Source organism: Streptomyces sp. NPDC056231 (genome assembly GCF_048270745.1).
Lineage (GTDB): Bacteria > Actinomycetota > Actinomycetes > Streptomycetales > Streptomycetaceae > Streptomyces.
Map to the genome: position 1 here is coordinate 1 of NZ_JBLVKW010000018.1, position 96,054 is coordinate 96,054.

Genomic DNA, 96,054 nt, shown 5'->3' on the forward strand with positions numbered 1-96,054 from the left:
CGCCGCGCGGGGGGTCGCGCAGGCCGCCGCGCTCGTCGAGCGGCTGGCCTCCCTGCCCCTCGCTGCCGCCGTCAGCAGCCCGCTGCAGCGCTGCCGGGAGACTCTGCAGCCGCTGCTCGACGCCCGGCCGGGGCTGCCGCTGCACACAGAGGAGCGGATCAGCGAATGCGACTACGGCGACTGGTCGGGGCGCAAGCTCGCGGAACTCACCGACGAGCCGCTGATGTCCGTCGTGCAGCAGCACCCCTCGGCCGTGGCCTTTCCCGGTGGTGAGTCGATGCGGGCGATGCAGGCGCGCGCCGTCGAGGCCGTGCGGGAGTGGAACACCCGGATCGAGGCCGAGCACGGTGACGGCGCGGTGTACGTGATGTGCTCGCACGGCGACATCATCAAGTCCGTCGTCGCCGACGCGCTCGGGATGCATCTCGACCTCTTCCAGCGGATCCAGGCCGAACCCTGCTCGGTCACCGCGATCCGCTACACACGGCTGCGGCCCTTCCTGCTGCGGCTCGGCGACACCGGGGACTTCGCGTCGCTGGAGCCGCACGAGGAGAGCGCCGGCGCGGCCACGGATACGGAAGCAGGTACGGATGCGGTGGTCGGTGGCGGCGCTGGGGCGCCGTGATCGCTCCGCGCAGTAGGGTGGACGCGCCGTAGGCGCCCTTCCCTCCGGGACTCTCCCGGAACCCGGCCGCCCCTTCATTTGCCGTCAATTCTCAAGGGAGACAGGACGTGTCCCGTCAGGTGTTCCTCTACGACCCCCCGGACCGTTTCGTGGCCGGTACGGTCGGGCTGCCTGGACGCCGTACGTTCTTCCTGCAGGCTTCCTCAGGCGGACGTGTCACCAGCGTGGCCCTGGAGAAGACCCAGGTCGCCGCACTTGCCGAGCGGATCGACGAACTGCTCGACGAGGTCGTGCGGAGGACCGGCGGGAACTCGCCGGTGCCCGCAGTGGCCCCGATGGACGTCACCGACACCGCTCCGCTCGACGTGCCCGTCGAGGAGGAGTTCCGGGTCGGGACGATGGCTCTCGCCTGGGACGGCGAGGAGCAGCGCATGATCGTCGAGGCGCAGGCCCTGGTCGAGCTGGACGCGGACTCCGACGACGATCTCGCGGAGGCCGAGGAACGGATGCTGCAGGACGAGGAGAACGGTCCGCCGATGCTTCGGGTCCGGCTCAGCGGCGCGCAGGCGCGGGCGTTCGCCAAGCGCGCCCTGGACGTCGTGAACGCCGGCCGTCCGCCGTGCCCGCTGTGCAGCCTGCCGCTCGACCCGGAAGGACACGTATGCCCGCGCCAGAACGGATACCGACGGGGAGCCTGACGGACACCCGGCTGATCACCCTGCTCACTGAGGGGCAGCTCACCGTCCGCGGTCAGATCCGTGACGCGTCCAATGCGGTGCTCTACTGCACGGTCGCGTACGAGGGCGAGGAGCGCACCTGCGTGTACAAGCCCGTCGCCGGGGAACAGCCGCTGTGGGACTTCCCCGACGGCACGCTCGCCGGGCGCGAGGTCGCCGCGTACGAGATCTCCGAGGTGACGGGATGGGGGCTGGTGCCGCCGACCGTGCTGCGGGACGGGCCGTACGGGGAGGGCATGTGCCAGCTCTGGATCGAGGCGCCCTCGGAGGCATCCGCGGACGGTGAGCCTCCGCTGCTGGCGCTCGTCGAGGACGAGGAGCCGGGGGACGGGTGGAAGGCCGTCGCCGAGGCCGAGGTGGGCGAGGGGAGGACGGCTCTGCTGGTGCACGCGGACGATCCGCGGCTGCGGCGGCTGGCAGTCCTCGATGCGGTGATCAACAACGCCGACCGGAAGGGCGGGCACCTGCTGCCGGCGCCGGACGGCCGACTGTACGGCATCGACCACGGAGTGACGTTCAATGCGGACGACAAGCTGCGGACGCTGCTCTGGGGGTGGGCGGGGGAACCGCTGACGGCCGAGGCTGTCGATGTGCTGGACCGGCTGGCGGAAGAGCTGGCGCCGGGGACGGCGCTGGTCACCCGACTGACGGCGCTGATCACTGCGGCGGAGATCGATGCGCTGCGGGAGCGGGTGGAGGCGCTGCGGGTGACGGGGCGGCACCCGGGGCCGAGTGGCGGGTGGCCCGCGATTCCCTGGCCACCGGTGTGACGGCCGGGGGGCCGTTGTGCCGTCCGAGGCGGCCTGTGGGCCTCGCACGGGCCGTCCGGCGGCGGAGGCCGCAGCCGGGGCGGAGCCATGGTTCCGGGAAGCGGCGGGGCGGGGGAGCGGGAGGCGCAAGACCGTCTCTCCGGCCAGGATCCCGTATCCGGTTCGTATCCGGAAGCAACGTCCGGTTACGCTCATTGCATGCATGCCTGGCCCGCTTCTGAGGTCCCCGCCCTGCCTGGCAAGGGCCGCGACCTTCGGATCCACGACACCGCGACCGGCGGACGGATCACTCTTGACCCCGGTCCCGTCGCCCGCATCTACGTCTGCGGCATCACGCCGTACGACGCGACCCACATGGGTCATGCGGCGACCTACAACGCGTTCGACCTCGTTCAGCGCGTGTGGCTCGACACCAAGCGGCAGGTTCACTACGTCCAGAATGTGACCGACGTGGACGATCCGCTGCTGGAGCGGGCCGTGCGCGACGGTCAGGACTGGACCGAGCTCGCCGAGCGCGAGACGGCACTCTTCCGCGAGGACATGACCGCCCTGCGCATGCTTCCGCCGAAGCACTACATCGGCGCGGTGGAGGCGATACCCGGCATCGTCCCGCTCGTCGAACGGCTCCGGGACGCCGGTGCCGCCTACGAGCTCGACGGAGACGTGTATTTCTCCGTCGAGACCGACCCGCACTTCGGCGAGGTGTCCAACCTGGACGCCGAGGCGATGCGGCTGCTCTCCGCAGAGCGCGGGGGCGACCCGGAGCGCCCGGGGAAGAAGAACCCGCTCGACCCGATGCTCTGGATGGCCGCCCGCGAGGGTGAGCCGAGCTGGGACGGTGCCTCACTCGGTGCCGGCCGGCCCGGCTGGCACATCGAGTGCGTGGCCATCGCCCTGGACCACCTCGGCATGGGCTTCGACGTCCAGGGAGGCGGGTCCGACCTCGCCTTCCCGCACCACGAGATGGGCGCCTCGCATGCCCAGGTGCTGACCGGTGAGCACCCGTTCGCCCAGGCGTACGTGCACGCCGGCATGGTCGCTCTGGACGGCGAGAAGATGTCCAAGTCCCGGGGCAACCTGGTCTTCGTGTCGACGCTGCGCCGCGACGGCGTGGATCCGGCCGCGATCAGGCTGGCGCTGCTCTCGCACCACTACCGGTCGGACTGGGAGTGGACCGACCAGGTGCTCGCCGACGCCGTCGAGCGGCTCGCGCGGTGGCGTTCCGCCGTCTCGCGGCCCGACGGACTGTCCGCCGACGCCCTCGTCGAAGAGGTCCGTGAGGCCCTTGCCGACGACCTGGACGCACCGGCCGCCCTGGCCGCCGTGGACCGCTGGGTCGAGCGCCAGAACGCCGAGGGCGGTACGGACGAGGGTGCACCGGGCCTCGTCTCGCGCACCGTCGACGCGCTGCTCGGTGTCGCGCTGTAACAACCCGTCTTTCTCCGCCTGTTGGCCGGCCTCGGACTTCTCTACGAAGTTCGGGGCCGGCGCCGTTTTGTCCATGGTCAAATGCTCGCGGTTGCGCTAAAAGCACTCTATGCAATCATCAACGCGCATCAGAATGGTGGCAGTTGCAGCTCTGCTGGGACTGGCCACCGTGTTTGCGGGACCCGGCAGCGCACAGGCCGAACCCGCAGCGCCTGAGGCCACGACGGTCGGTGATCTGAGCGGTTTCTCCGCCGACGGGTCCGTCTACCACCTCAGAGCCGGCTCCGCCGAGGCCAGGGTCAGCTTCGTCACCGACGAGACCTTCCGTATCGAACTCGCCCCGGACGGCAGGTTCTCCGACCCGACCGGCGACGACATCGTCCTGCCGCAGGGCGCCCCGCCGCACACCCGGTGGAACGAGAAGAGCGACCGGTACGAGCTGTCCACCGACAGCGTCACGCTGCGCGCCTACAAGTCGCCGCTGCGCTTCGAACTCCACCGGGCCGACGGCAGCCTCGTCTGGTCCGAGGCCAAGGGGCTGAGCTGGGACGGGAATCGCACCACCCAGACGCTGGCCCGCGGCGCCGACGAGCAGTTCTACGGCGCCGGCATGCAGAACGGGCGCGGTAACACCTCGCACCGCGACAAGACCGTCGAGGTCGGCGTCGACTACAACTGGAACGACGGCGGTCACCCCAACTCTGTGCCGTTCTACCTCTCCTCCGCCGGGTACGGGGTCTTCCGCAACACCTACGCGCCCAACACCTACGCGTTCACCGACCCGGTGACCACCAGCGCGAAGGAACAGCGCTTCGACGCCTACTACTTCGCCGGCGACGCCAAGGACGTCATCGGGCAGTACACGAAGCTCACCGGCAAGCCCTTCCTGCCGCCCGTGTACGGGATGGAGATCGGCGACGCCGACTGCTACCTGCACAATGCCAACCGCGGCGAGCGCCACACCCTGGACGCCCTGAAGGTCGCCGACGGTTACGTCGAACACGACATGCCCAACGGCTGGATGCTCGTCAACGACGGCTACGGCTGCGGTCACGAGGACCTCGCCGAGACCGCCAAGGGCCTCCAGGACCGAGGCATGCAGCTCGGCCTGTGGACCCAGGACGGCATCGACAAGATCGCCGAACAGGTCAAGGCGGGCCAGCGGGTCGCCAAGCTCGATGTCGCCTGGATCGGCTCCGGGTACAAATTCGCACTCGACGGCTGCAAGGACGCGTACAAGGGCATCGAGGACAACAGCGACGCCCGCGGCTTCACCTACGCCCCCGAGAGCTGGGCGGGCGCGCAGCGCTGCGGCGTCCAGTGGTCCGGTGACCAGTCCGGCACCTGGGACTACATCCGCTGGCAGATCCCGACCTACGCGGGTGCCACGATGTCCGGACTCGCCTACACGACGGGCGACGTCGACGGCATCTTCGGCGGCAGCGCCAAGACGTACACCCGTGATCTCCAGTGGAAGATGTTCCTGGGCACCACGATGACGATGGACGGCTGGGCGGCCAGCGACAAGCAGCCCTTCCGTTACGGCGAGCCCTACACCTCCATCAACCGCGACTACCTCAAGCTCAAGGAGTCGCTGCTGCCGTACCAGTACTCGTACGCGCACGAGGCGACCAAGACCGGCGTCGGCATGGTCCGCCCGCTCGTCCTCGAATACCCGGACGACCCGAAGGCCGCGACGGACGCGGCGAAGTACGAGTTCATGTCCGGCGAGGACTTCCTGGTCGCCCCCGTCTACCGGGACAGCACCCACCGCGACGGGATCTATCTGCCGAAGGGCACCTGGATCGACTACTGGAGCGGCCGCACCTACCAGGGGCCCACCACCGTCGACAACTACAGCGCCCCGCTCGACACCCTTCCGCTCTTCGTGAAGGCCGGAGCCAGTGTGCCGATGTGGCCGGGCATCCGCTCGTACCAGGACCGGACCGCCGACTCCTCGCTCGCCTGGGACATCTACCCGCAGGGGGCGTCCTCCTTCACGCTGTACGAGGACGACGGTGTCACCCGGCAGCACCGCGACGGCAGGTACGCCACCCAGCGGGCGGATGTCGACGCACCCGTCCGGGGCGCGGGCGACATCACCGTGAACATCGGTGCGAGCAAGGGGGACTTCACCGGAAAGCAGAGCAGGCGGCCGTACGAGTTCAGCGTGCACACCGGGTCCGCGCCGAGCGCGGTGAAGCTCGACGACAAGCTGCCCCGGCTGGGTTCCGCGGCCGCGTACAAGACCGCGAAGCAGGGCTGGTGGTACGACCGGGACGACCGCGGCGGAGTCGTGAAGATCAAGACCGCGCCGCTCTCCACCGGCAAGAAGTTCAGTGTGAAGCTGGAGGACACCAGCGCTGTCGGCGGGAAGAAGGCGGCCGCCACGGTCGTCGTCACCGCGCCGGACGGGCAGGAGCTCGGGGCGGGCGTCGCGGGCACCGTGGGCGTCGATGTCACCGCGGGCAGCGCCGATGTGACGGACGCCGCGGTCAGCCTGGACGTCCCCGAGGGCTGGCAGGTCACCCCGGCGAACACCGTGGACCGGATCCCGGCGGGCACCACCCGGCGGGTCGAGGTGGCGGTCACCCCGGCGAAGGGCGCCACGGGCGAGGCCCGGATCACCGCGCTCGCCCGTTACCGGGCGGCGGGTGAATCCCGTACCACCGTCCAGCGGTTCGCGGCCGCGGTGATGCCCGAGCCGCCGACCGCCGACACCTGGGCGAGCGACATGGTGTGGCTGAAGTCGACCAACGGCTACGGTCCGGCCGAACGCGACCGCAGCAACGGCGAGTCGGGCGCGACCGACGGACACACCCTCACCCTCGCCGGGAAGACCTACGCGAAGGGGATCGGCACCCACGCAGATTCCGACATCGAGGTCTACCTCGGCGGACACTGCACCACGTTCACCGCGGACGTCGGGATCGACGACGAGATCAACGGCTACGGCGAAGTGGCGTTCTCCGTCGAGGCGGACGGCAAGGTGCTGTGGACCTCGCCGAAGGTGACCGGGGCATCGGCCACCGTGCCGGTCGATGTGGACGTCACCGGTGCGCGCCACGTGCATCTGAAGGTCACCGACACCAACGGATCCAAGACCGGTGATCACGGGGACTGGGCCGCGGCGCGCTTCAGCTGCTCCTGAGCGGCCGGCTCAGCAGTGGTGCGCCGGGCGGGGCAAGTGCCCGCCCGGCGCACCGTCGTCAGTCATCCGATGAATCTTCGGAGTCGTTGTCGTCGTCGGAGGGTTGCTCCTGAGTGGGCTCACCGGAGATTCCCGGCCGTGTCCCCGTCTCCGGCCGCGGCGGCTTCGGCGGCCTGGTGCGGCCGCTCGACGTGTCGCGCAGATACGAGGCGTCGCCGCCCTCCGTCGCATGCCCGCCCGGCGCCTGACCCGGTCCGGAGCCCGGGCCGATGTCCCGGCGCCGCAGATACCGCTCGAACTCCCGGGCGATGGCTTCGCCCGTCGCCTCGGGAAGCTCCGCGGTGTCCCGGGCCTCCTCCAGCGTCTGCACGTACTCCGCCACCTCGCTGTCCTCGGCGGCCAGTTGATCGACCCCGAGCTGCCAGGCCCGCGCGTCCTCGGGCAGTTCGCCCAGCGGGATGCGCAGTCCGAGCAGGTCCTCCAGGCGGTTCAGCAGAGCCATGGTGGCCTTCGGGTTGGGCGGCTGCGACACGTAGTGCGGCACGGCCGCCCAGAGGCTCACCGCGGGCACGCCCGCATGCGTGCACGCCTCCTGAAGGATGCCGACGATGCCCGTCGGTCCCTCGTACCGGGTCTCCTCCAGATCCATGGTCCGTGCCAGATCCGGGTCGGAGGTGATTCCGCTGACCGGCACCGGGCGGGTGTGCGGGGTGTCGCCGAGCAGCGCGCCCAGCACCACCACCATCTCGACGCCCAGCTCATGGGCGAAGCCCAGGATCTCGTTGCAGAACGAGCGCCAGCGCATCGACGGCTCGATACCGCGGACCAGGACGAGATCGCGGGGCTTGTCCCCACCGATACGGACCACGGAGAGCCGCGTGGTGGGCCAGGTGATCTTGCGTACCCCGCCGTCCAGCCAGACCGTCGGCCGGTTGACCTGGAAGTCGTAGTAGTCCTCGGCGTCGAGCGCCGCGAACACCTCTCCCTTCCACTCCCGGTCCAGGTGCGCGACCGCTGTGGAGGCGGCGTCACCTGCGTCGTTCCACCCCTCGAACGCGGCCACCATGACCGGGTCGATCAGCTCGGGAACCCCCGCGAGCTCGATCACCCAGGCCTCCTTCCGAAGTTCCCTTGCGTACGAACCAACCTTACGGCGTCGGGGCGCCATTGCCGCAGCCCCTGTCCATGGCCGGGTGAACCTGGCCCCAGGGGTTCATCACCGGCCCGACCAGGGCGCTGGCCTTCGGATTCATCCGAGCTGTGTCCGGTCAATTTCGGCTCAACTCTGGACGTTGGCGCCTTCATGGCGCTATACATCGGATGACCAGAACAGAGGTCCGATGTTATTCCCCTGGGGGCGCACATGAGTCAGACCGTCACGGACTTCGAGGTCCACGACATCCGTTTCCCGACCTCGGAGCAACTGGACGGCTCGGACGCCATGAACCCCGATCCCGACTACTCCGCCGCCTATGTCGTACTGCGTACGGATGCCCCGGACGGCTCGGACGACGGCGGAGCCGGTATCGAGGGTCACGGCTTCTGCTTCACCATCGGGCGCGGCAACGAAGTGATGGCGGCCGCGATCGACGCGCTGCGCCCGTACGTGGTCGGCCGCAAGGCCCCCCTTACCGCCGCCGATCTCGGCGCGCTGTACCGCGAGCTCACCCATGACTCGCAACTGCGCTGGCTCGGCCCGGAGAAGGGCGTGATGCACATGGCGGCGGGGGCGGTCGTCAACGCCGCCTGGGACCTGGCCGCGAAGCAGGCGGGCAGACCCGTCTGGCAGTTCCTCGCCGAAATGACTCCGGAGGAGCTCGTCTCCCTCGTCGATTTCCGCTATCTCACCGATGTCCTCACCCCGGACGAGGCCCTCGAGATCCTCCGGAAGGCCGAACCGGGCCGCGCCGCGCGAGCCGAACGGCTGCGTGCCGAGGGCTACCCCGCCTACACCACGTCGCCCGGCTGGCTCGGCTACGCCGACGACAAACTGGTCCGACTGGCGAAGGAGGCCGTCGCGGACGGCTTCACCCAGATCAAGCTGAAGGTCGGCGGAGACCTCGGCGACGACGTCCGCCGGCTCTCCCTGGCCCGCGAGGCCGTCGGACCGGACATCAGGATCGCCGTCGACGCCAACCAGCGGTGGGACGTCGCCGACGCGGTGGAGTGGATGACCGCCCTGGCGCCGTTCGACCCGCACTGGATCGAGGAGCCGACCAGCCCCGACGACATCCTCGGGCACGCCGCAGTCCGGGCCGGGCAGCCGGTCAAGGTCGCCACCGGTGAACACGTCGCCAACCGCGTCGTGTTCAAGCAGCTGCTCCAGGCCGGCGCCGTCGACTTCGTCCAGATCGACGCGGCGCGCGTCGCGGGCGTCAACGAGAACCTGGCGATCCTGCTGCTCGCCGCCAAGTTCGGCGTACCGGTCTGCCCGCATGCGGGCGGCGTCGGACTGTGCGAACTGGTGCAGCATCTCTCGATGTTCGACTATGTGGCGGTCTCCGGCAGCTGGGAGAACCGCGTGATCGAGTACGTCGACCACCTCCACGAACACTTCGTCGACCCCACCGTGATCGAAGGGGGCCGTTACGTCGCCCCGAGCTCCCCGGGCTTCTCCGCCCGGATACTCCCCGACTCGATCGCCGCACACCGTTACCCGGAGGGCCCCGTATGGCAAGCCCGCCGCACGCCCGAGGAGGCCAACTGATGACCGCCGCACGCGACTTCGAGGGGATGTCCGCCCTGGTGACGGGCGGTGCCTCCGGTATCGGGGCCGCCGTCGCGACGCTGCTGCTGGCACGCGGCGCGCGCGTGGCCGTGCTCGACCGGGAGACCGCGGGCGCCCCCGAGGGCACCCTCGCTGTGAAGGCGGACGTCACCGACGACGACGCCGTGCGCGAGGCGGTCGACCGGGCAGCCGCCGAACTGGGCTCGCTGCACACCGTCGTGTCCAACGCGGGCATCGGCTCGATCGGTACCGTCGAGGACAACGCCGACGAGGAGTGGACCCGGGTCCTGGACATCAATGTCCTCGGCATGGTCCGCACCGCCCGGCACGCCCTGCCCCATCTGCGGCGTGCGGCGGCCGACCGGCCCGGCGCCGTCTCGATCACCCACACCTGTTCCATCGCGGCGACCGCCGGACTGCCGCAGCGCGCCCTGTACAGCGCCAGCAAGGGCGCGGTGCTCTCGCTGACCCTCGCCATGGCCGCCGATCACGTCCGCCAAGGCGTCCGCGTCAACTGCGTCAACCCCGGCACCGCCGACACCCCGTGGATCGGCCGGCTCCTCGACCAGGCCGACGACCCGGCCGCCGAACGCGCCGCACTGAACGCCCGCCAGCCGCTGGGACGACTCGTGTCGGCCGACGAGGTCGCCGCCGCGATCGTCTACCTCGCCAGCCCCGCCGCCGCCTCCGTCACGGGCACGGCGCTCGCGGTCGACGGCGGAATGCAGGGCCTGCGCCTGCGGCCCGCCGGCAACTGATCCACCCCACCGAACCCGAGCCGCACCACCCAACCGAGCACCCAGCCAGTACTCCACGAAGGACGGGACATCAATGAGAGTGCGTACGACGAGTGCGGCAGCCTGCGCCGTGCTGCTGGCCGTCACTGCCCTCGCGGGCTGCAACCGTGAGTCCACCGATGGCAGCGCGAGCGCCGGAAAGGTCGGTATCGACCTGCCGCGCAGCGACAGCGACTTCTGGAACTCGTACCAGAACTACGTCGAGAAGGGCGTCAAGGCGGGTGAGGTCAAGGCACTGCCCCTGACCAACTCGCAGAACGACATCGGCAAGCTCGTCGCCAATGTCCAGACGTTCACCGACCAGGGCGCCAAGGCCGTCGTGATGGCCCCGCAGGACACCGGCGCCATCGCCGAGTCGCTGAACTCGCTGAACGACAAGAAGATCCCGGTCATCAGCGTCGACACCCGCCCCGACAAGGGCAACGTCTACATGGTCGTCCGCGCCGACAACAAGGCGTACGGAACCAACGCCTGCAAGTACCTCGGCGAGCAGCTGAAGGGCAAGGGCAAGGTCGTCGAGTTCCAGGGCGACCTGTCCTCGATCAACGGCCGCGACCGGTCCGAGGCGTTCAAGGCCTGCATGGACAAGGACTACCCGGGCATCAAGGTCTTCGAGCTGGCCACCGACTGGAAGGGCGATGTCGCGTCCGCCAAGCTCCAGTCCACGCTCGCCGCGAACCCCGACATCAACGGCATCTACATGCAGGCCGGCGGTGTCTTCCTGCAGCCGACCCTCGCGCTGCTGGAGCAGAAGAAGCTGCTGAAGCCGGCCGGTACGGCGGGCCACATCACGATCATCTCCAACGACGGCATCCCGGAGGAGTTCGACGCCATCAGGGCGGGCAAGATCGACGCGACGATCTCGCAGCCCGCCGACCTGTACGCGAAGTACGCGCTGTACTACGCCAAGGCGGCCCTGGACGGCAAGACCTTCAAGGAAGGCCCGACCGACCACGACTCGAACATCATCAAGATTCCCAATGGTTTCGAGGACCAGCTTCCCGCGCCCCTGGTGACCAAGGACAACGTCGACGACCCGAAACTGTGGGCCAATCAGCTAGAGAAGAAGAGCTAGCCGTGACTCCTCCCTCTCGTTGCCGAGAGGGCTTCCCTCTCGGCAACGAAGAGCCGAGACGCGGCCAAGCCCTGACCGCCGCCCGAGGGCGGGGCACCGACATTACTACAGCGCTTCGCTGAGAAGGGGTCTGATGGAAAAGGCACCACCTGCCGTAGAGGCGGAAGGCGTCGTCAAACGCTTCGGGCCCACCGTGGCGCTCGACGGTGTGCAGCTCACGGTGCGGCCCGGGGAGTCCCATGCCCTCGTCGGCCGTAACGGCGCGGGCAAGTCCACGCTGGTCAGCGTCCTGACGGGGCTGCACAAGGCGGACGCGGGCACGGTCCGCTTCGGCGGGGCGCCGGCGCCCGCCTTCGGGGACACCACGGCCTGGCAGTCGAAGGTCGCGTGCGTCTACCAGAAGTCCATGGTCGTCCCCGATCTGACCGTCGCCGAGAACCTCTTCCTCGGCCGGCTGGACGACGAGTCGCGGTGGATCAGCTGGGGGAGGCTCCGCAGGCGTGCGGAGCAGCTCCTCGCCGAGTACGGGGTCCAGGTCGACCCCAACACCCGGGCCAGGGATCTGGCGGTGGAGCAGCGGCAGTTCGTCGAGATCGCCCGGGCGCTGTCCTTCGGCGCCCGGCTGATCATCCTCGACGAACCGACCGCCCAGCTCGACGCCCGCGGCATCGGGCGGCTTTTCGACAAGCTCAGGGAGCTGCAGAGCCAGGGAGTGGCGTTCCTGTTCATCTCCCACCATCTGCAGGAGGTGTACGACCTGTGCACCGCGGTCACCGTCTACCGTGACGCCCGCCACGTCCTGACCGCCCCGGTCGCCGACCTCACCAAGACCGAACTGGTCACGGCGATGACGGGCGAGAAGGGCAGCGGACCCGCCGCCTGGCACGCGGGCGGTGACAGGGCAGCGGTACGTGACGCGTCGGCGGAGCCCGTCCTGCGCGCCGAAGGACTCTCCCTGGAGGGTCAGTTCGAGCCGCTGGACCTCCAGGTCCGCCCCGGCGAGGTGCTCGGTCTCGCCGGATCCGCGGCCAGCGGCAACACCGCACTCGGTGAGGCACTCGCCGGGATGCGGAAGGCCGGCGGCGGCACGGTCTCCGTGCACGGGAGGACGGTGCCGTCCGGCAGCGTGCCGCACGCGCTGGACGCCGGGATCGGATACATCCCCGAGGACCGGCACGACCAGGGCCTCGTCCTGGGACGCAGCGTCGCCGAGAACGCCACCCTCACGGTCACCGACCAGCTCGGCCCGTGGGGGACCGTACTGCCCTCCCGCACCAGGGAGTTCGCACGGACGATGATCGAGTCGCTGGACATCAAGACACAGGGACCCGAACAGCCCGTGGCCGGGCTGTCGGGCGGCAACCAGCAGAAGGTCGTGGTCGCCCGCGCACTCGCCCGCAAGCCGAGCGTGCTCGTCGCGGTCCGGCCCACCGCGGGTGTGGACGTCAAGTCCAAGGACTCGCTGCTCGGAGTCGTCCGGCGGGTCGCCGACGAGGGCAATGCCGCAGTCGTCGTCTCGGACGAGCTGGACGATCTGCGGGTCTGCGACCGGGTGCTCGCCCTGTTCCATGGGCGCGTGGTCGCAACGTTCGGAAGCGGGTGGACCGACGGGGAACTCGTCGCCGCCATGGAAGGTGTGGGGGAAAGGGAATGACCGGCACGATACGGCCGTCGACGGCCGACGACATCAACGGGGGACTCAGGGGCGGGTTCGGCGACGACAGCCCGCTGCGCCGGCTCAAGTTGATCCGGTGGAGCGACTTCTCGCTGGTGCCGGTGATCCTGGTGCTGATGGTGATCGGCTTCATCGTCTCGCCGGTCTTCCTCACCTCCGACAACCTGATCAGCGTAGTCCAGCAGTCCTCCGAACTCAGCCTGCTGGTCCTCGGCCAGGCCCTGATCCTCATCTGCGGACGGATGGACCTGTCGCTGGAGTCGACGATCGGCATCGCGCCCGTCGTCGCCATGTGGCTGGTGCTGCCCACCGAAGGCGGCCGCTTCGCCGGCCTCGGCCTGCTGCCCACCTGGTCGGCGATCCCCCTCTGCCTGCTGGTGGGGCTCGCGATCGGTGCGATCAACGGCTTCCTGATGCTGAAGCTGCGGGTCAACGGCTTCATCGCCACGCTCGGCATGCTCACCATGCTGCGCGGACTCCACATCGGCATCACCGAGGGCAAGTCCATCACCGACGTCCCGGAGTCGTTCCGCTACCTCGGCAAGAGCGAGTGGCTCGGCGTACCGGCCGCGGTCTGGATCTGCCTGGTGCTCTTCGCGATCGGCGGCTCGGCGCTGGCCTGGCTGCGCCATGGGCGTTCGCTGTACGCGATCGGGGGCAACCCGGAAGCGGCCCGGGCTGCAGGCATCCGGGTCGACCGGGTCACCTGGATCGTGCTCGCCATCGGCGGTCTGCTGGCGGCCTTCGCGGGCATCCTCTACACCGGCCACTACGGGGCGGTCGCCGCGACCCAGGGCAACGGCTGGATCTTCCAGGTGTTCGCCGCAGCGGTCATCGGCGGCATCAGCCTCAAGGGCGGTCGTGGCACGCTGTTCGGTGCGCTGACCGGCGTACTGACCCTGCAGCTGGTGGTCAATGTGATGACCCTCGGCGGCGTCCCGGCGCTGTGGAACCAGTTCCTCAACGGCGCGATCATCATCGTCGCCCTGGTCATCTCGCGCTTCGCGAGCGGCGAGAAGCAGGACTGAACCGGAGCTCGTACGGGCCGGTGCGCGGAACCCTCCGCGCACCGGCCCGTACGCATGTCACAGCGTCGACCTCAGCCACTGCTCCACGCTCGCCACATGAACCGTTGCCCAGGCCCGCGCAGCCTCCGCGTCCCGGTCCCGCAGCGCCGACACGATCGCGCGGTGCTCGTGCAGCGTCCGGCTGACCGCGTCCTCCTGTGTCAGTCCGCGCCAGACACGGGCCCGTGTCGTCGGCCCGGAGAGACCGTCGAGCAGCGAGCAGAGCACCGAATTACCGGACGACTGCACAATGCCGCGGTGGAACTCCAGGTCGCAGGCGACCAGCTCCTCCACCGACGGCTGCGCGCCCAGCGCGTCCAGCTGGGAGCTCAGCACATCCAGCTGGGCCTCGCTGATCCGCGTAGCCGCCATCGCCGTCGCTGCGGGCTCCAGGATCCGGCGGACCGCCAGGAATTCCAGCACCGTGTCGTCACGGTGGAAGTCCACGACGAAACTCAGCGCCTCCAGCAGCAGCTGCGGGTCGAGGCTGGTGACGTACGTGCCGTCGCCCTGCCGGACGTCGAGGATGCGGATCAGCGACAGGGCGCGGACGGCCTCCCGCAGCGAGTTGCGGGAGAGCCCGAGCTCCGCCGCGAGTTCGCTCTCCTTGGGCAGCCGGTCGCCTGGCCGCAGCGCACCCGAGACGATCATTCCCTTGATCTTCTCGATCGCCTCGTCGGTGACAGCCATGACGGTCCTCCTGGATTCGGACGGGATCAGACCCCGGCACAAGACATCCGATGTATCCCTTCATTATGGGGGTCGGATCAGACGGAAGAACCCCGTCTTCCAGAGGAGTTGATCGGTCGCTCCGTTTCAGGCCGTCGAGGCAGCCTCGTGCCGTACCACCGGAGCGACTTCCTCCGCGAAGCGCTGTAGCCTTTCGATCTGTTCGGGGTGGCTCGGCCCGAACCCACTCGATGCGGTAGGGCACGTCCACCGGCCGCCCCAGGCCACAGTGGGTACGCGGGCGGGGGCGGCTCCCCCCGTGGGAACCGCCCCCGCCCGTGCGTGCCTCAGCCGGTGCCGGTCAGTCCTGGTCGGCCAGCATTCCCTCGACCTTCGTCCCGATCTCGTCCGTGGCCAGGCCCCGGATCGTCAGCGTTGTGCGGCGGCGCAGCACGTCGTCGGCCGTCTCCGCCCACTCGTGGTCACGCGCGTAGGCGACCTGTGCCCAGATCTCCGGCGCGTCCGGGTGGATGCGCTCGGCCAGCGCCGGGTTCTCGTTCGCCAGCCGAGCGATGTCGAAGGAGAGCGAGCCGTAGTGCGTGGCGAGGTGCCGGGCGGTGTCGGCGGACATCCGCGGTCCGGGCGTGCCGCCGTCGATCAGCAGCCGGTGCGCGACCGCGTTCGGGTTGGCAATACCGGGCAGCGGGAGCTTCTTCGGCAGATGCGCCATCGGCTCCATGTCATCGGCCAGCGGGTGCCCGGGGAGCGAGGCCAGCTTGTTCATCACCGTACGGCCGATGTGGCGGAAGGTCGTCCACTTGCCGCCCGCGACCGAGAGCATCCCGCCGCGGCCCTCCGTCACGACCGTCTCGCGCTTGGCCTTGGAGGTGTCGCCGGGACCGCCGGGCAGCACCCGCAGACCCGCGAAGGAATACGTGATCAGATCGCGGGACAGCTGCTGGTCCTTGATCGAGAACGCCGCCTCGTCGAGGATCTGCGCGGTGTCCTTCTCGTTGACCGCGACATCCGCCGGATCGCCTTCGTACTCCTCGTCCGTCGTGCCCAGCAGCAGCATGTCCTCCCACGGCAGGGCGAACGTGATGCGGTACTTGTCGATCGGAGTGGCCAGCGCGGCTTTCCAGGGGCGGGTGCGCTTCAGCACGAGGTGCGCGCCCTTGGACAGACGTATCGAAGGCGCCGCGTTCGGGTCCTCCATCTTCCGCAGGTGGTCGACCCACGGGCCGGTGGCGTTCAGCACCAGCCGGGCGGTGACGCCGAACTCCGTGCCGTCCGTACGGTCCTCGAGGTCGGCGCCCGTCACCCGCCCCTTGGTGAACCGCAGCCCGGTGACCGCGGCATGGTTGAGGACGACCGCACCCGCGTCGACGGCCGCGCGGACCGTCATCAGCGCCATCCGGGCGTCGTTCATCTGGTCGTCGCCGTAGACCGCGACGGCCTTCAGATTGTCCGTGCGGAGCTCCGGCACATCGCGCTGTGCCTTCGCCGGGCTGATCACATGGCCGACGCCGTCACCGAACGCGGACAGCGCCGAGTACGCGAACACACCCGCGCCGAGCTTGGCCGCGCCGTGCGGGCCGCCCTTGTAGACCGGCAGGTAGAAGGTGAGCGGATTGGCCAGGTGCGGAGCCACCTGGCGGGAGACCGCACGGCGCTCGAAGTGGTTCTCCGCTACCAGCTTCACCGCGCCGGTCTGCAGGTAGCGCAGACCGCCGTGGAGCAGCTTGGAGGAGGCGGAGGAGGTGGCGCCGGCGAAGTCGCCGGCGTCCACCAGGGCCACCCGCAGCCCGGACTGCGCGGCGTGCCAGGCGGTGGAGATGCCCAGGATTCCGCCACCGATCACCAGGAGGTCGTACGTCGCCTTGGAGAGCTGCTCCCGAGTCTCGGCGCGGCTCGGAAGGGAGCCGGAGGCCGGATGCGTCCCGAGTGCCGGGACGCTCTGCAGGGTGGTCATGTCGATTACTCCTCGGCAGTGTTGTCGTCGAGCCAGCCCATGGAACGCTCCACGGCCTTGAGCCAGCTCTTGTACTCACGTTCGCGGGTGTCCGCGTCCATGCGGGGGGTCCACTCGGCGGCCCGGCGCCAGTTGGCGCGCAGCGCGTCGGTGTCCGGCCAGAAGCCGACGGCGAGACCGGCGGCGTAGGCGGCGCCGAGGCAGGTCGTCTCGGCGACCATGGGCCGCACCACGGGCGCGTCCAGGAAGTCGGCGAGCGTCTGCATCAGCAAGTTGTTGGAGGTCATACCGCCGTCGACCTTGAGGGCGGCCAGCTCGACGCCGGAGTCCTTGGTCATGGCGTCGGTGATCTCGCGGGTCTGCCAGGCGGTGGCCTCGAGGACGGCACGGGCGATGTGCGCCTTGGTGACGTACCTGGTGAGTCCGGCGATGACCCCGCGGGCGTCGGAGCGCCAGTACGGGGCGAAGAGACCGGAGAAGGCGGGCACGAAGTACGCGCCGCCGTTGTCCTCGACCGACGAGGCCAGCGTCTCGATCTCGGCTGCGGACTTGATCAGGCCCATCTGGTCGCGCATCCACTGCACGAGCGAACCGGTGACGGCGATGGAGCCTTCCAGGGCGTAGACCGGCTTCTGGTCGCCGATCCGGTAGCCGACGGTCGTCAGCAGTCCGTTGTACGAGTTGACGGGCGTCTCGCCGGTGTTCATCAGCATGAAGGTGCCCGTGCCGTACGTGGACTTGGCCTCGCCCTCGGAGAAGCAGGTCTGGCCGAAGAGGGCCGCCTGCTGGTCGCCGAGCGCGGACGCGACCGGGACGCCGGCCAGGATGCCGTCCTTGGCGATGCCGTACACCTCGGCGGAGGACCGGATCTCCGGCAGCACGGTGGCGGGGATCTCCATCGACTGGAGGATCCGCTGGTCCCATGTCAACTCGCGCAGGTTCATCAGGAGGGTGCGCGAGGCGTTGGTGACGTCGGTGACGTGCACGCCTCCGTCGGTGCCGCCGGTCAGGTTCCAGATGACCCAGGAGTCCATGGTGCCGAAGAGGATGTCGCCGCGCTCGGCGCGCTCGCGCAGTCCCTCGACGTTGTCGAGCAGCCAGCGGACCTTGGGTCCGGAGAAGTACGAGGCGAGCGGCAGTCCGGTCTCGCGCCGGAACCGGTCCTGGCCGACATTGCGGCCGAGCTCCTTGCAGAGCACGTCGGTGCGGGTGTCCTGCCAGACGATCGCGTTGTGGACGGGCTCACCGGTGTTCTTGTCCCAGAGCACCGTGGTCTCGCGCTGGTTGGTGATGCCGATCGCCTTGACGTCGGCGGCGCTGATACCCGCCTTGACGATGGCGCCGGCGACGACCTCCTGGACGTTCTCCCAGATCTCGGTCGCGTTGTGCTCGACCCAGCCGGGCTTCGGGAAGATCTGCTCGTGCTCCTTCTGGTCGACGGAGACGATCCGGCCGTCCTTGTCGAAGACGATGCAGCGGCTGGAGGTGGTGCCCTGGTCGATGGCCGCGATGAACGGGCCGGTGGTGTGTGCGTCGGTCACGGTGTGCTCCTGGAGGTCTGTGAGATCTGAGGGTTACAGCTCTGAGCTCTACGGCTCACGCGAAGGCGACGTTGTAGAGCCCGCCCGCGATCGCACCGCCGATGAGGGGGCCGACGACCGGGACCCAGGCGTAGCCCCAGTCGGAACCGCCCTTGTTCGGCAGCGGCAGCAGCGCGTGCACGATACGCGGCCCGAGGTCGCGAACCGGGTTGATTGCGTAACCCGTCGGGCCGCCGAGCGAGAGACCGATGGCGACGACGACCAGGGAGGTGATCAGCGCGCCGAGCGTGCCGAGGCCGTCACCGTTGTTGTTCAGACCCTGCGTGAGGATCGCCAGGACGAGCACGACGGTGGCGATGACTTCGGTGATCACGTTCTGGACGGCGTTCCGGATCTCCGGGCCCGTCGAGAAGATGCCCAGCACCGGGCCGGCCTTCGGGGCGGCGGCCTGGTCGACCATGCCCTCTTCACTCGGCTGGCTGTACAGGGTCGCCGGGTCGGTCAGATGGGCCCGGAACTGCCCGTAGTACGTCAGCCAGACCAGCACCGCGCCGATCATCGCGCCGAGCAGCTGGGAGCCGAGGTACAGCGGCACTTCGCTCCACGGGGTGCTGCCCTTGATCGCAAGGCCGATGGTGACCGCGGGGTTGAGGTGTGCCCCCGACACCCCGCCGGCCAGGTACGCGGCGGTCAGCACCGCGAAGCCCCACCCGAAGGTGATGGCGAGCCAGCCCGCGTTCTGTGCCTTGGAGTGCTTGAGAGTGACGGCGGCACAGACACCGCCGCCGAGCAGGATGAGTACGGCGGTACCGATGGTCTCGCCGATAAAGATGTCGGAGTTGGACACCCGTGACTCCTTTGTCCTTCGTCCAGGGAAGCCGAACCCCGGGTCCCTCCGGTGGTCCGTGCCCTCAGGTGAGGGTGCGACCGGCCCTTGGCACTGTCACACCTTAGCGTGTATTGCCGTTAGGTGTTCGACAATGCCGACCGATGAACGGCAGTGTTTCCCCCTGGTGAATGAAGCGTCAAGAGTTCCTGGGTCCTTGACCCGATCGTTACCGATCATCCGCCGGTAAGGTCAGAAGCGCCCGGCGCCGAGATCCCGGGAAACTGCCCGGGCGCAGTCCCGTACTGCCGCGACCAGCTCCGGACGGAGCTCGCCCCCGGAGCAGACACGTTCCACTGCTCCGGTCACGGCAACCGCGCCGACCGGCATCCGGCGCCGGTCGTGGATCGGTGCGGCCACCGCGGCCACCCCCTCCCACGTCTCCTCCACGTCGTCCGCCCAGCCGCGCGCCCGGGTGAGCGAGAGCACCGACTCGAACTCCTCCAGGTCGGTGACGGTGCGTGGGGTGAAAGGCTGCCGCTCGGCCTCGACCGCCTCGGTGTGTGCCACCGGGTCGTACGCCGCGAGCACCTTGCCCAGCGCGGTGGAGTGCAGCGGCTGCATGGCCCCGACCTCCAGGACCTGCCTGCTGTCGTCGGGGCGGAAGACGTGGTGCACGATCAGGACGCCCTGCTGGTGCAGGACCCCCAGGTGGGCACTCTCGCCGCTGGAGCGGGCCAGGTCGTCCGTCCAGACCAGGGCGCGCGCCCGCAGCTCGTGGACGTCCAGATAGCTGTTGCCCAGGCGCAGCAGCTCGGCGCCCAGCTGGTAGCGGCCCGAAGCCGTGTCCTGCTCCACGAAGCCCTCGTGCTGCAGCGTGCGCAGAATGCCGTGCGCGGTGCCCTTGGCCAGGCCCAGGGAAGAGGCGATGTCGGACAGTCCCAGCCGTCGTTCGCCGCCCGCCAGCAGACGCAGCATCGCCGCCGCCCGTTCGAGCGACTGGATGTTCTTGGCCATGGCGCCGTACTCCTCCACTATGGTTCGACAATGCTGAACACTATCGGTCGATGCCGACCATTGCTCGGTCGTCCGGCGATCCTGCTCCGCCGCGCCGCCCCGGACATTCCCCGCACAGCATGCCGTCCGTTCCGTGGGACACAGTGACGGTCGAAGGCGGCGCCCGGCTACCCTGACGGGGTGCGGCTTCCACCGAAGCCGCAAAGCCGACAGCCGTCGCATCCCTGGGAGTACATCCATGGCCCCGTCGCCGACCCCTTCCGCCGACAGCCGGAACCGAGCCGAAGCCCTCCGTGAGGCACTCGCCACCCGTGTGGTGGTGGCCGACGGTGCCATGGGCACCATGCTCCAGGCGCAGGACCCCACCCTTGAGGACTTCCAGCACCTCGAGGGCTGCAACGAGATCCTCAACGTCACCCGCCCGGACATCGTGCGCTCGGTGCACGAGGAGTACTTCGCGGTCGGCGTGGACTGCGTCGAGACGAACACCTTCGGTGCCAACGCCTCCGCCCTGGGCGAGTACGACATTCCCGGGCGCATCCATGAACTGTCCGAGTCCGGCGCGCGCATCGCCCGCGAGGTGGCCGACGAGTTCACTGCCTCCACCGGGCAGCAGCGCTGGGTGCTCGGCTCCATGGGTCCCGGCACGAAGCTGCCGACGCTGGGCCACGCGCCGTACACCGTGCTCCGCGACGGTTTTCAGCAGAACGCCGAAGGACTGATCGCCGGCGGCGCGGACGCGCTCATCGTCGAGACGACGCAGGACCTCCTTCAGACCAAGGCCGCGGTACTGGGTGCGCGGCGGGCGCTGGAGGCGATGGGCAGCGACCTCCTGCTGCTGTGCTCGCTGGCGTTCGAGACGACCGGCACCATGTTGCTCGGCTCGGAGATCGGTGCGGCGCTGACCGCGCTCGAACCGCTCGGCGTCGACATGATCGGCCTGAACTGCTCGACCGGCCCGGCGGAGATGAGTGAGCACTTGCGCTACCTCACGCGCCACTCCCGCATCCCCTTGCTCTGCATGCCGAACGCCGGACTTCCGGTGCTCACCAAGGACGGCGCGCACTTCCCGCTCGGCCCCGAAGGACTGGCCGACGCGCAGGAGACGTTCGTCCAGGAGTACGGCCTCTCGCTGGTCGGCGGCTGCTGCGGTACGACTCCGGAGCACCTGCGCCAGGTCGTCGAACGCGTCCGCGGCGCCGCCCTCACCCCGCGCGACCCGCGCCCCGAGCCCGGCGCCGCCTCGCTGTACCAGACCGTCCCGTTCCGCCAGGACACCTCGTACCTCGCCATCGGCGAGCGCACGAACGCCAACGGATCCAAGAAGTTCCGCGAGGCCATGCTTGAGGCCCGTTGGGACGACTGCGTGGAGATGGCGCGCGACCAGATCCGGGAGGGCGCGCACATGCTCGACCTCTGCGTCGACTACGTCGGCCGGGACGGTGTCGCGGACATGGAGGAACTGGCCGGACGCTTCGCCACCGCCTCCACGCTCCCGATCGTGCTCGACTCCACCGAACTGCCGGTCCTGCGGGCCGGCCTGGAGAAGCTCGGCGGCCGGGCGGTTCTCAATTCCGTCAACTACGAGGACGGCGACGGACCCGAGTCGCGCTTCGCCAAGGTCACGCGACTGGCCGCCGAGCACGGTGCCGCGCTGATCGCTCTCACGATCGACGAGGAGGGCCAGGCCCGCACCGTCGAGCACAAGGTCGCCGTCGCCGAGCGGCTGATCGAGGACCTGACCGGCAACTGGGGGATCCAGAAGTCGGACATCCTCATCGACGCACTGACCTTCACCATCTGCACCGGACAGGAGGAGTCCCGCAAGGACGGCGTCGCCACCATCGGCGCCATCCGCGAGCTGAAGCGGCGCCATCCCGAGGTTCAGACCACACTCGGCCTGTCGAACATCTCCTTCGGTCTCAACCCGGCCGCCCGGGTCGTCCTGAACTCCGTCTTCCTCGACGAGTGCGTCAAGGCCGGCCTCGACTCCGCCATCGTGCACGCCTCGAAGATCCTGCCGATCGCGCGCCTGGAGGAGGAGCAGGTCAAGGTCGCACTCGACCTCATCTACGACCGCCGCGCCGAAGGCTACGACCCGTTGCAGCGGCTCATGGAGCTCTTCGAGGGCGTCAACATGAAGTCGATGAAGGCCGGCAAGGCCGAGGAGCTCCTCGCGCTGCCGCTCGACGAGCGCCTCCAGCGCCGCATCATCGACGGGGAGAAGAACGGCCTGGAGACCGATCTCGACGAGGCACTGCAGACCCGTCCGGCTCTCGACATCGTCAACGACACGCTGCTCGAAGGCATGAAGGTCGTCGGCGAGCTGTTCGGCTCCGGTCAGATGCAGCTGCCGTTCGTGCTCCAGTCCGCCGAGGTCATGAAGTCCGCCGTGGCCTACCTGGAACCGCACATGGAGAAGTCCGACGCGGAGGGCAAGGGCACGATCGTGCTGGCCACCGTCCGCGGCGACGTCCATGACATCGGCAAGAACCTCGTCGACATCATCCTGTCCAACAACGGCTTCAACGTCGTCAACATCGGCATCAAGCAGCCGGTCTCCGCGATCCTGGAAGCCGCGGAGGAGCACCGCGCCGATGTCATCGGGATGTCCGGCCTCTTGGTGAAGTCCACCGTGATCATGAAGGAGAATCTGGAGGAGCTGAACCAGCGCAAGCTGGCCGCCGAATATCCGGTGATCCTCGGCGGTGCGGCTCTCACCAGGGCCTATGTGGAGCAGGATCTCCACGAGATCTATGAGGGCGAGGTCCGCTACGCCCGCGACGCGTTCGAGGGCCTGCGCCTGATGGACGCCCTGGTCGCGGTCAAGCGCGGCGTCCCCGGCGCCGCCCTCCCGGAGCTCAAGCAGCGCCGCGTCCCCAAGCGGGAGACCGCCGTACTGGAGGTCGAGGAGTCCGAGGACGGCGTACGGTCCGATGTCGCCACCGACAATCCGGTCCCCGAACCGCCGTTCTGGGGTACCCGTGTCATCAAGGGCATCCAGCTCAAGGAGTACGCCTCCTGGCTCGACGAGGGTGCGCTCTTCAAGGGTCAGTGGGGCCTCAAGCAGGCTCGCGCCGGCGACGGACCGACCTACGAGGAGCTCGTGGAGACCGAGGGCCGCCCGCACCTGCGCGGCTGGCTCGACAAGCTGCACACGGAGAATCTGCTGGAAGCCGCTGTGGTCTACGGCTACTTCCCGTGCGTGTCCAAGGGCGACGACCTGATCCTGCTGCACGAGGACGGTTCCGAGCGCACCCGCTTCACCTTCCCGCGCCAGCGCCGCGGTCGCCGCCTCTGCCTCGCGGACTTCTTCCGCCCGGAGGAGTCCGGTGAGACGGACGTGATCGGCCTCCAGGTCGTCACCGTCGGCTCGAAGATCGGCGGCGAGACCGCCAAGCTCTTCGAGGCCAATTCCTACCGCGACTACCTGGAGCTGCACGGTCTCTCCGTCCAGCTCGCCGAGGCCCTCGCCGAGTACTGGCACGCCCGGGTCCGTTCCGAGCTCGGTTTCGGCGGCGAGGACCCGGCCGCAGTCGAGGACATGTTCGCGCTGAAGTACCGCGGCGCACGCTTCTCCCTCGGCTACGGGGCCTGCCCCGACCTGGAGGACCGGGCGAAGATCGCCGACCTGCTGCAGCCCGAGCGGATCGGTGTCCACCTCTCCGAGGAGTTCCAGCTCCACCCGGAGCAGTCCACGGACGCGATCGTCATTCACCACCCGGAGGCGAAGTACTTCAACGCGCGTTAAGGAAATGTCCGACGCGCCGTAGCGGGACGAGTCGTAGACTGGTCGGTCCAGTGCAGGCCGGCCGCCTTTCCCCTGGAAAAGGCGGCCGGCCTTCTCGTCCCTCATGGAAGGTGTGCCGCATGACCAGTACGGTCCCCGCGTCCTTGATCCGTACGGCTGAAGGCGCCGCGCTGCAGGCAGTCTTCCTGGACATGGACGGCACCCTGGTCGATACCGAGGGTTTCTGGTGGGAGGCCGAGGTGGCGGTCTTCGCCGACCTCGGGTACCGGCTGGACGAGGCGTGGAAGGACGTGGTCGTCGGCGGGCCGATGACCCGCAGCGCCGGGTATCTCATCGATGTCACCGGTGCGGACATCACTCTCCCGGAGCTGACCGTGCTGCTCAACGACCGCTTCGAGGAGCGCATCGACCGCGGTGTGCCACTGATGCCGGGCGCCGCGCGACTGCTCGCCGAACTGGTGGCGCACGAGGTCCCGACCGCCCTGGTCTCCGCCTCGCACCGGCGCATCATCGACCGGGTGCTGGACTCGGTCGGCCACCACCACTTCTCGCTCACCGTCGCAGGTGACGAGGTCGCCCGGACGAAGCCGCACCCGGAGCCCTACCTCACCGCCGCCTCCAGCTTCGGGGCGGCCCCCGAGCGCTGTGCGGTCATCGAGGACACCGCGACCGGTGTCGCCGCGGCAGAGGCCGCCGGCTGCTGGGTCGTCGCCGTACCCTCCGTCGCACCGATCGCACCCGCATCGGGCCGGGCCGTGGTGGGCTCCCTCGAAGAAGTCGATCTCGCATTTCTCCGCAGCCTGGTCACGGGAATGCATTGATCCCCGTACCGAGAGTATTTCTGTGAATGAATAGAAAAGCTCTCGGCGTGGCCGTGTGCGCGTTTCGTCACGCATGCGTAGGGAAAAGTCGGGAGCATGCCAAGGCGGGGATCGGATCAGGGGTGAGCTTGGTCACCGCGAAGGCTTGCGGTCTCCCTCAAGATCATCCGAGATGCCTGTTTTGATCCGCCCAACTGTCCCGATTCGTGGAGTCCTGTACGGAACCTTCCCTCCCCGGGAAATCAGCGCGGCGACAATTCCCTTCACCATTCGATTACGCATGGAACGCCACCGGTCAGGGATTACCGGCGGCTCCCACTAATGTCGTTTTCTCAATGGCCGGATGAGGGAGAACGTCCAAGATGAACCGCAAGACTCTGGTGCTGCCGGCCGTCGTCGGCCTGCTTGCCCCCGGACTCGCCGCCTGCGGCGCGACGGGTGGCGGGAGCGATGGCAACGCCGCCATCGTTGTCGGCACCACGGACCAGTTCGTCGCCACCAAGGACAACCCCGCGCCGCTCGACCCCGCCATCGGCTACGAAGCAGGCGTCTGGAACATCCTGCGGCAGACCGTGCAGACGCTGACCCACGTCCCGCGCGGCGGCGGCGAGCCCGTCCCCGAGGCCGCCGAGAGCTGTACGTTCACCGACCGGCAGAACGAGAGCTACCGCTGCAGGCTGCGCAGCGGTCTCACCTTCGCGAGCGGCAAGCCCGTCACCGCCGAGGACGTCAGGTACTCCATCAACCGGGTCATCCGCATCGACTCCGACAACGGACCCGTCGGCCTGCTCGCCAACATCGACACGATCGAGACCCGCGACGACAACGAAGTCATCTTCCACCTGAAGACGCCGGACGCGACCTTCCCCTACAAGCTCGCCACCCCGGCCGCCGGCATCGTGCCGAAGAGCGAGTACCCGGCGAAGTCCCCGCGTGACGGCTTCCAGGTCGACGGCTCGGGTCCCTACACGATGAAGCCGGAAGTCCGGAACAACCGGGTCGACAAGGTCGTCTTCACCAGGAATCCGAAGTACAAGGGCGATCTGAAGGTCCTCAACGACAAGGTCGAACTCGACCTCTTCCCCGACGCCACGGCGATGGGCAAGGCATTCGACGACAAGAAGATCGACATGATGACCCGCACCATGTCGCCCGGCCAGGCCAGGCAGATGCTGGAGAAGCCGAAGGACGGCATCAAACTCACCGAGATGCCCAGCCTCGCCATCAGCTACCTGGGCTTCGACACCACCAACCCCGCGGTGAAGAACAAGGCCGTCCGCCAGGCCATCGCCCAGGTCATCGACCGCGGTCAGATCGCCGGCCAGGTCTACGGCACCACCGCCGAGCCGCTCTACTCGCTGATCCCGTCCAGCATCACCGGGCACACCAACTCTTTCTACAACAGGTACGGCGAGCCCAGCACCGGCAAGGCCGCCGCCCTTCTGCGGGCCGCCGGCATCGAGACCCCGGTGAAGTTCACCCTGCACTACACGACCGACTACTACGGTCCGGCCACCGCCGACGAGTTCAAGACGCTGGAGAAGCAGCTGAACGACACCGGGCTGTTCGACGTCACCACCCGGGGCACCCCGTGGGCGAAGTACCGCGCGGCACAGAAGCGCGGCGACTACGCCGTCTACGGGATGGGCTGGCTCCCTGACTTTCCGGACCCGGACAACTACACGGCGCCGTTCCTCGACAGGGGCAACTTCCTCAACTCGCCCTACAAGTCCGCGCTGGCCCAGAACACGCTGATCCCGCAGTCCCGCCGCGCCACCGACCGCGCCGCCGCCTCCAAGACCTTCCAGAAGCTCCAGGACATCGTCGCCACCGACGTTCCTGTGCTCCCGGTCTGGCAGGGGAAGCAGTACATTGCCTCCCGTGACGGCCTCACCGGCGTCGAGTGGTCGGTCAACTCCTCCGCCGACCTCCAGTTCTGGGAGCTCGGCCGCAGCGCCGCCTGAACCACGGCGCCGCTCCGGCGCCCGGTCCTCCCGGCCGAACCGTGCCGGATCACTGGGCGCCGGGGCGCACCAGTCCGCTCTCGTACGCGTACACCGCGGCCTGTACCCGGTCGCGCAGCCCCAGCTTCGTCAGCACATGGCCCACATGCGTCTTGACCGTCGTCTCGCTGACGAACAGATCGGCGGCGATCTCCGCATTCGACAGACCGCGCGCCACCAGCTTCAGCACCTCCACCTCACGATCCGTCAGCGTGTGCAGGGTGTCCGGCACGGGATCCTCGCCCGACGGCAGATGATCCGCGTACTTGTCCAGCAGTCTGCGCGTGATGCTCGGGGCCAGCATCGCCTCGCCTGCCGCGACCACCCGGATCGCCTGCACCAGCTCATTGGCCGGAGCGTCCTTCAGCAGGAAGCCACTGGCACCGGCGCGCAACGCCTCCACCACGTACTCGTCGAGATCGAACGTGGTCAGCACCAGCACCTTCGCCGGGCCGTCCCGGCCCGGCCCGGTGATCTGACGCGTCGCCTCGACCCCGTCCATCCGCGGCATACGGATGTCCATCAGCACCACATCGGGCTGCAGTGCCCGCACCTGCTCGAGAGCCTGGAGACCGTCACCGGCCTCGCCCACCACCGCCAGATCCCCCTCCGCCTCGAGGATCATCCGGAAGCCCGTGCGCAGCAGCGGCTGGTCGTCGACCAGTAGGACGCGGATTGCCACCAGATCTCCTCAAGCTCCTTCAACGGCCGCCGGCCGGGCGGCCTCGGCCTGGACCGGGTCCATTCTGCCCTGCGCACCCTGGACCGGAACGGCCGGGCGGACCGGCAGCGGATAGACCGGGGGAGTCCCGCCGAATTCAGGACAGACCGCCTGGTGGTCGCACCAGCCGCACAGCTTTGTCGGCCGCGGCCGCCACTCGCCCGTCTCCGTGGCCAGCCGGATCGCGTCCCACAGCGCCAGCAGCTTCCGCTCCACCCGCTCCAGATCCGCCACGACCGGGTCGTACGTCATGACGTCGCCGCTGCCCAGATAGACCAGTTGCAGCCGGCGCGGCACCACACCCTTCAGCCGCCAGATCACCAGGGCGTAGAACTTCATCTGGAACAACGCGCCCTCCGCATACTCCGGCCGCGGCGCCTTCCCCGTCTTGTAGTCGACGATCCGGACCTCACCCGTCGGTGCCACATCGATCCGGTCGATCACCCCGCGCAGCCGCAGCCCCGACTCCAGCTCCGTCTCGACGAACATCTCCCGCTCGGCCGGCTCCAGGCGCGTCGGATCCTCCAGTGAGAACCACCGCTCCACCAGGCTCTCCGCCTCCGACAGCCAGCGCGCCAGCCGCTCGCCCTCCGCATCCTCCGCGAACAGCTCCGACAGCTCCGGCTTCGACTCCAGCAGCCGGTCCCACTGGCCGGGAACCATCGCCGTCGCCCGGCCGGCCGTACGCTCCGTCGCCGGTGCGTCGAAGAGCCGCTCCAGCACCGCGTGCACCAGCGTGCCCCGGGTAGCCGCCTCACTGGGTTTCTCCGGCAGCCTGTCGATCACCCGGAACCGGTACAGCAGCGGACACTGCATGAAATCGCTCGCCCGCGACGGCGACAGGGACGAAGGCGGCTGCGGCGGCCGGGGCACGGAAGTCATGACGAAGACCCTACGACCCGCCACTGACACTTACAGCCTCCCCGCGATAGGGCGGAAAGCCATAGGCGGCATACCATCGACGACAGACCCTCGCACACTGCATGATCGTGCCGAAAGGCACCGACCGAAGGGACCCCGTGGACGAGAGCGGCGACAGCGGGCAGCCGCAGCCCGGCGCCGGCGGAACCGACCCCGCCGCGCCCGAGAACGGCAAACCGCAGCGTCCCCGGGAGCCGGGCGGCGGGATCCTGATGGGCCGCCCCTTCGGCGTGCCGGTATATGTCGCGCCCAGCTGGTTCCTTGTCGCGGCGCTCATCACCTGGGTCTTCGGCGGCCAGCTCGAGCGCGTCCTGCCGGAACTCGGCGCGGTCCGCTATCTGGTCTCCCTCTTTTTCGCGATCGCCTTCTACGCCTCCGTGCTGGTCCACGAACTCGCGCACACGGTCGCCGCGCTCCGCTACAAGCTCCCCGTGCGCCGCATCCAGCTGCAGTTCTTCGGCGGCGTCTCCGAGATCGAGAAGGAGTCCGAGACTCCCGGCCGCGAATTCGTACTCGCCTTCGTCGGTCCCCTGCTCTCCCTGGTACTCGCCGGCGTCTTCTATGTCGCCATGAAGTTCGTCGAACCCGGCACCGTCCCCGGCGTCCTGCTCGCCGGACTGATGATCTCCAACCTCATCGTCGCCGCCTTCAACCTGCTGCCCGGCCTCCCGCTCGACGGCGGCCGCATGCTCCGTGCCGTCGTCTGGAAGATCACAGGCCGCGCCATGAGCGGCACCGTCGCCGCCGCCTGGGTCGGGCGCGCTCTCGCCGTCACCGTCCTCATCGGGCTGCCACTTCTCACCCGCATCGGCGGGCTCGGGAACAACCCCGACGACGTCAGCGGCATGGACACCGTCACCAACGCCCTGCTTGCCGCGATCCTCGCCGCCATCATCTGGACCGGAGCGGGCAACAGCCTCCGCATGGCCCGCCTGCGCGAACACCTCCCCGACCTGCGCGCCCGCACCCTCACCCGCCGCGCCGTCCCCGTGGAAGCCGCCACCCCCCTCTCCGAAGCGCTCCGCCGCGCCAACGAGGCAGGTGCCCGCGCCCTCGTCGTCGTCGACGGACAGGGCGACCCCAAGGCCGTCGTCCGCGAGGCCGCCATCGTCTCCGTCCCCGAACACCGCCGCCCCTGGGTCGCCGTCAGCGCCCTCGCCCAGGATCTGACCGCCGGAATGATGATCTCCGCCGAACTCACCGGCGAAGAACTCCTCGACACCCTGAAGGCCAGCCCCGCCACCGAATACCTGGTTCTCGAAGAGACCGGCGAGATCTACGGAGTCCTCTCCACCGCCGACGTCGAACGCGCCTTCGTCGCCGCCATGGCCCGCCCTGCCGCCTGAGGGCCCTCCGGCGCGCGGTCGGAGCCCTTGGAAACACCGGTACGCTGGTCACATGTCTGAACCGACCGGTGCCGCCCGCCGACGCGGGCCCTTCAAGGTCGGGGACCAGGTCCAGCTCACCGATCCCAAGGGACGCCACTACACCTTCACGCTCGAAGCCGGAAAGAACTTCCACACCCACAAGGGTTCTTTCCCGCACGACGAGCTGATCGGTGCTCCCGAGGGCAGTGTGGTCCGGACCACGGGAAACGTCGCCTATCTCGCGCTGCGCCCCCTGCTCCCCGACTACGTCCTGTCCATGCCCCGCGGCGCCGCCGTGGTCTACCCCAAGGACGCGGGGCAGATCCTGGCGTTCGCCGACATCTTCCCCGGCGCCCGCGTCGTGGAAGCCGGCGTCGGCTCCGGCTCGCTCTCCACCTTCCTGCTCCGCGCCATCGGCGACCAGGGCATGCTGCACTCGTACGAGCGCCGCGAGGACTTCGCGGAGATCGCCCAGCAGAACGTCGAGCGCTACTTCGGCGAGCCGCACCCCGCGTGGCAGCTCACCGTCGGCGACCTTCAGGACAACCTCTCCGACACCGATGTCGACCGGGTCATCCTCGACATGCTCGCCCCCTGGGAATGCCTGGAGGCCGTCTCCAAGGCGCTCGTCCCCGGCGGCATCCTCTGCGCCTACGTCGCGACCACCACCCAGCTCGCCCGGACCGTCGAGTCCATCCGCGAGATCGGCTGCTTCGCCGAACCGCAGCCCTGGGAATCGATGATCCGCAACTGGCACGTCGAGGGTCTCGCGGTCCGCCCGGACCACCGCATGATCGGCCACACCGGTTTCCTCGTCACCGCGCGCCGCCTGGCCGACGGTGTGGAGGCCCCGCTGCGCCGCCGCCGTCCCGCCAAGGGCGCGTACGGCGAGGACTACGACGGTCCCGGCAGCCAGAGCGGCTCCTCCTCCCGCGGCTGACCCCCCGCACAACGCAGCGGCGCCGCCGCGGAGTTCCCGGACCGACCCGGGAACTCCGCGGCGGCGCCCGTTCGTTGCCCGTGCGGAGGCGCCCAGTGCAGGGGCTGCGCACGGAATCTGATTCCGTGCCGACCCCACCGTTCCACCGCCCTGTGACGTGTGGCACGATGCTGGCCACCCCCACCCCACGGCTGACGCCCCGCCTTCCCGGCATCGCCGCACCACAGGAACCACAGGAGACATCCCGCGTGCAGACCTCCGAGCTCCCGGACCTCGCGCACACCGACACCAGGCCGATGCAGTGGCTCGTGACCGCGACCGCCATGGCCGCCGTCGTCGCCGCAGCGGGCATGCTCCAGCCCGATGCCACCACCGCCTCGGCCTCGCCCCCGCACCGCACCGCCACGCAGCACGGCACCGCACCCGCGGCCGCCCCCGATCCGGCCCGGGTGACCTTCCCGCTGGACTGCGGGACGGTGGGGAGCACCGTCGCCAAGCAGGTCCCCGGTGACCTCGACGGCGACGACCGGCCGGAAACCGTCGCCGTGGTCCACTGTGCGGCCGGATCCGGCACCCCGCCGAGCGGCGTCTACGTCCTCACACAGGGAAGCGGGGCCGCACCCCGGATCGTTGCGACCCTGGTGGACCCCGCCCAGAAGATGAGCATCGGTGACTTCACCGTGCGTGACGGAATCATCTCCGCCACGCTCCTCGGCTACTCCTCGCCCGAGATCCCGCGCTGCTGTCCCGATCAGGAGGAAAAGGTGACCTGGCAGTGGCGGAACGGCGCCTTCGTCCGCGCCGCGGAGAGCGCAGCGAACAGCACCTGACCGGTCACTTCCCGTACCCGGAAGGCCGGAGCCGGCGGATCAGGCTGCGTCGGGGCCGTAGACCTCGACCCTGTCCGAAACGCGACGTACATGAATGCAGTCGCCCGGGCACTCCTTGGCCGAATCGACCACGTCCTGAAGCAGCGGGAGCGGGACGGGTGTCGTCGCCCCCTTGTCCTGCAGCAGCTCGTCGTCGCTCTTCACGTACGCCAGACCGTCGATGTCCAGCTCGAAGACCTCGGGTGCGTACTGGACGCAGATCCCGTCTCCCGTGCAGAGGTCCTGGTCGATCCAGACCTCCAGGTCCTGAGTGTCGCTTCCGGTGGGAGCGTCCTGCTGCACGGTCATTTTTTCCTGCCGTTCCCTGCGTATCCGAACCAAAAGTAGCCAGCCCTGACGGGTGTTGACCGGTTCGACGATACAACCGGCCGCTTTCCGATGTTGAACGGTGGGTATTCCCCTGGCGTGAGGGAGAGCGCAAGGGTGAAGATCGGACACACCCCACAGTCTTTGTGATCTAGGGGTTTCAATCATCACCCACCCAGGTAGGGTCAGGAAGCGTCCAGCTCCCCTTGGAGGAGGTGAGGACCGTGGCAGCCCACGACGACGACATCAACCGCGGCATCCGGCCCGGGCGGGGGTCCGAAGACCCAGCCGGCCAGGTCGCCTATCTTGAGCAGGAAATCGCCGTCCTGCGACGTAAGCTCGCCGACTCTCCGCGCCATACGAGGATTCTCGAAGAGCGGATCGTCGAGTTGCAGACGAACCTCGCAGGCGTGTCCGCACAGAACGAACGGCTCGCCAACACCCTGCGCGAGGCCCGCGACCAGATCGTGGCCCTCAAGGAGGAAGTCGACCGGCTCGCCCAGCCGCCGGCCGGCTTCGGAGTCTTTCTGCAGGGCAATGAGGACGGCACCTGCGACATCTTCACCGGGGGCCGCAAGCTCCGGGTGAACGTCAGTCCCAGTGTCGAGATCGACGACCTCCGGCGCGGCCAGGAAGTCATGCTCAACGAAGCGCTCAACGTGGTCGAGGCCATGGAATTTGAGCGGGCCGGGGACATCGTCACCCTCAAGGAGATCCTCGAGGACGGCGAGCGCGCCCTGGTCATCGGGCACACCGACGAGGAGCGAGTGGTACGGCTCGCCGAGCCGCTCCTCGACATCAATATCCGGCCCGGCGATGCGCTCCTGCTCGAACCCAGGTCCGGTTACGTCTACGAAGTGGTCCCGAAGAGCGAGGTCGAGGAGCTCGTCCTCGAAGAGGTTCCGGACATCGACTACAACAAGATCGGCGGCCTGGGCGAGCAGATCGAGCTGATCCGGGACGCGGTCGAGCTGCCCTACCTCCACCCCGACCTCTTCAAGGAACACGAACTGCGGCCGCCGAAGGGCATCCTGCTCTACGGTCCGCCCGGCTGCGGCAAGACGCTCATCGCCAAGGCCGTCGCCAACTCCCTGGCCAAGAAGGTTGCGGAAGTCACCGGCCAGCCCGCCGGAAAGAGCTACTTCCTCAACATCAAGGGTCCGGAGCTCCTCAACAAATATGTCGGTGAGACCGAGCGGCATATCCGTCTCGTCTTCCAGCGGGCCCGCGAAAAGGCCGGCGAGGGTACCCCCGTCATCGTCTTCTTCGACGAGATGGAATCCCTCTTCCGCACCCGCGGATCCGGTGTCAGCTCGGACGTGGAGAACACCATCGTCCCCCAGCTGCTCGCCGAGATCGACGGCGTCGAGGGCCTGGAGAACGTCATCGTGATCGGCGCCTCCAACCGCGAGGACATGATCGACCCCGCGATCCTGCGGCCCGGCCGTCTCGATGTGAAGATCAAGATCGAGCGTCCGGACGCGGAGGCGGCGAAGGACATCTTCGCGAAGTACCTCACGCCCTCTCTGCCGCTGCACGCCGACGATCTTGCCGAGCACGCCGGTTCCAAGGAAGTCGCAGCTCACGCCATGATCCAGTCCGTTGTCGAGCGGATGTACACCGAGTCCGAGGAGAACCGCTTCCTCGAAGTCACGTACGCCAACGGCGACAAGGAAGTCCTGTACTTCAAGGACTTCAACTCCGGCGCGATGATCCAGAACATCGTCGACCGGGCCAAGAAGATGGCCATCAAGGCCTTCCTCGACCAGGGCCAGAAGGGCCTTCGCGTCTCCCATCTCCTCCAGGCGTGTGTGGATGAGTTCAAGGAGAACGAGGACCTTCCCAACACCACCAACCCCGACGACTGGGCCAGGATCTCCGGCAAGAAGGGCGAGCGGATCGTCTTCATCCGCACCCTTGTCACCGGAAAGCAGGGCGCAGACACCGGTCGCTCCATCGACACGGTGGCAAACACCGGGCAGTACCTGTAGAACGCAGACCCGCTGCGGATGCCCGGCCGGGCATCCGCAGCCGGTTGCTTTCCGGACAGCTCCCACGACACCGGAGCAATGACGTAATTGATCTCCCCACCAGCGCAGAGGCGCTCTAGGCTCTTCCGTACCGCCAGTCGCGCAGTGCGGGGACGGGCACCGCACACGCACCGGACAAGCAGCGGTACTTGAGCGCCGATCCCGGAAGGGAACGCCGCCGGGCAAGGAGGGCCGCATGACCGTACGGCGAGTAATGGGCATCGAGACGGAGTACGGCATCTCCGTGCCCGGACACCCCAACGCCAATGCCATGCTCACCTCGTCCCAGATCGTCAACGCCTACGCGGCGGCGATGCATCGGGCGCGACGCGCCCGCTGGGACTTCGAGGAGGAGAATCCGCTGCGTGACGCGCGAGGCTTCGACCTCGCCCGCGAAACCGCCGACTCCAGCCAGCTCACCGACGAGGACATCGGCCTCGCCAATGTCATCCTCACCAACGGTGCCCGGCTCTACGTCGACCATGCACACCCCGAGTACAGCTCGCCGGAGATCACCAACCCGCGGGACGCCGTCCTCTGGGACAAGGCCGGCGAACGCGTCATGGCCGAGGCCGCCGAGCGGGCGGCCCAGCTCCCCGGCGCCCAGCCCATCCACCTCTACAAGAACAACACCGACAACAAGGGCGCCTCGTACGGCACGCACGAGAACTACCTGATGAAGCGGGAGACCCCGTTCTCCGACATCGTGCGCCACCTGACCCCCTTCTTCGTCTCCCGCCAGGTCGTCACCGGCGCGGGCCGCGTCGGAATCGGCCAGGACGGTCACGAGCACGGCTTCCAGATCAGCCAGCGGGCGGACTACTTCGAGGTCGAGGTCGGCCTTGAAACGACCCTCAAGCGCCCCATCATCAACACCCGCGACGAACCTCACTCCGATGCCGAGAAGTACCGCCGTCTCCATGTGATCATCGGCGATGCGAATCTGTCGGAGATCTCCACCTATCTCAAGCTCGGCACCACGGCGCTCGTCCTGTCCATGATCGAGGACGGCTTCATCAACGTCGATCTGGCCGTCGACCAGCCGGTACGCACCCTGCACCAGGTATCCCACGACCCGACCCTGCAGCATCTGATCACGCTCCGCAGCGGCCGGACACTCACCGCGGTGCAGCTCCAGATGGAGTACTTCGAGCTGGGCCGCAAATACGTCGAGGAGCGGTACGGGGCGGACGCCGACGAGCAGACCAAGGACATCCTGATCCGCTGGGAGGACACCCTCAACCGGCTGGAGAACGATCCCATGAGCCTGTCGGGCGAGCTCGACTGGATCGCCAAGCGGGAGCTCATGGAGGGCTACCGCCGCCGCGACGGTCTGGACTGGGACGCGGCCCGGCTGCACCTGGTGGACCTCCAGTACGCCGATGTGAGGCCCGAGAAGGGTCTCTACAACCGTCTCGCGGCCCGCGGGAAGATGAAACGCCTGCTGGACGAGCGCGAGGTCGAGGAGGCCCGTACGAAGCCCCCTGAGGACACCAGGGCGTACTTCCGCGGTCGCTGCCTGGAGCAGTACGCGGACGACGTCGCGGCGGCCTCCTGGGACTCGGTCATCTTCGACCTGCCGGGCCATGACTCGCTGCAGCGGGTCCCCACCCTGGAGCCGCTCCGTGGGACCCGTAACCACGTCAAGGAGCTCCTGGACCGCTGTCGCACGGCGGAAGAGCTGGTCCGGGTGCTCTCGGGCGGCTGAAATGGCCGCGATCAGGGAATCATCGAGATGACCCCGGGCGTATGGACAAGTACCGGGCCGATGTCGGACCTCGTGGGTAGGGTCTGATCAAGTGCTTCGAACCGAGCGGGGTGAGCTATATGGCGACCAAGGACACCGGCGGCGGACAGCAGAAGGCGACACGCTCCACCGAGGAGGTCGAGGAGCAGGCGCAGGATGCGCAGGTCTCCGAAGACCTCAAGGAGCGGCAGGAGAAGCTGAGCGACGACGTCGACTCGGTGCTGGACGAGATCGATGACGTCCTCGAAGAGAATGCCGAGGACTTCGTCCGTTCATTCGTTCAGAAGGGTGGACAGTAGTTCACCGATGTGAACGGGCAGAGGTGTGGCGCGCGCGGTACGGGAGATGGCCGACCCGTACCGCGCGGGCACAAGGATCACCGGACGTGACATGACACAGCTGCCCCCGCCGCGCATGTGGTTCACCGCCATGGGACGGGTAGGGTCCGTGGCGTAACCGCATCACGTGTAATTCGGCCATCGGCAAGTTGGGGGATGATCCTGACACCTTGCGCAGGGCCATCGCATACCTGGAGGGAAACGCGTGGAAGCCAACACTCGTAGCACCGGGCGTCTACCAGCTGCCTTCCTGACGCCGGGATCCTCTTCGTTCATGGACTTCCTGTCCGACCATTCTCCCGAGATGCTCCCGGGCAACCGGCAGCTGCCGCCCCTGCAGGGGGCGATCGAGGCGCCGCACGGGACGACCATCGTCGCCGCGACGTTCGCCGGTGGTGTGGTTCTCGCCGGCGACCGGCGGGCGACCATGGGCAACATGATCGCGCAGCGCGACATCGAGAAGGTCTTCCCGGCCGACGAGTACTCGGCGGTGGGCATCGCCGGTACGGCTGGGCTCGCCGTGGAGATGGTCAAGCTCTTCCAGCTGGAACTGGAGCACTTCGAGAAGGTCGAGGGGGCCCAGCTCTCCCTGGAGGGCAAGGCGAACCGGCTCTCCACGATGATCCGCAGCAATCTGGGCATGGCCATGCAGGGCCTCGCCGTGGTTCCGCTCTTCGCCGGCTTCGACGTCGACCGCGAGAAGGGCCGGATCTTCTCGTACGACGTCACCGGTGGCCGCTCCGAGGAGCGGGGCTACGCGTCCACCGGCTCCGGGTCGATCTTTGCCCGCGGGGCGATGAAGAAGCTCTACCGCGAGGGCTTGACGGAGCAGGAGGCGCTCACCCTGGTCGTGCAGGCTCTGTACGACGCCGCGGACGACGACTCGGCGACCGGCGGCCCCGATGTGGCCCGGCGGATCTATCCGATCGTCACCGTCATCACCGACGAGGGCTTCCGGAGGCTCACCGATGCGGATTCCTCCGACATCGCGCGGTCGGTCCTGGAGCGTCGGATGGAACAGCCCGACGGCCCGCGCGCCGCGCTGCTCTGATCCGGATCCTGGGCCTTCTTCGATGCACTCGTCACTGACAGAAAGGGACGGATAGCCGGTGTCGACGCCGTTCTATGTCTCACCTCAGCAGGCCATGGCCGACCGGGCGGAATACGCCCGGAAGGGCATTGCCCGTGGTCGCAGCCTGGTTGTGCTGCAGTACGCCGACGGCATTGTTTTCGTCGGCGAGAACCCGTCCCGTGCGCTGCACAAGTTCAGCGAGATCTATGACCGGATCGGTTTCGCCGCCGCCGGTAAGTACAACGAGTACGAGAATCTGCGTATCGGCGGCGTCCGTTACGCCGATCTCCGCGGATATACCTACGACCGCGATGATGTGACGGCCCGTGGGCTGGCCAACGTCTATGCGCAGACCCTGGGCACCATTTTCTCCAGCGCGGCGGAGAAGCCGTACGAGGTGGAGCTGGTGGTCGCCGAGGTGGGCGTCGAGCCCGAGGGTGATCAGATCTACCGGCTGCCGCACGACGGCTCGATCGTGGACGAGCACGGTTCGGTCGCGGTGGGCGGCAATGCGGAACAGATCAGTACGTTCCTGGACCAGCGCCACCGTGACGGAATGACGCTGGCGGAGGCGCTCAAGCTGGCTGTGCAGGCACTGTCCCGTGATCCCAACGGGAGCGAGCGGGAGATTCCCGCGGAGCGGCTCGAGGTGGCGGTCCTGGACCGTACGCGGCCTCAGCAGCGGAAGTTCAAGCGGATCGTCGGGCGGCAGCTGGCGCGGCTGCTGGAGGCCGACGGCGGGGCCGCGCCGACGGATGCCCCGTCGGATCTGGAGGACGGCGAGGGGGGCGAGGCTCCCGCCGATGCCACGAAGTCGCCGGGGGCCGCCGAGTCCGCGGAGCCGCCGGCGTCCCCGGAGTCGTCCGAGGAGTAGCTCTGCCGGATGTTCCCGTGCCCCGGTCCATCGTTCGCGGTGGGCCGGGGCATAGTCATGAACGGGGCGGCGGGGGCCCGGAGGAGCCGCGGACGACCAGTTGCACCGGCAGGCTGCCTGATTCGGCCGGGCAGCCGTCGAGCACGGACAGGAGGGCGGTCATGCCGCGCTCGCCGACCTGCTCGGCGGGGAGCTGGACGGTGGTGAGTTCGGGTTCGACGGCGGTCGCCAGAGCCAGGTCGTCGAAGCCGGTGACGGAGAGGTCGTCGGGGACTCGCAGGCCGAGCCGGCGGGCGGCCTTGCACGCGCCCGCGGCGAGGATGTCGTCGTCGCAGATGATCGCGGTCGGCCGGGGACCGGGGGCGGCCAGAGCGTGTTCCGTGGCTTCCCGGCCGGCCCGTACGTCGAGCGCTGCCGGGACGGTCCGTACGGAGGTGCCCGGCACGCCCCGCAGGGTGTCGCGGACGGCCCCGGCGCGAACGACGAAGGTCCAGGAGTCGATGGCCGACGCCAGGTGCAGGAAGCGGCGGTGGCCGAGGGTGAGGAGATGGTCCGTCACCTGCCGCATGCCGTCGGCGATGTCGAGGTTGACCCGGGCCGCGACGCCGGTGTCCGCGGGGTCGCTGTCCAGCATGACCAGTGGCAGGCCGGCGCCGCGCAGGGCGTCGAGGGCGCCGGCGGCCATGGACGAGGCGATGACCCCGTCGAGGGCGGCGCGGGCGGAGGCGAAGGGGTCCCTGGCCGGACCCGTGCCGTCGGGGGAGGGGTAGAGGACGACCCCGAAGTCGTGCTCGGCGGCGACGGCGGCGGCGCCGGTGTAGACACGCGCGAAGAATTCGTTGGTGAGTGCCGGGACGACCAGCAGCGCGGTCCTGGTGCGGCCGAGGCGGAGGCTGCGGGCGGCGAGATTGGGCCGGTAGCCGAGGTCCTGGGTGGCGGCGCGGACGCGCGCGGCGGTCGCCTCGGAGACCCTGCCGCGCCATTTGCCGCCGAGGACGAGCGAGACGGTGGCCTGGGAGACGCCTGCGGCCCGCGCGACGTCGCGGCTGGTGGGCCGCGCCGGGGCGGGCTGGGATGCGCTGGTCACGGGGGCCTCCGGACTGGGCGGGTGCGGTGCTGGTGCGGGCGGTGAGGTGGACCTGAGGACAGGGCACATGGTACGTATGAGGCTCGACGTTATACGTAAAACCCCAGGTGTCCGGAAGGCGCCCGGCGGAGAGGGGCGGACATGGCCGCGGGATATCTGGACATCCTCCGGGCGCGGCATGCCGCGCGGCTGCTGATCGGCACGCTGGTGGGACGCCTGCCGAGCGGCACCGCCCACATCGCGATCGTCCTGTTCACCCGGGCCGAGGGCGGCAGCTACACCCTCGCGGGGGCGCTCGCGGCGGTGTACGGCCTCGCCACGGCGGTCGGGCAGCCCCTGCTGGGCCGGGCGGTGGACCTGTACGGCCAGCCGCGCGTCCAGCTCCCCGCGTCCGTCGTCTCCGCGCTGGGCATGTCCCTGCTGGCTCTGGTGGGCCTCGGATCGCTTCCGCTGGCATACGGGGCCGTGATCGTGGCAGGCGTGTTCACGCCGCCGCTGGAGGGGGGGCTGCGGGCGCTGTGGCCGACGGTCCTGGGGAGGGAGGACCGGGTGCACCGGGCGTACGCCATGGACGCCGTGGCCCAGGAGGTCATGTTCACCGTGGGCCCGCTGCTGGTGACGGTGCTGGTCTCGCTCTGGTCGCCCGCCGCCGCGCTGCTCGTCATCAACACGATAGGAGTGCTGGGCGCGCTCTCCGTGGTGGTGTCGGAGCCCTCCCGTACCTGGCGCTCGGCGCCCCGCGAGGCGCACTGGCTGGGTGCGCTGCGCTCGCCGGGACTGCTGGCGCTTCTCGGTTCCTTCTTCTTCGTCGGGCTCGCACTGGGCTCGATCACGGTGGCGGGCGTCGCGTACGCCGACGACCACGGCCGGGAGGCGGTCTACGGCTGGCTGATGGCCGCGCTCGGTCTCGGCGCACTGATCGGCGGGGCGGTGTACGGGGCGCGGCAGTGGGCCGGAGCGCCGGAGCGCCGGCTGCGGGTCATCGTGGCGCTGCTGGCCCTCGGCTATCTGCCACTGATGCTGACACCGGATGTGGTGGCGATGACCGCCCTGGCCGCGCTCGCCGGGGTGTTCCTGGCGCCGGCGATCGCGTGTTCGTTCATCGTGGTGGACCGGCATGCTCCGCGGGGCACGGTGACGGAGGCGTTCTCCTGGCTCGTGACGACGTTCGGGGTGGGCGCGGCGGCGGGAACGGCCCTGGCGGGCCCGGCCGTCGAGCTGGGCGGTACGGCGTGGAGCTTCGGTGTCGCTGGGGCCGGTGGAGTGGCGGCACTGATGGTGCTGCTGGCGACGGGAAGGGTCCTCGCAGTTCCCGGGCGTACGGATGTTTCCGTGCAGGGATCGGAAAACGATCGAAACGGTGCTGTCCAACCCGGTTTCAGCTCGGGCTATCAGGCGTAATGTTCAGTCATGGACCGCCGCATTTTCGGGCTGGAGAACGAGTACGGCGTCACGTGCACGTTCAGGGGACAGCGCCGACTGTCTCCTGACGAAGTGGCGCGCTACCTCTTCCGCCGTGTCGTGTCATGGGGCCGCAGCAGCAATGTCTTTCTGCGGAACGGCGCCCGCCTCTACCTCGACGTGGGATCGCATCCGGAATATGCAACCCCCGAATGCGACAATCTGACCGAGCTGGTCACCCACGACAAGGCCGGCGAGCGCATTCTCGAAGGCCTGCTCGTCGACGCCGAACGCCGCCTGCACGAGGAGGGAATCGCGGGCGACGTCTATCTCTTCAAGAACAACACCGATTCGGCGGGAAACTCCTACGGGTGCCACGAGAACTACCTCGTGGCACGGCACGGAGAATTCTCCCGGCTCGCGGACATCCTCATTCCCTTCCTCGTCACGAGGCAGCTGATCTGTGGTGCGGGCAAGGTGCTGCAGACCCCGCGCGGCGCGGTCTACTGCGTCAGCCAGCGCGCCGAGCACATCTGGGAGGGCGTCAGTTCCGCGACGACGCGCTCCCGTCCGATCATCAACACCCGTGACGAACCGCACGCGGACGCGGAGCGGTACCGCCGCCTCCATGTCATCGTCGGTGACTCCAACATGTCCGAGACGACGATGCTGCTCAAGGTCGGCGCGACGGACCTGGTGCTCCGCATGATCGAAGCGGGCACGGTGATGCGCGATCTGACGCTGGAGAACCCGATCCGGGCGATCCGTGAGGTCAGCCATGACATCACCGGGCAGCGCAAGGTGCGCCTCGCCAGCGGCCGCGAGGCGTCCGCCATCGAGGTACAGCGGGAGTACTACGAGAAGGCCGTGGACTTCGTCGACCGCCGCGGCATCCGCACCGGCACCGTCGAACAGGTCCTGGACCTGTGGGGCCGTACGCTCGACGCGGTCGAGGCCGAGGACCTCGACCGGGTCGGGACCGAGATCGACTGGGTGATGAAGTACAAGCTCATCGAGCGGTACCGGGCCAAGCACAACATGACGATGTCGCATCCGCGGGTCGCCCAGATAGACCTCGCCTACCACGACATCCACCGGCGCCGCGGGCTGTACTACCTCCTGGAGCGGAAGGGGCAGGCCGCCCGCATCTGCAACGACCTGAAGATCTTCGAGGGCAAGTCCGTGCCCCCGCAGACCACCCGGGCGCGGCTGCGTGGTGACTTCATCCGAAGGGCCCAGGAGCAGCGGCGGGACTTCACCGTCGACTGGGTCCACCTCAAGCTCAACGACCAAGCGCAGCGCACGGTGTTGTGCAAGGACCCGTTCCGTTCCGTGGACGATCGAGTGGAGAAGCTGATCGCGGGTATGTGACCGGGCGCAGAACGCGCCTCGGCTCCTGTGCGACTCGGGCCCCGTACGTTCCTCGTGCGGGGCCCTGTGCACGCCCTAGAGTGTCGGGGACCCAGTCAACTGTGCCGTCTGAGATCTGAGGAACCAGTGCGCCGACTTGCCGGCCTTCTCGTTGTCCCCCTGCTGCTGTTGACAGCGGCGTGCGGCGGCAGCGGCAAGGGATCCGCCTCCGCTTCAGCTTCCGCCTCGAAAAACGCATTTCCCGCGATCACCGCGGGTGCGAAGTTCGGTGAGAAGCCCACTCTGTCCAAGGGAGAAGGCGATCCTCCCAAGGATCTGAAGACGCGTGTCGTCAGTGAGGGAAAGGGCGCGGCGCTGAAGAACGGCGACGCGATCCAGGTCAACTACCTGGGGCAGGCGTGGGACTCCACGAAGCCGTTCGACAACAGCTTCGACCGTAAGCAGCCGTTCGACCTGACCCTCGGTGCCGGCATGGTCATCAAGGGCTGGGACCAGGGGCTCCTGGGGAAGAAGGTCGGCAGCCGCGTCCAGCTCGTCATCCCGCCGGACCTCGGTTACGGCGCGCAGGGCCAGGGCGACATCAAGCCGAACGCCACGCTCGTCTTCGTCGTGGACATCCTGAAGGCGACGCACATCCCGGCGTCGGCCCAGGGCACCGCGGTCGCCCAGGACAACGCCGACCTGCCGAAGGTGGGCACCAACACGGACGGCAAGGCGCCGACGGTCAAGATCCCGGAGAAGACCGACCCGCCGACGAAGCTGGTCTCCAACTACATCCTTGAGTCCAAGGGCGAGGTCATCAAGGAGACCGACAGCGTCGTCGTGAATTATGTGGGCCTGCTGTGGAAGGACGGTAAGACGTTCGACAGCACGTACGCCGCGGGCAAGACCCAGACCTTCCCGCTGGCTCAGGTGACCCTCAAGGGCCTGAAGAACGGGCTGATCGGCAAGAAGATCGGCAGCCGTGTCCTGCTGGTCATCCCGCCGGACCAGGCCTTCGGCGACAAGGCTCAGCAGTCCATCCCCGCCAAGTCCACGCTGGTCTTCGCCGTGGACCTGCTGGCAAAGATGTAAGACTGTCCCGGTTGCCCAGTTATTCATGTGGAGGAGCAGTTCAGTGAGCATCGAGAAGCCCGAGATCGACTTCCCGGGCGGCGAGCCGCCGGCCGACCTGGAGATCAAGGACATCTGGGAGGGCGACGGTGCGGTCGCCAAGGCCGGCGACATGGTCAAGGTCCACTACGTGGGCGTGGCCTTCTCCACCGGCGAGGAGTTCGACGCCTCGTGGAACCGCGGCACCCCGCTGCAGTTCCAGCTCGGCGTCGGTCAGGTCATCTCCGGCTGGGACCAGGGCGTGCAGGGCATGAAGGTCGGCGGCCGTCGCCAGCTGACCATCCCCGCGCACCTCGCGTACGGTGACCGTGGCGCCGGCGGCCGTATCGCCCCCGGCGAGACGCTGATCTTCGTCTGCGACCTGATCGCCGTCTGATCCGTCCCGCGGACACATCACGAGGGCCCGTGCGGGACCGCACGGGCCCTCGTTCCGTGGAGCGTGGACTCCAGGAGGGTGCTGAAGATCTCGGCCGCTTCGCGGCGCCGAGATCTCCGGCACCCTCCTCGCTTTTGTCCGGACACTCCGGAGCGGTACGGTCGAGGGTCGTAGAGCACGTAGAGAAAGGGCGCCGATGGCGATTGCCAAGGCCGAGCGGCTGATGAACCTGGCGCTGTGCCTGCTGGGGACCCGGCGCCCGCTCAGCAAGCGCGAGCTGCGCGGGTCCATCGAGGCCTATCTGGAAGCGGGATCCGACGAAGCCTTCAACCGGATGTTCGAGCGGGACAAGGACGATCTGCGCGAGCTCGGTCTGGTCATCGAGACCGTGGAGAACCTGGACGGCGACATCGGCTATCTGGCCCGCCGGGACAGCAACCGGCTTCCGCCGATCACGCTGGACGCCGAGGAGGCCGCGGCGCTCGGCCTGGCGGCAAAGGTGTGGCAGCAGGCCCGGCTCGCGGGCGCGGCCAGTGGCGCGCTGCAGAAGCTGAGGGCCGCCGGGATGCCGGAGGCCGAGGACGCGTACGAGGTGCACAGCGCCCTCGAACCGCGTATCCCGGTCCATGAGGCGGCGTTCGAGCCGTTGATGCTGGCATGCCGGGACCGCCGTCCGGTCACTTTCGACTACCGCAAGGCCACCGCCGCCCGCCCGGAGCAGCGCCAGGTCGAGCCTTGGACGCTCGAGTGCTGGCGCGGTCACTGGTATCTGGCCGGCTGGGACCGGGACCGCCGTGCCGAGCGGGTGTTCCGCCTCTCCCGGATCACCGGCCGGGTCCGTTCGCGGGCCGGGGTCTTCACCGCCGAGGTGCCCGACGTGGTGACCGTCCGGGAGACCGTCGAGAGCTGGGCGGGGGAGACGGCGACCCGGACCGCGCTGATCCGGTTGCGGTCCGGCTCCGGATACCCGCTGCGCTCGCGGGCGATATCGGTGCGGGAACTCGGCGACGGCTGGGACGAGTTGGAGATTCCGTACGGACACGGTCTCGACGCCTGGCTCGTCGAGTTCGGCCCGGACGTCGTCGTGCAGGAACCCGCGGATCTGCGGGCCGATGTGGTGGACCGGCTGCGCGCCGTGGCCAAGGACTGAGGAGGGACCGTATTCATGGCGACGAACGCGATCGACCAGACGCGCCGGATGCTGTCCCTCGTGACGTATCTGAGGGAGCGCCCCGGCGCCCATGTGCAGGACGTGGCCCGGGCATTCGGGATCACCGAGGACGAGCTGATCTCGGACCTCGACGTCCTGCCCATGTGCGGGACGAGCTTCCGGGGTGGCGATCTGCTGGACATCGACACCGACGGCGACCGGATCTGGTGGCACAACCCGGACGACGTGGCGGAGCCGCTGCGGCTCGCGGCGGACGAGGCGACGGCCCTGCTGGTGGCGGCGCGCGCCGTGGCGACGTTGCCGGGGCTGCGGGAGAGCGACCGGCAGGCACTGCTGCGGGCCACCGCCAAGCTGGAGACGGCGGCCGGTGAGGTCGGGGCGGCGAGCTCCCGGCTCTCGGTCACCTTCGAGTCCGAGGGCGGCGTCTTCGCCGATGTCGACCGGGCGATCTCGGAGCGGCGACGGCTCTGGCTGCGGTACTACTCACCCGCGCGTGACGAGCTCACGGAGCGCGAGGTGGACCCGATCCGGCTGTTCGCCGTGGGGCATACGTACATGGAAGCCTGGTGCAGGTCCTCCGAGGACCGGCGTACGTTCCGGCTCGACCGGGTCGCCGAGATCCGGCTGCTGGACGAGCCGTCCGCACCGCCGGAGCTGGAACTGCGGGACCTGTCCGAGGGGCTGGTGCAGCCGGCGGCCGAGGACCCCGAGGTGGTGATCGAGGTCGGGCCCGGCGGCCGTTGGGTCGCCGAGTACTACCCGCACGACAGCGCCGAGGAACTGGCCGACGGCGGACTGCGGATCACCTTGCGCACGCCCGATCCGGCATCGCTGCGCAGGCTTGCGCTGCGGCTCGGCGGGGAAGGGCGCATCGTCGCCCCACCGGAGCTCGCGCGGAGCGCGCAGCAGGCGGCGCGGGCGGCGCTCGCCGCCTACGACGGCCCTGCCTGCACGGACACCTGAGGAGATATGAGCAATATGTCTGTGATGTCGGGTATCTCAACTGTGCTGGTACCGGAGTCCGTACGGTTCAAGGCGGGCTGCCCGGACTGCCGCGGGCGCTTCGAGCTCGCGGCGGGTGCCCTGCGCCTCGCCATCGGCTCCAGCCGTCGCACCACGTTCTACTCGTTCACCTGCCCCGAGTGCGGCGCCGCCGTCCGTAAGCCCGCCGGGGAGCGGATAGTGGAACTCCTCACGGGCGGGGGCGTGCGGACGCTGCGCCTCCACACCAGCTTTCAGAACTCCTGACACACGGACACCCGGCTTCTGCGACACCTAGACACATCGAGGCTCTGCGCATGTTCTGGCCCATGCTCGCCATCGCCCTGGGATTCCTCGGGATCGCCGTCCTCGGGGTACTGGCCATCAAGGTGTTCGTCGAGGCCCAGCGTCTGGGGCGTCAGGTGACCCAGACCACTCGGCGCATCAACCGGGCGGCCGAGGATCTCGAACGGGCCGCAACCGATCTCGCCGCCACCGGCGAGGCGTTGCGCTGACACGGACGAGGGAGCTGTGCGCCGGACCGGTCGATCGGGGTGGGCGGGGCCTCTTGTTTCTCGGGTTTGGAGGGTACGCTGCTGGTGGCGGCCCTGAGAGCGAGGCGTGGGCCGTAATCGCAAGGATGCATGGGTATTGCCCTGCGTTTACTCCTGCGGGATACGATCGCTGACAGTACGAAGATCGGACGTCTGTCCGACGCTCGATCAGCCCCACCCCTGCTGCCTCGGTGAGAAGGTACACGCATATGTTCGGAAGGCTCGGAGCCCCCGAGATCATCCTGATCCTCGTCGTCATTGTTCTGCTGTTCGGCGCGAAGAAGCTTCCCGACATGGCTCGCTCGCTCGGCAAGTCGGCTCGCATCCTCAAGAGCGAAGCCAAGGCGATGAAGTCCGAGGGTGCCGCGACGGCCACCCCCGCGGACCCGCCGAACGATGCCGCCCAGGACCAGGCCGCCCCGCGCACCATCAAGGCCGCGCCCGGCGATGTGACGAGCTCGCGTCCGGTTGCCGAGCCGACCGACTCGACCAACCGCTGACCACCGGGCCGACGCAGGCGCCGTCGTGGTGACGGCCTGCTGCACGAGATGAGGACGTGGGTTGCTCAAGTCTGCCCGCAAGCAGGAGACGGACCCAGAGGGTCGCATGCCCCTGGTGGAGCACCTGCGTGAGCTGCGTAACCGGCTGGCGAAGGCTCTGCTGGCGATCGTCGCCGTCACGATCGTCGCCGCGTTCTTCTACAAAGGGATCATCGAGTTCTTCACCGATCCGGTGCTGAAGGCGGTCGGTTGCCATTCGAGCTTCGCCGAACTCGCGAAGCAGGAGGACGGCACCTGTGCGCGCATCGTCCTGAACGGTCTGCTGACGCCGTTCACCCTTGCGCTCAAGGTGTCCCTCATGGCGGGTCTCGTCCTGTCGTCACCGATCTGGCTCTACCAGCTGTGGGCGTTCATCGCCCCCGGTCTGCACAAGCACGAGAAGAAGTACTCGCTCGCGTTCGTCGGCGCGGGCTTCCCGCTCTTCCTCGCCGGCGGCTTCTTCGCGTACAAGACGCTGCCCACGATGGCCAAGGTCCTGCTGGACTTCTCGCCGGCCGGCCTGGACAACCAGCTGCCGCTCGATGACCTGCTGGACCTGATCACGCGCATGGTGGTGGTCTTCGGACTCTCCTTCGAGCTGCCCCTGCTGCTCGTCATGCTGAACCTCGGCGGGGTCATCACCGGCAAGCGGATGCTCGGCTGGTGGCGCGGAATGATCATGGGGATCACGGTCTTCGCCGCCGTGGCCACGCCCAGTACGGATCCGCTCACCATGCTGGCCCTCGCCGGACCGATCTGGGTCCTCTACTTCTGTGCCACGGCGGTCTCGCTCCTCAACGACCGCCGCAAGGCACTGCGCGCGGCGGCGGGACCCGCCGATGACGAGGCGTCGGAGCTGGACCTGACCCCCGAGGACATCGGTGAGGTCGAGTCGGTGTCGACGGGCGGGTCGCTGCCCGCAAAGGCGGGGACGGACAGTGATCGCGTGAACGGTTACGACGACATCACCTGACCTTGTAAGGTCCCCCGGGTGACCAGCGAGATCACCCTTTTCGTCAATCCCACCGCAGGACGCGGCCGGGGCGCGCACGCCGCGCAGCCGGCCGCTTCCGCGTTGCGGGCCGCAGGATTCTCCGTGCGCACGGTGCTGGGCGAGGACGCCGACGACGCCCTGCGGCGGGCCCGTGAGGCCGTGGCGGGTGGGACCGGTGCGCTCATAGCCGTGGGCGGGGACGGCATGATGTCCCTCGCCCTCCAGGCCGTGGCCGGGACCATGACACCGCTCGGCGTCGTCGCCGTCGGCACCGGCAACGACTTCGCCCGCGCCCTCGGCCTGCCGATACGGGACCCGGCCACCGCGGGACGGCTCGCGGCCGAGGCGCTCAAGGGCGGCAGCGTCCGCGAGATCGACCTCGGCAGGGTCGGGGAGCGATGGTTCGGTTCGGTGCTCGCCTCCGGCTTCGACTCCCGGGTCAACGACCGGGGCAACCGGATGCGCTGGGTCGGCGGGCGGTTCAAGTACGACCTGGCGATCCTCGCCGAACTCGCCGCGTTCAGACCGATCCCGTACCGCATCAGGCTCGACGGCGGACCGGTCCAGGAGATCGAGGCGACGCTCATCGCCGTGGGCAACGGGTCCACGTACGGCGGCGGGATGCGGATCTGCGCGGACGCCGTCATGGACGACGGGCTCTTCGACGTGACCGTCGTCGGGGACTGCAGCCGTACCACCCTGCTCAAGGTGTTCCCCCGCGTCTACAAGGGCACGCACCTCGGCCATCCCCAGGTCACCGTGCACCGGGTCTCGTCGATCGAGCTGGTCGCGGCTGGTGTCACCGCGTATGCGGACGGTGAACCGCTCGGTGCCCTGCCGCTCACCGCGACCTGTGTGCCGGGCGCGGCCAGGGTTCTTGCACAGTGAATTAAAGAGCGCGCTGACTGTCAGAGGTGACGGGTAGGCTCGTTACCAAGATGACAGAGGACCTCTCACCAGCTGAGCGTTACCAGGCTTTCCGGATCCGCGCCGCCGAGCAGGCCACGGCGCTCGCGCCCTTCCGCGAGTTGTACGAGTTCGGTCTGGACCCGTTCCAGATCGATGCATGCAAGGCCCTGGAGGCGGGTAAAGGGGTGCTGGTCGCGGCCCCGACCGGGTCGGGCAAGACGATCGTCGGCGAGTTCGCCGTGCATCTCGCCCTGCGCCAGGGCCGCAAGTGCTTCTACACCACGCCCATCAAGGCCCTGTCCAACCAGAAGTTCACCGATCTGGTCAAGCGCTACGGCCCGGACAAGGTCGGCCTGCTGACCGGCGACAACAGTGTCAACGGGGACGCGCCCGTGGTCGTCATGACCACCGAAGTGCTGCGGAACATGCTGTACGCGGGCTCCCAGGCACTGCGCGGTCTCGGCTATGTGGTGATGGACGAGGTGCACTACCTCTCCGACCGCTTCCGTGGCGCGGTGTGGGAAGAAGTGATCATTCATCTGCCCGATTCGGTGACCCTGGTGTCGCTGTCGGCGACCGTGTCCAACGCCGAGGAGTTCGGCGACTGGCTGGACACCGTCCGCGGTGACACCGAAGTCATCGTCTCCGAAAGCCGGCCCGTGCCGCTCTGGCAGCACGTCCTGGCCGGCCGCCGGATGTACGACCTCTTCGAGGAGGAGACCGACCACGGCGGCCGCGGCGCCGGCCGCCGCGAGGTCAGCCCCGACCTCGTCCGGCTCGCCCGCATCGAGAGCCAGCGCGGATACAACCCGCGCGAGCGCCGCCGCGGAAAGATGGTGCGGGAGGCCGACCGCGAGCGCGAGCGGCGCCAGCGCAGCCGGATCTGGACCCCGTCCAGGCCCGAGGTCATCGACCGGCTGGACGCCGAAGGCCTGTTGCCCGCCATCACGTTCATCTTCAGCCGAGCCGGCTGCGAGGCCGCCGTGCAGCAGTGTCTCCAGGCCGGACTGCGGCTCAATGACGACAGCAAGCGCCGCCTGGTGCGGGAGATCGTCGAGGAGCGGACCGCGTCCATCCCTCCCGAGGATCTCCATGTCCTCGGCTACTACGAGTGGCTCGAAGGGCTGGAGCGCGGCATCGCCGCGCACCACGCGGGCATGCTGCCGACCTTCAAGGAAGTCGTCGAGGAACTGTTCGTGCGCGGGCTCGTCAAGGCGGTCTTCGCGACGGAGACCCTCGCCCTCGGCATCAACATGCCGGCGCGATCTGTGGTCTTGGAGAAGCTCGTCAAGTGGAACGGCGAGCAGCACGCCGACATCACTCCGGGCGAGTACACCCAGCTGACCGGGCGTGCCGGGCGGCGGGGGATCGACATCGAAGGCCATGCGGTGGTGCTGTGGCAGCGCGGCATGGACCCGGGGGCGCTGGCCGGACTCGCAGGCACGCGTACGTATCCGCTGCGGTCCAGCTTCCGGCCCTCGTACAACATGGCCGTGAACCTGGTGCAGCAGTTCGGCCGGCACCGGTCGCGCGAACTGCTGGAGACCTCGTTCGCCCAGTTCCAGGCCGACCGCTCGGTCGTCGGGATCTCCCGGCAGGTACAGAGGAACGAGGAGGGTCTCGAGGGCTACCGCGAGGGCATGACCTGTCACCTCGGCGACTTCGAGGAGTACGCACAGCTGCGCCGTGACCTCAAGGACCGGGAGACGGAGCTTGCCAAGCACGGCGCGTCACAGCGGCGGGCCGCCGCAGCGGCGTCGTTGGAGAAGCTGAAGCCGGGCGACGTCATCCATGTCCCGACCGGGAAGTTCGCCGGGCTGGCCCTGGTGCTGGACCCGGGGCTGCCCGCCGGGCGGGCCAACACGCATCGCGGGCTCGAATACCACGACGGGCCGCGGCCGTTGGTGCTCACCGCCGAGCGACAGGTCAAGCGGCTCGCGTCGATCGACTTCCCCGTGCCGGTCGAGGCGGTGGAGCGGATGCGGGTGCCGAAGTCGTTCAACCCGCGGTCGCCGCAGTCCAGGCGCGATCTGGCGTCGGCCCTGCGGACCAAGGCGGGGCACATCGTGCCGGAGCGGCACCGCAGGGGTCGGGCCGAGGCCGCCGACGACCAGCAGATCGCCCGCTACCGGGCCGAGTTGCGGGCTCACCCGTGCCATGGGTGCAACGAGCGCGAGGACCATGCGCGGTGGGCGGAGCGCTACCACCGGCTGCAGCGGGACACGAAGCAGCTGGAGCGGCGCATCGAGGGGCGGACGAACACGATCGCCCGCACCTTCGACCGGATCGTGGCGCTCCTCACCGAGCTCGACTATCTGCGCGGCAGTGAAGTCACCGAGCACGGGCGGCGATTGGCCCGGCTCTACGGCGAACTGGACCTGCTGGCCAGCGAGTGCCTGCGGGCAGGGGTCTGGGAAGGGCTGAACCCGGCGGAGCTCGCCGCGTGTGTGTCGGCACTGGTGTACGAGGCGCGGCAGGCGGACGACGCCGTGGCGCCCAAGCTGCCGTCCGGCCCGGCGAAGACGGCGATGGCCGAGATGGTCCGTATCTGGGGACGACTCGATGCTCTGGAGGAGGACTTCAAGATCAACCAGGCGGAGGGGGTCGGGCAGCGGGAACCCGATCTCGGATTCGCCTGGGCCGTCTATATGTGGGCGTCGGGGCGGACGCTGGACGAGGTGCTGCGCGAGGCGGACATGCCCGCGGGGGACTTCGTGCGGTGGTGCAAGCAGGTCATCGATGTGCTGGGGCAGATCGCGGCCGCGGCGCCGCCGGGCGCGGGCGCCGGGTCCGTGGCGCGCACTGCACGCAAGGCAACGGATGCGGTGCTCCGGGGGGTTGTGGCGTACAGCTCGGTGGGGTGACGGGGTGTGTGCTGCGGGTTCGGTCGACCGGGCCGTGGTGGGGCGCCTGCGGCGGTCCTGGCGGAGCCCCGCCTCTTCCCGCTGCATCTGATGGGCGGCTCCGCCGCGCGGGGCGGGGCTCTGCCCCGGACTCCGGTCCTCGGACGACCGGACGGGCTGGATCTGCCGGGCACATCCAGCCCGTCCGCCGATCGAAGGGCGTGGACGCGTCGTCGCCGAGCGCGGTATTGCCGGGCCGGTACGGCAGGCCGTCCATCGGGCCCGACGGCGGGACGCCGACTGGTGGACATGTCCCCGGACCATCCCCGGACGCGCTTCGGCCGGCCCGCTGGGTGCCGACCGGCCGGAAGCTCACGCTCCTTCGTCGTTCAGGGACCGCCCTAGGTCCGATTGCTCTTCATCGCCACTGCGACGCAGACCAGCCCCAGCAGTACGGCCAGACCGCCGATGATGACGTTGTTGAGGATGACGCCCATGTCGGGGCTGCTGGCGACGACCCACGGCGAGATGATCATCCAGATGCCCATGGCGCAGATGGCCCAGCTCAGGCCGTACATCCGGTCCGGCATCACCGTGAACCCCAGTCCCAGCACCGCGATCGCGATCCCCATGATCAGGTTGTGCTGCACGAGGGTGGGATGGCTTGCAGTGAAGTGAAGTACCCAGGGCGAGATGGCGCAGTAGAGGCCGACGAGGAACACCGGTCCGTCGACGAGCGCCACATCGCGACCACCGAGCATGCGGGCATAGCGCTCCCGCATTTCGGAAACATCCGGGTGACTGGTGATGTCAGCGCGGGTGTGTGAGACGTTGGACATGAGAGTCGTCTCCTTCCGTCCTGCAGGCCCGACCGTGGTGTGAGGGGGTGCGCTGTCGTCGCCTGCTCCACCATTCTGCGCTTATCTCAGCCTTATGTGTACATTTCGGACCACGTGGATCTGCTGATTCCTGGGCGCCCAGACGCCGGGCCAGGGCCGCCGGCTCGAGTGTGCGCAGGGCCCGGTCCCCGTACCCCGGTAGCGGGACGTGCAGGGGCTTCCTCCAGTGTGGCGGGATCGCGCCCCTGTCGTACGCCGCCGAAGGTCGGCTGTCAGCCGAGGCTGCGCGCCCGTTCGAAGCGGGCGCGGGCCTCGGCCAGATCCACCACCGGATCCGGATACCGGAGCCGGGCCCGGTCCGGGCCGGTGAGTTTCCACGGCTCGTGCACCGCAGCGCTGTCCACGTCCGCCAGTTCCGGCACCCAGCGCCGCACGTACGCGCCCTGCGGATCGAACCGCTTGCCCTGGATCAGCGGATTGAGTACGCGGTTGGGGCGGGTGTCCGTGCCGGTGCCCGCCACCCACTGCCAGTTGAGCTGATTGTTCGCCAGGTCCCCGTCGACCAGCAGATCGAGGAAATGCCGGGCGCCGACGCGCCAGTCCACGTACAGCGTCTTGGTGAGGAAACTCGCGACCAGCATCCGGCCCCAGTTGTGCATCCAGCCCTCGTGCGCCAGCTGTCGCATCGCAGCGTCGACCAGCGGATAGCCGGTGAGCCCGGCACGCCATGCCTCGATCTCGGCGGGGTCGGACCGCCACCGGTCGCCGCGGGGGCGGTAGTCGGCCCATGCGGCGTCCGGCCGGGCGGCGAGAACCTGGTGGTGGAAGTCCCGCCAGGCCAGCTGCCGTACGAACGCGTAGGCGCCCGGTCCGCCCTTCTCCCGCGCCCGGTGCACCAGTTCGGCGGCGGAGAGACAGCCGAAGTGCAGAAACGGCGACAGCCGGGATGTCGCGTCCCCGGCGAGGTCGTCGTGGCCGGTCCCGTAGTTGGCCATCGGGCCGTGCAGCCAGGAGGCCAGCAGCCTGCGCCCGGCCGTCTCGCCGCCCTCGGCAAGCCCCGGGGAGACGCCCCGCACCTCCGCTCGCGTGGGCAGCGGTGCGGACGTCGCTGCGTCCGGCACCCGTACCGTCCGCGGCGCGGCCAGTGTGCCCCGTATTTTCGTCGCCGCCCAATGGCGGAAGTACGGGGTGAACACCGCGAAATGGTCACGGCCCGCCGGGACGACCAGGCCCGGCGCGAGCGCGGTGACCACCGCGTCATGGACGTGCAGGGTGCAGCCGACAGACCCGAGAGCCGTACGCAGGCGCTCCTCGCGCTCCCTCGCGTACCCGCTCACCCCGGCCGCGATGTGCAGATTCTCCGCACCCGTCTCCGCGACCGCGGCGCAGGCCCCCGCCACCACGTCGGCGCTGCGGACGATCAGCCGGCCGCCGCGGCGGCGCAGCCCCGCGTCGAGATCGACGAGGCAGTCGGCGAGGAACGCCCGCCGGTTCGGCGCGTCGAATCCGGTCCGGCGGATGCCGTCGTCCTCGACGAAGAGGGGGACGACGGCGTCTGCGCCGCGCACCGCGGCATGCAGAACGGGGTTGTCGTGCAACCGCAGATCGGAGGTGAACAGTGCCACCGAGATGGTCATGGGAGGGGCCCCTCAAGCGGTCGGGAAGGTCGGCGGTGCCGGTGGAGCGGACGTCGGCTGCACGGAGCCGCCGGTCGGCTCGACGGTGATTCCTATGCCTGACGCGCCCCAGGCCGGCTCGTCCGGCAGCACCGTGTCGCTCGTCGACACCCTGCTGATGTGCACGGCTTCGGCTCCTTTCACGCGGGCTTCCTCCCAGGATGCGCATCGGCTTCGCGGGGGTGATCTGGAGCCGGAAGCGGCGCGGATCGGTCAGTGCGTGAAATCTTTCCACGTCGCCGCGAATTCGCGATACATCGTGGTTGACGCGTAAGAGTGGTCGCGATATGTTCGTAAGCGAGTATTCGTTGACGAAGTGGAAGGGTGGTGGGGGTGGTGGCCAAGCGGCGCAAGCTCAGCAATCCACTGGCGCTCACGGTGATGGTGCTGCTCGCCGAGCGGTCCATGCATCCGTACGAGATCGCCCAGACGCTTCGCCGGCGCGGCAAGGAACACAGCGTCAAGATCAATTTCGGCTCGCTGTACACCGTGGTCCAGAACCTGGAGAAGCACGGGTACGTCGAGGTGGCCGGCGTGCAGCGCCAGGGCAACCGCCCCGAGCGCACGCTCTACGGCATCACCGAGGCGGGGCGTGCCGAGATGGTCGACTGGCTCTCCGATCTGCTCGCCGTCCCGGCCGCCGAGTACCCGGCCTTCGAGACCGCGCTCTCGCTGCTGCCGGTGCTGCCCCCGGAGGATGTCGCGGAGCTGTTGGAGGCCCGGGAGGCGGCGCTGGCGGTCCAGTCCGCGGCGATCCGGGGCATCCTCGGCCAGCTGACGGAGAAGCTGCCCCGGGTCTTCGTGGTGGAGATCGAATACCAGCTCCACATGATCGATGCCCAGCTGGAGTGGATCAAGAAATTCCGTACCGAGCTTCTCGACGCCACGATCAGTGGCATCGAGGAGTGGAAGTCCTTCCATGCGACCGGCGAGGTTCCGCAGGACTGGCGGGACCTGGACGAACAGGAGATCGTTCTCGATCCCGAACGGAGGGCGTAGCGCCGAGCGGTACCGAAGAAGCAGCGACAAGCGGTACCGGAGAAAGAGAAAGACCCTGGCAGGAGCTGTTGGAGCAGCGCCCGCCAGGGTCTCGAACCCCGGACCGGCCATGCCGTGAGGGCGAGCCAGGCGATCGAGGTGCGGCACACCAAGGATAGCCCGGCTCTCTTCACGCGGACCGGTTCGGCATGTCCGAACACCCCGCTGACCACAGGAGAGCTCCGTCATGAGCACCCGTGCGCCCGCAGTAGAGGCGCGACAACTGATCAAGACCTATCCCGGCGATGTCACAGCGCTGAACGGCATGGACCTCACCGTCGGTGCCGGCACGGTCTTCGGACTTCTCGGCCCCAACGGCGCCGGGAAGTCCACCACCGTCAAGATCCTCACTACCCTCGCCCGCCCCGACTCCGGCGCCGCGAGCGTCGCCGGGCACGACGTGCTGCGCCACCCCGACCGGGTCCGCCGCGCGATCGGCGTCGTCGCCCAGAAATCCGGCGCCGACCCGGTCGCCACCGGCCGGGAGAACCTGCTGCTGCAGGGCAGGCTGTACGGAATGCGGGGCGCCGCGGTCCAGCGCCGCGCCGATGAGCTGCTGGACCGCTTCGACCTCGCAGATGCGGGGAAGCGGCAGGTCAAGGGGTACTCCGGCGGAATGCAGCGGCGTCTGGACGTGGCGCTCGGCCTGGTCCACCGCCCCGAGGTGCTCTTCCTGGACGAGCCCACCACCGGACTCGACCCCGAGGCCCGTACGGCCATGTGGGACGAGATCGCCCGACTGGCCGGTGACGAGGGCCTGACCATCGTGCTCACCACGCACTATCTGGAGGAGGCCGACCGGCTCGCCGAACGCATCGCGATCGTCGACCGCGGCCGGATCGTCGTCGAGGGCACCCCCGACGAACTCAAGGGCGAACTCCGCGGCGACGCCGTCCATATGGAGCTGCGCACCGACGGGGACCGTGCGACCGTCACCGCCGCGCTCACCGGACTGCCCGGGGTGTACGAGGTGCTGGCCGATGGCCGCCGGGTCAGTGTCCGAGCCGAGGACGGCGCTGCCGCCGTCCCCGTACTGCTCGGCGCCCTGGACCGGGCCGGCGCGACGGTCGCCGCCGCCACCGTCGCCCGCCCCTCTCTCGACGACGTCTATCTGCGCTACGCCGGACGCCGCTTCGCCGAGGCCGAGGCCGCGGACGCCCAGCAGATCCCCGCCACGGTCGCCGCAGGAGGCACCCGATGAGCAGCCATGTCATCGCCCAGACCTGGTACATGACCCAACGTCAGCTCATGGCGATCATCAGGCAGCCGGTCTTCCTGGCGATCTCCCTGGTCCAGCCGGTGATCTGGCTGTTCCTGTTCGGCAACCTCTTCAAGAAGGTCGTCGAGCTCGGCGGCTTCGGCACCACGTCCTATCTGGACTACCTGATCCCCGGCATCGTCGTGATGAGCGCCCTCGGATCGAGCATGTGGGCCGGAATGGGCACCCTGGAGGAGATCGAGCGGGGCACGCTCAACCGCTTCCTGACCACCCCGGTCAGCCGGAACGCGCTGATGAACGCCAACGTCGTGCAGAACGGCATCAGTACCGCCGCCCAGTCGGTCATCATCGTGCTGCTCGGCTGGGCCGCCGGTGCGACGTACCCGGGTGGTGCGGGCGGGCTGCTGATCCTGCTCGTCGCCTCGATCCTGCTCGGTACGGTCTTCGGTGCGCTCTCCAACGCGCTCGGGATGCTGGTCCGCCAGCGTGAGTCGATCATCGGTATCAACACGTTCCTGTTGCTGCCGCTGACCTTTCTCTCGTCCTCGTTCATGGCGCCGAGCCAGATGCCGTCCTGGATGCGTCGGATCGCCGACTTCAATCCGGTCAACTGGGCGATGGTGGCGGGCCGTTCGGCACTGACCGCCGATCCCGACTGGGGGCTGGTGCTCAGCCGCGGGGGAGCGCTGCTCGTCCTCGCGGCGGTGGCGGTCTGGCTGTCGACCCGCACCTTCCGCTCGTACCAGAAGTCCGTCTGACGGTGCGTGCGGCCGCGGGGTCAGGAGAGCGCCGCGTCGTGGAATCGGTCCGGGAAGGTCTTCCCGGGCCGGCTCTTCGGCTTCCGGGCCGCGCGCAGCACCAGAAAGACCAGCAGGCCGAACGGTGACAGCAGAATCGTCAGCACCAGCAGAGGGCTCATCACCAGCGTGGGGACACCCAGCCGGCGGCCTTCCAGGAACATCCACTGGCCGAGCAGCAGATCCCACGCGATGACCTGCGCCCAGATCGCCCCTGCCCCGTTCGCCAGCACGGTCAGGTCACGGAACGTGTCGATGTCGGGGCTGCGCACGGCAGTCCACAGTTCGGGGAAGACCGGCACAGCCATCATCAGATACACGGCCAGCACCGGCAGGACGGTCAGGGGGGACGCCGCGAGGCGCGCGGTGGGCCGCCAGTGCGGCGCCAGGATCATGAGCAGCCAGAAGGGCGCTGCCAGCCAGAACGAGACCTCGAAGAGTGCGCCGGTCATGCCATGAGCTCCTGCTCGCCGGAATCTGCGGTACGGGATACGGGAATCGTCCGCAGCGCCGCATACGTTCCGGCGGCGGTGGCGGCCAGGGCGAGCCCCGCGGCGGTGAGCGTCGCGCCGTCCGGATGAATCAGTGACTGCCCGCGCAGCGCCTGCCACGTGACGAGGGCGACGACCGCCGCGTACGCCCCCGATGCGACGGCCATCAGGCGCAGCCGGACCCGCGGTTCGCCCAGCCGGGGAAAGCGTGGCGCCAGCGCCACCAGGGCGAGCAGGAGCAACGGGAGCAACTGGAGCGCATGCATGCCGACGAAGTGGGGGATGCGCAGATCGCCGCCGGTCGTCGACCAGCCCGTGAGCGGCATCGAGGGGCCGCCGTCGGGTACGCCGACCGAGTGTGCGCCGATCACATCCGCGGTGTCGAGGTTCCCGGCAGCCCGCTGCTCGGGAGTCGGCTGCGTCATCAGGAAGCCGAATCCCGCGCCCACCAGCGCTATGAACACCCCCGAGCGGATCGCGAGGGCGGCGGCTCGGTCCTGGATGCGGGCGCGCAGCAACAGGATCGCGATGACCAGGGTTCCGGTCCAGAGGACGGCGACGGTGACGCCCATCGCGGTGAACAGCCGCTCGTCGAACGGGGTGGTGTGGTTGAAGTGGCTGCGCTTCCCGCGGATGACCTGCGTGGTGATGAGCACCATCTCGGTGAGGCTGGAGACCATGACCACGGTCCCGGCCCACCAGCCGGTGCGCCGGCCGCGGGTGAGGAGCGTCAGCATCCAGGCGAGCGCCAGGGCGTATGCCACGAACGAGACTGCGAACTTGAAAGGCTTTAACCAGATCGCCGAGCCTGCGAGGACCCGGTCGTCGACCAGGAGTCCCACTGCGGAGACGACGGCCATGACGGCCATCGCGGCGGCGAAGAGGACTAACGGGCGGTGCCAGGAACGCCATGACGGCATGGGTGTACCCCCTGTGAGGACCAACTTTATGGATAGTGAGACTCTCTGCTATCCGATAGCAAAACTATCTATGATGGAGCGCGGAGTTGGCAAGAGCGGACAGGGAGAACGCAGCGTGCGCATCAGTGAGTTGAGCCGCAGGTCCGGAGTTTCAGTGGCGACGATCAAGTTCTACGTACGGGAAGGGCTCCTGCCCCCAGGGGAGTTGACCAGCCCGAACCAGGCGTCGTACGACTCCGGGCACGAGCGCCGGCTGAAGCTGATCCGTGCCCTTCTGGACGTCGGCGGACTCTCGCTCTCCGCGATCGGTGACGTACTCCGGGCGATCGACGACCCTGCGCAGCCGGTGCACGGGGTGCTGGGCGTGGCGGCGACCCGGATCACGGCCCTCGAGGGCAACGAGCCAGGGCCCGAACTGGACGACGCCCGCGAAGAGGTGGCCCAGCTGCTGGCACGGCGCGGCTGGCTGGCGGAGGCGCGAAGTCCGGCCGGTGAGGCCCTGGCCGGGGTGCTGGCCGCGCTGCGGCGGGCCGGGCACGGAGGCTTCTGCGAGCTGCTCGACGACTACGCGAGCGCCGCCGAACCGGTCGCCCGGGCCGATCTCGACTACGTGGGACGGCGGGTGGCGCGCGAGGACCTGGTGGAGAGTGTGGTCGTCGGCACGGTGCTGGGCGAGGCAATGTTCAGCGCGCTGCGCCGGCTCGCGCACGTGGACGCGTCGGCCAGGGCGTACGGCGACGAACCGGGGGCGCGGGTCGGGGGCGGGTGAGGGGGCACGTCCGATACGTGGGCGCCCGGGTCGCATGTCCGCCCGCGCCGCCGCGTCGTATGCGGACGACCCGGTCGCGTGCACGCCCCCACCGCATGCCGACGCCCCGGTCACCGTCCAGGGCGGACGGCGACCGGGGCGTGGAAGTCACCCACAGGTGCCCGGGCCGGGTGGCCTACGCGGCGCTCTCCTGCTCCCGCTCCACCTGCTCGTTCCATTCGCGCTTCACCGAGCGCCACGCGTCGTCGTTCTGGCCGAGGCGCCAGTAGCCGGAGATCGACAGCTGCGGCAGCGGGATCTGCCGGTCGAGCCGCAGATGGCGGCGGATCTCCTTCACGAAGCCCGCCTCGCCGTGCACGAACGCCTGCACCCGGCCCACCGGGAACTGCAGGGACTTCACGGCCGCGGTCAGCGCCTCGCCGACCGGGCGGTCGCCACGGTGCAGCCAGGTCAGCTTTACCCCGTCGGCCGTCACGATCTTCTGCTCCTCGGACGCGTCCGCCACCTCGATGTAGGCGTGCGCCACCGCACCCACGGGCATCTGCTCCAGAGCCGCCGCGATCGCCGGCAGGGCGCTCTCGTCACCGGCCAGCAGGTGCCAGTCCGCCGACGCGTCCGGTCCGTAACCGCCGCCGGGCCCCAGGAAGGTCACCTGGTCACCCGGAGCGGCGCGGAGCGCCCACGGGCCCGCCAGGCCCTCGTCGCCATGGACCACGAAGTCGATCGCCAGCTCCCGGGCGACCGGGTCCCAGGAACGCACCGTGTAGGTACGGGTGGTCGGCCACAGTTCGCGCGGATACTCCTCGCGGATCCGGGCCATGTCGAACGGGTGCGCGTAGTCGGCGCCCTCGGGCGCGAAGCACAGCTTGACGTAGTGGTCGGTGAACCCGGACAGCGCGAAGCCGGCCAGGCCGTCACCGCCCAGCACCACCCGCACCATGTGCGGGGTGATCCGCTCGGTGCGCAGGACCTGGGCCCCCTGCGCCGTGGGTGCCTGCCGCACCGGTCGTTCTGCCACGAGGTTCTCCCTGCTCCACATACTGAGACCGACCGGCAATGGGGAGGGGTGGCGTCACGGCGCTGGGGCACGCACCCCCGCCCCGCTCCTTCCCCCACCCCTCAATGGTCGACCTTAGGCTTGCCTAAGTTAGCACCTCAGGCCCGGAGCGTGGAGAGCAGCCGCTGCAGGGCACCGCCCAGTCCCCACTGGCCGGCCAGCGCTTCGAGGGCGGCGGGGTCCCGCGGCTCGGTGGGCAGCGCCGGATCGAAGGCGGGCAGCGGTACGTCACCCGCGACCCGGACCACGGTGGGCGCGACGGCCACGTAGTCCCGTGCCTCGTCGAGCCGCTTGCGCTGCGAGGGAGTCAGCTTCGCCGCCGGATCGTCCACCGCGGCCATGATCCCGGCCAGATCACCGAAGGTGTCCAGCAGCTTCGCCGCCGTCTTCTCACCGATGCCCGGGACCCCCGGCAGCCCGTCGCTGGGGTCGCCGCGGAGCAGCGCCAGATCGGCATAGCCCGGGCCGTCCACCCCGTACTTCTCGCGCAGCCACGTCTCGTCCGTCAGCTGCAGCGACCCGACCCCCTTCAGTGGGTAGAGGACCCGCACCTCACGGGCGTCGTCGACCAGCTGGTAGAGGTCCCGGTCGCCGGTCACGATGTCCACCGGGCCGGTGGCGAGACCGGTCAGCGTGCCGATCACGTCGTCCGCCTCGTACTCCGCTACACCGACCCGGGCGATCCCGAGCGCGTCGAGCACGTCCTCGATGATCGGAACCTGCGGCGCCAGTGTGTCGGGGGTCTCCTCCTCGTCGGGCAGCCCGTCGGCGGTCTCCACCGCGACCCGGTGCGCCTTGTACGACGGGATCACCTCGACCCGCCAGTGCGGCCGCCAGTCCGCGTCCATGCAGGCCACCAGGTCGTCCGGCCGGTGGTCCTGGACGAGCCGCCCGATGAAGTCGAGCAGACCGCGCACGGCGTTCACCGGCGTGCCGTCCGGTGCGCGCACCGAATCGGGGACCCCGAAGTAGGCGCGGTAATAGAGGGAAGCAGTGTCGAGGAGCATCAGGCGTCGCGTCACACCCCGATGATGCCGCACCGCACTGACACCGGCCCGGAAGTGAACTGGGTCACTGTTTTGTTTGGCCCGGGTAAGTGCGGGCAGGCGCGCCATCGGAGCGGACCACGTCGCCATTTTTACCGCAGCGCGTGCCAAGCGGACCGAATCCGCGCCGCTCCACGGTCTGCCGGAGGGGGCGGGGGACCGTCTTCGGTTCAACGCGTGAGGTGTATGTGTCAAGGCTGCAAGCCGACCACCTGTACAAGGTGTTCGGCAGACGACCCGATCAAGCCGTGCAGAAGCTCGAGAGCGGCACGGACCGCGACGCGCTGCGCGCCGACGGAACGACCGCAGCGGTGATCGACGCCTCGTTCACCGTGGAACCGGGCCAGATCTTCGTCGTGATGGGTCTGTCCGGATCCGGCAAGTCCACGTTGCTGCGGATGCTCAACGGGCTGCTGGACCCCACAGCCGGACGCGTGCTGTTCGACGGCCAGGACCTGACCGCCCTGAGCCCCCGTGAACTCCGCGCCGTACGCTCCTCGAAGATCAGCATGGTCTTCCAGCACTTCGCCCTGTTCCCGCACCGGAGCGTCCTGGAGAACGCCGCGTACGGCCTCGAAGTGCAGGGTGTGCCGCGCGCCGAGCGCGAGAAGCGCGCCGCCGAGGCGCTGGAGCTGACCGGCCTCGCCGGCTGGGAGAAGTCCTGGCCCGACGAGCTGTCCGGCGGTATGCAGCAGCGCGTCGGCCTGGCCCGCGCCCTCGCCACCGACGCCGACCTGCTCCTGATGGACGAGTCGTTCAGCGCACTGGACCCGCTGATCCGCCGCGACATGCAGGACCAGCTGCTCGAACTGCAGAAGCGGCTGAAGAAGACCATCGTCTTCATCACCCACGACCTCAACGAGGCCATGCGCCTCGGCGACCGGATCGCCGTGATGCGGGACGGGCGGATCGTCCAGCTGGGTACCGCCGAGGACATCCTCGTCACCCCCGCCAACGACTACGTCGCCTCCTTCACTCAGGACGTCGACCGTTCCCGGGTGCTGACCGCGGGCGCCGTCATGGCCGAGCCGCACACCGTCATGGGCACCACGTGCGACGACGGCAAGGAACTGCGTACCCCCGACGACGTCCTCAGGGCGGCGCCGGCCACGGTCTCCGAATCCACGCCGATCATCGAGCTGTTCACGCCGTGCTCGCGCAGTGGTGTCGCGGTCGCCGTGACCGACGCCAAGGGCGAGCTCGTCGGGGTCGTACCCCGGTCCCGACTGCTTGCCGTCCTCGGCGAGCCGATGACCCCCATCGAGCTCGCGCAGGACGCCACGACCCTTGCGAAGCAGGACGTCACGACCACTGCGAAGAAGGTGGCCGCCGATGTTTAGGCTCCCGCTCGGTGAATGGGTGAACAGTGCGGTCGACTGGCTGCAGACCCACCTGGCCTGGCTGTTCGACGCGATCAGCGCCGCCGTCGGCGGCATGTTCGACGGCATAGCCGCCGTCCTCTCCGCCCCCGCCCCGCTGCTCTTCGCGGGCATCGTCGCCGTCATCGCCTGGTGGCTGCGCGGTCTGCTCGCGGGTGTTCTCGCCTTCGTGGGCTTCGCGCTCATCGACTCGGTCGAGCTGTGGGACGAAGCGATGGACACCCTCACGCTGGTGCTCGTCGCGACCATCGTCACGCTGGTCCTGGCCGTCCCGCTCGGCATCTGGGCGGCGCGCTCCAAGACGGTGTCCGCGGTGATCCGGCCGGTCCTCGACTTCATGCAGACCATGCCCGCCATGGTCTATCTGATCCCCGGCGTCATCTTCTTCGGCGTCGGTGTCGTGCCCGGCATCATCGCCACCATCGTCTTCGCGCTGCCCCCAGGCGTCCGGATGACCGAGCTCGGTATCCGTCAGGTCGACGGTGAACTCGTCGAGGCGGCCGAGGCCTTCGGCACCACCTCGCGCAACACCCTGCTGCGGGTGCAGCTGCCGCTCGCCCTGCCCACGATGATGGCGGGCATCAACCAGGTCATCATGCTCGGCCTGTCCATGGTGGTCATCGCCGGCATGGTCGGCGGCGGCGGCCTCGGCGGCTCCGTCTACCGCGCCATCGGCAACGTCGACGTCGGCCTCGGCTTCGAGGCGGGCATCTCCATCGTCATCCTGGCGATGTATCTGGACCGGATGACCAGCGCGCTGGGCCGCGAGGTCTCCCCGCTGGGCCGCCGCGCCCTCGCCAAGGCCCAGTCGGTGGCCGGCGGACTGAAGATCTGGAACCACCGTCCGCAGCCCGCCGTCGCGGTCGTCGGCGTCGTCGTCCTCGCACTCGTCGCCGGCGGTATGGGCATCTTCGGCTCGTCGTCGCAGGACACCGGTGCCGCCAACGACGCATCGAACGTCGGCAAGGGCCAGAAGATCAGCATGGGATACATCCCGTGGGACGAGGGCATCGCCTCCACCTTCCTCTGGAAGGAGCTGCTGGAGGAGCGGGGCTTCAAGGTCGACGTGCAGCAGTACGAGGCCGGCGCGCTCTACACCGGCATGGCGAACGGCCAGATCGACTTCGAGACCGACTCCTGGCTCCCGGTCACCCATGCCACGTACTGGAAGAAGTACCAGGACCGCCTGGCGGACATGGGCTCCTGGTTCGGCCCCACCTCCCTGGAGCTGGCCGTCCCCTCATACGTGAAGGGCGTCGACTCGCTCGACGACCTCAAGGGCAGGGCGGCCGACTTCAAGGGCCGCGTCGTCGGCATCGAGCCGAGCGCCGGTGAGACGGGGCTGCTCAAGGACAAGATCCTTCCGGGGTACGGCCTCGACAAGGAGTACAAGGTCGTCGACGGCTCCACGCCCTCGATGCTCGCAGAGCTGAAGCGCGCGTACGCCAAGAAGGAACCGATCGTCGTCCCGCTCTGGTCGCCGCACTGGGCGTACAACCAGTACGACCTCACGAAGCTCAAGGACCCCAAGAACCTCTGGGGGAAGGGCGACGGCATCCACACCCTGACCCGCAAGGGCTTCTCCGACGACAACCCGCTCGTCGGCCGCTGGCTGAAGAACTTCAAGATGACCGAGGACCAGCTCACCAGTCTTGAGGCGAAGATCCAGACGACCGGCAAGGGCAAGGAGCAGGACGCGGTCCGCGCCTGGCTGAAGGAGAACCCGGGCTTCGCCGACAAGATGACGCCCCAGTAGGGTCTGAAGCTCCGTGAAGGGGTGGCACCGCCGGTCGGCGGTGCCACCCCTCCCGGCTGTTCCGGCATTCATTTACCGGCCGTCCTTGCCCGACGTTGTGCGTAAGACCGACGGGCACATGGGGGTGGGAGAAGGAGCGGGGCTGGGTGCGTGCGGCTGCAAGGCGGAGGTGGGAGGCAACGCGAAGGGGGTCCCCCCATGCCTTCAGGGCTATGGGGGAGTTGGTGACCGACGGCAACGCCTCTGATGTGCGCACCCAGCCCCGCGACGCCGCCCCCCATGTGCCGTTCGGTCTAAGGTGCTGGCAGCCGGAAGGATGACGAGTCGGGAGGGAGCCGGACATGGACGACAAGGACACACTCCGCGTGGGCGCCGCGGTTCGCCGACGACGCAGAACCCTGGGGCTGACACTGGCCGCGGTCGCCGGCCGCAGCGGCCTGTCCGTGCCGTTCCTCAGCCAGATCGAGAACGAGCGGGCCCGGCCCAGCGCCCGGTCGCTGGACCGGGTGGCCGCTGCCCTGGAGACCACCACGGCACGGCTGCGCGCCGCCGCGGACTCGGCGCGCGCCGTCGACGTCGTCCGGGCGGGTGAGGGCGACGGGGTACGCAGAGTGGTGCGCGGGCGGCACCAGCTCAGCGCGCTGGAGTTCACCGGCGAGATAGACCTCGGGCGGGAGTTCCAGCACCGCAACGACGAGGTGATGTACGTCGCGGAGGGCGCCGCCGAGGTGGAGGCGGAGGGGCAGGCGTACCGGCTGGAGCGAGGCGACACGCTGTTCCTGTCGGGCGGGGTACGGCACCGCTGGCGGGCCACGATGCCGGGCACCCGGCTGCTGGTCGTCGCGGTCGCCGAGCACATCGACGCCACGAACGACCCGAGGCGCTGAGTCACCGGTGACTGTGGAACGTGTCGTCTCCCTCGTCCCGTCGCTCACCGAGGCCGTCGCCGCCACCGCCCCCGGCCTCCTCGTCGGCGTCACCGACTGGTGCACCCATCCGGCCGGTCTGACCGCCGCACGCATCGGCGGCACCAAGAACCCCGATGTGGCCGCGGTCCTCGCGCTCCGCCCCGATCTCGTCCTCGCCAATGAGGAGGAGAACCGCGCACCCGACCTCGCCGCGCTCCGGGCGGCCGGGATCACGGTCCTCGTCACCGAGATCCGCACCCTCGACCAGGCCTTCACCGAATTGCACCGGGCTCTGGTGACCGGCTGCGGGCTGGGCCGGCCCGACTGGCTCGACGCAGCCGAGGCCGCCTGGGCAGCGCTCCCGCCGCCTGCCTCCGTACCGCGCCGCGCCATCGTGCCGATCTGGCGTCGGCCCTGGATGGTGCTCGGACGCGACACCTTCGCCGGTGATCTGCTCGCCCGGCTGGGCGTGCGGAACGTGTACGAGGACCACGCCGAGCGCTACCCGCGCATCCCGCTCGACGAGCTCAACGCGACCGGCGCCGACCTGGTCGTGCTGCCCGACGAGCCGTACCGCTTCACCGCCACCGACGGACCCGAGGCGTTCCCCGCGCTGCCCGCCGCACTCGTCGACGGGCGGTATCTCACGTGGTACGGGCCATCACTGGCCGCGGCGCCTGAGGCGCTGCGAGCAGCGCTCCGCTGAACAGTCCGCGCAGCGTACGGACCCCGGCCACGGCCCAGGCCGTCACCAGCAGCACGTACAGCGCGACGGCCAGCCAGGTGAACGCCGTCAGACCGGTGTGCCGGGCCAGGCCCGCGGCGCCCGTGACACATGTGCCGACCGGGAAGGTGAAGCCCCACCAGGTCATGCTGAACGTCATGCCGTCCCGTACCGCGCGCACCACCATCGACACGGCCAGCGCCAGCCACAGGAGCGCGAACCCCATCACCGGCACCCCGTACAGCACGGCGAACGCCCCGAGCGCGGAGGCGTACGGCGCCCCGATCGCCCCCGGCGCCACATCGGCGAGCTGACCGACCGCAGTCGTCGACTGGCCCAGTGGACCGAGGACCAGGAACAGCGTGGGGGTCAGGGCGAGCGGCAGCGGACCCTGGTGGACCAGCCGCGCGAAGATCAGCGGCAGCATCACCAGCGTCGCCAGCAGGCTCAGTCCGAACATTGCGTAGCAGGCGAGCAGCATCGCCTCCTGCCACTGACCGGAGGGCAGCTCCGGCACCAGCAGCGGGCCGAGCGCCGCGGAGACCATCGGCGCCACCACCGGCAGCAGCCAGACCGGCGACGCGGTCCCGGGCGCCGGACGGTGGCGTACGACCATCAGATACGGGATCGCGACCGCGACGGCCAGGCCGATCGCCGTGCCCGCGCTGTAGAGCACCACGTCCACGGCGAGGGCGGCCCGATGCCCGATGACGTCCCGGCCGACCACCATGGTGGAGCCGCCGACGGCCAGCAGCGCCATCGAGAGGCAGCCGTAGAACGGGGCGACGGCCGGGTCGAGGAGATGGGCGCGGGCCTGGTCGCGGTGGGCGGACCAGTGCCCGGCGCGGGCGGCGAGAACCGCGGCGAGCAGCACCGCCGCGAGCGCCCACACCACCGTGCAGGCCGCCCGCAGCCCGGGCACGTGCACGGGAAGCGTCACGCCCGCGCTGGCCACGATGGACGTGCCCATGACCGTCGCGTACCAGTTGGGGCCGAGGTACTGCAGAGAAGGAAGCCGCACAGCGGCGGAGGGCGGGGCGCTCGTCTGTGCGCGGGTCTGCGGAAAGATGGCCATGCCACGATCTTTGTTCCGGAGGCCGTCCCCCACCAGGGAGCTTGTCCCTATGAGGTCATAAGCTGACCTTATGTCCAGCGACGCGCCCGCACCCGTTCTCCTGTCCCACCGGGTCCCCGACCTCGGAGCGCTGGAGCTGCTGCTCGCCGTCGCCCGGCACGGCAGCCTGGGACGTGCGGCACGGGACGTCGGCATCACCCAGCCCGCCGCCAGCAGCCGCATCCGGTCGATGGAGCGACAGCTCGGTGTGGCCCTCCTCGACCGGTCGCCGCGCGGCTCCCGGCTCACCGACGCGGGCGCGCTCGTCACCGACTGGGCGCGCCGGATCGTCGAGGCCGCCGAGGCGTTCGACGTGGGCGCGCAGGCGCTGCGCGACCGGCGCGACTCGCGGCTGCGGGTCGCCGCCTCCATGACCATCGCCGAATATCTGCTGCCGGGCTGGCTGATCGCCCTGCGCGCCGAACGGCCGGACACCGCGGTCTCGCTGCTCGCGGGCAACTCGGCGGCGGTCGCGGAGCGGCTGCTCGCCGGCGCGGCCGACCTCGGATTCGTGGAGGGGCTGTCTGTACCGGAGGGCCTCGACGGCACGGTCATCGCGCACGACCGCCTCGTCGTCGTGGTCGCCCCGTCCCATGCGTGGGCCCGCCGCCGCACACCGCTGACCCCGCAGGAACTGGCGGCGACCCCACTGATCCTGCGCGAGCGCGGCTCCGGCACCCGACAGGTCCTGGACGCGGCACTGGCCGCGCACGGCGGGCCGGCGCAGACGCTGCTGGAACTCTCCTCGACGACAGCGGTGAAGGGCGCGGCGGAGAGCGGTGCGGGACCGTGCGTCCTGAGCGAACTGGCGCTGGGGGAGGAGCTGTCCTCGCGGCGACTGGTGAAGATCCCGGTGGCAGGGGTACGGCTCCGACGCCAGCTGAGGGCGGTCTGGCCTTCGGGGCACCGTCCCACGGGCCCGGCTCGCGACCTGCTCGCGCTGACGGCGCGCGAGGCGTAGTGCAGCAGCGGGAGGGGACCGGGGCGTCCGGTTGCCGCCCCGCCCCCGAACACCGGACGGGCTTCCCGCGCGTCCGGCGCGGGACCGGCTGATGTACGGACGGCCTGATGCTCGGTTGGCCCGGCCCCGGCCCCGGGTCAGGATGCACAGATGAACGTGCTGATGCCGGACCCGCCCGGCCTGCCGACCGTGCGGGCGTTCCGGGCGGCGCAGGGGGCTGCGGTGCTGGGGTGGCTGCGTGGCCGGTTCGGGCGGCGCACGCCGTAGCCCGCCGACCGGCGCGGTGGTCAGTCCAGCTTCGACGCCGCCACCAGTGCCCGCATCACCCGCAGGTCGTCCCCCATCTCCGGATGCCACTGCACCCCCAGCGCCCACCGGGCCCCCGGCAGCTCGACTGCCTCGACCGTGCCGTCCGCAGCATGGGCGGACGCGACCAGGTCCGGGGCGAGCACGTCCACGGCCTGGTGGTGGTAGGTCGGTACGAGGGACTCCTCGGGCACGATCGACGCGTAGCGCGTCCCCGGGACCGGCGTCACGAGGTGCTCGCCGAAGGCCCCGGCCGCGCCCAGCGGGTTGGTGTGCCCGTCCAGGTGCTGGACGAGGGTGCCGCCGAACGCCACATTCATCAGCTGCATGCCGCGGCAGATGCCGAGCAACGGCGTGCCGGACTCCAGCGCTGCACCGATCAGGGCCAGCTCCCACGCGTCGCGTTCCCGGGCCGGCGGACCGGTCCTGGCATCGCGCTCCGCGCCGTAGCGCACGGGTTCGACATCGGCACCGCCCGCGACGACGAGACCGTCCAGCCGGGCCACGGCGGCCGCCGCCCGCGCCGGGTCGTCCGGCGACAGCAGGGCGGCGAGGCCGCCGGAGCGCTGGACCAGCCGCGGATAGGCGGACGGGAGCAGGGCGGCGGGGAGCTCCCAGACACCCCAGCGGGCGACGGGCTCCAAGTAGGTGGTGACGCCGATGAGCGGTACGGACATGGCGGGGCCCTCCGGTCGGCCGCCTGCGGGCGGACCCGGTTCAATGGTGCTGATGAATACCTTTGCGTTCCGGTGGGCTGCCGCGCAAGCGGTCAGGCCAGGAATCCGCGCAGCAGCGCCGCTGTGCCCGCGCAGTGTTCGCGCATCAGGGCGCGCGCCGCTTCGGCGTCCCCGTCGAGCACCGCTTCGACGAGCGCGGTGTGCTGATGCTGGGAGTGCTCCAGGTTCCGCACGAGCAGCGGTATGCAGTCCAACAGGTCGTTCACCTTGGCCCTGACGGCCGCGTACTGCGCGGCCAGCGTGGCGGATCCGGACAGTTCCGCGAGGGTCAGGTGCAGGAGCGTGTCGCGCCTGCGGTAGTCGGGCAGAGGGGCATCGTGTGTCGCAGCCAGAGCCGTACGCAGCCGTTCCGCGCCCTCGTCCGTCAGCCCGTGCGTGGCGCACAGCTCGGCCGCCCCGGTCTCCAGCACCTCGCGGAAGCGCAGGACGTCCTCGACGTCGACGGCCGCCACCCGGCGGCGCAGCTCGTCCTCGCCGGGGCTGCCGGTGCGCGGGAGCACGAACGTACCGCCGTACCTCCCCCGTCTGCTCTCCACCAGCCCCTGATCCTGCAACACCTTCAGGACCTCCCGCAGAGTGACGCGGCTGATCCCGAGCCGCTCGGCGAGCTCGCGCTCCGCGGGCAGCCGCTCGCCGCCCGGCACCAGACCGAGCTTGACCACCTGCAGGATCTGTTCGAGTGCTTCCTCGAAGCCGTTGCCCGCCCGCACGGGCCGCAGGACAGGCCGCAGCGCCGGCTGCAGTCCCTCGATGGGCTCGCTTCCCTCCGCCACGTCCCCGCGTCCCTTCCCAACAATGGTTCTCAGCCCTACCTTAGACGGACCGGCACATGGGAGGCGGCGTTGCGGGGCTGGGTGCGCACATCTGCGGCGTTGTCGTCGGTCGACAACTCCCCCATAGCCCTGAAGGCATGGGGGGACCCCCTTCGCGTTGCCTCCCTCCTCCGCCTTGCGGCTGCACGCACCCAGCCCCGCTCCTTCTCCCACCCCCCTGTGCCGGTCGGTCTCATGACTTCCGGCTGACCGAAGGAGGATCTTCCCGTGGCAGACCGCACACCCCCGCTCGCGGTCGAGGAGCTACGGCTTCTCGTCGAGAGCGGTGAGATCGACACCGTCGTCCTCGCCTTCCCCGACATGCAGGGACGGCTGCAGGGCAAGCGGTTCGCCGCCGCGTTCTTCCTGGAAGAGGTCATGGAGCACGGCACCGAGGGCTGCAACTACCTGCTGGCCGTCGACACCGACATGAACACCGTCGACGGCTTCGCGATGTCCTCCTGGGAGCGCGGATACGGCGACTTCGCCATGCGCGCCGACCTCACGACCCTGCGCCGGGTCCCCTGGAACGACGGCACGGCCATGGTCATCGCCGACCTCGCGTGGGAGGACGGCTCGCCCGTCGTCGCCGCACCCCGCCAGATCCTCCGCCGTCAGCTGCAGCGCCTCGCCGAGCACGGTCTCACCGCCCATGCGGGCACCGAGCTCGAATTCATCGTCTTCAAGGACACCTACGAACAGGCCTGGAACCGCAACTACCGCGATCTGACCCCCGCCAACCAGTACAACGTCGACTACTCGGTCCTCGGCACCGGCCGCATCGAGCCCCTGCTGCGCCGCATCCGCAACGAGATGGCGGCCGCGGGCCTGACCGTCGAGTCCGCCAAGGGCGAGTGCAACCCCGGCCAGCACGAGATCGTCTTCCGGTACGACGAGGCCCTGGTCACCTGCGACCAGCACGCCGTCTACAAGACCGGCGCCAAGGAGATCGCCGCCCAGGAGGGTGTCGCGCTCACCTTCATGGCCAAGTTCAACGAGCGCGAGGGCAACTCCTGCCATATCCATCTCTCGCTCCAGGACACCGACGGGCACAACGTCATGGCGGGCGAGGACGGTGGCATGTCCCCGATGATGCGTCACTTCCTCGCCGGACAGCTCGCCGCTCTGCGCGAGTTCGCCCTCCTCTACGCGCCGAACATCAACTCGTACAAACGCTTCCAGCCCGGCTCGTTCGCCCCGACAGCCGTCGCCTGGGGTCACGACAACCGGACCTGTGCCTTTCGTGTCGTCGGCCACGGCCGTGCGATGCGGTTCGAGAACCGGCTGCCCGGCGGCGACGTCAACCCGTACCTCGCCGTCGCCGGACTGATTGCCGCCGGTCTCCATGGCATCGAGCGGAAGCTCGAACTTCCCGACCCCTGTGAGGGCAACGCCTACACCGCCGGGTACGACCACGTCCCCACCACGCTCCGCGAAGCCGCCGAACTCTGGGAGCGGAGCGAGGTGGCGAAAGCGGCCTTCGGGGAGGAGGTCGTCGCGCACTACCGCAACATGGCGCGCGTCGAACTCGACGCCTTCGACGCCGCAGTGACCGACTGGGAGCTCCGCCGCTCCTTCGAACGTCTGTGAGGCACGACGTGACCACCGAGATCACCAAGACCGCCGAGATCACCGAGCACCTGGTTATCGACCCCGCGACCGAGGAAGTCGTGGCGACCGTCCCGGCCACCACCGCCGCCGAGGTCGACGCGGCCGTCGTACGGGCAGCCGCCGCGCAGCTCACCTGGGCGGCGCTGGCCCCGGCCGACCGCGCCCGGCTGCTGCGCCGCTTCGCCGTCGTCGTCGACGAACACCGCGAGGAACTGGCCCGGCTGGAGGTCCGCGAGGCCGGTCACACCCTCGCCAACGCCCGCTGGGAGGCCGGCAACGTCCGCGATCTGCTCGACTTCGCCGCCGGGGGAGTGGAGCGGCTGAGCGGCCGGCAGATCCCGGTCCCCGGCGGCATCGACCTCACTCTGCTCGAACCTCTCGGTGTCGTCGGCGTGATCGCCCCGTGGAACTTCCCCATGCCGATCGCCGCCTGGGGCACCGCCCCCGCGCTCGCCGCGGGCAACGCCGTCATCCTCAAACCCGCCGAGACCACCCCGCTCACCGCGCTGCGGCTCGCCCGGCTGGCCGTGGAAGCGGGCCTTCCCGAGCACCTCTTCCAGGTGCTGCCCGGCGCGGGCGACGTGGCGGGCAACGCCCTCGTCGAGCACCCCGGCGCCGCCAAGATCGTCTTCACCGGCTCCACTCGCGTCGGCAAACAGATCATGGCCAGGTGCGCCGCGCGCGTGAAGCGGCTGACCCTCGAACTCGGCGGCAAGAGCCCCAACATCGTCTTCGCCGACGCCGACATCGAGGCCGCCGCGGCAGCCGCCCCCATGGCGTTCCTCGACAACGCGGGCCAGGACTGCTGCGCCCGCACCCGTATTCTCGTCGAACGCTCCGTCCACGACCGCTTCCTCGGACTCCTCGCCCCCGCTGTCGCCTCGGTCGTCGTCGGCGACCCGTCCGACGAGAAGACCCGGATGGGCCCGCTGATCTCCCGGACCCAGCTGGAACGCGTACGGTCGTACGTCCCCGAAGGCGCGGGCGCGATCCGCGGCAGCGCCCCCGATGGCCCCGGCTTCTGGTTCCCGCCCACCGTGCTGACCGACGCCGAACCGGACTCCCCGGTGGCCACCGACGAGATCTTCGGACCGGTCGCGGTCGTCCTGCCCTTCGAGGACGAAGCGGACGCCGTACGACTCGCGAACGCCACCGAGTACGGCCTCGCCGGCTCGCTCTGGACCCGTGACGTCGGCCGCGCGCTGCGCGTCTCCCAGGCGGTCCGGGCCGGGAACCTGTCCGTCAACTCCCACTCCAGCGTCCGCTACTGGACCCCGTTCGGCGGCTACAAGCAGTCCGGTCTCGGCCGGGAACTGGGCCCGGACGCCCTCACCGCCTTCGCCGAAACCAAGAACGTCTTCATCAGCACGGAGGCCTGAACCGGCATGACCACAGACACCGAGAACATCTGCCGCCGCCTGGTCGGCCGCACCGCCGTCATCACCGGCGCCGGCAGCGGCATCGGCCTCGCCACCGCCCGCCGCCTGGCGTCCGAGGGCGCCCACGTCGTCTGCGCGGACATCGACGAGAACGCGGGCAAGGCCGCGGCCGACGAGGTGGGCGGGCTCTTCGTACGCACCGATGTCACCGACCCCGAACAGGTCGAGGCGCTCTTCAAAGCCGCCTACGACACCTACGGTTCCGTCGACATCGCCTTCAACAATGCGGGCATCTCGCCGCCCGACGACGACTCCATCCTCACCACCGGGCTCGAGGCATGGAAGCGCGTCCAGGACGTCAACCTCACCTCCGTCTACCTCTGTTGCAAGGCGGCCCTGCCCTACATGCGACGGCAGGGCCGCGGTTCGATCATCAACACCGCGTCCTTCGTGGCGATCATGGGGGCGGCCACCAGCCAGATCTCGTACACCGCGTCCAAGGGCGGCGTCCTCGCCATGTCCCGCGAGCTCGGTGTGCAGTTCGCCCGCGAAGGCATCCGGGTCAACGCACTCTGCCCCGGGCCGGTCAACACCCCGCTGCTCCAGGAGCTGTTCGCCAAGGACCCGGAGCGCGCGGCCCGCCGGCTGGTGCATATCCCGATCGGCCGGTTCGCCGAGGCGACGGAGATCGCCGCCGCGGTCGCGTTCCTCGCCAGCGACGACTCCTCGTTCGTCAACGCCACCGACTTCCTCGTCGACGGCGGAATCTCCGGCGCGTACGTCACGCCCGTCTGATCCCGTCCGCGCCCGTGCGGGACGACGCTCCGGGCAGGCGCCCGCGTACGCCTCAAGCAGTCTGCCCGGAGCCTTCTCGCCTCGGCCGACAGGTCAGAGGAACGTCTGCCCCTCGCCCCGGTACGTCGGCACCGTCGCCGTCACCCGGTCGCCCTCGATCAGCTGCAGCTCGTCGAAACGCTCGCACAGCTCACCGGCCTTCGCGTGCCGGAACCACACCTTGTCGCCGATCAGCAGATCGTCGGCCGGGGCGCCGAGCAGCGGCGTCTGGACCTCACCCGGACCCTCCTGCGGGTCGTAGCGCAGCCCCTCCGGCAGATACGGGACAGGCAGCCGGTCCGCACCTGCGGCCCCCGATGCCGGGTAGCCGCCGCCGAGTACCGTCACCACGCCCACGCCGGGCCGCCGCACCACGGGCTGTGCGAACAGCGCCGCCGGGCGGGCGGTGAACGACGTGTAGTTGTCGAACAACCGCGGCACGTAGAGCCCCGACCCGGCCGCGATCTCGGTCACCGCGGACTCCGCCGCCGTGTGCTGCACGCTGCCCGTACCGCCGCCGTTCACGAACTCCAGGTCCGGCGCCACCGTGCGGACCGCCCGGACCGCCTCCGCCCGGCGGGCTGCCAGCTCCTTGCGGGACGCCGCCTGCATCAGCCGGATCGCCCGGGACCGCAACGGCCGGCCCTCGACCGCGTCCCCGACCCCGGCGATGTGCCCCTCGTACGCCATCAGACCGACCAGCCGGAAACCGGGCCTGCGCGCCACCGAGCGCGCCAGCTCCGCCAGCTGGGCGGGGGACCGCAACGGCGAACGCCGCGCCCCGATCCTGACCCGGCCGCCGAGCAGCTGCAGCGAGGTGTCCAGCTCCAGACAGACCCGGATCTCCTCCTGGCCACCGGCCCGTGCCGCATCGATCAGTTCCAGCTGTGCGTGGTCGTCCACCATCACCGTCACCGCGGCGGCGAGCTTCGGGTCGGCGGCCAGCTCGGCGAAGGCGGACCGGTCGGCCGACGGGTAGGCCAGCAGGACGTCGTCGAACCCGGCCCGGGCCAGCCACAGAGACTCGGCCAGTGTGAACGACATGATCCCGGCGAAGCCCGGCCGTGCGAGCACCCGCTCCAGCAGGGTCCGGCAGCGCACCGACTTGCTCGCGACCCGGATCGGCTTGCCCGCTGCCCGGCGGACGAGATCGTCGGCGTTCGCGTCGAAGGCGTCCAGATCGACGACGGCGATCGGGGCGTCGAGGTGGGCGGTGGCCCGGTCGTAGCGGGTCCGGTCAGCGGCGCGGACAGTCATGGCCGCAGCTTGCCAGACGCCACTACCGCTGGGTAGGGGGACGATCCGGGCAGATCTCAAGGGGCTGCGACGCCCCGCTCCCACCCGACCCCTCCCAGCCCGTAGAGTGACGGGCACGCGGTCACCAACGGGCCTGCCTGTGAAGGTGATCCGCGAGCGGTACCGAAGGTGGACCAGGGGGGCGGATGAGTACCGAGGCGCAGCGCGCTCCCGTGCCGCCCCGCCCGACGACGCCGCCCCGCCCGGCCGGACCCCCGGACGAGCCGGGCCGCCCGGCGGAGCCGTCGGCCCCGGCCCTGCCCACCGCGCCCCCGGACCGGGCGACCCCCGGCCCGAATCCGGCGCAGCACCCCGTTCCACCGCATAGCCAGAACCAGAGCCAGCACCAGCACCAGCACCAGAACGAGAACCGGACCGAGAGCCGGCCCCAGAACCCGGCTCCGGAGCAGAGGCCTGTGGAGACGACTACCCGGCTCCGCCCCGTGAGCCCGGTGGCCGCCCCCACCCCCGCCTCCGCGCCCCCTCCGCCCCGCCCCGAGGCGCCGCCCGCCGCCACCCGCCGTCGGCCGGTCGGTGGCATCGATCTCACACCGCGGCCCGGCGCGATACCGCCCCCGCCGTACCCGGGCGGCCACCATCCGTACCCACAAGGTCACCTTCCGTACCCCGCTCCCGAGTCGCCCGCCGAGATCACCACCCGGCTGCGCCCCGTTCCCGCTCGTCACCCGGCCAGGGCCGCGGCCGCTGCGGCCTGTGTGGTGCTCGGACTCGGGCTGATCGGCGGCGCGGTCACCGGGGCCTATCTCACCAGCGAGTCCTCTGCCGATCCCGCTGCCCGTGACCCCTACGTCACCGGCCGCACCGCCTGGCGTGACGTCCCGGTGGACACCCTTTTCCCGCGCACCCTCAAGGGCGAGGGCGCGGGTCCCGGCGGTGCGGACCGGGTCTGGACCCGGATCGGCGTCGCCCCGGACAGCGGCTGCACGCGCGCGCTCGACCCCCTGCTCCTCAAGGCACTCCGACCGGTCGGCTGCGAACGGCTGCTGCGAGCCACCTACGCCGACGCCACGTCCAGCAGCGTCACCACGGTCGGCATGGTCTTCACCGAGGGCGGAACGGACGGGATGAGGGCGCTGAGCACTCGCTTCGCCGACCAGCACCTCGACGTCCGCACCGACCTCATGCCCCGTACGTACGCAGTCAAGGGCACTGCTGCCGCCGGCTTCGGCGACGGACAGCGCGCCACCTGGACCATCCATGTGCTGACCGAAGTGCCGGTCGTCGTGTTCGCCGTCTCCGGCTTCGCCGACGGGCGTACGGTCACCCATCCGCAGCCCATCGCCAAGGCGCTGGCCGCGGACTCCACGGCGGACGTGGCACAAGCCGGGCTCGGTCATGAGGCCAAGGGCATCGCCGACCGGATCGAGCGCGGGCTGCGCCGGACCGTCACCGACCTCTCGGAGAAGCCGCGATGAGCAGCCGACGCCGTCACCGCCGCGCACTCGGCGCGGTCTGCGCCGCCACCGCGTTCGCGCTGCTGCCCGCCGTTCCCGCCCGCGCGGACACGATCCGGCCCCAGCAGTGGGGCCTCCAGGCGCTCCACACCGACCGGGCCTGGCAGACCACCAGGGGCAAGGGGATCACCGTCGCCGTCGTCGACACCGGGGTCGACGGCAGCCTCCCCGACTTGGCGGGCCAGGTGTTGCCCGGCAAGGACATGATCGGATTCGGCGCGGGGCGCGGCGACCGTTCCTGGGCCCGGCACGGCACCGCGATGGCCGGCATCATCGCGGGCCACGGTCACGGCGTCGGCCGCGGCGACGGGGTGCTCGGCATCGCCCCCGAGGCGAAGATCCTTCCGGTCAGGGTGATCCTCGAAGCCTCCGACCCGTCCCGCGCCAAGGCCCGCGAGTCCCGCAGTACGGCCCTGGCCGACGGCATCCGCTGGGCCGCCGACCACGGCGCCGACGTCATCAACCTCTCCCTCGGCGACGACAGCGAGTCCGCGCACCCCGATGGCGGTGAGGACGCCGCCATCCAGTACGCGCTGAAGAAGGGCGCCGTCGTCGTCGCGTCGGCGGGCAACGGGGGCGAGAAAGGCGACCACATCTCGTATCCCGCCGCCTACCCCGGTGTGATCGCGGTCGCCGCCGTCGACCGGTACGGCACGCACGCGGCGTTCTCCACCCGTCGCTGGTACGCCACCGTCAGCGCCCCAGGCGTCGACATCGTCGTCCCGTCCCCCGACCGTCACTACTACATCGAGTGGGGAACCTCGGCCGCCTCGGCGTTCGTCTCCGGCGCGGTCGCGCTGGTCCGGGCCGCCCACCCGGGGCTGTCGCCCGCCCAGGTCAAGAAGCTCCTCGTGGACACCGCGCGCGACTCACCCGAGGGCGGCCGCGACGACTCGCGGGGCTACGGCATCGTCGACCCCGCCGCCGCGATCAAGGCGGGCGGCACACTCAGCCCGGCCGGGATCAAAGCCGATTCGGCCGGGTCCGCCGACTCCGCGAAGGCCGGCTACAGCAGGCGGTACTTCGGCCCCGGCCCCACCTCGCGGCACAAGGGCGAAGCTCCCGTCGGCTGGCTCGCCCCGGTCGCGGGCGGCCTCGGAGCCGTACTGCTGGCGCTGGCCGTGCTGCTGTGGCGTGGCAGAAAGCCCTCCGTGCGCCGCTGAAGCAGAGCCGGGGCGCGCTCACCGCGCCTCGTCGAGGACCCTCACCGCGGCCTTCGCGACCGACTCCACCCGCTCGATGCCCGTCTCCTTCGTCGGCTGCCCGGCGGAGAGCACCGCCACCAGATACGTGTGCCCGTCGGCCTTCACCTGCCCGATGCTGTTGATGTCCCACAGCCCGGTGGCGCTCCGCGGCATCCAGCCGTTCTTCAGCGCCCAGTCGCTGCCCGCCGCCGACACCCCCCAGTGCTGGTCGGCCGCCACCTGGCGCATCAGCCCCTGCAGATACGTCCGGGAGGCTCCGGTCAGCTTCGAGTGCGTACCGAACACCGTCTGCAGCAGCTTCAGCTGATCCGCCGACGTCGTCTGCGTCAGTCCCCAGGCCTGGGCGGCGGTCGTACTCGTCAGGCCGAACCGCTCATTGGCTGCGTCGAGTCCGGCCGTCCCGCCGATCGTCCGCATCAGCGAGGTCGCGGCGTCGTTGTCGCTGTTCTCGATCATGGTGACGGCCCGGCTGTGTTCGTAGCCGGTGAGCTTCCGCTCGTCGTCCTGGGCCTGGAGCAGCAGTGCCGCGAGGATGTCGACCTTCACGATGCTCGCGGTGGCGTACATCCGCTTCCCGTACACCGCGCCGGCGCCGCTGCCGGTGTCCAGCACCGCGGCCGACATGGTGGAGTCACCGGTCAGCGGCGCCATCGCCGCTGCCAGCTCCGCGTCGAGATCCACCTGGGGCTCCTTGCTCGTCACCGCCGGGGCCGGCGGCGTCGGAGCCGGTGAGTCCGGGGCCGACGACGCGGGCGCCGTCGACGATACGGAGGCGACGGGGCGGGGCGCCGCATCCGAGGGCCGGCCCATCGGATACATGCCTCCCGCGGCCGAACCTGCCGGCAGGGCCACGGCCGTCATAGCGGGGGGCAGCACGGATGTACGTATTTTCGGTAACGGCAGGGGCATGGAGCGGACGCCAGGAAAAGGGCCTGGCAGCGGGCTGTGGCGCACCTGAGAACATCGTGAGAAATCGCACCGACTACGCTCGCCCTGTGGCGATGAAGAACATTCCGGACCCCGGTTACTCCGACGACGACGGCACGGCCGACCCCGCACTCACCGCGGCGCTCGCCGCCTGGGCCGAGGACCGGACGGCCGTCGGCCCGGTCCTCGAGGCGCTCAAGGGAACCAGGCTCCTGGTCCCCGTCGTCGCCGTCCTCGGAGAGGTGGAGGAGGTCGAGGAGGACAGTCGCGAAGCGCCTGGCAAGGGTGGTGGGCGACGGGTGGCTTTGCGCCGCGAGAAGACGAGCGACATGGCCGTCCCCACCCTCCAGGCCGGTGACCGTCGCGCACTGCCCGCTTTCACCTCCACCGCCTCGCTGGCCCGCTGGGACCCGAAGGCCCGCCCCGTCGCCGTACCCCTGCACCAGGCGCTGCAGGCGGCCGCACACGAGAAGGCGGACACGGTCGTGCTCGACCTCGCCGGTCCCGTGGCGTACGAACTGACCGGCTCCGCGCTGCTCGCCCTTGCCGAGGGCCGTACCAGCGCCGACCCGCTGGACGACCCGGCGGTCATCTCCGCGGTACGCGACGCGGTCGCCGCCGAGCCCGCCGTGCTCCGCGCCCACCTCGTCCCGGGACGGTCGGGCGGCACTCTCGCCCTGGTCGTGGCGCCCGAAGCGGCCCCCGCCGAGACGGCCCGCCGGGTTGCGGAATCGCTCGCCGCCGACGAGGTCCTGCGGGCACGCCTGGTGCGGGGCCTGGACCTCGCGCTGCTTCCGGCCGACACGGTCGCGCCCGGTGAGCCCCTCTTCACACGCTGATCACCCGGCCGGCCGACGCGCGCCGACAGCCGCCCCGGCGGTGCGGTCGCGGCTCCGGTGAACCAGCTGACCCACCCCGCCCCGGGGTGTGCGGAGTTCAGCAGGGCGTGACGCGGAGATGCAGTGAGCCCCTGCCCGGATGCGGGCAGGGGCTCACGGTCGTACGGAGGGGACGGGAGGGGCGGCGGCTCAGCCGAAGACGGGGCCCGTGTACTTCTCGCCGGGGCCCTGGCCCGGCTCGTCCGGTACCAGCGAAGCCTCGCGGAACGCCAGCTGCAGCGACTTCAGTCCGTCCCGCAGCGGCGCCGCGTGGAACGAGCTGATTTCCGTGGCGCTCGCATCCAGCAGGCCGGCCAGGGCGTGGACCAGCTTGCGGGCCTCGTCGAGGTCCTTGTGCTCGTCGCCGTCCTCGGTGAGGCCGAGCTTCACGGCGGCCGCGCTCATCAGGTTGACGGCGACCGTCACGATCACCTCGACCGCGGGGACCTCGGCGATGTCGCGGGTCATGTCGTCGAAGCCGGGGGTTTCACTGCTGGGGGTCGCGTCACTCATGCGCCATACGATAGGCGCACGCCGGCCCGGATCTTTCTGCGGGAGTGGACTGCGGCGGCCGGTTAGCGCCCGCCTTGGCGAGCTGCTAACCTGGTGTAACGACCGGCTGGGCAACTATGAGCCCGGCCCGCAAGTGGAGGCTCCGATCTCCCACCTGACCATCCTCCGGGACGGCAGGTCACCGGTCAGGTGGCGCCCATCGTTCCGTACGGACGATGGAGCCGCCCGATAGCCCCGCGGTTGGCCGCGGCGGTGTTCCGGTTTTCCAGGAGCCCCGCCTGTGTCCCGTCCGGGGCATTTTTCATGCACTGGTGCGGTTGGTCTCACGAAACAGACGTTACGTGGCTGTCCGCCAGGCGGCCGCGTGGTGCTACCGAGGAGGATCCATCAGCGCCGAGCCCCGCATCAACGACCGGATTCGCGTTCCCGAGGTGCGACTTGTCGGTCCCAGCGGCGAGCAGGTCGGGATTGTTCCGCTTGCCAAGGCCCTGGAACTCGCACAGGAGTACGACCTCGACCTGGTCGAGGTGGCGGCGACCGCCCGTCCGCCCGTGTGCAAGCTCATGGACTACGGGAAGTTCAAGTACGAGTCGGCCATGAAGGCCCGTGAGGCGCGCAAGAACCAGGCGCACACGGTCATCAAGGAGATGAAGCTCCGGCCGAAGATCGACCCGCACGACTATGACACCAAGAAGGGTCACGTCGTCCGGTTCCTCAAGCAGGGCGACAAGGTCAAGATCACGATCATGTTCCGTGGTCGTGAGCAGTCCCGCCCTGAGCTGGGCTTCCGTCTGCTCCAGCGTCTCGCTTCGGACGTCGAGGAACTCGGCTTCATCGAGTCGAACCCGAAGCAGGACGGCCGGAACATGATCATGGTTCTGGGCCCGCACAAGAAGAAGACCGAAGCCATGGCCGAGGCCCGTGAGGCCCAGGCCGCCCGCAAGGCGGGGCGTCAGGGTTCCACCCCGGACGCCGAGGCTGCTGCGGGAGAGGCTGCCCAGGCTCCGGCCGAGGCGCAGCCCGAGACACCTTCCGAGGCGTGACCTCAGGGGGCGCCATCCAGGCGGCCCCGGGTCCCCTCGGGATCCCCACCAAGATCTGACGCCCCTGCTGTCCGGTGCCTGCACCGCGAGGGGCGCCACTTACGAGGAGAGAACGGCGCGATGCCGAAGAACAAGACGCACAGCGGTGCCAGCAAGCGATTCAAGATCACCGGCTCCGGCAAGGTGCTCCGCGAGAAGGCCGGCAAGCGCCACCTGCTCGAGCACAAGTCGTCCAAGAAGACCCGCTCGCTGACCGGCACGGTCGTCGTGGCTCCGGCCGACGCCAAGAAGATCAAGAAGCTTCTCGGCAAGTGAGGTTCGGCCCCCGGTGAATCCGGGGGCGCGACCTCGATCACACCGGGACCAATTCGTTTCCGGGCCGTGTGAGTCCAACCACGGCCCCGCTACAAGGAGTTAACAAGTGGCACGCGTCAAGCGGGCAGTCAACGCCCACAAGAAGCGCCGGGCAATCCTCGAGGCCGCCAGCGGTTACCGCGGTCAGCGCTCGCGCCTGTACCGCAAGGCCAAGGAGCAGGTCACCCACTCCCTGGTCTACAACTACAACGACCGCAAGAAGCGCAAGGGCGACTTCCGTCAGCTGTGGATCCAGCGCATCAACGCCGCTGCCCGCCAGAACGGCATGACGTACAACCGCCTCATCCAGGGTCTGAAGGCCGCCAACATCGAGGTGGACCGCAAGATCCTGGCCGAGCTCGCGGTCAACGACGCCAACGCGTTCGCCGCTCTCGTCGAGGTTGCCCAGAAGGCCCTCCCGAGCGACGTCAACGCCCCGAAGGCCGCCTGATCCAGGGCACACTTCTTGGCTTTTGAGCCGGACCCGCAGGCGCTCGTCGTCTGCGGGTCCGGTGCGTTGCACCCCTTGTTCCGTACCTCCGCACGCAGAGAGGCCCGCTGCCGACCATGGCCACCCCCGAACTGATCTCCCCGCGGTCGCCGCGCGTCGCCGCCGCCCGGCGCCTCGCCCGCCGCAATTTCCGGGGCAAGGAGCGACGGTTCATTGCCGAGGGGCCGCAGGCCGTGCGCGAGGCCGCCGGACACCGCGGCAGTGACGGTGAGCCGACCCTGCTTGAGCTCTTCGCCACCGTCGAGGCGGCCGAGCGGTACGCCGACATCATCGACGCCGCGCACGCGGCCGGCGCCCGGGTGCACCTCGCGGACGGCGACACGCTCGCCGATGTGTCGCAGACCGTCACCCCGCAGGGACTCATCGGCGTCTGCCGGTTCCTCGACTCGCCGTTCGAGTCCGTCCTCGCCGCGAAGCCCACCCTGGTCGCCGTCCTCGCGCACGTACGCGACCCCGGGAACGCCGGTACGGTGCTGCGCTGCGCCGACGCCGCGGGTGCCGACGCCGTCGTCCTCACCGACGCCTCCGTCGACCTGTACAACCCCAAGTCCGTGCGTGCCTCGGTCGGCTCGCTCTTCCATCTGCCGGTCGTCGTGGGCGTACCGGTCGAGCGGGCCGTCCAGGGGCTGCGGGACGCGGGCGTACGGATCCTCGCCGCCGACGGCGCGGGCGACGACGACCTGGACGACGAACTCGACGCGGGCACCATGGGCGGTCCCACCGCCTGGGTCTTCGGCAACGAGGCGTGGGGGCTGCCCGAGGAGACCCGGGCGCTGGCCGATGCCGTCGTTCGGGTGCCGATCCACGGCAAGGCGGAGAGCCTCAACCTGGCCACCGCGGCGGCGGTCTGCCTGTACGCCTCGGCCCGCGCCCAGCGCCCCCGCCGTACCGCCGGCTGACCGGCCCCGTACCCCGCCGACCGGCGTACCTCAGCAGTGCGCCCCACAGGGTGTCGCTCCGTCACCGACGACTAGTAGGGTGACGAACTCGGGGGCCCACTGCACCGGTTCGAGAGGTGGGGTACGGGAATATGTCTGTCGGCATGAGCAGGCCGCGCGAGACACACGCGGCCGACGTGCGCGCCGACCGGGGTCCGGACGGTGAGAGCACCCCGGCCGACGGCGAGAGCACCGGCCCCGTGGAGGGCACCGTCGCATCCGGCATCGACCCGGACGACCTTCCCGACGGACTCGTCATCGCAGACAGCACGGGCCGGGTCATCTGCTTCAACGCGGCGGCCGTCCGGATCACCGCCGTACCCGGGGCCGCCGCGCTCGGCCGCCCGCTGGAGCACGTACTGCCGCTGGAGGACCTCAAGGGCCGACGGTGGTGGGCCCTGACCGATCCGTACGGCGGCCTCGCCACCCGGGTCGGCCAGCCCGAGCGGAACCTGCTGCTCCCGGGCGGCCGCGAGGTCCTGGTCGCCGCCCGGTACGTCCGTGAGTACCCGACCGGTCCGGTACGCCGGCTGGTGATCAGCCTGCGCGGCACCGAGGCCCGTCGCCGCACCGAGCGCAGCCACGCCGAACTGATCGCGACCGTCGCCCACGAGCTGCGCTCCCCGCTGACCTCCGTCAAGGGCTTCACCGCGACGCTGCTGGCCAAGTGGGAACGGTTCACCGACGACCAGAAGCGCCTGATGCTGGAGACCGTCGACGCCGACGCCAACCGCGTCACCCGGCTCATCGCCGAGCTGCTCGACATCTCCCGGATCGACTCAGGCCGGCTGGAGCTGCGCCGCCAGCCGGTCGACCTCTCCGCCGCCGTGGAACGCCACGTCCAGGCCCTCACCGCGAACGGCCAGGCGCCCGACCGCTTCCTCGTCCGCACCCGGCAGCCGCTGCCCGCGGTGTGGGCCGACCCGGACAAGGTCGACCAGGTTCTCGGCAACCTGCTGGAAAACGCGGTGCGCCACGGCGAGGGAACCGTCACCATTGACGTCGCACCCGCACCCGCGAAGAGCGACGAGAAGGGAACAGCCGTCACCGTGAGCGACGAAGGCCCCGGCATTCCCGAGGAGTCGATGGGCCGCGTCTTCACCCGCTTCTGGCGGGGGAGCAAGCGCGGCGGTACGGGGCTGGGCCTCTACATCGTCAAGGGCATCGTCGAGGCGCACGGCGGCACGATCACGGTCGGCCGCGGCCCCGGCGGCGGCGCGGAATTCCGATTTATTCTGCCCGTGGGGGCTCCGGCCTATCTGAAATAGGGAGCGTCCGCGAGGCAATCCGGCAGGGCGGCAGCGGGCGGCGGGAGAGCCTGAGCAGCCCGCGGGCTTTCTCCACCCCTCGTGGCCTTTAGACTCGACCTTTGGCACCTTTGCGTCCTCCAGTCGTCGAGCGGGGCCGCGCCACCAGCCAATCGGAAGCACGGGAAGAGATGTCGGCACCGAACAAGTCGTACGACCCAGTCGAGGTCGAGGCACTGAAACCGGAAGAGATCGAGCGCATGCGGGACGAGGCGTTCGCCGCCTTCGCCGCCGCGGGCGACCTCGACGCGCTCGCCCAGGCGAAGACCGCGCACACCGGTGGTACCTCGCCCCTGTCCCTCGCCAACCGGGAGATCGGCGCACTGCCGCCGCAGGCCAAGGCCGAGGCGGGCAAGCGTGTGGGCCAGGCCCGCGGCGCCGTGAGCAAGGCCCTCGCCGCCCGTCAGGCGGAGCTGGAGGCCGAGCGGGACGCCCGTGTGCTGGTCGAGGAGGCGGTGGACGTCACGCTGCCGTACGACCGCACCCCGGCCGGCGCCCGCCACCCCCTCACGACCATCATGGAGCGCGTCGCGGACGTCTTCGTGGCCATGGGCTACGAGATCGCGGAGGGCCCCGAGGTCGAGGCGGAGTGGTTCAACTTCGACGCGCTGAACTTCGTGCCCGACCACCCGGCCCGGCAGATGCAGGACACCTTCTTCGTCCAGGGCACCACGCCCGACGGGAAGCCGACCACGGGCGACGAGTCCGGCATCGTGCTCCGAACGCACACCTCGCCGGTCCAGGCCCGCACCCTGCTCGACCGCGAGCCGCCCGTCTACGTCGTCTGCCCCGGGCGGGTCTACCGCACCGACGAGCTCGACGCGACTCACACCCCGGTCTTCCACCAGATCGAGCTGCTCGCCGTCGACGAGGGCCTCACCATGGCGGACCTCAAGGGCACCCTCGACCACATGGTCCAGGCACTCTTCGGCCCGGAGATGAAGACCAGGCTGCGGCCGAACTTCTTCCCGTTCACCGAGCCGTCCGCCGAGATGGACATGGTCTGCTACGTCTGCCGCGGCACGTCCGTCGGCAACCCGGACCGCCCCTGCCGCACCTGTGGCAGCGAGGGCTGGATCGAGCTCGGCGGCTGCGGCATGGTCAACCCCAAGGTGCTCATCGCCTGCGGCGTCGACCCCCAGAAGTACAGCGGATTCGCCTTCGGGTTCGGCATCGAACGGATGCTGATGTTCCGCCACAACGTCGAAGACATGCGAGACATGGTCGAGGGTGACGTCCGGTTCACCCGGCCGTTCGGGATGGAGATCTGATGCGTGTCCCGCTTTCCTGGCTGCGGGAGTACGTCGACCTGCCGGCGACGGAGACCGGCCGTGACGTACAGGCCAAGCTTGTCGCCGTGGGTCTGGAGGTCGAGACCGTCGAGCACATCGGCGCCGGCCTCAAGGGCCCCCTGGTCGTCGGACAGGTACTGACCATCGAGGAGCTGGAGGGCTTCAAGAAGCCCATCCGCTTCTGCACCGTCGACGTCGGCTCCGCCAACGGCACCGGTGAGCCGCAGGAGATCGTCTGCGGAGCCCGTAACTTCGCCGTGGGCGACAAGGTCGTCGTGGTCCTCCCCGGCGCCGTGCTGCCCGGCGACTTCGCGATCGCCGCGCGCAAGACGTACGGCCGGACCTCGCACGGCATGATCTGCTCCACCGATGAGCTCGGCATGGGCGACGACGGCACGCACGGCATCATCGTGCTGTCGCCGGAGCACGAGGTCGGCACGGATGCGATCGAGCTGCTCCAGCTCGTGGACGAGGTGCTGGACATCGCCGTCACCCCTGACCGCGGCTACTGCCTCTCGATGCGCGGTGTCGCCCGTGAGACCGCCATCGCGTACGGGCTGCCGCTGCGCGACCCGGCTCTCCTCGACGTGCCCGCGCCGAACGCGTTCGGCTACCCGGTGAAGGTGGCCGACCCGTTCGGCTGTGACCGGTTCACCGCGCGCACCGTCGTCGGCCTGGATCCCGAGGCGCGTTCCCCGATCTGGATGCAGCGCCGGCTGCAGAAGGCCGGGATGCGTCCGATCTCGCTCACCGTCGACATCACCAACTACGTGATGCTGGAGCTCGGCCAGCCGCTGCACGCCTACGACCGCACCCGTATCGACGGGCCGATCGGGGTGCGCCGCGCCCAGCAGGGCGAGAAGCTCACCACGCTCGACGGCACGGTCCGCGTCCTGGACGCCGAGGACCTGGTCATCACCGACAACCGCGGGCCGATCGGTCTCGCGGGGGTCATGGGCGGCGCCAACACCGAGATCGCCGACGCCCGGAGCGGTGAGAACACCAGCACCGAGGTCGTCATCGAGGCCGCGCACTTCGACGCGATCTCGATCGCCCGGACCGCACGCCGCCACAGGCTGTCTTCCGAGGCGTCCAAGCGCTTCGAGCGCGGCGCCGACCCGCAGGCCGCGGCCGCTGCCGCGCAGCGTACCGTCGACCTGCTGGTGCTGCTCGCGGGCGGCACCGCCGAGGCCGGCGTCACCGAGGTCACCGCTCCGTCCGCGCCCCGCACCATCGTGATGCCCGCGGACCACCCCGACCGGGTGGCCGGTGTCGTGTACGGTCGCGAGACCGTCGTACGCCGCCTCCAGCAGGTCGGCTGCGACGTCTCCGGGCAGGACGAGCTCCTCGTCACCGTGCCGTCCTGGCGGCCCGACCTGAGCGAGCCGAACGACCTCGCCGAAGAGGTCATCCGGCTGGAGGGCTACGAGAACCTCCCGTCGACACTGCCGACGCCGCCGTCCGGGCGCGGGCTCACCGACCGCCAGCGGCTGCACCGCAGGGTCGGCCGGGCGCTCGCCGGAGCCGGCTATGTCGAGGCGCTGAACTACCCGTTCATCGGCGACGCGGTGCTGGACCAGCTCGGGTTCGACGCCGACGACGCCCGCCGCCGTACGGTCAAGCTCGTCAACCCGCTCTCCGACGAGGAGCCCGCGCTGCGCACCACGCTGCTGCCGGGCCTCCTCGGCGCACTGCGGCGCAACGACGGCCGAGGCAGCCACGACCTGGCTCTCTTCGAGACGGGGCTGGTCTTCCGGCCGACCGGCGAGGAGACCGCGGCCGTACGGCTGCCCGTCGACCGCCGTCCCGGCGACGAGCAGATCGCCGGGCTGAACGCGGCGCTGCCGCATCAGCCGCGCCGCGCCGCCGTCGTCCTCGCAGGCGCCCGCGAGCAGGCCGGCTGGTGGGGCAAGGGCCGCCCGGTGGACTGGGCGGACTCCATCGAGGCCGCTCGTGCCGTCGCCCGCGAGGCGGGGGTCGAGCTCATCGTCCGGAACGACCAGCACGCGCCGTGGCACCCCGGCCGCTGCGCCGCGCTGTTCGTCACGGCGAACGACGCGGAGGTCCTCGTCGGGCACGCCGGTGAGCTGCACCCGGGCGTCATCAAGGAGCTCCACCTGCCGGAGCGGACCTGCGCCATGGAGATCGACCTCGACCTCCTGGAGCAGGCCGTCGACGGCGCGCTCCAGGCGCCGCGGATCTCCACCTTCCCGGTGGCGACCCAGGACGTCGCGCTGATCGTCGCGCAGGACGTGCCGGCCGCCGACGTGGAGCAGGCGCTGCGGGAGGGCGCGGGTGAGCTCCTCGAGTCGCTGCGGCTGTTCGACGTGTTCACCGGCGAGCAGATCGGCGAGGGCAGGAAGTCCCTGGCGTACGCGCTGCGATTCCGCGCGCCGGACCGCACCCTGACCGTCGACGAGGCCACGGCCGCCCGCGACGCGGCGGTCGCGCTGGCCGCGGAGCGGACGGGCGCGGTGCTGCGCGGCGCGTAGCCCGCCGACGGCGACCGGCCATCGGGGCCGAACCGGCCGCAGAAGGTGAGGAGGGGGCGTATCCGGCTACCGGATACGCCCCCTCCTGCTGTGCTCGCCGAACGGCGGGGGACCGCACGCGGGCCCCGGCCCGGCCCGGGGGAACCCGGTTCCGGGCCGGTCCCGCAGCCACCCTCCGATCAGTGGGCAGTGGGTCGTGCGATCCTGCGTCGTCCGCGCTGCCACGGAGTGTCGGGCAGGTCGGCAGAGCGAACGACGCGGGTGCGGGCCGTCGACTGTACGAGGGGGAGCAGACGACCCGGCCGCCTCTTGCGAGGCGACTGATTCAACCGATTCGTACCCCGGCGCACCAGAGTGCGCGACGGGACGGTTCGGGCATTCCGTTCACACCCCGTGTGAAACGTGCTCCACTGGGGCGACAGGCCTTAGGAGGGGCAATGGAGCCCAACATCCTGCTCGAAGCCCTCATCGACGAGGCGGGCGTCTCCCGGGCAGGTCTTGCCGCGCACATCAATCAGGCCGGGCGTGCCCGCGGACTGTCCCTGCGGTACGAACACACGGCCGTGGCCCGCTGGTTGAAGGGCCAGCGGCCCCGCGGCCAGGCGCCCGACCTGATCTGCGAGGTGCTCGGCGACCGGCTGCACCGACCGGTCTCCCTCGGCGACATCGGCATGGCGACCCGCGGCGGCGGGGTCGCGGTCGTGCCGGGCTCGACGCTCACCGGCTTCGTGGAGCGGGCCACCACGTTGTGGCGCTCGGACGAACAGCAGCGCCCGCACGTCCTCGCCGCGGCCACGGTCACCGGTACGACAGCGGTGATGCCCGTGTGGGAGTGGGAGAACCCGCCCGAGGACGCCGACGTCTCCCGCACCGGTCCGACACACGTCGGCATGGCCGACATAGCGATGCTGCGTGCCGCCCGCACCCACTACGAACTGATGTACCGCAGGGCCGGCGGCATCGCGACGCGTTCCCGCATCGTCGGCTTCCTCAACACCGAGACCGCCCCGCTGCTGCGCGGTGGCTACAGCGACGCGACCGGCCGCCGCCTGCACCGGGCGACCGGCGGGCTGGTGGCCGTCGCGGGCATCTGCGCGTACGACTCCGACGCACACGGTCTCGCCCAGCGCTACTTCCACCAGGCGCTGCGGCTGGCCAAGGCGAGCGGGGACCGGGGGCTCGGCGGGTATGTGATCGCCCTCCTGGTCAACCAGTCGCTGTTCCTCGCCGACTACCGGCAGTCCGTCGCCTTCGCGGAGGCGGCGCTGCGGGCGGCGGGACGGCACATCACGCCGGCACTGGCGGCCGATCTGTACGCGATGCAGGCGAAGGCGTACGCACACCTCGGCGACGGCCGCAGCGCCCTGGAGTGCATCCGGCGGGCCGAGTCCGATGCCGAGCGCATTCGCCCCGCCCATGAACCCGACGAGACTGGGTACGTCGAACCGGGCCTGGTCAATGTGCAGGTGGCGGAGGCCCTGCTCAGCCTCGGCGATCTGCCGGGGGCTCGGGAGCACGCCGCGGCGGCGGTCAGTACCCCGGCGCACGACCGGGGCCGGGTGCACCGGCTGGCCATGCTGACCCATATCGAGTTGCGGCAGGGGGAGGCGGACCGGGCGGCGGGCACGGCCGCGGAGATGGCGGAACGGGCCCGGGGGATGGAGTCGCAGCGGCTGCGGGACCGGCTGCGGGCGGTGCGCGAGGACTTGGCCGGGAGCGGCTGCGCCGACGCGGAGGAGGCCGCCGAGCTGATCGACGGGGCGTTGCGCGTACCGCTGTGAAGGTAGGGGGGGACGCCGGGAACGTTCCCTTCCGGCGCTGCTCCTGCTGCCATGTTGCCACCAACCTGTCGGAAGGTGGCAGAACTATGCAGTGGACGAATCTGAACGAACAAACCGTGTATGAGAACCGCTGGTTCCGGGTCAATCTGGCGGATGTCGTTCTTCCCGACGGCCGTCACCTCGACCACTACCTCGTCCGGCTCCGGGCCGTCGCCGCGGCGACCGTCGTCAACGAGGCCAACGAGGTACTGCTGCTGTGGCGGCACCGGTTCATCACCGACAGCTGGGGCTGGGAGCTCGCCGCCGGTGTGGTCGAGGACGGCGAGGACATCGAGGCTGCGGCCGCCCGGGAGATGGAGGAGGAGACCGGCTGGCGCCCGGGCCCGCTGCGGCCGCTGCTGACCGTGGAGCCGTCGAACGGCCTCACCGACGCCCGGCACCACCTCTACTGGGCCGAGGAGGCGACCTGGACCGGCCACCCGCAGGACGATTTCGAGTCGTCGCGCCGCGAATGGATCCCGCTCAAGCTGGTGCCCGACATGATCGCCCGGGGCGAGATCCCGGCCGCCGGCATGGTGGCCGGGCTGCTGATGCTCCATCACTTACGGATCGGGTGAGGCATGCAGCACACGCGATCGGGGCCGGCCGGGACATCCCCGGCCGGCCCCGCCGGCGGTACGACGACCGGCAGGTCAGGAGTACGGGTAGAAGCCCGAGCCCGTCTTGCGGCCGAGCCGGCCCGCGTCGACCATGCGCTGGAGCAGCGGGGGAGCGGCGTACAGCGGTTCCTTGAACTCGGAGTACATCGAGTCGGCGACCGAGGCCACGGTGTCCAGGCCGATGAGGTCGGAGAGCTTCAGCGGGCCCATCGGGTGGGCGCAGCCGAGTTCCATGCCGTTGTCGATGTCCTCGCGGCTGGCGATACCCGACTCGAACATCCGGATCGCGGAGAGGAGATACGGGATCAGCAGAGCGTTGACGACGAAGCCGGAGCGGTCCTGGGCGCGGATCGGATGCTTGCCCAGCACGTCCTGCACCAGTGCCTCGGAGCGCCGGACCGTCTCGTCGGACGTGGTCAGCGCGGGGATCAGCTCGACGAGCTTCTGCACCGGGGCAGGGTTGAAGAAGTGGATGCCGATGACCTGGTCCGGGCGGGAGGTCGCCACGGCCAGCTTCACCAGCGGGATGGAGGAGGTGTTGGACGCGAGAATCGCGTCCTGCCGGGTCACCACCTGGTCGAGCACCTGGAAGATCTCGGTCTTGACCTGTTCGTTCTCCACGACGGCCTCGATCACGAGATCGCGGTCGGCGAACTCGCCGAGGTCGGTGGTGAAGCTGAGGCGGTTGAGTGTCTCGTCGCGCTCCTCCTCGGTGATCTTCCCGCGTTCGGCGGCCTTCGAGAGGGAGTTGTGGAGCCGGGTGCGACCGATCTCCAGCGCCTCGCCGGTGGTCTCGGCCACCATGACGTCGAGTCCGCTGCGGGCGCACACCTCCGCGATGCCTGCGCCCATTTGGCCACAGCCCACCACTCCGACGCGTGCAATGTCGGCCATAGAGTCCGTCACCTCGTGCCTTTCGCTGGTCTCCGTTCGGCGGGCTCCCGTCTGATTCCGGTCCCCGCCTCGACCCCCCGACGTTACTCCGCGGCCTATGGGTCATGACGGGCCGGGGCGGGCATGCTCTGCGTTACCCCCGATGCCGGGGTGACGGACGAGGACACAGAGACGGCAGGTGCAACGAAATGCGACAAATGGCCCGAAGGGGCTTTGTGGCGGGTGCGGCCGGGGTGGTCGCGGGGATGGTGACCTCGGCCGCGAGTGCGGCCGAGGCCGTCGCCGTACCGCGGGACGTGCCGGTTCTGTCCGGGGCGGGTGCAGTGCCCGGGCCGGGTGTGAGCCTCCCGCGCGTCGCCCGGCGTGAGATGCGCGGTATGTGGGTCGCCACCGTCGCCAACATCGACTGGCCCTCGGCGCCCGGTCTGACGGCGGCGGCGCAGCAGGCCGAGCTGATCGCGTACCTCGACGAGGCCGTCGCCCGGCGGCTGAACGCCGTCGTCCTGCAGGTCCGGCCGACCGCCGACGCCCTGTGGCCGTCCTCCTACGAACCGTGGGCCCAGTACCTCACCGGCGTCCAGGGGAAGAACCCCGGCTGGGACCCGCTGGGCACTGCCGTCCGCGAGGCGCACCGCCGCGGCCTGGAACTGCACGCCTGGTTCAACCCGTACCGGGTCGCCACCCACACGGACCCGTCCCGGCTGGTCCCCACCCACCCGGCGCGGCTGCACCCGGACTGGGTCCTGCCGTACGGCGGAAAGCTCTACTACAACCCCGGACTGCCCGAGGTGCGCCGCTTCGTCCAGGACGCCATGCTCGACGCGGTCCGCCGCTACGACATCGATGCCGTCCACTGGGACGACTACTTCTACCCGTACCCGGTCGCCGGACAGGTCTTCGCCGACGACGCCACCTACGCGCAGTACGGCGCGGGCTTCCCGGACAAGGCCGCCTGGCGCCGCGACAACACCGACAAGCTGGTCCGCGAGATGTCCGCGGGGATCAAGAAGATCAAGAAGCACGTCCGGTTCGGGATCAGTCCGTTCGGTGTCTGGCGCAACGCGGGCACCGACCCGCTCGGCTCGGACACCAGGGCAGGAGTGCAGACCTACGACGACCTGTATGCCGACACCCGAGGTTGGGTCAAGAAGGGCTGGATCGACTACATCTGTCCGCAGGTCTACTGGAACATCGGCTTCGCCGCCGCCGACTACGCCAAGCTGCTGCCCTGGTGGGACGCGGTGGTACGGGGCACGGGGGTCGACCTCTTCATCGGCGAGGCGCTCTACAAGGGCGGTGACCCCGCCCAGCCCGCCGCCTGGCAGGACCCGGCCGAGCTCTCGCGCCATATCGACCTCGCCGCGCGCTACGACCAGGTCCGGGGGCATGTCTACTTCTCGGGCAAGGACGTGGTCGCCGACCGGGCCGGCATGATGGCGCGCGTCGTGGGGGACCACTACCGCAACAGAGTGCGCCCTCCCCGCTGACCCGAGGGGTCTGAAACGGAGGGGGCGCACCGAGGGGTGGCGCGGTCGGGGCGGCCGTGTGCCCGGGGAACCTATGGGGTCTCCGGGCTCCGGTGCGGGACTCCGGTGTGCTGGACGATGGTGTCGGGACCTGGCGAAACCAGGTGTTCGTGTCCGTCCTCGGAGCGGACGCGGTACGGGGGAGCGCCCTTGTCCCCGAGCACTTCGAGGATCTCTGCGACCCGGTCGTGCTGCCCCACGGTCCTGCCGTGCGTCAGCAGCCGGTCGCCCGCGTGTGCCTCCATCTGGAGTGACCTCCTCACGGGTGACGGTCCATGTCGACAAGTCTATGACCGGATCCGCCCACGCACCGGGCGTACCAGTGGCTCTTTTCGGATCGGGCGGGAACCGGGCACGGCTGAGGCCACCGTGGCGGGTGCGTCCGGGCCGTCGTGGGCCACGCCGGAGACCCCCCGGCGCTGCGCCCCCGCCCGCTGGGTGGCCGCGATGCAGACGAGCACGGCCACCGCCGCCACCGGTGCGGCCGCCGAGGCCTTCTCGCCGAGGAGCAGGAACGACCACACCAGAGTCAGCAGCGGCTGTGCGAGCTGAAGCTGGCTCGCCCGGGGGACCCCGATCTCCGCCATGCCGCGGTACCAGACGTACAGGCCGACGAAAGTGGAACCCGCCGCCACCCAGACCAGGCCGATGGCCCCGTGTGTGGTCAGCCGCACCGGCTCGAAGGAGAGCGCGACCGCCGCGCCCGCCACCATCAGCGGCGCCGCGAGGACCAGTGCCCAGCCGATCACCTGCCAGCCCGGCATGACCTCGGCCAGCCTGCCGCCCTCGGTGTACCCCGCCGCGCACACCAGCAGCGCACCGAACAGAAAGAGATCGCCGGAGGAGAGCGCGCCGCCGCTCTGCTGCACGGTGAACACGATCACCACAGCCGCGCCGGCCAGTGCCGCGATCCAGAAGGTGCGCGGCGGACGCGACCCGGTCCGCAGTGACGAGAGGACCGCCGTGGTCAGCGGCAGCAGCCCCACCACCACGGCCGCGTGCGAGGAGGTGGAGGTCTGCAGGGCCAGCGTGGTCAGCATCGGGAACCCCGCCACCACACCGCCCGCGACGACCGCGAGCCCGCCCCAGTGGCGGCGGTCGGGCGCCGGGACCCGTCCCGCAAGCAGCACGGAGCCCGCGATCAGTGCGGCGAGCAGGCTGCGCAGGGTCACCAGGGACCAGGGGCCGAAACTCTCCAGTCCCCAGACGGTGGACGGGAAGGTCAGCGAGAAGGCGACGACGCCGAGGCCGGCGAGCAGTGTGCCGCTCCGGCCCGCCGATGAGGCAACCGCTGCCGAAGGGGAGGTAACCGCTATCGCCACCTGATGGGTAGCGCTATCCTTTGCTGTCATGCAAGAGCGTAGCAGCGTGGCTGAACTGGTGAGTTCCCTCCGAAGTGAGCTGAACCGCTACTCACCTGGTGGGAAGCTGCCGTCCAGTCGGGCACTCGTGGAGCGATATCGAGTCAGCCCGGTGACCGTCTCCCGGGCGATCGCGCAGCTCGCCGCCGAAGGGCTCGTCGTGACCCGCCCCGGCTCCGGCGCCTTCCGGGCGGAGCCCCGTAACGATGTGCCCCCGCCCGGCGACACCTCGTGGCAGGAGGTCTCCCTCAGCGGCGACGGCGGACCAGAGGTCGTGCCCCGTACCGTCGACGCGTCCGGCGTCCTGGTCACACTCACCGCACCGCCGCCCGGCGTCATCGAGCTGAACGGTGGTTACCTCCACCCCTCGCTCCAGCCCGAACGGGCGCTCGCCGCCGCCCTCGCCCGGGCCGGGCGCCGCCCCGGAGCCTGGGGCCGGCCGCCCACCGACGGGCTCACCGAACTCCGTGCCTGGTTCGCCCGCGAGATCGGACCCTCGCTCACCGCCGCCGACGTGCTGATCACCGCGGGCGGCCAGAGCGCCCTGGCCACCGCTCTGCGGGCCCTCGCCCCGCCCGGCGCCCCTGTCCTCGTCGAATCGCCCACCTACCCGGGCATGCTGGCGGCCGCCCGTGCCACCGGACTGCGTCCCGTCCCGGTCCCGGTCGACGCCGACGGGGTCCGCCCCGATCTGCTCGCCGCCGCCTTCCGCGCCACGGGCGCTCGCGTCTTCGTCTGCCAGCCGCTCTTCCAGAACCCGACCGGCGCGGTCCTGGCCCCGGACCGCCGGATTGAGGTCGTCCGGATCGCCCGCGAGGCGGGGGCTTTCGTCGTGGAGGACGACTTCGCCCGCCGTCTCGTCCACGACGACGCGGGCCCGCTGCCCACGCCGCTCGCCGCCGACGATCCCGACGGAGTCGTCGTCCATGTCTGCTCCCTCACCAAGATCACCTCGCCGAGCCTGCGGGTGGGTGCGCTGGCCGCCCGGGGCCCGGTGCTGGAACGGCTTCGGGCCATCCAGGTCGTCGACAGCTTCTTCGTCCCGCGCCCGCTCCAGGAAGCCGCGCTCGAACTGGTCGGTTCCCCGGCCTGGGGTCACCATCTGCGTTCGGTGTCGTCGGAGTTGAAGAACCGGCGGACCGCCATGACGACCGCCCTGCGGCTCGAACTGCCCGACCTGTCGCTCCCGCGCATCCCCGCGGGCGGCGGCAGCCTCTGGCTGCGGCTGCCGGATGCCGAAGCCGGCCCCGACGAGGCGACGTTGGTTTCGGCCGCCCTGCGCGCGGGCGTCGCGGTCGCGCCGGGCCGTCCGTACTACTGCGCCGAACCCCCGTCCGCCCAGGTGCGGTTGAGCTTTGCCGCGGTCGCCGGGGCGGGCGAGATCGCCGAGGGCGTACGACGGCTGCGCACCGCCTTCGACGAACTCTTCGCCGCCCCCGGCCGCCGCGACCTATCCTCCGGGCATGGCTGACATCCTCCAGGAGCGTTACGAGATCTCGTCCGACCCGGCCAGGCTGGACCCGGCCCGGATCCACCACTGGCTGTCCACCGACGCCTACTGGGCGCTCGCACGTACCCGCGAGATGCAGGATCTGGCCATCGCCGGATCGCTCAACTTCGGCGTGTACGACACCACTTCAGGGGAACAGGTCGGCTACGCCCGGGTGGTGACCGACCATGTCACCTTCGCGTGGCTCTGCGATGTGTACGTCGACCGGTCGGCCCGCGGCCACGGGCTGGGGACCCGGCTCGCCGCCGCCGTGCGCGACCACCTCGCCCCGACCGGCATCCGCAGGATCACCCTCGCGACCGACGACGCCCACGGTGTCTATGCGAAGGCTGGGTTCCAGCCGCTCAAGGACCCCGAGAAGTGGATGTATTTCCGCTTCGACCGTCCCGGAGCCGTCTGAACGCCCCCCTGACCTGCGTGGTGCTGTGACCTCTCGGCGGGGCGGGGGGGCGGGGCCCCCGGGGGGGCGGGCCCCCCCCACCGACGAGGCGACGGAGCCAATGGAGCCGAGTGGGGGGTGG

The 96,054-nt window shown here is 70.0% G+C and carries 86 protein-coding genes and 1 pseudogene; 61 read left to right on the forward strand and 26 right to left on the reverse strand.

Going from position 1 to position 96,054, the window contains the following annotated elements:
• The 5 genes from ACNPQM_RS16570 to ACNPQM_RS16590 all read left to right on the forward strand — a co-directional run.
• A partial coding sequence (locus ACNPQM_RS16570) for an MSMEG_4193 family putative phosphomutase (RefSeq protein ID WP_418084588.1) occupies positions 1 to 625 on the forward strand: 625 nt, incomplete at its 5' end.
• Between the two features lie 107 nt (positions 626 to 732).
• The gene (locus ACNPQM_RS16575) at positions 733 to 1,323 is read left to right on the forward strand and encodes a DUF3090 domain-containing protein (RefSeq protein WP_030918365.1); all 591 of its coding nucleotides are present in this window, start codon (positions 733 to 735) and stop codon (positions 1,321 to 1,323) included.
• The gene (locus ACNPQM_RS16580) at positions 1,287 to 2,132 is read left to right on the forward strand and encodes an SCO1664 family protein (RefSeq protein ID WP_418084589.1); all 846 of its coding nucleotides are present in this window, start codon (positions 1,287 to 1,289) and stop codon (positions 2,130 to 2,132) included. Before ACNPQM_RS16575 ends, ACNPQM_RS16580 begins: the two co-directional genes overlap by 37 nt.
• Before the next feature lie 198 nt (positions 2,133 to 2,330).
• Entirely contained in the window at positions 2,331 to 3,560 is a 1,230-nt protein-coding gene (mshC, locus tag ACNPQM_RS16585) for a cysteine--1-D-myo-inosityl 2-amino-2-deoxy-alpha-D-glucopyranoside ligase (protein WP_358863198.1), read from the forward strand.
• Positions 3,561 to 3,669: 109 nt separating this feature from the next.
• Positions 3,670 to 6,711, forward strand: coding sequence for an NPCBM/NEW2 domain-containing protein (locus tag ACNPQM_RS16590; RefSeq protein WP_418084590.1), 3,042 nt, complete (start codon positions 3,670 to 3,672; stop codon positions 6,709 to 6,711).
• A 58-nt stretch (positions 6,712 to 6,769) separates the two neighbouring features.
• On the opposite strand, the gene ACNPQM_RS16595 is transcribed toward ACNPQM_RS16590, so the two are convergent.
• A complete protein-coding gene (locus ACNPQM_RS16595) occupies positions 6,770 to 7,819 on the reverse strand; it encodes a PAC2 family protein (RefSeq protein WP_418084591.1) in 1,050 nt (349 codons plus the stop codon).
• A 255-nt stretch (positions 7,820 to 8,074) separates the two neighbouring features.
• Between ACNPQM_RS16595 and ACNPQM_RS16600 the strand changes: the two genes are divergently transcribed.
• The 5 genes from ACNPQM_RS16600 (at position 8,075) to ACNPQM_RS16620 (ending at position 14,014) form a co-directional block, all read left to right on the forward strand.
• Positions 8,075 to 9,418, forward strand: coding sequence for an L-fuconate dehydratase (locus ACNPQM_RS16600; RefSeq protein ID WP_418084592.1), 1,344 nt, complete (start codon positions 8,075 to 8,077; stop codon positions 9,416 to 9,418).
• On the forward strand, positions 9,418 to 10,197 hold the full coding sequence (locus ACNPQM_RS16605) for an SDR family NAD(P)-dependent oxidoreductase (RefSeq protein ID WP_358863157.1): 780 nt from the start codon (positions 9,418 to 9,420) through the stop codon (positions 10,195 to 10,197). Before ACNPQM_RS16600 ends, ACNPQM_RS16605 begins: the two co-directional genes overlap by 1 nt.
• A 73-nt stretch (positions 10,198 to 10,270) precedes the next feature.
• Complete coding sequence (locus tag ACNPQM_RS16610) at positions 10,271 to 11,311, forward strand: sugar ABC transporter substrate-binding protein (RefSeq protein ID WP_418084593.1); 1,041 nt, start codon at positions 10,271 to 10,273, stop codon at positions 11,309 to 11,311.
• 133 nt (positions 11,312 to 11,444) lie between these two features.
• Positions 11,445 to 12,965 carry a sugar ABC transporter ATP-binding protein gene (locus tag ACNPQM_RS16615; protein WP_418084594.1) on the forward strand — a complete coding sequence of 507 codons (1,521 nt, stop codon included), beginning with the start codon at positions 11,445 to 11,447 and terminating at the stop codon, positions 12,963 to 12,965.
• Positions 12,962 to 14,014 (forward strand): ABC transporter permease, encoded by a 1,053-nt coding sequence (locus ACNPQM_RS16620; RefSeq protein ID WP_418084595.1) that lies wholly within the window; start codon positions 12,962 to 12,964, stop codon positions 14,012 to 14,014. Before ACNPQM_RS16615 ends, ACNPQM_RS16620 begins: the two co-directional genes overlap by 4 nt.
• Positions 14,015 to 14,071: 57 nt before the next feature.
• On the opposite strand, the gene ACNPQM_RS16625 is transcribed toward ACNPQM_RS16620, so the two are convergent.
• The 5 genes from ACNPQM_RS16625 to ACNPQM_RS16645 all read right to left on the reverse strand — a co-directional run bounded on the left by ACNPQM_RS16625 (position 14,072) and on the right by ACNPQM_RS16645 (position 20,078).
• On the reverse strand, positions 14,072 to 14,743 hold the full coding sequence (locus ACNPQM_RS16625; RefSeq protein WP_037700470.1) for a FadR/GntR family transcriptional regulator: 672 nt from the start codon (positions 14,741 to 14,743) through the stop codon (positions 14,072 to 14,074).
• Positions 14,744 to 15,083: 340 nt separating this feature from the next.
• Entirely contained in the window at positions 15,084 to 16,694 is a 1,611-nt protein-coding gene (locus tag ACNPQM_RS16630) for an FAD-dependent oxidoreductase (RefSeq protein ID WP_418084596.1), read from the reverse strand.
• Between the two features lie 5 nt (positions 16,695 to 16,699).
• Positions 16,700 to 18,235 (reverse strand): glycerol kinase GlpK, encoded by a 1,536-nt coding sequence (glpK, locus tag ACNPQM_RS16635; RefSeq protein WP_358862675.1) that lies wholly within the window; start codon positions 18,233 to 18,235, stop codon positions 16,700 to 16,702.
• Positions 18,236 to 18,290: 55 nt separating this feature from the next.
• Positions 18,291 to 19,082 carry an MIP/aquaporin family protein gene (locus ACNPQM_RS16640; RefSeq protein WP_418084597.1) on the reverse strand — a complete coding sequence of 264 codons (792 nt, stop codon included), beginning with the start codon at positions 19,080 to 19,082 and terminating at the stop codon, positions 18,291 to 18,293.
• A 231-nt stretch (positions 19,083 to 19,313) separates the two neighbouring features.
• Complete coding sequence (locus ACNPQM_RS16645; RefSeq protein WP_358862677.1) at positions 19,314 to 20,078, reverse strand: IclR family transcriptional regulator; 765 nt, start codon at positions 20,076 to 20,078, stop codon at positions 19,314 to 19,316.
• Positions 20,079 to 20,316: 238 nt separating this feature from the next.
• Here ACNPQM_RS16645 and metH point away from each other — a divergent pair, with 238 nt between their 5' ends.
• From metH to ACNPQM_RS16660, 3 genes are all read left to right on the forward strand, one after another.
• Positions 20,317 to 23,829 carry a methionine synthase gene (gene metH, locus ACNPQM_RS16650; protein WP_358862678.1) on the forward strand — a complete coding sequence of 1,171 codons (3,513 nt, stop codon included), beginning with the start codon at positions 20,317 to 20,319 and terminating at the stop codon, positions 23,827 to 23,829.
• Between the two features lie 119 nt (positions 23,830 to 23,948).
• Complete coding sequence (locus ACNPQM_RS16655) at positions 23,949 to 24,650, forward strand: HAD family hydrolase (protein ID WP_358862679.1); 702 nt, start codon at positions 23,949 to 23,951, stop codon at positions 24,648 to 24,650.
• 362 nt (positions 24,651 to 25,012) lie between these two features.
• Positions 25,013 to 26,614 carry an ABC transporter substrate-binding protein gene (locus ACNPQM_RS16660; protein WP_418084598.1) on the forward strand — a complete coding sequence of 534 codons (1,602 nt, stop codon included), beginning with the start codon at positions 25,013 to 25,015 and terminating at the stop codon, positions 26,612 to 26,614.
• 49 nt (positions 26,615 to 26,663) lie between these two features.
• Here ACNPQM_RS16660 and ACNPQM_RS16665 read toward each other — a convergent pair whose 3' ends face one another.
• Together ACNPQM_RS16665 and ACNPQM_RS16670 are read right to left on the reverse strand one after the other, a co-directional pair.
• On the reverse strand, positions 26,664 to 27,335 hold the full coding sequence (locus tag ACNPQM_RS16665) for a response regulator transcription factor (protein ID WP_358862681.1): 672 nt from the start codon (positions 27,333 to 27,335) through the stop codon (positions 26,664 to 26,666).
• Between the two features lie 9 nt (positions 27,336 to 27,344).
• Complete coding sequence (locus ACNPQM_RS16670) at positions 27,345 to 28,190, reverse strand: PD-(D/E)XK nuclease family protein (protein WP_418084651.1); 846 nt, start codon at positions 28,188 to 28,190, stop codon at positions 27,345 to 27,347.
• 203 nt (positions 28,191 to 28,393) lie between these two features.
• Between ACNPQM_RS16670 and ACNPQM_RS16675 the strand changes: the two genes are divergently transcribed.
• The 3 genes from ACNPQM_RS16675 to ACNPQM_RS16685 all read left to right on the forward strand — a co-directional run bounded on the left by ACNPQM_RS16675 (position 28,394) and on the right by ACNPQM_RS16685 (position 31,432).
• Complete coding sequence (locus tag ACNPQM_RS16675; protein WP_358862683.1) at positions 28,394 to 29,641, forward strand: site-2 protease family protein; 1,248 nt, start codon at positions 28,394 to 28,396, stop codon at positions 29,639 to 29,641.
• A 52-nt stretch (positions 29,642 to 29,693) separates the two neighbouring features.
• A complete protein-coding gene (locus tag ACNPQM_RS16680) occupies positions 29,694 to 30,602 on the forward strand; it encodes a tRNA (adenine-N1)-methyltransferase (RefSeq protein WP_037700492.1) in 909 nt (302 codons plus the stop codon).
• A 248-nt stretch (positions 30,603 to 30,850) separates the two neighbouring features.
• On the forward strand, positions 30,851 to 31,432 hold the full coding sequence (locus tag ACNPQM_RS16685; protein ID WP_418084599.1) for a hypothetical protein: 582 nt from the start codon (positions 30,851 to 30,853) through the stop codon (positions 31,430 to 31,432).
• Positions 31,433 to 31,471: 39 nt separating this feature from the next.
• On the opposite strand, the gene ACNPQM_RS16690 is transcribed toward ACNPQM_RS16685, so the two are convergent.
• Entirely contained in the window at positions 31,472 to 31,780 is a 309-nt protein-coding gene (locus ACNPQM_RS16690) for a ferredoxin (RefSeq protein ID WP_358859913.1), read from the reverse strand.
• 242 nt (positions 31,781 to 32,022) lie between these two features.
• On the opposite strand from ACNPQM_RS16690, the gene arc reads away from it, so the two are divergent.
• From arc to prcA, 6 genes and pseudogenes are all read left to right on the forward strand, one after another.
• The gene (gene arc / locus ACNPQM_RS16695) at positions 32,023 to 33,789 is read left to right on the forward strand and encodes a proteasome ATPase (RefSeq protein WP_418084600.1); all 1,767 of its coding nucleotides are present in this window, start codon (positions 32,023 to 32,025) and stop codon (positions 33,787 to 33,789) included.
• 235 nt (positions 33,790 to 34,024) lie between these two features.
• Complete coding sequence (gene dop, locus ACNPQM_RS16700) at positions 34,025 to 35,536, forward strand: depupylase/deamidase Dop (RefSeq protein WP_345513031.1); 1,512 nt, start codon at positions 34,025 to 34,027, stop codon at positions 35,534 to 35,536.
• Between the two features lie 119 nt (positions 35,537 to 35,655).
• A complete protein-coding gene (locus ACNPQM_RS16705) occupies positions 35,656 to 35,874 on the forward strand; it encodes a ubiquitin-like protein Pup (RefSeq protein WP_086569168.1) in 219 nt (72 codons plus the stop codon).
• Positions 35,875 to 35,976: 102 nt separating this feature from the next.
• Positions 35,977 to 36,167, forward strand: a pseudogene (locus ACNPQM_RS16710) (endonuclease domain-containing protein); the annotation flags it as partial.
• Positions 36,119 to 36,964 (forward strand): proteasome subunit beta, encoded by an 846-nt coding sequence (gene prcB / locus ACNPQM_RS16715; protein WP_418084601.1) that lies wholly within the window; start codon positions 36,119 to 36,121, stop codon positions 36,962 to 36,964. The pseudogene ACNPQM_RS16710 and the gene prcB, both read left to right, overlap by 49 nt.
• A 58-nt stretch (positions 36,965 to 37,022) precedes the next feature.
• Positions 37,023 to 37,859, forward strand: coding sequence for a proteasome subunit alpha (gene prcA / locus ACNPQM_RS16720; RefSeq protein WP_418084602.1), 837 nt, complete (start codon positions 37,023 to 37,025; stop codon positions 37,857 to 37,859).
• Positions 37,860 to 37,914: 55 nt separating this feature from the next.
• Here prcA and ACNPQM_RS16725 read toward each other — a convergent pair whose 3' ends face one another.
• Entirely contained in the window at positions 37,915 to 38,946 is a 1,032-nt protein-coding gene (locus ACNPQM_RS16725) for a LacI family DNA-binding transcriptional regulator (protein WP_358859909.1), read from the reverse strand.
• Between the two features lie 141 nt (positions 38,947 to 39,087).
• Here ACNPQM_RS16725 and ACNPQM_RS16730 point away from each other — a divergent pair, with 141 nt between their 5' ends.
• The 12 genes from ACNPQM_RS16730 (at position 39,088) to ACNPQM_RS16785 (ending at position 51,219) form a co-directional block, all read left to right on the forward strand.
• On the forward strand, positions 39,088 to 40,347 hold the full coding sequence (locus tag ACNPQM_RS16730; RefSeq protein ID WP_418084603.1) for an MFS transporter: 1,260 nt from the start codon (positions 39,088 to 39,090) through the stop codon (positions 40,345 to 40,347).
• Positions 40,348 to 40,356: 9 nt separating this feature from the next.
• Positions 40,357 to 41,718 (forward strand): Pup--protein ligase, encoded by a 1,362-nt coding sequence (pafA, locus tag ACNPQM_RS16735; RefSeq protein ID WP_358859907.1) that lies wholly within the window; start codon positions 40,357 to 40,359, stop codon positions 41,716 to 41,718.
• Between the two features lie 126 nt (positions 41,719 to 41,844).
• Positions 41,845 to 42,792 (forward strand): FKBP-type peptidyl-prolyl cis-trans isomerase, encoded by a 948-nt coding sequence (locus tag ACNPQM_RS16740; RefSeq protein WP_358859906.1) that lies wholly within the window; start codon positions 41,845 to 41,847, stop codon positions 42,790 to 42,792.
• A gap of 43 nt (positions 42,793 to 42,835) precedes the next feature.
• Complete coding sequence (locus ACNPQM_RS16745) at positions 42,836 to 43,207, forward strand: FKBP-type peptidyl-prolyl cis-trans isomerase (RefSeq protein WP_345513039.1); 372 nt, start codon at positions 42,836 to 42,838, stop codon at positions 43,205 to 43,207.
• 196 nt (positions 43,208 to 43,403) lie between these two features.
• A complete protein-coding gene (locus tag ACNPQM_RS16750) occupies positions 43,404 to 44,357 on the forward strand; it encodes a helix-turn-helix transcriptional regulator (protein WP_358859905.1) in 954 nt (317 codons plus the stop codon).
• Positions 44,358 to 44,372: 15 nt separating this feature from the next.
• Entirely contained in the window at positions 44,373 to 45,341 is a 969-nt protein-coding gene (locus tag ACNPQM_RS16755; protein ID WP_418084604.1) for a helix-turn-helix transcriptional regulator, read from the forward strand.
• 6 nt (positions 45,342 to 45,347) lie between these two features.
• Positions 45,348 to 45,626 carry a hypothetical protein gene (locus ACNPQM_RS16760; protein WP_418084605.1) on the forward strand — a complete coding sequence of 93 codons (279 nt, stop codon included), beginning with the start codon at positions 45,348 to 45,350 and terminating at the stop codon, positions 45,624 to 45,626.
• 50 nt (positions 45,627 to 45,676) lie between these two features.
• Positions 45,677 to 45,874: a hypothetical protein gene (locus ACNPQM_RS16765; protein ID WP_345513043.1), complete on the forward strand. Its 198-nt coding sequence runs from the start codon at positions 45,677 to 45,679 to the stop codon at positions 45,872 to 45,874.
• Positions 45,875 to 46,122: 248 nt separating this feature from the next.
• Positions 46,123 to 46,413, forward strand: coding sequence for a Sec-independent protein translocase subunit TatA (gene tatA, locus ACNPQM_RS16770; protein ID WP_266987647.1), 291 nt, complete (start codon positions 46,123 to 46,125; stop codon positions 46,411 to 46,413).
• 61 nt (positions 46,414 to 46,474) lie between these two features.
• The gene (gene tatC / locus ACNPQM_RS16775) at positions 46,475 to 47,425 is read left to right on the forward strand and encodes a twin-arginine translocase subunit TatC (protein WP_358859902.1); all 951 of its coding nucleotides are present in this window, start codon (positions 46,475 to 46,477) and stop codon (positions 47,423 to 47,425) included.
• An 18-nt stretch (positions 47,426 to 47,443) separates the two neighbouring features.
• On the forward strand, positions 47,444 to 48,334 hold the full coding sequence (locus ACNPQM_RS16780; RefSeq protein ID WP_418084606.1) for a diacylglycerol kinase: 891 nt from the start codon (positions 47,444 to 47,446) through the stop codon (positions 48,332 to 48,334).
• 50 nt (positions 48,335 to 48,384) lie between these two features.
• Positions 48,385 to 51,219, forward strand: coding sequence for a DEAD/DEAH box helicase (locus ACNPQM_RS16785; RefSeq protein WP_358859900.1), 2,835 nt, complete (start codon positions 48,385 to 48,387; stop codon positions 51,217 to 51,219).
• Between the two features lie 380 nt (positions 51,220 to 51,599).
• Here the strand turns inward: ACNPQM_RS16785 and ACNPQM_RS16790 are convergent, their stop codons facing one another.
• From ACNPQM_RS16790 to ACNPQM_RS16800, 3 genes are all read right to left on the reverse strand, one after another.
• On the reverse strand, positions 51,600 to 52,037 hold the full coding sequence (locus ACNPQM_RS16790; RefSeq protein WP_418084607.1) for an SPW repeat protein: 438 nt from the start codon (positions 52,035 to 52,037) through the stop codon (positions 51,600 to 51,602).
• A gap of 272 nt (positions 52,038 to 52,309) precedes the next feature.
• Positions 52,310 to 53,674, reverse strand: coding sequence for a cryptochrome/photolyase family protein (locus ACNPQM_RS16795; RefSeq protein WP_418084608.1), 1,365 nt, complete (start codon positions 53,672 to 53,674; stop codon positions 52,310 to 52,312).
• Between the two features lie 12 nt (positions 53,675 to 53,686).
• The gene (locus tag ACNPQM_RS16800) at positions 53,687 to 53,839 is read right to left on the reverse strand and encodes a hypothetical protein (RefSeq protein ID WP_418084609.1); all 153 of its coding nucleotides are present in this window, start codon (positions 53,837 to 53,839) and stop codon (positions 53,687 to 53,689) included.
• Between the two features lie 210 nt (positions 53,840 to 54,049).
• On the opposite strand from ACNPQM_RS16800, the gene ACNPQM_RS16805 reads away from it, so the two are divergent.
• The 3 genes from ACNPQM_RS16805 to ACNPQM_RS16815 all read left to right on the forward strand — a co-directional run bounded on the left by ACNPQM_RS16805 (position 54,050) and on the right by ACNPQM_RS16815 (position 56,728).
• A complete protein-coding gene (locus tag ACNPQM_RS16805) occupies positions 54,050 to 54,712 on the forward strand; it encodes a helix-turn-helix transcriptional regulator (RefSeq protein WP_418084652.1) in 663 nt (220 codons plus the stop codon).
• Positions 54,713 to 54,938: 226 nt separating this feature from the next.
• Entirely contained in the window at positions 54,939 to 55,952 is a 1,014-nt protein-coding gene (locus ACNPQM_RS16810) for an ATP-binding cassette domain-containing protein (RefSeq protein ID WP_418084610.1), read from the forward strand.
• Complete coding sequence (locus ACNPQM_RS16815) at positions 55,949 to 56,728, forward strand: ABC transporter permease (RefSeq protein ID WP_358859894.1); 780 nt, start codon at positions 55,949 to 55,951, stop codon at positions 56,726 to 56,728. Before ACNPQM_RS16810 ends, ACNPQM_RS16815 begins: the two co-directional genes overlap by 4 nt.
• 20 nt (positions 56,729 to 56,748) lie before the next feature.
• On the opposite strand, the gene ACNPQM_RS16820 is transcribed toward ACNPQM_RS16815, so the two are convergent.
• Together ACNPQM_RS16820 and ACNPQM_RS16825 are read right to left on the reverse strand one after the other, a co-directional pair.
• The gene (locus ACNPQM_RS16820; RefSeq protein WP_358859893.1) at positions 56,749 to 57,219 is read right to left on the reverse strand and encodes an ABA4-like family protein; all 471 of its coding nucleotides are present in this window, start codon (positions 57,217 to 57,219) and stop codon (positions 56,749 to 56,751) included.
• Positions 57,216 to 58,127, reverse strand: a complete 912-nt coding sequence (locus tag ACNPQM_RS16825; protein ID WP_418084611.1) for a hypothetical protein — start codon at positions 58,125 to 58,127, stop codon at positions 57,216 to 57,218. The genes ACNPQM_RS16820 and ACNPQM_RS16825 overlap by 4 nt, the downstream gene beginning before the upstream one ends.
• A 205-nt stretch (positions 58,128 to 58,332) precedes the next feature.
• Here ACNPQM_RS16825 and ACNPQM_RS16830 point away from each other — a divergent pair, with 205 nt between their 5' ends.
• Positions 58,333 to 58,947: a MerR family transcriptional regulator gene (locus ACNPQM_RS16830; RefSeq protein WP_418084612.1), complete on the forward strand. Its 615-nt coding sequence runs from the start codon at positions 58,333 to 58,335 to the stop codon at positions 58,945 to 58,947.
• Positions 58,948 to 59,122: 175 nt separating this feature from the next.
• Here the strand turns inward: ACNPQM_RS16830 and ACNPQM_RS16835 are convergent, their stop codons facing one another.
• Together ACNPQM_RS16835 and ACNPQM_RS16840 are read right to left on the reverse strand one after the other, a co-directional pair.
• Entirely contained in the window at positions 59,123 to 59,965 is an 843-nt protein-coding gene (locus tag ACNPQM_RS16835; RefSeq protein ID WP_358859890.1) for a siderophore-interacting protein, read from the reverse strand.
• 137 nt (positions 59,966 to 60,102) lie between these two features.
• Positions 60,103 to 61,011, reverse strand: a complete 909-nt coding sequence (locus tag ACNPQM_RS16840) for a 5'-3' exonuclease (protein ID WP_418084653.1) — start codon at positions 61,009 to 61,011, stop codon at positions 60,103 to 60,105.
• Positions 61,012 to 61,298: 287 nt separating this feature from the next.
• On the opposite strand from ACNPQM_RS16840, the gene ACNPQM_RS16845 reads away from it, so the two are divergent.
• The 4 genes from ACNPQM_RS16845 to ACNPQM_RS16860 all read left to right on the forward strand — a co-directional run bounded on the left by ACNPQM_RS16845 (position 61,299) and on the right by ACNPQM_RS16860 (position 65,799).
• Positions 61,299 to 62,390: a quaternary amine ABC transporter ATP-binding protein gene (locus ACNPQM_RS16845; RefSeq protein WP_418084613.1), complete on the forward strand. Its 1,092-nt coding sequence runs from the start codon at positions 61,299 to 61,301 to the stop codon at positions 62,388 to 62,390.
• The gene (locus tag ACNPQM_RS16850; RefSeq protein ID WP_418084614.1) at positions 62,383 to 64,185 is read left to right on the forward strand and encodes an ABC transporter permease/substrate binding protein; all 1,803 of its coding nucleotides are present in this window, start codon (positions 62,383 to 62,385) and stop codon (positions 64,183 to 64,185) included. Before ACNPQM_RS16845 ends, ACNPQM_RS16850 begins: the two co-directional genes overlap by 8 nt.
• A 341-nt stretch (positions 64,186 to 64,526) precedes the next feature.
• Positions 64,527 to 65,072: a helix-turn-helix domain-containing protein gene (locus tag ACNPQM_RS16855; RefSeq protein ID WP_418084615.1), complete on the forward strand. Its 546-nt coding sequence runs from the start codon at positions 64,527 to 64,529 to the stop codon at positions 65,070 to 65,072.
• Between the two features lie 13 nt (positions 65,073 to 65,085).
• Positions 65,086 to 65,799 carry a helical backbone metal receptor gene (locus ACNPQM_RS16860; protein WP_418084654.1) on the forward strand — a complete coding sequence of 238 codons (714 nt, stop codon included), beginning with the start codon at positions 65,086 to 65,088 and terminating at the stop codon, positions 65,797 to 65,799.
• On the opposite strand, the gene ACNPQM_RS16865 is transcribed toward ACNPQM_RS16860, so the two are convergent.
• Positions 65,738 to 66,892, reverse strand: a complete 1,155-nt coding sequence (locus ACNPQM_RS16865; protein WP_418084616.1) for a TDT family transporter — start codon at positions 66,890 to 66,892, stop codon at positions 65,738 to 65,740. The two genes, ACNPQM_RS16860 and ACNPQM_RS16865, sit on opposite strands and share 62 nt — an antisense overlap.
• 70 nt (positions 66,893 to 66,962) lie before the next feature.
• Between ACNPQM_RS16865 and ACNPQM_RS16870 the strand changes: the two genes are divergently transcribed.
• A complete protein-coding gene (locus ACNPQM_RS16870) occupies positions 66,963 to 67,892 on the forward strand; it encodes a LysR family transcriptional regulator (RefSeq protein WP_418084617.1) in 930 nt (309 codons plus the stop codon).
• Between the two features lie 287 nt (positions 67,893 to 68,179).
• On the opposite strand, the gene ACNPQM_RS16875 is transcribed toward ACNPQM_RS16870, so the two are convergent.
• Both ACNPQM_RS16875 and ACNPQM_RS16880 read right to left on the reverse strand, forming a co-directional pair.
• Positions 68,180 to 68,875, reverse strand: a complete 696-nt coding sequence (locus ACNPQM_RS16875) for a gamma-glutamyl-gamma-aminobutyrate hydrolase family protein (protein ID WP_358859883.1) — start codon at positions 68,873 to 68,875, stop codon at positions 68,180 to 68,182.
• Positions 68,876 to 68,967: 92 nt separating this feature from the next.
• Positions 68,968 to 69,708, reverse strand: coding sequence for a FadR/GntR family transcriptional regulator (locus ACNPQM_RS16880; RefSeq protein WP_418084618.1), 741 nt, complete (start codon positions 69,706 to 69,708; stop codon positions 68,968 to 68,970).
• A gap of 267 nt (positions 69,709 to 69,975) precedes the next feature.
• Here ACNPQM_RS16880 and ACNPQM_RS16885 point away from each other — a divergent pair, with 267 nt between their 5' ends.
• Genes ACNPQM_RS16885 through ACNPQM_RS16895 form a run of 3 tightly spaced genes read left to right on the forward strand, consistent with a single transcriptional unit; the run spans position 69,976 to position 73,532 of the window.
• The gene (locus ACNPQM_RS16885; protein ID WP_418084619.1) at positions 69,976 to 71,337 is read left to right on the forward strand and encodes a glutamine synthetase family protein; all 1,362 of its coding nucleotides are present in this window, start codon (positions 69,976 to 69,978) and stop codon (positions 71,335 to 71,337) included.
• 8 nt (positions 71,338 to 71,345) lie between these two features.
• Positions 71,346 to 72,737, forward strand: a complete 1,392-nt coding sequence (locus tag ACNPQM_RS16890) for an aldehyde dehydrogenase family protein (protein ID WP_418084620.1) — start codon at positions 71,346 to 71,348, stop codon at positions 72,735 to 72,737.
• Between the two features lie 6 nt (positions 72,738 to 72,743).
• Positions 72,744 to 73,532, forward strand: coding sequence for a 3-oxoacyl-ACP reductase (locus ACNPQM_RS16895; protein ID WP_358859879.1), 789 nt, complete (start codon positions 72,744 to 72,746; stop codon positions 73,530 to 73,532).
• Positions 73,533 to 73,625: 93 nt separating this feature from the next.
• Here ACNPQM_RS16895 and ACNPQM_RS16900 read toward each other — a convergent pair whose 3' ends face one another.
• Positions 73,626 to 74,828: an amino acid deaminase/aldolase gene (locus tag ACNPQM_RS16900; RefSeq protein ID WP_358859878.1), complete on the reverse strand. Its 1,203-nt coding sequence runs from the start codon at positions 74,826 to 74,828 to the stop codon at positions 73,626 to 73,628.
• A gap of 578 nt (positions 74,829 to 75,406) precedes the next feature.
• Between ACNPQM_RS16900 and ACNPQM_RS16905 the strand changes: the two genes are divergently transcribed.
• Positions 75,407 to 76,303 carry a hypothetical protein gene (locus ACNPQM_RS16905; protein ID WP_418084655.1) on the forward strand — a complete coding sequence of 299 codons (897 nt, stop codon included), beginning with the start codon at positions 75,407 to 75,409 and terminating at the stop codon, positions 76,301 to 76,303.
• Positions 76,300 to 77,505: a type VII secretion-associated serine protease mycosin gene (gene mycP / locus ACNPQM_RS16910; RefSeq protein ID WP_418084621.1), complete on the forward strand. Its 1,206-nt coding sequence runs from the start codon at positions 76,300 to 76,302 to the stop codon at positions 77,503 to 77,505. Before ACNPQM_RS16905 ends, mycP begins: the two co-directional genes overlap by 4 nt.
• A gap of 18 nt (positions 77,506 to 77,523) precedes the next feature.
• Here mycP and ACNPQM_RS16915 read toward each other — a convergent pair whose 3' ends face one another.
• A complete protein-coding gene (locus ACNPQM_RS16915; protein ID WP_418084622.1) occupies positions 77,524 to 78,228 on the reverse strand; it encodes a serine hydrolase in 705 nt (234 codons plus the stop codon).
• 314 nt (positions 78,229 to 78,542) lie between these two features.
• Here ACNPQM_RS16915 and ACNPQM_RS16920 point away from each other — a divergent pair, with 314 nt between their 5' ends.
• Entirely contained in the window at positions 78,543 to 79,313 is a 771-nt protein-coding gene (locus tag ACNPQM_RS16920; RefSeq protein WP_418084623.1) for an SseB family protein, read from the forward strand.
• Between the two features lie 189 nt (positions 79,314 to 79,502).
• Here the strand turns inward: ACNPQM_RS16920 and ACNPQM_RS16925 are convergent, their stop codons facing one another.
• Positions 79,503 to 79,865 carry a DUF1844 domain-containing protein gene (locus ACNPQM_RS16925; RefSeq protein WP_037700593.1) on the reverse strand — a complete coding sequence of 121 codons (363 nt, stop codon included), beginning with the start codon at positions 79,863 to 79,865 and terminating at the stop codon, positions 79,503 to 79,505.
• Between the two features lie 341 nt (positions 79,866 to 80,206).
• Between ACNPQM_RS16925 and infC the strand changes: the two genes are divergently transcribed.
• The 9 genes from infC (at position 80,207) to ACNPQM_RS16970 (ending at position 90,200) form a co-directional block, all read left to right on the forward strand.
• Positions 80,207 to 80,908 carry a translation initiation factor IF-3 gene (gene infC / locus ACNPQM_RS16930; protein ID WP_358859874.1) on the forward strand — a complete coding sequence of 234 codons (702 nt, stop codon included), beginning with the start codon at positions 80,207 to 80,209 and terminating at the stop codon, positions 80,906 to 80,908.
• Between the two features lie 120 nt (positions 80,909 to 81,028).
• Positions 81,029 to 81,223, forward strand: a complete 195-nt coding sequence (gene rpmI / locus ACNPQM_RS16935) for a 50S ribosomal protein L35 (RefSeq protein ID WP_030918579.1) — start codon at positions 81,029 to 81,031, stop codon at positions 81,221 to 81,223.
• Between the two features lie 106 nt (positions 81,224 to 81,329).
• Positions 81,330 to 81,713, forward strand: a complete 384-nt coding sequence (gene rplT, locus ACNPQM_RS16940) for a 50S ribosomal protein L20 (RefSeq protein WP_003970214.1) — start codon at positions 81,330 to 81,332, stop codon at positions 81,711 to 81,713.
• Between the two features lie 116 nt (positions 81,714 to 81,829).
• The gene (locus ACNPQM_RS16945) at positions 81,830 to 82,672 is read left to right on the forward strand and encodes a TrmH family RNA methyltransferase (protein ID WP_358859873.1); all 843 of its coding nucleotides are present in this window, start codon (positions 81,830 to 81,832) and stop codon (positions 82,670 to 82,672) included.
• 131 nt (positions 82,673 to 82,803) lie between these two features.
• A complete protein-coding gene (locus tag ACNPQM_RS16950) occupies positions 82,804 to 83,979 on the forward strand; it encodes an ATP-binding protein (protein ID WP_418084624.1) in 1,176 nt (391 codons plus the stop codon).
• A gap of 170 nt (positions 83,980 to 84,149) precedes the next feature.
• Complete coding sequence (gene pheS, locus ACNPQM_RS16955; RefSeq protein ID WP_358859871.1) at positions 84,150 to 85,289, forward strand: phenylalanine--tRNA ligase subunit alpha; 1,140 nt, start codon at positions 84,150 to 84,152, stop codon at positions 85,287 to 85,289.
• Positions 85,289 to 87,802, forward strand: a complete 2,514-nt coding sequence (pheT, locus tag ACNPQM_RS16960; RefSeq protein ID WP_358859870.1) for a phenylalanine--tRNA ligase subunit beta — start codon at positions 85,289 to 85,291, stop codon at positions 87,800 to 87,802. The genes pheS and pheT overlap by 1 nt, the downstream gene beginning before the upstream one ends.
• A 437-nt stretch (positions 87,803 to 88,239) precedes the next feature.
• Positions 88,240 to 89,583 (forward strand): transcriptional regulator, encoded by a 1,344-nt coding sequence (locus tag ACNPQM_RS16965; protein ID WP_418084625.1) that lies wholly within the window; start codon positions 88,240 to 88,242, stop codon positions 89,581 to 89,583.
• An 86-nt stretch (positions 89,584 to 89,669) separates the two neighbouring features.
• Positions 89,670 to 90,200, forward strand: a complete 531-nt coding sequence (locus ACNPQM_RS16970) for an NUDIX hydrolase (RefSeq protein ID WP_418084626.1) — start codon at positions 89,670 to 89,672, stop codon at positions 90,198 to 90,200.
• Positions 90,201 to 90,275: 75 nt separating this feature from the next.
• Here ACNPQM_RS16970 and ACNPQM_RS16975 read toward each other — a convergent pair whose 3' ends face one another.
• Positions 90,276 to 91,136: a 3-hydroxybutyryl-CoA dehydrogenase gene (locus ACNPQM_RS16975; RefSeq protein WP_418084627.1), complete on the reverse strand. Its 861-nt coding sequence runs from the start codon at positions 91,134 to 91,136 to the stop codon at positions 90,276 to 90,278.
• A gap of 188 nt (positions 91,137 to 91,324) precedes the next feature.
• On the opposite strand from ACNPQM_RS16975, the gene ACNPQM_RS16980 reads away from it, so the two are divergent.
• Complete coding sequence (locus ACNPQM_RS16980) at positions 91,325 to 92,623, forward strand: glycoside hydrolase family 10 protein (protein WP_418084628.1); 1,299 nt, start codon at positions 91,325 to 91,327, stop codon at positions 92,621 to 92,623.
• A 71-nt stretch (positions 92,624 to 92,694) separates the two neighbouring features.
• Here the strand turns inward: ACNPQM_RS16980 and ACNPQM_RS16985 are convergent, their stop codons facing one another.
• Both ACNPQM_RS16985 and ACNPQM_RS16990 read right to left on the reverse strand, forming a co-directional pair.
• Positions 92,695 to 92,907 carry a DUF1918 domain-containing protein gene (locus tag ACNPQM_RS16985; RefSeq protein ID WP_358859865.1) on the reverse strand — a complete coding sequence of 71 codons (213 nt, stop codon included), beginning with the start codon at positions 92,905 to 92,907 and terminating at the stop codon, positions 92,695 to 92,697.
• 42 nt (positions 92,908 to 92,949) lie between these two features.
• A complete protein-coding gene (locus ACNPQM_RS16990) occupies positions 92,950 to 94,014 on the reverse strand; it encodes a DMT family transporter (protein ID WP_418084629.1) in 1,065 nt (354 codons plus the stop codon).
• On the opposite strand from ACNPQM_RS16990, the gene ACNPQM_RS16995 reads away from it, so the two are divergent.
• Positions 94,013 to 95,494, forward strand: a complete 1,482-nt coding sequence (locus ACNPQM_RS16995; RefSeq protein ID WP_418084630.1) for a PLP-dependent aminotransferase family protein — start codon at positions 94,013 to 94,015, stop codon at positions 95,492 to 95,494. The genes ACNPQM_RS16990 and ACNPQM_RS16995 overlap by 2 nt on opposite strands.
• Complete coding sequence (locus tag ACNPQM_RS17000) at positions 95,487 to 95,933, forward strand: GNAT family N-acetyltransferase (protein WP_418084631.1); 447 nt, start codon at positions 95,487 to 95,489, stop codon at positions 95,931 to 95,933. The genes ACNPQM_RS16995 and ACNPQM_RS17000 overlap by 8 nt, the downstream gene beginning before the upstream one ends.
• Positions 95,934 to 96,054: the final 121 nt, after the last annotated feature.

Excerpts from the sequence above, each read along its gene's own strand:
- ACNPQM_RS16875 (WP_358859883.1), bottom strand. The coding sequence starts at position 68,875 with ATGTCCGTACCGCTCATCGGCGTCACCACCTACTTGGAGCCCGTCGCC.
- ACNPQM_RS16975 (WP_418084627.1), bottom strand. The coding sequence starts at position 91,136 with ATGGCCGACATTGCACGCGTCGGAGTGGTGGGCTGTGGCCAAATGGGC.
- ACNPQM_RS16895 (WP_358859879.1), top strand. The coding sequence starts at position 72,744 with ATGACCACAGACACCGAGAACATCTGCCGCCGCCTGGTCGGCCGCACC.
- ACNPQM_RS16750 (WP_358859905.1), top strand. The coding sequence starts at position 43,404 with ATGGCGATTGCCAAGGCCGAGCGGCTGATGAACCTGGCGCTGTGCCTG.
- ACNPQM_RS16690 (WP_358859913.1), bottom strand. The coding sequence starts at position 31,780 with ATGACCGTGCAGCAGGACGCTCCCACCGGAAGCGACACTCAGGACCTG.
- ACNPQM_RS16815 (WP_358859894.1), top strand. The coding sequence starts at position 55,949 with ATGAGCAGCCATGTCATCGCCCAGACCTGGTACATGACCCAACGTCAG.
- ACNPQM_RS16655 (WP_358862679.1), top strand. The coding sequence starts at position 23,949 with ATGACCAGTACGGTCCCCGCGTCCTTGATCCGTACGGCTGAAGGCGCC.
- ACNPQM_RS16900 (WP_358859878.1), bottom strand. The coding sequence starts at position 74,828 with ATGACTGTCCGCGCCGCTGACCGGACCCGCTACGACCGGGCCACCGCC.
- mycP (WP_418084621.1), top strand. The coding sequence starts at position 76,300 with ATGAGCAGCCGACGCCGTCACCGCCGCGCACTCGGCGCGGTCTGCGCC.
- ACNPQM_RS16765 (WP_345513043.1), top strand. The coding sequence starts at position 45,677 with ATGTTCTGGCCCATGCTCGCCATCGCCCTGGGATTCCTCGGGATCGCC.
- ACNPQM_RS16785 (WP_358859900.1), top strand. The coding sequence starts at position 48,385 with ATGACAGAGGACCTCTCACCAGCTGAGCGTTACCAGGCTTTCCGGATC.
- pheS (WP_358859871.1), top strand. The coding sequence starts at position 84,150 with ATGTCGGCACCGAACAAGTCGTACGACCCAGTCGAGGTCGAGGCACTG.
- ACNPQM_RS16790 (WP_418084607.1), bottom strand. The coding sequence starts at position 52,037 with ATGTCCAACGTCTCACACACCCGCGCTGACATCACCAGTCACCCGGAT.
- ACNPQM_RS16615 (WP_418084594.1), top strand. The coding sequence starts at position 11,445 with ATGGAAAAGGCACCACCTGCCGTAGAGGCGGAAGGCGTCGTCAAACGC.
- ACNPQM_RS16680 (WP_037700492.1), top strand. The coding sequence starts at position 29,694 with ATGTCTGAACCGACCGGTGCCGCCCGCCGACGCGGGCCCTTCAAGGTC.
- ACNPQM_RS16850 (WP_418084614.1), top strand. The coding sequence starts at position 62,383 with ATGTTTAGGCTCCCGCTCGGTGAATGGGTGAACAGTGCGGTCGACTGG.
- rpmI (WP_030918579.1), top strand. The coding sequence starts at position 81,029 with ATGCCGAAGAACAAGACGCACAGCGGTGCCAGCAAGCGATTCAAGATC.
- ACNPQM_RS16810 (WP_418084610.1), top strand. The coding sequence starts at position 54,939 with ATGAGCACCCGTGCGCCCGCAGTAGAGGCGCGACAACTGATCAAGACC.
- ACNPQM_RS16925 (WP_037700593.1), bottom strand. The coding sequence starts at position 79,865 with ATGAGTGACGCGACCCCCAGCAGTGAAACCCCCGGCTTCGACGACATG.
- ACNPQM_RS17000 (WP_418084631.1), top strand. The coding sequence starts at position 95,487 with ATGGCTGACATCCTCCAGGAGCGTTACGAGATCTCGTCCGACCCGGCC.
- ACNPQM_RS16600 (WP_418084592.1), top strand. The coding sequence starts at position 8,075 with ATGAGTCAGACCGTCACGGACTTCGAGGTCCACGACATCCGTTTCCCG.
- ACNPQM_RS16755 (WP_418084604.1), top strand. The coding sequence starts at position 44,373 with ATGGCGACGAACGCGATCGACCAGACGCGCCGGATGCTGTCCCTCGTG.
- ACNPQM_RS16620 (WP_418084595.1), top strand. The coding sequence starts at position 12,962 with ATGACCGGCACGATACGGCCGTCGACGGCCGACGACATCAACGGGGGA.
- ACNPQM_RS16610 (WP_418084593.1), top strand. The coding sequence starts at position 10,271 with ATGAGAGTGCGTACGACGAGTGCGGCAGCCTGCGCCGTGCTGCTGGCC.
- ACNPQM_RS16855 (WP_418084615.1), top strand. The coding sequence starts at position 64,527 with ATGGACGACAAGGACACACTCCGCGTGGGCGCCGCGGTTCGCCGACGA.
- pafA (WP_358859907.1), top strand. The coding sequence starts at position 40,357 with ATGGACCGCCGCATTTTCGGGCTGGAGAACGAGTACGGCGTCACGTGC.
- ACNPQM_RS16760 (WP_418084605.1), top strand. The coding sequence starts at position 45,348 with ATGAGCAATATGTCTGTGATGTCGGGTATCTCAACTGTGCTGGTACCG.
- pheT (WP_358859870.1), top strand. The coding sequence starts at position 85,289 with ATGCGTGTCCCGCTTTCCTGGCTGCGGGAGTACGTCGACCTGCCGGCG.
- ACNPQM_RS16970 (WP_418084626.1), top strand. The coding sequence starts at position 89,670 with ATGCAGTGGACGAATCTGAACGAACAAACCGTGTATGAGAACCGCTGG.
- ACNPQM_RS16670 (WP_418084651.1), bottom strand. The coding sequence starts at position 28,190 with ATGCAGTGTCCGCTGCTGTACCGGTTCCGGGTGATCGACAGGCTGCCG.
- ACNPQM_RS16605 (WP_358863157.1), top strand. The coding sequence starts at position 9,418 with ATGACCGCCGCACGCGACTTCGAGGGGATGTCCGCCCTGGTGACGGGC.
- ACNPQM_RS16950 (WP_418084624.1), top strand. The coding sequence starts at position 82,804 with ATGTCTGTCGGCATGAGCAGGCCGCGCGAGACACACGCGGCCGACGTG.
- ACNPQM_RS16840 (WP_418084653.1), bottom strand. The coding sequence starts at position 61,011 with ATGCTCCTCGACACTGCTTCCCTCTATTACCGCGCCTACTTCGGGGTC.
- ACNPQM_RS16965 (WP_418084625.1), top strand. The coding sequence starts at position 88,240 with ATGGAGCCCAACATCCTGCTCGAAGCCCTCATCGACGAGGCGGGCGTC.
- ACNPQM_RS16870 (WP_418084617.1), top strand. The coding sequence starts at position 66,963 with ATGTCCAGCGACGCGCCCGCACCCGTTCTCCTGTCCCACCGGGTCCCC.
- ACNPQM_RS16945 (WP_358859873.1), top strand. The coding sequence starts at position 81,830 with ATGGCCACCCCCGAACTGATCTCCCCGCGGTCGCCGCGCGTCGCCGCC.
- ACNPQM_RS16580 (WP_418084589.1), top strand. The coding sequence starts at position 1,287 with ATGCCCGCGCCAGAACGGATACCGACGGGGAGCCTGACGGACACCCGG.
- ACNPQM_RS16990 (WP_418084629.1), bottom strand. The coding sequence starts at position 94,014 with ATGACAGCAAAGGATAGCGCTACCCATCAGGTGGCGATAGCGGTTACC.
- dop (WP_345513031.1), top strand. The coding sequence starts at position 34,025 with ATGACCGTACGGCGAGTAATGGGCATCGAGACGGAGTACGGCATCTCC.
- ACNPQM_RS16625 (WP_037700470.1), bottom strand. The coding sequence starts at position 14,743 with ATGGCTGTCACCGACGAGGCGATCGAGAAGATCAAGGGAATGATCGTC.
- ACNPQM_RS16820 (WP_358859893.1), bottom strand. The coding sequence starts at position 57,219 with ATGACCGGCGCACTCTTCGAGGTCTCGTTCTGGCTGGCAGCGCCCTTC.
- ACNPQM_RS16865 (WP_418084616.1), bottom strand. The coding sequence starts at position 66,892 with ATGGCCATCTTTCCGCAGACCCGCGCACAGACGAGCGCCCCGCCCTCC.
- ACNPQM_RS16995 (WP_418084630.1), top strand. The coding sequence starts at position 94,013 with ATGCAAGAGCGTAGCAGCGTGGCTGAACTGGTGAGTTCCCTCCGAAGT.
- ACNPQM_RS16980 (WP_418084628.1), top strand. The coding sequence starts at position 91,325 with ATGCGACAAATGGCCCGAAGGGGCTTTGTGGCGGGTGCGGCCGGGGTG.
- ACNPQM_RS16645 (WP_358862677.1), bottom strand. The coding sequence starts at position 20,078 with ATGGCCAAGAACATCCAGTCGCTCGAACGGGCGGCGGCGATGCTGCGT.
- ACNPQM_RS16825 (WP_418084611.1), bottom strand. The coding sequence starts at position 58,127 with ATGGCCGTCATGGCCGTCGTCTCCGCAGTGGGACTCCTGGTCGACGAC.
- ACNPQM_RS16795 (WP_418084608.1), bottom strand. The coding sequence starts at position 53,674 with ATGACCATCTCGGTGGCACTGTTCACCTCCGATCTGCGGTTGCACGAC.
- ACNPQM_RS16985 (WP_358859865.1), bottom strand. The coding sequence starts at position 92,907 with ATGGAGGCACACGCGGGCGACCGGCTGCTGACGCACGGCAGGACCGTG.
- ACNPQM_RS16730 (WP_418084603.1), top strand. The coding sequence starts at position 39,088 with ATGGCCGCGGGATATCTGGACATCCTCCGGGCGCGGCATGCCGCGCGG.
- mshC (WP_358863198.1), top strand. The coding sequence starts at position 2,331 with ATGCATGCCTGGCCCGCTTCTGAGGTCCCCGCCCTGCCTGGCAAGGGC.
- ACNPQM_RS16630 (WP_418084596.1), bottom strand. The coding sequence starts at position 16,694 with ATGACCACCCTGCAGAGCGTCCCGGCACTCGGGACGCATCCGGCCTCC.
- metH (WP_358862678.1), top strand. The coding sequence starts at position 20,317 with ATGGCCCCGTCGCCGACCCCTTCCGCCGACAGCCGGAACCGAGCCGAA.
- ACNPQM_RS16590 (WP_418084590.1), top strand. The coding sequence starts at position 3,670 with ATGCAATCATCAACGCGCATCAGAATGGTGGCAGTTGCAGCTCTGCTG.
- ACNPQM_RS16660 (WP_418084598.1), top strand. The coding sequence starts at position 25,013 with ATGAACCGCAAGACTCTGGTGCTGCCGGCCGTCGTCGGCCTGCTTGCC.
- tatA (WP_266987647.1), top strand. The coding sequence starts at position 46,123 with ATGTTCGGAAGGCTCGGAGCCCCCGAGATCATCCTGATCCTCGTCGTC.
- ACNPQM_RS16705 (WP_086569168.1), top strand. The coding sequence starts at position 35,656 with ATGGCGACCAAGGACACCGGCGGCGGACAGCAGAAGGCGACACGCTCC.